This window comes from Sinomonas gamaensis, assembly GCF_005876955.1.
GTDB classification, from domain to species: Bacteria; Actinomycetota; Actinomycetes; order Actinomycetales; family Micrococcaceae; genus Sinomonas; species Sinomonas gamaensis.
Genome location: NZ_SSCL01000003.1, coordinates 342,711 through 426,675, shown reverse-complemented (window position 1 = coordinate 426,675; position 83,965 = coordinate 342,711). Strand labels below are relative to the sequence as shown.

The 83,965-nt window shown below is 67.5% G+C and carries 85 protein-coding genes, 3 tRNA genes and 1 pseudogene (1 of these 89 running past the window's edge); 65 read left to right on the top strand and 24 right to left on the bottom strand.

The annotated features are described in order from the left end of the window. Both E5679_RS06825 and E5679_RS06820 read right to left on the bottom strand, forming a co-directional pair. Positions 1-576: pseudogene (locus tag E5679_RS06825) on the bottom strand (hypothetical protein); the annotation flags it as partial. Next, positions 573-1,187, bottom strand: a complete 615-nt coding sequence (locus tag E5679_RS06820) for a DUF6318 family protein (protein ID WP_171042267.1) — start codon at positions 1,185-1,187, stop codon at positions 573-575. The gene E5679_RS06820 and the pseudogene E5679_RS06825, both read right to left, overlap by 4 nt. Before the next feature lie 149 nt (positions 1,188-1,336). On the opposite strand from E5679_RS06820, the gene E5679_RS06815 reads away from it, so the two are divergent. The 12 genes from E5679_RS06815 (at position 1,337) to E5679_RS06760 (ending at position 13,057) form a co-directional block, all read left to right on the top strand. Next, positions 1,337-2,722, top strand: coding sequence for a cystathionine beta-synthase (locus tag E5679_RS06815; RefSeq protein ID WP_138414296.1), 1,386 nt, complete (start codon positions 1,337-1,339; stop codon positions 2,720-2,722). A gap of 6 nt (positions 2,723-2,728) precedes the next feature. Beyond that, a complete protein-coding gene (locus E5679_RS06810) occupies positions 2,729-3,889 on the top strand; it encodes a cystathionine gamma-synthase (protein WP_138414295.1) in 1,161 nt (386 codons plus the stop codon). Between the two features lie 29 nt (positions 3,890-3,918). After that, positions 3,919-4,857: a cytochrome b/b6 domain-containing protein gene (locus E5679_RS06805; RefSeq protein WP_138414294.1), complete on the top strand. Its 939-nt coding sequence runs from the start codon at positions 3,919-3,921 to the stop codon at positions 4,855-4,857. 45 nt (positions 4,858-4,902) lie between these two features. Beyond that, positions 4,903-6,384: a sensor histidine kinase gene (locus E5679_RS06800; protein WP_138414293.1), complete on the top strand. Its 1,482-nt coding sequence runs from the start codon at positions 4,903-4,905 to the stop codon at positions 6,382-6,384. Further along, positions 6,381-7,055, top strand: a complete 675-nt coding sequence (locus E5679_RS06795; RefSeq protein WP_138414292.1) for a response regulator — start codon at positions 6,381-6,383, stop codon at positions 7,053-7,055. The genes E5679_RS06800 and E5679_RS06795 overlap by 4 nt, the downstream gene beginning before the upstream one ends. Positions 7,056-7,092: 37 nt before the next feature. Continuing rightward, positions 7,093-7,740 (top strand): MOSC domain-containing protein, encoded by a 648-nt coding sequence (locus tag E5679_RS06790; protein WP_138414291.1) that lies wholly within the window; start codon positions 7,093-7,095, stop codon positions 7,738-7,740. Between the two features lie 306 nt (positions 7,741-8,046). Further along, on the top strand, positions 8,047-9,996 hold the full coding sequence (locus tag E5679_RS06785; protein WP_138414290.1) for a DEAD/DEAH box helicase: 1,950 nt from the start codon (positions 8,047-8,049) through the stop codon (positions 9,994-9,996). Between the two features lie 181 nt (positions 9,997-10,177). Further along, positions 10,178-10,249: transfer RNA gene (locus tag E5679_RS06780), tRNA-Thr, on the top strand. A gap of 4 nt (positions 10,250-10,253) precedes the next feature. Further along, positions 10,254-10,327, top strand: a tRNA-Met gene (locus tag E5679_RS06775). 154 nt (positions 10,328-10,481) lie between these two features. Next, positions 10,482-11,018, top strand: a complete 537-nt coding sequence (locus E5679_RS06770; RefSeq protein ID WP_171042266.1) for an SGNH/GDSL hydrolase family protein — start codon at positions 10,482-10,484, stop codon at positions 11,016-11,018. A gap of 63 nt (positions 11,019-11,081) precedes the next feature. After that, on the top strand, positions 11,082-12,128 hold the full coding sequence (locus E5679_RS06765; RefSeq protein WP_138414288.1) for an acyltransferase family protein: 1,047 nt from the start codon (positions 11,082-11,084) through the stop codon (positions 12,126-12,128). 11 nt (positions 12,129-12,139) lie between these two features. Next, positions 12,140-13,057: an aldo/keto reductase gene (locus E5679_RS06760; RefSeq protein WP_138414340.1), complete on the top strand. Its 918-nt coding sequence runs from the start codon at positions 12,140-12,142 to the stop codon at positions 13,055-13,057. A 3-nt stretch (positions 13,058-13,060) separates the two neighbouring features. On the opposite strand, the gene E5679_RS06755 is transcribed toward E5679_RS06760, so the two are convergent. Continuing rightward, positions 13,061-14,215 carry an ROK family protein gene (locus E5679_RS06755; RefSeq protein WP_249335992.1) on the bottom strand — a complete coding sequence of 385 codons (1,155 nt, stop codon included), beginning with the start codon at positions 14,213-14,215 and terminating at the stop codon, positions 13,061-13,063. Between the two features lie 150 nt (positions 14,216-14,365). On the opposite strand from E5679_RS06755, the gene E5679_RS06750 reads away from it, so the two are divergent. The 10 genes from E5679_RS06750 to E5679_RS06700 all read left to right on the top strand — a co-directional run bounded on the left by E5679_RS06750 (position 14,366) and on the right by E5679_RS06700 (position 23,126). Continuing rightward, entirely contained in the window at positions 14,366-16,069 is a 1,704-nt protein-coding gene (locus E5679_RS06750; protein WP_138414286.1) for a glycoside hydrolase family 13 protein, read from the top strand. A gap of 101 nt (positions 16,070-16,170) precedes the next feature. Then, the gene (locus E5679_RS06745; protein WP_138414285.1) at positions 16,171-16,608 is read left to right on the top strand and encodes a pyridoxamine 5'-phosphate oxidase family protein; all 438 of its coding nucleotides are present in this window, start codon (positions 16,171-16,173) and stop codon (positions 16,606-16,608) included. Positions 16,609-16,953: 345 nt separating this feature from the next. Then, positions 16,954-17,838 carry an HpcH/HpaI aldolase/citrate lyase family protein gene (locus E5679_RS06735; protein WP_138414283.1) on the top strand — a complete coding sequence of 295 codons (885 nt, stop codon included), beginning with the start codon at positions 16,954-16,956 and terminating at the stop codon, positions 17,836-17,838. A gap of 7 nt (positions 17,839-17,845) precedes the next feature. Then, the gene (locus tag E5679_RS06730; RefSeq protein WP_138414282.1) at positions 17,846-18,079 is read left to right on the top strand and encodes a DUF3188 domain-containing protein; all 234 of its coding nucleotides are present in this window, start codon (positions 17,846-17,848) and stop codon (positions 18,077-18,079) included. A gap of 9 nt (positions 18,080-18,088) precedes the next feature. Continuing rightward, complete coding sequence (locus E5679_RS06725; RefSeq protein ID WP_138414281.1) at positions 18,089-18,538, top strand: FAS1-like dehydratase domain-containing protein; 450 nt, start codon at positions 18,089-18,091, stop codon at positions 18,536-18,538. Then, on the top strand, positions 18,535-18,981 hold the full coding sequence (locus tag E5679_RS06720) for a MaoC/PaaZ C-terminal domain-containing protein (RefSeq protein WP_138414280.1): 447 nt from the start codon (positions 18,535-18,537) through the stop codon (positions 18,979-18,981). Before E5679_RS06725 ends, E5679_RS06720 begins: the two co-directional genes overlap by 4 nt. Before the next feature lie 13 nt (positions 18,982-18,994). Continuing rightward, positions 18,995-20,059 carry a UDP-N-acetylmuramate dehydrogenase gene (locus E5679_RS06715; protein WP_138414279.1) on the top strand — a complete coding sequence of 355 codons (1,065 nt, stop codon included), beginning with the start codon at positions 18,995-18,997 and terminating at the stop codon, positions 20,057-20,059. After that, the gene (locus E5679_RS06710; RefSeq protein WP_138414278.1) at positions 20,056-20,718 is read left to right on the top strand and encodes a TetR/AcrR family transcriptional regulator; all 663 of its coding nucleotides are present in this window, start codon (positions 20,056-20,058) and stop codon (positions 20,716-20,718) included. The genes E5679_RS06715 and E5679_RS06710 overlap by 4 nt, the downstream gene beginning before the upstream one ends. Positions 20,719-20,759: 41 nt before the next feature. After that, a complete protein-coding gene (locus E5679_RS06705; protein ID WP_138414277.1) occupies positions 20,760-21,941 on the top strand; it encodes an acyl-CoA dehydrogenase family protein in 1,182 nt (393 codons plus the stop codon). A gap of 60 nt (positions 21,942-22,001) precedes the next feature. Further along, positions 22,002-23,126: a winged helix DNA-binding domain-containing protein gene (locus tag E5679_RS06700; RefSeq protein ID WP_138414276.1), complete on the top strand. Its 1,125-nt coding sequence runs from the start codon at positions 22,002-22,004 to the stop codon at positions 23,124-23,126. 11 nt (positions 23,127-23,137) lie between these two features. Here E5679_RS06700 and asd read toward each other — a convergent pair whose 3' ends face one another. From asd to E5679_RS06665, 7 genes are all read right to left on the bottom strand, one after another. Continuing rightward, complete coding sequence (asd, locus tag E5679_RS06695) at positions 23,138-24,277, bottom strand: aspartate-semialdehyde dehydrogenase (RefSeq protein ID WP_138414275.1); 1,140 nt, start codon at positions 24,275-24,277, stop codon at positions 23,138-23,140. A gap of 23 nt (positions 24,278-24,300) precedes the next feature. Continuing rightward, positions 24,301-24,819 (bottom strand): dihydrofolate reductase, encoded by a 519-nt coding sequence (locus E5679_RS06690; RefSeq protein WP_138414274.1) that lies wholly within the window; start codon positions 24,817-24,819, stop codon positions 24,301-24,303. Beyond that, positions 24,816-25,637 carry a thymidylate synthase gene (locus E5679_RS06685; RefSeq protein WP_138414273.1) on the bottom strand — a complete coding sequence of 274 codons (822 nt, stop codon included), beginning with the start codon at positions 25,635-25,637 and terminating at the stop codon, positions 24,816-24,818. The genes E5679_RS06690 and E5679_RS06685 overlap by 4 nt, the downstream gene beginning before the upstream one ends. A 12-nt stretch (positions 25,638-25,649) precedes the next feature. Beyond that, positions 25,650-26,630, bottom strand: coding sequence for an NUDIX hydrolase (locus tag E5679_RS06680; protein ID WP_138414272.1), 981 nt, complete (start codon positions 26,628-26,630; stop codon positions 25,650-25,652). Between the two features lie 2 nt (positions 26,631-26,632). Next, positions 26,633-28,864, bottom strand: coding sequence for an RNA degradosome polyphosphate kinase (locus tag E5679_RS06675; RefSeq protein WP_138414339.1), 2,232 nt, complete (start codon positions 28,862-28,864; stop codon positions 26,633-26,635). A gap of 105 nt (positions 28,865-28,969) precedes the next feature. Continuing rightward, entirely contained in the window at positions 28,970-29,953 is a 984-nt protein-coding gene (gene mshD, locus E5679_RS06670) for a mycothiol synthase (RefSeq protein WP_138414271.1), read from the bottom strand. Positions 29,954-30,131: 178 nt separating this feature from the next. Continuing rightward, positions 30,132-30,827, bottom strand: coding sequence for a winged helix-turn-helix transcriptional regulator (locus tag E5679_RS06665; RefSeq protein ID WP_138414270.1), 696 nt, complete (start codon positions 30,825-30,827; stop codon positions 30,132-30,134). An 89-nt stretch (positions 30,828-30,916) separates the two neighbouring features. Between E5679_RS06665 and E5679_RS06660 the strand changes: the two genes are divergently transcribed. The 6 genes from E5679_RS06660 to E5679_RS06635 all read left to right on the top strand — a co-directional run bounded on the left by E5679_RS06660 (position 30,917) and on the right by E5679_RS06635 (position 36,475). After that, positions 30,917-31,663 (top strand): permease, encoded by a 747-nt coding sequence (locus E5679_RS06660; RefSeq protein WP_249335991.1) that lies wholly within the window; start codon positions 30,917-30,919, stop codon positions 31,661-31,663. A gap of 144 nt (positions 31,664-31,807) precedes the next feature. Beyond that, positions 31,808-32,437 carry a nitrobindin family protein gene (locus tag E5679_RS06655; protein ID WP_138414269.1) on the top strand — a complete coding sequence of 210 codons (630 nt, stop codon included), beginning with the start codon at positions 31,808-31,810 and terminating at the stop codon, positions 32,435-32,437. 40 nt (positions 32,438-32,477) lie between these two features. Continuing rightward, entirely contained in the window at positions 32,478-33,605 is a 1,128-nt protein-coding gene (gene ygfZ / locus E5679_RS06650) for a CAF17-like 4Fe-4S cluster assembly/insertion protein YgfZ (protein ID WP_138414268.1), read from the top strand. A gap of 17 nt (positions 33,606-33,622) precedes the next feature. Next, positions 33,623-34,030 carry an ankyrin repeat domain-containing protein gene (locus E5679_RS06645; RefSeq protein ID WP_138414267.1) on the top strand — a complete coding sequence of 136 codons (408 nt, stop codon included), beginning with the start codon at positions 33,623-33,625 and terminating at the stop codon, positions 34,028-34,030. 72 nt (positions 34,031-34,102) lie between these two features. Beyond that, positions 34,103-35,632 (top strand): DHA2 family efflux MFS transporter permease subunit, encoded by a 1,530-nt coding sequence (locus tag E5679_RS06640; RefSeq protein ID WP_138414266.1) that lies wholly within the window; start codon positions 34,103-34,105, stop codon positions 35,630-35,632. Positions 35,633-35,641: 9 nt separating this feature from the next. Next, positions 35,642-36,475 (top strand): aldo/keto reductase, encoded by an 834-nt coding sequence (locus tag E5679_RS06635; RefSeq protein ID WP_138414265.1) that lies wholly within the window; start codon positions 35,642-35,644, stop codon positions 36,473-36,475. A gap of 104 nt (positions 36,476-36,579) precedes the next feature. On the opposite strand, the gene E5679_RS06630 is transcribed toward E5679_RS06635, so the two are convergent. The 9 genes from E5679_RS06630 to E5679_RS06590 all read right to left on the bottom strand — a co-directional run bounded on the left by E5679_RS06630 (position 36,580) and on the right by E5679_RS06590 (position 43,598). After that, a complete protein-coding gene (locus tag E5679_RS06630) occupies positions 36,580-36,903 on the bottom strand; it encodes a hypothetical protein (RefSeq protein ID WP_138414264.1) in 324 nt (107 codons plus the stop codon). Continuing rightward, positions 36,878-38,311, bottom strand: coding sequence for a hypothetical protein (locus E5679_RS06625; RefSeq protein WP_138414263.1), 1,434 nt, complete (start codon positions 38,309-38,311; stop codon positions 36,878-36,880). The genes E5679_RS06630 and E5679_RS06625 overlap by 26 nt, the downstream gene beginning before the upstream one ends. A gap of 5 nt (positions 38,312-38,316) precedes the next feature. Continuing rightward, positions 38,317-39,036: an ATP-binding cassette domain-containing protein gene (locus E5679_RS06620; RefSeq protein ID WP_171042265.1), complete on the bottom strand. Its 720-nt coding sequence runs from the start codon at positions 39,034-39,036 to the stop codon at positions 38,317-38,319. Between the two features lie 185 nt (positions 39,037-39,221). Beyond that, the gene (locus E5679_RS06615; RefSeq protein ID WP_171042264.1) at positions 39,222-39,512 is read right to left on the bottom strand and encodes a LysR family transcriptional regulator; all 291 of its coding nucleotides are present in this window, start codon (positions 39,510-39,512) and stop codon (positions 39,222-39,224) included. Positions 39,513-39,589: 77 nt separating this feature from the next. Then, positions 39,590-40,300, bottom strand: a complete 711-nt coding sequence (locus E5679_RS06610) for a GNAT family N-acetyltransferase (RefSeq protein WP_138414337.1) — start codon at positions 40,298-40,300, stop codon at positions 39,590-39,592. Positions 40,301-40,302: 2 nt separating this feature from the next. Next, complete coding sequence (locus E5679_RS06605) at positions 40,303-41,328, bottom strand: 6-phosphofructokinase (RefSeq protein ID WP_138414260.1); 1,026 nt, start codon at positions 41,326-41,328, stop codon at positions 40,303-40,305. A gap of 166 nt (positions 41,329-41,494) precedes the next feature. Further along, positions 41,495-41,797: a PspC domain-containing protein gene (locus tag E5679_RS06600; protein WP_138414259.1), complete on the bottom strand. Its 303-nt coding sequence runs from the start codon at positions 41,795-41,797 to the stop codon at positions 41,495-41,497. A gap of 66 nt (positions 41,798-41,863) precedes the next feature. Next, positions 41,864-42,172, bottom strand: coding sequence for a hypothetical protein (locus tag E5679_RS06595; protein WP_138414258.1), 309 nt, complete (start codon positions 42,170-42,172; stop codon positions 41,864-41,866). A 1-nt stretch (position 42,173) separates the two neighbouring features. Beyond that, complete coding sequence (locus tag E5679_RS06590; RefSeq protein ID WP_171042263.1) at positions 42,174-43,598, bottom strand: PspC domain-containing protein; 1,425 nt, start codon at positions 43,596-43,598, stop codon at positions 42,174-42,176. Positions 43,599-43,723: 125 nt separating this feature from the next. Between E5679_RS06590 and E5679_RS06585 the strand changes: the two genes are divergently transcribed. After that, positions 43,724-45,034: an ATP-binding protein gene (locus E5679_RS06585; RefSeq protein WP_138414256.1), complete on the top strand. Its 1,311-nt coding sequence runs from the start codon at positions 43,724-43,726 to the stop codon at positions 45,032-45,034. Continuing rightward, a complete protein-coding gene (locus tag E5679_RS06580; RefSeq protein WP_138414255.1) occupies positions 45,031-45,675 on the top strand; it encodes a LuxR C-terminal-related transcriptional regulator in 645 nt (214 codons plus the stop codon). Before E5679_RS06585 ends, E5679_RS06580 begins: the two co-directional genes overlap by 4 nt. A 37-nt stretch (positions 45,676-45,712) precedes the next feature. On the opposite strand, the gene E5679_RS06575 is transcribed toward E5679_RS06580, so the two are convergent. Continuing rightward, positions 45,713-46,621 (bottom strand): diacylglycerol/lipid kinase family protein, encoded by a 909-nt coding sequence (locus E5679_RS06575; RefSeq protein ID WP_138414254.1) that lies wholly within the window; start codon positions 46,619-46,621, stop codon positions 45,713-45,715. 2 nt (positions 46,622-46,623) lie between these two features. Continuing rightward, positions 46,624-47,829 (bottom strand): pyridoxal phosphate-dependent aminotransferase, encoded by a 1,206-nt coding sequence (locus E5679_RS06570; RefSeq protein ID WP_138414253.1) that lies wholly within the window; start codon positions 47,827-47,829, stop codon positions 46,624-46,626. A gap of 242 nt (positions 47,830-48,071) precedes the next feature. Here E5679_RS06570 and E5679_RS06565 point away from each other — a divergent pair. The 9 genes from E5679_RS06565 to rplL all read left to right on the top strand — a co-directional run bounded on the left by E5679_RS06565 (position 48,072) and on the right by rplL (position 54,498). After that, positions 48,072-48,144: transfer RNA gene (locus E5679_RS06565), tRNA-Trp, on the top strand. An 82-nt stretch (positions 48,145-48,226) separates the two neighbouring features. Then, positions 48,227-48,508: a preprotein translocase subunit SecE gene (gene secE, locus E5679_RS06560; RefSeq protein WP_138414252.1), complete on the top strand. Its 282-nt coding sequence runs from the start codon at positions 48,227-48,229 to the stop codon at positions 48,506-48,508. Positions 48,509-48,606: 98 nt separating this feature from the next. Continuing rightward, positions 48,607-49,512 (top strand): transcription termination/antitermination protein NusG, encoded by a 906-nt coding sequence (gene nusG / locus E5679_RS06555; RefSeq protein WP_138414251.1) that lies wholly within the window; start codon positions 48,607-48,609, stop codon positions 49,510-49,512. Positions 49,513-49,646: 134 nt separating this feature from the next. Then, a complete protein-coding gene (gene rplK, locus E5679_RS06550; protein ID WP_043119418.1) occupies positions 49,647-50,078 on the top strand; it encodes a 50S ribosomal protein L11 in 432 nt (143 codons plus the stop codon). Between the two features lie 166 nt (positions 50,079-50,244). Continuing rightward, positions 50,245-50,952 (top strand): 50S ribosomal protein L1, encoded by a 708-nt coding sequence (gene rplA, locus E5679_RS06545; RefSeq protein WP_138414250.1) that lies wholly within the window; start codon positions 50,245-50,247, stop codon positions 50,950-50,952. 85 nt (positions 50,953-51,037) lie between these two features. Next, positions 51,038-52,120 (top strand): GNAT family N-acetyltransferase, encoded by a 1,083-nt coding sequence (locus E5679_RS06540; RefSeq protein WP_138414249.1) that lies wholly within the window; start codon positions 51,038-51,040, stop codon positions 52,118-52,120. Beyond that, positions 52,117-53,256, top strand: coding sequence for a hypothetical protein (locus E5679_RS06535; RefSeq protein WP_138414248.1), 1,140 nt, complete (start codon positions 52,117-52,119; stop codon positions 53,254-53,256). Before E5679_RS06540 ends, E5679_RS06535 begins: the two co-directional genes overlap by 4 nt. Before the next feature lie 246 nt (positions 53,257-53,502). Beyond that, entirely contained in the window at positions 53,503-54,042 is a 540-nt protein-coding gene (gene rplJ, locus E5679_RS06530) for a 50S ribosomal protein L10 (protein WP_138414247.1), read from the top strand. A gap of 75 nt (positions 54,043-54,117) precedes the next feature. Beyond that, the gene (gene rplL, locus E5679_RS06525; RefSeq protein ID WP_138414246.1) at positions 54,118-54,498 is read left to right on the top strand and encodes a 50S ribosomal protein L7/L12; all 381 of its coding nucleotides are present in this window, start codon (positions 54,118-54,120) and stop codon (positions 54,496-54,498) included. Between the two features lie 71 nt (positions 54,499-54,569). Here rplL and E5679_RS06520 read toward each other — a convergent pair whose 3' ends face one another. Next, positions 54,570-55,034, bottom strand: a complete 465-nt coding sequence (locus E5679_RS06520) for an aminoacyl-tRNA deacylase (protein ID WP_138414245.1) — start codon at positions 55,032-55,034, stop codon at positions 54,570-54,572. 7 nt (positions 55,035-55,041) lie between these two features. Then, entirely contained in the window at positions 55,042-56,235 is a 1,194-nt protein-coding gene (locus E5679_RS06515) for an acetyl-CoA C-acetyltransferase (protein ID WP_138414244.1), read from the bottom strand. A gap of 361 nt (positions 56,236-56,596) precedes the next feature. Between E5679_RS06515 and rpoB the strand changes: the two genes are divergently transcribed. The 8 genes from rpoB to E5679_RS21425 all read left to right on the top strand — a co-directional run bounded on the left by rpoB (position 56,597) and on the right by E5679_RS21425 (position 73,241). Next, positions 56,597-60,097 (top strand): DNA-directed RNA polymerase subunit beta, encoded by a 3,501-nt coding sequence (gene rpoB / locus E5679_RS06510; RefSeq protein ID WP_138414243.1) that lies wholly within the window; start codon positions 56,597-56,599, stop codon positions 60,095-60,097. Positions 60,098-60,152: 55 nt separating this feature from the next. Beyond that, positions 60,153-64,055 carry a DNA-directed RNA polymerase subunit beta' gene (locus E5679_RS06505; RefSeq protein WP_138414242.1) on the top strand — a complete coding sequence of 1,301 codons (3,903 nt, stop codon included), beginning with the start codon at positions 60,153-60,155 and terminating at the stop codon, positions 64,053-64,055. Between the two features lie 392 nt (positions 64,056-64,447). Beyond that, positions 64,448-64,822 (top strand): 30S ribosomal protein S12, encoded by a 375-nt coding sequence (gene rpsL, locus E5679_RS06500; RefSeq protein WP_138414241.1) that lies wholly within the window; start codon positions 64,448-64,450, stop codon positions 64,820-64,822. Continuing rightward, complete coding sequence (gene rpsG / locus E5679_RS06495; RefSeq protein ID WP_043119406.1) at positions 64,822-65,292, top strand: 30S ribosomal protein S7; 471 nt, start codon at positions 64,822-64,824, stop codon at positions 65,290-65,292. The genes rpsL and rpsG overlap by 1 nt, the downstream gene beginning before the upstream one ends. Before the next feature lie 75 nt (positions 65,293-65,367). Then, the gene (gene fusA / locus E5679_RS06490; RefSeq protein WP_138414240.1) at positions 65,368-67,482 is read left to right on the top strand and encodes an elongation factor G; all 2,115 of its coding nucleotides are present in this window, start codon (positions 65,368-65,370) and stop codon (positions 67,480-67,482) included. A 159-nt stretch (positions 67,483-67,641) separates the two neighbouring features. Then, on the top strand, positions 67,642-68,832 hold the full coding sequence (gene tuf, locus E5679_RS06485; RefSeq protein WP_138414239.1) for an elongation factor Tu: 1,191 nt from the start codon (positions 67,642-67,644) through the stop codon (positions 68,830-68,832). A gap of 394 nt (positions 68,833-69,226) precedes the next feature. Continuing rightward, on the top strand, positions 69,227-73,069 hold the full coding sequence (locus tag E5679_RS06480; RefSeq protein WP_138414238.1) for a hypothetical protein: 3,843 nt from the start codon (positions 69,227-69,229) through the stop codon (positions 73,067-73,069). Positions 73,070-73,115: 46 nt separating this feature from the next. After that, entirely contained in the window at positions 73,116-73,241 is a 126-nt protein-coding gene (locus E5679_RS21425; protein WP_275092545.1) for a hypothetical protein, read from the top strand. Between the two features lie 10 nt (positions 73,242-73,251). Here E5679_RS21425 and E5679_RS06475 read toward each other — a convergent pair whose 3' ends face one another. Then, positions 73,252-74,685 carry a GH1 family beta-glucosidase gene (locus E5679_RS06475; protein WP_138414237.1) on the bottom strand — a complete coding sequence of 478 codons (1,434 nt, stop codon included), beginning with the start codon at positions 74,683-74,685 and terminating at the stop codon, positions 73,252-73,254. Between the two features lie 358 nt (positions 74,686-75,043). On the opposite strand from E5679_RS06475, the gene rpsJ reads away from it, so the two are divergent. The 18 genes from rpsJ to rpsE all read left to right on the top strand — a co-directional run. Continuing rightward, positions 75,044-75,352 carry a 30S ribosomal protein S10 gene (rpsJ, locus tag E5679_RS06470; RefSeq protein WP_043119398.1) on the top strand — a complete coding sequence of 103 codons (309 nt, stop codon included), beginning with the start codon at positions 75,044-75,046 and terminating at the stop codon, positions 75,350-75,352. 21 nt (positions 75,353-75,373) lie between these two features. Beyond that, positions 75,374-76,024 carry a 50S ribosomal protein L3 gene (gene rplC / locus E5679_RS06465; RefSeq protein WP_138414236.1) on the top strand — a complete coding sequence of 217 codons (651 nt, stop codon included), beginning with the start codon at positions 75,374-75,376 and terminating at the stop codon, positions 76,022-76,024. Positions 76,025-76,028: 4 nt separating this feature from the next. Beyond that, positions 76,029-76,652, top strand: a complete 624-nt coding sequence (gene rplD, locus E5679_RS06460) for a 50S ribosomal protein L4 (protein WP_138414235.1) — start codon at positions 76,029-76,031, stop codon at positions 76,650-76,652. Then, entirely contained in the window at positions 76,649-76,957 is a 309-nt protein-coding gene (rplW, locus tag E5679_RS06455; protein WP_138414234.1) for a 50S ribosomal protein L23, read from the top strand. The genes rplD and rplW overlap by 4 nt, the downstream gene beginning before the upstream one ends. Positions 76,958-76,987: 30 nt before the next feature. Next, a complete protein-coding gene (gene rplB / locus E5679_RS06450) occupies positions 76,988-77,827 on the top strand; it encodes a 50S ribosomal protein L2 (protein ID WP_138414233.1) in 840 nt (279 codons plus the stop codon). Between the two features lie 12 nt (positions 77,828-77,839). Then, on the top strand, positions 77,840-78,121 hold the full coding sequence (gene rpsS, locus E5679_RS06445) for a 30S ribosomal protein S19 (RefSeq protein ID WP_043119392.1): 282 nt from the start codon (positions 77,840-77,842) through the stop codon (positions 78,119-78,121). 56 nt (positions 78,122-78,177) lie between these two features. Then, positions 78,178-78,543: a 50S ribosomal protein L22 gene (gene rplV, locus E5679_RS06440; protein ID WP_138414232.1), complete on the top strand. Its 366-nt coding sequence runs from the start codon at positions 78,178-78,180 to the stop codon at positions 78,541-78,543. Next, complete coding sequence (rpsC, locus tag E5679_RS06435; protein ID WP_138414231.1) at positions 78,544-79,368, top strand: 30S ribosomal protein S3; 825 nt, start codon at positions 78,544-78,546, stop codon at positions 79,366-79,368. Next, positions 79,369-79,785 (top strand): 50S ribosomal protein L16, encoded by a 417-nt coding sequence (rplP, locus tag E5679_RS06430; RefSeq protein WP_138414230.1) that lies wholly within the window; start codon positions 79,369-79,371, stop codon positions 79,783-79,785. It begins immediately after the preceding gene. A gap of 2 nt (positions 79,786-79,787) precedes the next feature. After that, positions 79,788-80,120, top strand: a complete 333-nt coding sequence (rpmC, locus tag E5679_RS21420) for a 50S ribosomal protein L29 (protein WP_138414336.1) — start codon at positions 79,788-79,790, stop codon at positions 80,118-80,120. Then, the gene (gene rpsQ, locus E5679_RS06420; RefSeq protein ID WP_138414229.1) at positions 80,117-80,419 is read left to right on the top strand and encodes a 30S ribosomal protein S17; all 303 of its coding nucleotides are present in this window, start codon (positions 80,117-80,119) and stop codon (positions 80,417-80,419) included. The genes rpmC and rpsQ overlap by 4 nt, the downstream gene beginning before the upstream one ends. A gap of 511 nt (positions 80,420-80,930) precedes the next feature. Continuing rightward, positions 80,931-81,299, top strand: a complete 369-nt coding sequence (gene rplN / locus E5679_RS06415) for a 50S ribosomal protein L14 (protein ID WP_003803789.1) — start codon at positions 80,931-80,933, stop codon at positions 81,297-81,299. A 3-nt stretch (positions 81,300-81,302) separates the two neighbouring features. Beyond that, positions 81,303-81,665, top strand: a complete 363-nt coding sequence (rplX, locus tag E5679_RS06410) for a 50S ribosomal protein L24 (protein ID WP_138414228.1) — start codon at positions 81,303-81,305, stop codon at positions 81,663-81,665. Next, positions 81,665-82,243, top strand: a complete 579-nt coding sequence (gene rplE / locus E5679_RS06405; RefSeq protein WP_138414227.1) for a 50S ribosomal protein L5 — start codon at positions 81,665-81,667, stop codon at positions 82,241-82,243. The genes rplX and rplE overlap by 1 nt, the downstream gene beginning before the upstream one ends. A 75-nt stretch (positions 82,244-82,318) precedes the next feature. Further along, positions 82,319-82,717, top strand: coding sequence for a 30S ribosomal protein S8 (gene rpsH / locus E5679_RS06400; RefSeq protein ID WP_043119382.1), 399 nt, complete (start codon positions 82,319-82,321; stop codon positions 82,715-82,717). Between the two features lie 19 nt (positions 82,718-82,736). Further along, the gene (rplF, locus tag E5679_RS06395; RefSeq protein ID WP_138414226.1) at positions 82,737-83,273 is read left to right on the top strand and encodes a 50S ribosomal protein L6; all 537 of its coding nucleotides are present in this window, start codon (positions 82,737-82,739) and stop codon (positions 83,271-83,273) included. A gap of 2 nt (positions 83,274-83,275) precedes the next feature. Next, positions 83,276-83,659 carry a 50S ribosomal protein L18 gene (gene rplR / locus E5679_RS06390; protein WP_138414225.1) on the top strand — a complete coding sequence of 128 codons (384 nt, stop codon included), beginning with the start codon at positions 83,276-83,278 and terminating at the stop codon, positions 83,657-83,659. 38 nt (positions 83,660-83,697) lie between these two features. After that, a protein-coding gene (gene rpsE, locus E5679_RS06385; RefSeq protein WP_171042270.1) for a 30S ribosomal protein S5 crosses the window boundary here: on the top strand, positions 83,698-83,965 show its 5' end (the start). It continues 383 nt past the right edge of the window; the window shows 268 of its 651 coding nt (coding positions 1-268); the start codon lies at positions 83,698-83,700; its stop codon lies beyond the right edge, outside the window.

The following is an 83,965-nucleotide window of genomic DNA, read 5'->3' as shown; positions in this document are numbered from 1 at the left end:
GTAGTCGAAGCGGTGCTCCACGGGCGCGACCCGCACCTCCACCGCCCGGCCCAGGACCGTGGTGCGGAAGGACTGCGGCCCGGACTCGGCGTAGACGTTCGTCTCCGCCCCCCTCAGGGTGTGCCGGCCCGGCTGCAGGCCCAGGCCCGCCGGGGCGATCGGCAGCTGCCGCAGCTGCGCCTCCGTCACCGCCACCACCGCCCCGCCCCCCGGCCGCCCCGGCGCCACCCCCGGATACAGGCACCCCGACTCCAGCCGCTCCGGCTCGGACCCGCCCAGCTGCCGGTACCAGTTCACCAGCATCCCCTCGGGCCGCTCCCGGCACGCCGCCCTCGCCGCCCCGCACGACTGCGAATCCCCGAAGCCCACCGCATCCGACAGGCACGCATGCCCATACGAATACGAATAAGGATCAACCACACCCGCCGGCAAAGGCGGAAACTCGGCCCTCACCCTGCCGTCGGATTTCGCATGCACCTGCGCCGACTCACCGCTCCACTCCCCGCCGATTTCGGTGAGATCGCGGTCCGAGAGGGCGGAGAGCACAATCGCCAACGAAAAGACCAGCGCTCTCATGCTCGGCCAGCCTCGGCAATTGTCCACTTTGTTCCGTCGAAGTGGGCGTAGACAACCTGGGCTCCCTCGGCGGTGCCGGCGGCATGCCGAGTAAGTACAGATCCATCCTTGGAGTAATTGATTGAGCCGGATTCCTCCAGAACAAAGTAGGCGATCACGTTCTTATTGGGATCAAGGATCATGTCCGCCTGAAAGTCTCTGACCGCTCTCACCGGGCCAACGGACCAGCCTCCGTTTGCGTGAATCTGAGATGCCTTGTCGATTTGAAATTGGCACATCTTGCATGATTTCTGCGACGCTTCTTTGAGCGGCGTTACGTCCCCGGTCTCTCGTGCATACCTGATGGTGTCGAACCAGTACTGCGTGAACGCTTCGAAGCCCTCCTTGGTGTTCTGCTTCGCGGACTCGGGCAGAACAGGGCGCGGGAGATTCCGTGCGGGGCCTTTGGAACTAGCTGGGGTGGGGCGTGGATCGGTGGTCGGTGGGGCGGCAGCAGTGGCCGAAGGGGCCGCTGATGAGGCCGGGGACTCCACCGCGCAGGCGTTCAATGCCAGCAGAAGGACCAGAACAAGAACGGTCAGGAACAAGCGAAGGCAGCGGCGAAGCGCCATTGACATCCCCCAAGAGTCAGTGCGTGTCGTCGGAGCGTAGCAACGTCCCTCGACCACTGAGAGGCCCCTGCCTCGGGGCCACGCGAATCCATGTCAAGCGGAGTCTCGCGAACACCGCCCCGCGGCACCCAACAGCTAGAGTTGGGGGCGTGAAATACGCCAACTCCGTCGTCGAGCTCATCGGCCATACACCCCTGGTCAAGCTCCACAAGGTGACCGAGGGCATCAAGGCAACCGTCTTGGTGAAGCTCGAGTACCTCAACCCGGGTGGGTCCATCAAGGACCGGATCGCCCTCAAGATGATCGAGGAGGCCGAGCGCAGCGGGCGCCTCCAGCCGGGCGGGACGATCGTGGAGCCCACGAGCGGCAACACGGGAGTCGGCCTCGCCCTCGTCGGGCAGCAGAAGGGCTACAAGTGCATCTTCGTGGTGCCGGACAAGGTGGGCGAGGAGAAGCGCGCCGTCCTTGAGGCTTACGGGGCCGAGGTCGTGGTGACGCCAACGGCGGTGCCGCCCGACTCGCCTCAGTCCTATTACGGGGTCTCGGACCGGTTGGTCCGCGAGATCCCCGGTGCGTTCAAGCCCGACCAGTTCTCCAACCCGGGCGCGCCCGCGAGCCACTACGAGACCACCGGCCCCGAGATCTGGGCGGATACGGACGGCAAGATCACGCACGTCGTCATCGGCGCAGGCACTGGCGGCACGATTACCGGGACCGGTCGCTTCCTGAAGGACGTCTCGAAGGACCGACCCGAGTCTGAGGGCGGCCAGGTCAAGGTCATCGGCGCGGACCCCGAGGGCTCGGTGTATTCGGGCGGCTCGGGGAGGCCGTATTTCGTCGAGGGCGTCGGCGAGGACATGTGGCCCGCGAACTACGACAAGGCGATTCCGGACGAAGTCCTCGCGGTCAGCGACGCGGACTCGTTCGCGATGACCCGCCGTCTGGCGAGGGAGGAGGGTCTCCTCGTCGGAGGCTCGTCCGGCATGGCGGTCGTGGCGGCCCTGCGCGCGGCGAAGGACCTGCCCGAGTCGGCGATCGTCGTCGTCGTCCTTCCGGACAGCGGCCGCGGCTATCTCGCGAAGATCTTCAGCGATGACTGGATGCGTTCGTTCGGCTTCCTGCCGGGCGAATCTGAGGCGACTGTCGGGGACATCCTCAAGGGCAAGGACGGCAAGCTCCCGGATCTGGTGCACACGCACCCGAACGAGACGGTGCGCGAGGTCATCGACATCATGACGGAGTACGGCGTGAGCCACCTTCCGGTCCTTTCGAACGAGCCGCCCGTGGTCATGGGGGAGGTCCTGGGGGCGGTCGACGAGCGCGCGCTGTCGGCCAAGCTGTTCAAGGGCGAGGCGAAGCTCACCGACAAGATCTCGGAGCACATGGGCGATCGCCTGCCGGTCATCGGCTCGCTCGAGAGCCAGGCGACGGCGCGAGAGATGCTCACCGAGGCGGATGCCCTCATGGTGACGTTCGTCGGGGCGCCGATCGGCATCGTCACGCGGCACGACCTGCTCGCGAACCTCAACAAGTAAGGAGAGCTGCAAGTGAGCGAGACCAACCAAGGCTTCAACACCCGCGCCGTCCACGCTGGGCAGGAGTTCGAGCCGCGCACGGGCGCGGTCGTCCCGCCGCTGCACTTCAGCTCGACCTATGCCCAGGACGGGATCGGCGGGCTGCGCTCGGGCTACGAATACGGCCGCGGCGGCAACCCGACCCGCGATGCGCTGCAGGAGCAGCTCGCCGCGCTTGAGGGCGGCAAGCACGCCTTCTCGTTCGGCTCGGGCCTCGCCGCCGAGGATGGTCTCATTCGTGCTCTCTGCACCCCTGGCGACCGCATCGTCCTCGGCAACGACGCTTACGGCGGAACCTACCGCCTGATCAACCGGGTGCTGGGCGGCTGGGGCATCCAGAATAAGCCCGTCGACATGTCGGTGCTCGACGGCGTTCGCTCGGCTGTGAGCGACGGTGCCCGCCTCGTGTGGGTGGAGACCCCCTCCAACCCGTTGATGAAAATCACCGACATCGCCGCCCTCGCCGAGGTCGCGCACGACGGCGGTGCCCTCCTGGTCGTCGACAACACCTTCGCGTCGCCTTACCTTCAGAACCCGCTCGCCTTGGGCGCCGACGTCGTCGTCCACTCGACGACCAAGTACATCGGCGGGCATTCGGATGTGGTGGGCGGCGCCGTCGTCCTCAATGATGACGAGCTGGCCGAGAAGATCGGCTTCGTGCAGTTCGCGGTGGGCGCGGTATCGGGTCCGATGGACGCCTTCCTCACCACCCGCGGTCTCAAGACGCTCGGTGTGCGCATGGAACGCCACTCGGACAACGCGCAGAAGATCGCCGAGTGGCTTGTGGGCCGCCCGGGCGTCGAGAAGGTGCTGTATCCGGGCCTCCCGGACCACCCGGGGCACGAGCTCGCGGCGAGGCAGATGCGGCGCTTCGGCGGCATGATCTCGGTGCAGTTCTCGGGCGGGGAGGCGGCAGCGCGCAAGGTCGCGGAGTCCACGACCCTGTTCACGCTGGCCGAGTCGCTCGGCGGCATCGAATCGCTCATGAACTACCCGTCCGAGATGACCCATGCGTCCGTGAAGGGCACCGAGCTGGCGGTTCCTGAGAACCTCGTGCGCCTCTCGGTGGGCATCGAGGACGCGGACGACCTCATCGCCGACCTCGACCAGGCCATCGGCGCGCTCTGATCCCCCCGAACGAGAGGACCACCCCCACGATGCCGTCGTCGCCGTCGACCGCCCCCGCTTGGACCAAAGCGCCTTGGTTCAAGCCCGTTGTGATCGCGGTTGCTGCGATCGTGGTCCTCGCCATCGTGGTGCTGCTCGCCAAGTGGCTGCGCAGCACCACGGGCGTCTCGCAGTTCATCGCGACCTACCCCGGCCATGCGACGCTCCCTGGTGACACGCCGACGGGACTGCCCGCGTGGCTGAACTGGTCCCACTTCTTCAACATGTTCTTCATCGTGCTGATCGTGCGGTCTGGCCTGCAGGTCAGGTACACGACCCGGCCCCAGGGCTACTGGAAGCGCAACAACAAGGGCCTCGTGAAGACAAAGGGGCAGCCGAAGAAGATCAGCCTCGACCTCTGGTTTCACCTCTCGCTCGATGTCCTCTGGGTGCTCAACGGGCTCATCTACGTGATCCTGCTGTTCTCCACCGGGCAGTGGAAGCGCGTCGTCCCGACGAGTTGGGACGTGTTCCCGCACGCGGTCTCCGTGGCCATCCAGTATGCGTCGCTGGATTGGCCGCTCGAGGACGGCTGGGTGAACTACAACGCGCTCCAGTTGCTGGCCTACTTTGTGACCGTCTTCATCGCCGCGCCGCTCGCGATCCTCACCGGACTGCGCATGTCCGGCGCGTGGCCGGCCAAGGCTCCGCGCCTCAACAAGGCGTACCCGATCGAAGCGGCCCGCCGGATGCACTTCCCGATTGCGATCTACTTCGTGGCGTTCGTGATCGTGCACGTGTTCCTGGTGCTCACCACGGGCGCGCTGCGAAACCTCAATCACATGTTCGCCGCGAACGACGGCGAAAGCTGGCTCGGGTTCGCATTCTTCGCCGCCGCTGTGGTCGTCATCGTCGCGGCGTGGTTCCTCGCCCGCCCGCTGTTCCTGCGTCCCGTCGCGTCTCTCATGGGGTCTGTGACGCGCAACTGAGCCACGGCTCAAGTCTGCGCTGGCGCTGTGTGACAGCATGGTGCCATGGCCCAGCGCGCCCCCCTCCTCCCGGCCCGCGAGCACCGGCTCGGGCTGTCCGAGCTGGGTGTGCTGGACCGCCGTCGGACATTCCTCGGGCTCGCCCTCGCGCTGCTGTTGCCCGCCGCTGTGGAGGCGGCCGTGGTCCTGACCGGGTACCACAACTTCTCCATGACGATGCTGCTCCAGCTCGCCGCCGCCGTCGTCGTCGCGGTGGTCGGCGGGCTCTGGCCGGCAGCGGTGGCGGCGGTGGTCGGCTCTCTGCTTCTGAATTACTACTCCGTGGAGCCCGTGGGGACTTTCGTGATTGCGGATCCCCAGGTCGTGGGCGAACTCGTGATCTTCCTTGCCGTGGCGTGCGCCGTAGGCCTCGCGGTCGGTGCGGCGACGCGGCGCTTCGAGCAGGCGAGCCGCGCGCAGGCGGACGCCCGGGCCATGGCCGAACTCGCCCGCGGAATCCTCGGCTCGGGCGGCAGCGTAGGGGAGTTCCTGGAGCGGGTCCGCGCCGCGCTCGGCCTCCGCGCCGTGACGCTGTTGGACCGGCGTGAACCGGGGACTCCGCGGGAGGTCAGTCCGGGGTGGGAGGTAGCCGCAAGCGCCGGCGAGGCGCCTCCCGTCACCCCGGCCGCGGCCGACGACGTCGTGGTCGCCGATGAGCACTACACCCTCCTCGCCGGAGGCCGGGCCCTTGAGCCAGCGGAGCGGCGCATGATGGAGGCCTTCGGCGCCTATCTCGTGGCCATCCGCCAGGGGCGCCAGCTCGCGTCGAGCCGCGAGGACAACCGCCGCCTCGAGGAGGGCAACTCGATTCGCACGTCGATCCTCAGGGCGGTCTCCCACGACCTGCGCACCCCGCTCTCCGGCATCAAACTGAGCGTGAGCAGCCTCCGCCAGCCGGGCGTGGACTTCGTTCCGGAGGAGCAGGCTGAGCTCCTCGCCACGATCGAGGACTACACGGACCGCCTCTCCGTTCTGGTGGGGAACCTGCTGGACATGTCGCGCATTTCGGCCGACAGCGTCACGCCCCTCCTGCGCGCCGTGCACTGGGGCGAAGCGTTGCCCCCGTGGCCGGCCGGTGCTCGGGTCGAGGTCCGTGTGCCGGAGGCAGCTCCGGCAGTCGAGGCCGATCCCGTGCTGCTCGAGCGGGTGGTCGCGAACCTCGTGGAGAACGCGCTCAAGCACGCACCGCAATCGACCGTCGAAATCGACGTGCGCCAGAGTGCGGGGACCGACGGGCATCAAACCAGCGAGCTGCGCGTCGTCGACCATGGAGGCGGGATTCCCGCCGAGCGGATCGCCGAGGCCTTCCGCCCGTTCCAGCACCCGGGCGACGCGGGGGGCCATGGCGGGGGAATCGGCCTCGGGTTGGCAGTGGCGAAGGGTTTCGCCGAGGCGATGGGTGGACAGATCGTGGCCGAGGAGACTCCTGGCGGTGGCCTGACGATGCGCGTGATCCTGCCTCTCGCGGCGGACGGTGGGGCGGCATGACCCGCGTGCTCGTGGTCGAGGACGAGGCCCAGATCGCGCGGGCTCTTCAGATCAACCTGCGCGTCCACGGCTACGAGGCCGTCACCGTGTCTTCCGGCGAGGGCGCGCTCGAGTCTGCGGCGGCGACTCCGCCGGACATCGTGGTCCTGGACCTCGGGCTCCCCGGCATGGACGGCGTGGCCGTGATCCGACGGCTGCGCGAATGGACCACCGTCCCGATCATCGTGCTCTCGGCGCGGCACGCGGCGGAGGACAAGGTCGAGGCTCTCGACGCAGGAGCCGACGACTACGTCACCAAGCCGTTCGGGCTCGAGGAGCTCCTGGCCCGGCTCCGTGCCGCGGCGCGGCGGGGGACGGTCCGGCCCGAGCCGCCCCGCGTCCAGACCGCCGAGTTCAGCGTGGACCTGGCCGCGCGCAGAGTGGTTCGCGACGGCAAGAACGTCCGCCTCACCCCCACCGAGTGGAGCATTCTGGCCCTACTGGTGCGCCAGCCCGGAACGCTCGTGACGCAGCGCGAGCTTCTGACCCAGGTCTGGGGGCCGGCTTACGCGAAGGAAGCGCAGTACCTGCGGGTCTACATGGCCCAGCTGAGGCGCAAGCTGGAACGGGATCCGTCGAATCCCCGGCATCTGAGGACCGAGGCCGGCATCGGCTACCGGTTCGATCCGTGAGCCCGCACTATGGGAGTCCTCGGCTACGCTGTGGGCCATGAAGACCCCCAGCATTCTCGCCGTCTGCCGCGTCCAGCAGCTCCTTCCGGACACCGGCGCCGTTGGCGTCACCGCGATCGACAAGCGGCCGGTCGAGGGGCCGGTGCGGGTGCGGAGGTTGGGACTCCACGGCGACGTGCAGGCTGACCGTGCGAACCACGGCGGCGAGAACAAGGCGGTGTATGCCTACTCGGAGGACGACGCCGGGCTCTGGGCCGGGGTGCTCGGCCGCGAGATCCCGCCGGGGTACTTCGGCGAGAATCTGCGAGTGGCTGGCTACACCGCGAGCAAGGCCGTGATCGGGGAGCGGTGGCGCTTCCCGGGAGGGACCGTGCTCGAAGTGACCATGCCCCGCGTGCCGTGCGCGACGTTTGCCCGCCGCGTCGGCGAGGACGGCTGGGTCAGGCGCTTCCGGGATTCGGGACTCTCAGGCGCCTACCTGCGCGTCATCACCCCAGGCGACCTCGAGGCCGGCGAGCCGTTCAGCGTGGAGCACGTCCCCGACCATGGCGTCCGCGTGGGGGAGTGGCTGGCCGACCCCACGCGCGAGCGGGCCGAGGCCCTGCTTGACGCCGAGGCCGAGGGCTCCATCCGGCTCGCGGCGGAGATCCGCCCCTATATCGAGCGGACGCTCGCCGGCGAATAGCTTCCTGTGCCCAAGCTCACGGGGCGATGACCGACGACGGCGGCAGGTCGCCGTCGTGCGTCCTGTAGTATAGATGTATCCCCCACTGCGCCGGATTCCCTCTTCCTGCCCAATTCTTGAGGCAGGAGTAGTGCGTGTTGGGGCCCGCGGGGCGGGCAGTTTCATAGGGGAGCCGGCTGAAGTAAACGCTGACGGTGCGCGTGTGGCGCCGAAGACAGCGAGAAGTCCTGCCAGGGATTGAGACAGCGCCGGGCTTCGGTACCTGACCGACGAGCCACTGAGGCTCCCCGACTGGAGGACTTCTCTATGTCTGAAACCCTTGAAACACCTATGCCCGCAGCCGAGCAGCCGCAGCGTGACGAGAACGAAGTTCTCTTCACCGACCTCGGCATCGACGATCGTGTGCTCGCGGCGCTCCGCGAGGTCGGCTACGAGAAGCCGTCCCCCATCCAGGCGGCCACGATCCCGCTCCTGCTCGAGGGCCGCGACGTCGTCGGCCTTGCACAGACCGGAACGGGCAAGACCGCGGCGTTCGCTGTTCCCGCCCTGTCCCGGCTCGCCGAGCTCCACGACCAGAACGGGCCCTCGCGCTCCACGCAGGCTCTCGTGCTTGCCCCGACCCGTGAGCTCGCGCTTCAGGTGGCCGAGGCCTTCACCTCGTACGCGAAGCACCTCGAGGACTTCACGGTCCTCCCGGTCTACGGCGGTTCCGCCTACGGTCCGCAGCTTGCGGGCCTTCGCCGTGGGGCGCAGGTCGTGGTCGGCACCCCCGGCCGCGTGATCGACCACCTCGAGAAGGGCTCGCTCGACCTCTCGGACCTCCAGTACCTCGTGCTCGACGAGGCCGACGAGATGCTGCGGATGGGCTTCGCGGACGACGTCGAGAAGATATTCCAGGAGACCCCGGAGGGTCGTCAGGTGGCGCTCTTCTCGGCCACCATGCCGTCGCAGATCCGCCGCATGTCGAAGCAGTACCTCAACGATCCCGAAGAGGTCACGGTCAAGTCGAAGACCACCACCGGGACCAACATCCGCCAGCGGTACGTGCAGGTGGTCGGCTCCCACAAGCTCGATGCGCTGACCCGCATCCTTGAGGTCGAGGATTTCGACGGCGTCATCGCCTTCGTGCGCACCAAGATGGCCACCGAGGACCTCGCCGACAAGCTCAAGGCCCGGGGCTTCCAGGCGGCGGCGATCAACGGCGACATCGCGCAGGCCCAGCGCGAGCGCACTGTTGAGGCGCTGCGCGAAGGCAAGATCGACATCCTTGTCGCCACCGACGTCGCGGCGCGTGGCCTCGACGTGGAGCGCATCAGCCACGTCGTGAACTACGACATCCCGCACGACACGGAGAGCTACGTCCACCGGATCGGCCGCACGGGCCGCGCCGGGCGCAAGGGTGACGCCATCCTCTTCATGACGCCGCGGGAGAAGTACCTCCTGCGCGCGATCGAGAAGGCGACCCATCAGGCTGTCGAGCAGATGTCCCTGCCGACGGCGGAGACGGTCAACTCGCTGCGCATGAGCAAGTTCGCGGACCAGATCACGGAGACGCTCGAGTCGGAGGACGTCTCGCTGTTCCGCGATCTCATCGCGTCCTACGAGGCGGAGCACAACGTGCCCGCCGCCGAGATCGCGGCCGCGCTCGCGGTCATGGTCCAGGGCGACGCTCCGTTCCTCGTCGAGGAGCTCCCGGTTCCCGACTTCGCAAAGCGCGGCGGGCGCGACGGCGGCCGTGAAGGCCGTGGCGACCGCGGCCAGGGCGGCCGCGGCTCGCGTGGCCCGTCCGAGGGAAGCGCGACCTACCGCATCGCCGTTGGCCGCCGCCAGCGGGTGCAGCCCGGCTCAATCGTCGGTGCACTCGCCAATGAGGGCGGCTTCAACTCGAGCGAGATCGGCGGGATCGACATCCGTTCGGACTTCTCCCTCGTGGAGCTCCCCTCGGAGCTCTCGAGCGAGCAGTGGAAGGCACTGTCGAAGACGCGGATTGGCGGCGAGCTCATCCGGCTTGAGCTCGACAAGGGCGGCCGGCCCGCCCGCGACGGCGATGACCGCGGCTTCCGGGGCGGGCCCCGTGGTGGACGCGATCGTGACCGCGGTCCTCGCGACGGCGACTGGGGTGGCCGTGGCGGCTTCGGCGGCGGTCGCGAGCGTCGCGGCGACTGGGGCGACCGCGGTTCGCGGGGAGGCTTCGGCGGCTCGCGTCGGACTGCGTCCGATGGCGGGGCGCGTCGATTCGGCGGCAGCCGGGGCTGATTCGGTCCGCCCCTCCGACGAGATTGACAAATTTGTCACACGCTAGTGACATCTTCGTCGTGTCGTGTGACTATGGATTTGGGGTGGGCATGGGTCCGGCTGCAGCCTGCTGGGGGGTGCAGCCGGACCCTTTCTTCGATTTGGCCGAAGGGTTCCGGGTCCGGTAAAGTATCTGTCTGTTGCCCCCCTAGCTCAGTGGTAGAGCGCCATCTTGGTAAGATGGAGGTCACGGGATCGATTCCCGTGGGGGGCTCTCTGGCGGTGTAGCTCAGCTGGTTAGAGCGCACGACTCATAATCGTGAGGTCCCGGGATCGAGTCCCGGCACCGCTACGGCCTAAGGCCCCGGTTTTTTCCGGGGCCTTTGTCGTATCCTCGCAGCGTGCGGCGCACGAATTCGGGCCTGTTGTTGGCGCTGGTGGTCGTCCTGTGCCTCTCAGCGTGCGCGACCGCATCTCAAGCGCGAGCGCCTTCCTCGGCAGTCACGATGTTCTCCGTCACCCGTTTTGTGGCAGTTGGCGATTCGATCACGGTGGGGAACAGCCCGGCCTTCAGTGACGGGTTCACCGGGACGCTGTCCTGGGTGACCTACGCCAGATCGCGGAAGCTCCTGTTCGCGGGCGGGTGGGCCGCCGGCGGGGCCACGACGCTGCGCATGGCGCAGAGCATCCGTCCCGTGAAGGCAGACGTGCTGGTGATTCTTGCGGGAACGAACGACCTGGCCCAGGGCTTGCCCTTCTCCGAGACCGCCGCGGACCTGAACCGCATCGTTGCCGGAATCGGCGCCCCGCGGGTTGTCGTCTCAGCGATCCCTCCCCGGGACAGCGCTCCCACCGCGACGGCCGCGTTCAACGTGACTCTGCATGCCTTCGTCCTCTCGCGGGGCTGGGACTGGATCGACGCGCCGTCGAGCCTGCGGGCGGGCGCTGTCTATGCCCCCGGGATGTCGATCGATGGCGTGCATCCGACCGAGGCGGGAGCGGAGGCTTTGGGGAAGGCTTTTCAGGCGGCCCTGATTCGCTGATCCCGTTTGGCTGCCCCCTTTCTGGGAAGGTCACTCACGTGAGGCGGCTACACTGGCACACCGATGACCGTTACTAAAGCGTTACCTCAGCAGATTCGCCCTGCCCGCCTCGGCTACGTTCCGGCCCTCGACGGGCTCCGTGCTCTGGCCATCGCCCTGGTCGCCGTCTACCACGGGGTCATGCCAGCCCACTTCGGCGGAGCCGGAGGCGTGGACGTCTTCTTCGTGCTCTCCGGCTTCCTCATCACGAGCCTCCTCCTCGAGGAGCACGAGGCGTCAGGGAGGGTATCCTTCCGCAGGTTCTACCTTCGCCGCGCCATCCGCCTGTACCCGCCTCTGCTGCTGATGCTCGCCGTGGTCTTCGTCCCCATCGCCATCACGATGGGGATCAACACCGCTACGACCGGGTCGGGGCTCTCGCTGTTCTATCTGATGCCCGTCGGGGCGGAATCGGGGCTGACGTCGCTCTCGCCCTACGAGCACACGTGGTCCCTGGGCGTGGAGGAGTGGTTCTACTTCGTCTGGCCGCCCGTCCTGCTGCTCCTGCTGAGGCGAGCCCGTCGGCGGGCTCTCATCGCGGCGTCCGCGGCCGCCGTCGTCCTCATCGCGGGTGCCTTCCTCGCCGAGGCGAGGACCGGCGAGGTCTCCTTCATCCTGCGGGCAGGCGGCCTCATGGCGGGCTGCGCGCTCGCGCTGTTCCTTCGCGGATCGTCGTTCACGCCGGGCCGCTGGTTTGGTCCCGCGGGCCTCGCGCTGGTGGCGTTCGGGGTGCTGCATTCCTCGGTTGCGCCGTTCTCGACCTTGGACGTGGTCATCTCCGTCGGGGGCACGCTCCTGCTGATCGTTGCCATCACGCGCGGACCTCAGGGCGCCCTCCACCGCATTCTGGCCATGGAGCCCATGGCCTATGTGGGGCGCATCAGCTACGAGCTCTACCTCTGGCACTACCCGGTGCTGTGCCTGTTCGGCGTTCTGAACCGCTCGGACTGGCTCGAAGTGGGCTGGTTCGCGCTGCCGCTCTCTTTTGCGCTCGCCGTGGCGGCGCACTGGGCCACGCGACCGGTCACGTCGCGCCTGCGCTCTAAGATGACCAGGTGGATTCCCGCCTGATCTATGGATGCATGGGCCTCGGGGGCGCCTGGGATGCGCCCGAGTACGGCCCCAAGGAGATCGAAGCGGCCTCGGCCGCGGTCGAGGCCGCCCTGTCGATCGGCATCACCCGCTTCGATCACGCCGACATCTACGGGCGCGGCAAGTCGGAAGCGGTGTTCGGAGAACTGCTCGCAAGGGACTCTGGACTGAGGGGCCGCATCCAGATCCAGAGCAAGGTCGGCATCCGGCTGGGCGAGGCGGGCGGGCTCGGCCACTACGACTTGAGCGGGCGGGCGATCCTCGACGGCGTCGCCGGCACCTTGCGCCGCCTCCAGACCGACTACCTCGACCTGCTGCTCCTGCACCGCCCCGATCCGCTGCTTGACCCTGCGGAGGTGGGAGACGCCGTCGGGCACCTCCTCGAGGACGGCGCGATCCGGGCCATCGGAGTGTCCAACATGTCCTCGGCGCAGATGGAGGCCCTGCAGGATCACCTTCCCGTGCCGCTGGCCGCCGATCAGCTGGAATTGAGCCTTCATCATCGCGGCTTCGCGGACAGTGTCGTGCTCGTCAACCACGAGGACGGCGCCGGCGTGAGCTTCCCCCACGGAACGCTCGAGCACTGCCGGCGCCGGGGGATCGAAATCCAGGCGTGGTCGCCGCTCGCAGGTGGCCGCTACACAGGACGGCCGACGGCGGAGGCCACCGAGGCGGATCGCAGGACTTCTGCTTTGGTCGCCCAACTCGCGGAGGCCAGAGGAACGACGCCGGAGGCCATCGTCCTCGGGTGGCTCATGCGGCATCCGGCGGGCATCGTGCCTGTGGTCGGTTCGGCGAACCCGCGGCGGATCCGGGCGTGCGCGGAGGCCGGGCCTGTTGCGGAGGCGATGAGCCGTGAGGAGTGGTTCGTCCTGTTCCAGACGGCGAGGGGGAAGCGGGTCCCGTAAGCGCTAACCCGCCTGCGACCCCGGCAAGTCGATCTCCAGCGCCCGCTCCGCGACGTCATCGAGGGCCCGTCGCACCGCCCCGAGCGCCACGGCCTCGCCTTCGAGGGCGGAGACCTCGACCTCCGCGGGCGTCTCCGTGAGCTCCTTCAGTTCGAGGCGGATTCCGGGGAGCAGCCGGGCAGCCGCGGGAGCGATCGCCCCGCCGAGGACCACGAGCTCGGGATTCAAGAGCGTGCTCAGCACAGCAATGACGCGAGCCATGCGCCCCTCGAGGCGACGCAGGACGCCCTCCGCCGCGGGGTCGCCGTCGTCGGCCGCCGCGAAGACTGCCTCGGCGGTGACGTCGGCTGGGGCGAGTCCGGCAAGGCCTCGCGACTGGGCAGCGGCCTCCGCGCCCCACTCCCTCGCGAGCTGGGCGATGCCATGAGGACCCACCGCGCCGTCGACAAGCCCGAGGAACGCGAGCTCGCCCGCCGCGCCGTTGCGGCCGCGGAGGAGCCTCCCAGACTCGATGAGGCCCGCGCCGAGGCGCTCTCCGGCGAGAACGACGGCAACGTCGTCGAGCCCGCGCGCTGCGCCGAGCCACTGTTCGGCGAGGGCTGCGAGGTTCGCGTCGTTCTCGAGGAGGACGTGCCATCCGTGCCGTTCCCGCAGTGCTGCGGCGAGGCCGACGTCGAACATCTCCCAGAAGTCCGAGCCTTCGGCGACGTGTCCGCTCCGATCGACGGGGGCGGCCACGCCGGCCCCCACGGCGAGGACGCGCTCGGGCGCGCTGCTGGCGGCTCGAAGGGCAGCAACCGCCGTCGAGCTCACCACGTCGAGCCTCTCCCGCGCCCCCGGCTCGCTGTCCCGGAACGCGCCGGAGGCGGTGCCCAGGATCTCACCCCGGAGGTCCGCCACCAGCGCCGTGGTCTTGTGCGCGCCGATGTCGAGTCCGACGACGACGCCCCCGTCAGCGCGGAAACCGAACGTCCGCGGGGGGCGTCCGCGCTGCGGCCCCAAACGCTCGAGCACATGCTCCTCGGCCCAGCCGCGCCGGACCAGATCCTCGCACACGGCAATGACCGTCGCCCGCGTGAGCCCGGTGAGGTCCACCAGTTCTGACACCGTGAAGGGACCGCCGCTCCGCAGCTCGTCGAGCACGGCGCTCGCGGTCACACGACGCACCACATGGGGTCCGACCGGCCCATTTTCCGCGCCTGAACGCGCCGTCTTGACCACCTCCGCTCGACGTCACAATAATGGAGTCGCGACCTATATTTAGAGTCTAAATTATTCTGCTCCCTCATTCCCACACAAGGAGAACCGGTGTCCAACCGTGCAGACATCGTCCCTGTCACCGCCGAGCACGACGCCGAGTGGTGGCGTCAGGCGGCCGTCTACCAGATCTACCCGCGCAGCTTCTCCGACTCCAACGGCGACGGCCTCGGGGACCTGAAGGGCATCACCTCGAAGGTTCCCTACCTCAAGGAGCTCGGGATCGACGCCGTGTGGCTGAGCCCGTTCTACCCCTCGGCGCTCGCCGACGGCGGCTACGACGTCGACGACTACCGCAACGTCGACCCGCGGCTCGGCACCCTCGAGGACTTCGACGAGATGGCTGCCGCGCTCCACGCGGCGGGCATCAAGGTGATCGTCGACATCGTGCCGAACCACACGTCGAACCGGCACGTCTGGTTCCAGGAGGCGCTCGCCTCGCCGAAGGGCTCGCCGGCGCGCGCCCGCTACATCTTCCGGGACGGACTCGGCGAGAATGGCGAGCTTCCCCCGAACGACTGGACCTCGATCTTCGGCGGACCCGCTTGGGAGCGCATCACCGAACCCGACGGCACGCCGGGCCAGTGGTACTTCCACCTGTTCGCGAAGGAGCAGCCGGACCTCGACTGGGACAACCCCGAGGTCCACGAGGACTTCATCAAGACCCTCCGCTTCTGGTCCGACCGCGGCGCCGACGGCTTCCGCGTGGACGTGGCGCATGCCCTCAAGAAGGACATGGACGCCGAGCTCCCGAACCTCGAGCACCTCCACCGCGCGGACCTGTTCCGCAACGGCGAGCACCCGCTCTGGGACCGGGACGAGGTGCACACCGTCTACTCCGAGTGGCGCAAGGTGTTCAACGAGTACAACCCGCCGCGCACCGCTGTCGCCGAGGCCTGGGTCCACGCGGACCGCAGGGCCCGCTATGCCTCGCCGGAAGGCCTCGGGCAGGCGTTCAACTTCGACCTCCTCCAGGCTGATTTCGACGCCGAGCAGTTCCGCGAGATCATCGCGAAGAACCTCGCCGAGGCGGCCGCTACCGGTGCGTCGTCGACGTGGGTCTTCTCCAATCACGACGTGGTCCGTCATGCGACCCGCTATGGCCTCCCCAAGGGCGGTGGCCGGCGCGGCCACGGCCAGGACGGGGTCGACTGGCTCCTCGAGGGCGGGGACCCGTCCCAGGTCGACGCGGAGCGTGGGCTGCGCCGCGCGAAGGCCGCGACGCTGCTCATGCTCGCGCTGCCAGGCTCGGCCTACCTTTACCAGGGCGAGGAGCTCGGTCTCCAGGAGGTCGGCCAGATTGCGGACGAGGACCGCCAGGACCCGACGTTCTTCCGGAACAGGGGCGTCGAGGTGGGCCGCGACGGGTGCCGTGTCCCGCTCCCGTGGGACGCTGCTCCGGCCGAAGGATCGTCGTTCGGCTTCGGCTCCAACGGCTCGCACCTCCCGCAGCCCGCGTGGTTCGCGGACTACGCGGAGAACGTCCAGGAGAAGGATCCAGGCTCGACCCTCGCGTTCTACCGGCGCGCCCTCGCGCTGCGCCACGAGCTTCAGGGGGCCGAATCGCTGGGCTGGCAGGATTCCTCGGACGACGACGTGCTCCACTTCGTCCGCCCCGGCGGTTGGCACGTCGTGGCCAACTTCGGGACGGCGCCGGTGGTGCTGCCGGAGGGCGAGGTGCTCATCGCGAGCGCAGAGGTCGACGGCGGCAAGCTGCCGGGCGAGGCGACCGTCTGGATTCGCGCGCAGCACTGAGGCGCGCAGCACTGAGAGTGGACGGCGGGGGAGTGCTGAAAGCCCCTTTCGCGAAAGGCCCTCCTGTGAAAGTCTGATGGCCGACGCTTGAGGAGGACGCCATGACCACGGCTGATTACGGCTATGGGCCGGGGGCCCGCCATCAGGATGTCGAGCTCGACGAGGAGAAGTGCTGGGCTCTCCTCGGATCGTCGGGGATCGGGCGGTTCGCGTTCACCGGCGAGGGCCGCATTCAGGTCTTCCCAGTTCACTATGCCGTCCTCCGGGGCGATGTCTACTTCCGCACGTCTCGTGGGGGAGTTATCGCGGCGTCGCTGCCGCAGGACGGCATAGCGCTTCAGATCGACTCGGTCACGCCGAGTCTGCAAGCGGGGTGGTCGGTGCTCGTCTCGGGCTCGGCTACTTCCGTCGAGGATGAGTCCCTGCTCACGGAACTCTTCGGAGTGGCAGCCGAAGAGCCGTGGGCAGGAGGCGTCCGCGACCACTTCGTGAAGGTCCAACCGAAGGAGCTCACGGGGCGCCAGGTATTCCTCTCGTGAGGTTTATCAAATCGCTTGACATATTAATCTCTCAGTAGTCCACTGGTACTGGATCGTCGCGCTGGGGAGCGATTCGTCGACCATCTGTCTCGAAGAGTCAGGAGCACAGCGATGGCTGATGTCGAGCCCCAGGTTAGCGAAGAGACCGCAGGAGAGGTTGCTGCGAGCGCCGAGCGAGGCGCATCCCACACCGTCCATCCCACCGCGCCCTACGGGTCCCCCGGAATGCATGGGCCGCAGCGCTCCGGCATCACGTGGTGGGAGGCGTGCGGCGGGTGGAGTTCAAGGTACTCCCTCAGCATCTAGGAATATGCCCGGGACGGGCCCGGGGGATACCGTTGACCCATGACCTCAACGACCGCCGCCGAATCGCCGCGCCCGACCAGCGCTGACCTGTCCCGTCCTGCCCGAGCCGTGAATCCCGAGATCGCCCGCTCATGGCTCCTGGTCAACGCGATGCGGCCCGAGACCTTCACCGAGGCATCGTCCTCGCGCGCCGATGCTGTGATCCTCGACATCGAGGACGCCGTGGACCCCTCGCACAAGGACGAGGCGCGCGAGAACGTGACCCAGTGGCTGCGTTCCGGGGGCGAGGCGTGGGTGCGCATCAATGACGCGACGAGCCCGTTCTGGGCCGATGACCTCGCTGGCCTGCGCGGTACGCCGGGGCTGCTCGGCGTGATGCTCGCCAAGACAGAGTCCTCGGACCAGGTCACGGAGAGCTACCACCGCATGGACGGGAAGATCCCCGTGATCCCGCTCGTCGAGTCCGCCGTCGGCATCGAGGAAGCCAATCACATCGCTAAGGCGCAGGGAGCCTTCCGCCTAGCCTTCGGCTCCGGCGACTTCCGGCGCGATACCGGCATGGCGGCGACGCCTGAGGCCATGGCCTACCCGCGCGCCAAGCTCGTCGTGGCGAGCCGGGTCGGCAATCTGCCGGGCCCCATCGATGGGCCGACCGTCGGCACGAACCACCCGATCCTGCGAGAGCAGAGCGCCATCACGGTCATGATGGGCATGACGGGCAAGCTGTGCCTCGCGATCGACCAGACCGTGGTCATCAATGAGGTCATCAGCCCGACCCCGAGCGATGTCGCGTGGGCCTCGGACTTCATGCGCGACTTCGAGGCCAACGGCCGCGTCATCCGGGACGGCTCCGACCTGCCGCGCCTCGGCCGCGCCGAGAAGATCATGAAGCTCGCCACCGCCTTCGGCGTCCAGCCGATCTGACCCGAACGTGCTGAACGACTTCTGGGAGAACGCCTCACCGCTCTACAGGAGGGTCGTGCTGTCCGGCATGGCCCTCTTGGGCGTGGGAATCATCCTCAACATCTCGGCGAACCTCGGACGCGTCGCGTGGCTGCTCTATGCGTCGCTCACGATTATCGGCCTCGGCTTGGTGACCCATCTCGTGGGGATCGGCATCCGCGCGCGTGACACCCGTCGTCGTCTGCGCGGTCCCAACCGCTAGGCTACTGGCATGCCCATCAACCCCGACCTGCAGGGCCGTGTCTACCCGCCCGCCGAGGTGTACGACGTTGCCCGCGAGAAGATCCGCGAGTTCGCCCACGCGGTGAAGGCCGTCCACCCCGCGCATTTCGACGTGGACGCCGCCCAGTCACTGGGCTACGCGGACCTTGTTGCGCCGCCGTCGTTCGCGATCATCGTGGCCCAGCGCGCGGATGCCCAGCTCATCGCCGATCCGGAGTCGGGGATCGACTTCTCCCGCGTCGTCCACGCGGAGCAGCGCTTCACGCACCACCGACCCATCGTGGCCGGCGATCGGCTCACCGCGGAGCTTCACGTGGATCAGGTCCGGGCGATGGGCGGCGGCGCCATGATCACGACGCGCGCCGAGATCGCCGCGGAATCCGGGGAGAAGGTGGCCACGACTACGTCGTCCATCCTGGTTCGAGGGGAGGGCCAATGACGGGAGGATCTGTGACCTTCGAGGAACTCGAGGCAGGCGCCGAGATCGGGCGCCGCGAGATTTCTGTGACACGCAGCGACCTTGTCAGGTACGCGGGGGCGTCGGGCGACTTCAATCCGATCCACTGGAACAACGACTTTGCGCTCGCAGTCGAACTCCCCGGCGTCATTGCCCACGGGATGTTCACCATGGGCGCGGCGGTCCAGCTCGTGGTCGATTGGGTCGCAGATCCGGGCGCCGTGGTGGATTATCAGACGCGCTTCACGAAGTCCGTGCCGGTGTCCGACACAACAGGGACGGACGAGCCGGGGGCACTCCTCGAGGTCGTCGGGACGATCGGCGCGCTCAACGCCGAGGCCCGCACCGCACGCGTCGACCTCATGGTCACTAACGCGGGCCAGCGCGTGCTCACGAAGGCCCAGGCCGTCGTCCGCCTCGCGTGACTAAGCTGGACCGGTGAGCCAGACCCTGCTGTCCACCCTGACCACCTCCGCCGTCGGCGGCCCGGCCGCGCGCTTCGAGGAAGCGCGCACCGAAGCCGAGATCATCGAAGCCGTCCGGACCGCGGATCAGGCGGCCGAGCCCCTCCTCATCATCGCCGGCGGCTCGAACCTCATTGTGTCCGACGACGGCTACCCGGGGACGGTCCTGAGGATCGCCTCGGAGGGGCTCGAGCTGGACTCGGCGGACGCGTGCGGCGGGGTGTCGGTCGGCGTCCAGGCGGGCCACCCGTGGGACGAGTTCGTCGACTACGCCGTGCATCACGCTTGGAGCGGGGTTGAGGCACTCTCCGGCATTCCCGGCTCCACCGGCGCTACTCCGGTGCAGAATGTCGGTGCCTATGGTTCCGACGTCTCCCAGACGATCTGGCAGGTCCGTACGTGGGACCGCGAGGCCCAGGCGGTTAAGACGTTTGTCCCCTCCGAGCTCAAGTTCGGCTACCGGGACTCCCTCCTGAAGCAGACGACGACGGCGGGCTCGCCGCGCTACGTCGTCCTCCGGGTCGACTTCCAGCTGGCGCTCGGACGCATGAGCGCGCCGGTGCGCTACGCCGAGCTCGCGCGGGCGCTCGGCGTCCAGGTGGGGGAGCGGGCGTCAGCCCTCGAGGTGCGCCGCGAGGTGCTGCGGCTGAGGGCCTCGAAGGGGATGGTCCTCGATCCCTCGGACCGGGATACCTATTCCACCGGATCGTTCTTCACCAATCCGATCCTTCCCGCTGCTACCGCAGAGGTGCTGCCCGAGGGGGCGCCCCGCTATCCTGCCGGCGACGGACTCGTGAAGACGTCCGCGGCGTGGCTCATCGAGCACGCAGGGTTCCCGAAGGGATACGGGCTCGAGGCCGACAGCGTCACCGGCGGCCGAGCCTCGCTCTCGACGAAGCACACCCTTGCCATCACGAACAGGGGATCGGCCACCGCGAAGGATCTCCTCGCGCTCGCCCGTGAGCTACGCGACGGGGTGCGCGAGCGCTTCGGCATCGAGCTCACGAACGAACCCCTGCTCATCGGCCTCGAGCTGTGAGCCAGCCGCAGTTCCGTCACGACGTGGCCGCAGCGGCGGTGCGGCTCTATGCGGAGCAAGGCTACGAGGCGACGAGCGCCGAGCAGATCGCGGCGGCAGCCGGGCTCTCGCGGAGCACCTTCTTCCGTCAGTTCCGCTCGAAGGAAGACGTGGTCTTCGCCGACCATGACGCGCTGCTCGAGGAGGCCGGGGCGTTTCTCGACGCCGATCACCCGGATCCGTGGGAAGCAGTGTGCCGTGCCGCGGAGCTCGTGTTCGCGCACTTCGGGGAGGAGCGGGATCTGGCACAGCTGCGCTATCAGGTCGTGAACCGGGAGCCCGGGCTGCGCGAGAAGGAGCTCGTCACCACGTTCCGCTACGAGGGGCTCTTCGAGCGGTACCTCCTTTCGGCCATTCCGGGTCTCGCCCCGCTCGATGCCGTGCGGTTCGCGGCGACGGTTGTGGCTACCCACAACTACTGCCTGCGCGAGCTCATGCGGGGAGAAGCGGGCATGGACGGCGAGCGCCTGCGGCGCGAGCTTGATGTGGTCCGCCGTCTCTTCCGCGTCCTCCCCGGCGAGGCGGGGGAGGACGTGGTGGTCGCCGTCTTCCCGCGCTCGGCCGCCCCAGTGGAGATCGCGAGACGGATCCGGGACACCTTGGAATCTTCTGAAACTTAGTGTCACTTGACCTGACACTCCGTTTCAGATAAATCTGACCTGTGCCCGATTACAACGTCTCCGCCGCCCTCGACACTGACTACTACTCGGTTTTCGCCGAGATCGACCCCGCTGATCGCGAGGTGTGGGGGAGAGCCCGGCAGTTCGTCGATGAGGCCCTGCCCCAGATGAACGACTATTGGGACCGGGCCGAATACCCCGTCCACTTAGTGAAGCGCCTGGGCGAGCTCAACCTGCTCACCGACGGGATCGAGGTGCCGGGGCTCGAGCCGATGAGTCCTCTGGCTGCCGGGCTCGTCAACATGGAGATCTCGCGAGGAGACGGGTCCCTCGGCACGGTGGTCGCCGTCCAAGGGGGCCTGGCCCTGCGGTCGATCGCCTTCCATGGCTCTCCGGAGCAGAAGGAACGCTGGCTGGGTCCCCTGGCCCGTGGCGAGGAGTTGGGGGCGTTTGCCCTGACGGAGCCAGATCACGGGTCCGACTCGGTGAGCCTCGAGACCAGGGCGCGGCGCGATGGCGATGAATGGGTCATCGACGGCGAGAAGAAGTGGATCGGCAACGGCGCGTCCGGTGGCGTCACCGTGGTCTGGGCCAGGGACGAGGACGGCGACGTCCGCGGCTTCCTCGTCGAGCAGGACACCCCGGGATACGAAGCAGAGGTCATCGAGGGAAAGGGCTCCCTGCGGGCGGTCCATCAGGCGCGCATTCGCCTCAACGGTGTGCGGATCCCGCTCGAGAACCTCCTGCCCGGCGCGAGGACCTTCAAGGACACCTCACGGGTGCTCGTGGCCACCCGCCTCGGCGTGGCGTGGTCTGCGCTCGGCCACGCCACAGCCGCGTACGAGGCTGCACTCAACTACGCTCAGGAGCGCGTTCAGTTCGGGAAGCCCCTGGTGAGATTCCAGCTCGTCCAGGACCGGCTGTCGCAGATGCTGGCCGAGCTCACGAGCATGCAGCTCCACTGCGTCCACCTCGCGCGGCTCGAGGCCCAGGGCAGGATGCGCCCGACCCAGGCATCGATGGCCAAATACCACAACACGCGCAAGGCACGCCTCATCGCGTCCACCGCGAGGGACCTGCTCGGCGGCAACGGCATCCTGTTGGAGAACCACGTGATCCGGCACATGATGGACATCGAGTCGATCCACACGTACGAAGGGACTGAGAGCGTCCAAGCGCTGCTCATCGGGCGCGACGTGACGGGCTTTGGAGTCTTTTCCTGATGGGGCCTTCTCCTGACCGTCAGGACTGATCCTGTCCGCAGCTGAGGGCATGATGGAGCCATGGACGGACGTGCCCACCAGAGCCTGAAGGCCACCCTGAACGCCCTCGCCCGGCTCCGCCTCGCGGCACAGGGGCTGGTTCCCGGCGCCGGGCTCCCCGTGGACTTGAGACCTGCCGATGATCCCGTGGCCGCCGTCCGACGCATGGGAGCCCTGCAGAGCCAAGACCTCGGTTCCGGGCTGCTTGCGGCTGCCGTTCGGACTCCCTCCGCTACCGCGTCAGACCTTGCATCAGCTCTCGCTGGCGGCGCCATCGTGCGCACGTGGACCATGCGCGGCACGCTCTTCCTGGTCCCCGCCGAGGACGTCCGGACCTTCGTCCGCCTCGCCGCCGACCGCGTCATGCGCTCCGCGGCGTCCCGCCATCGGGGCCTGGGGATCGCTGAGGAGGATGTCGCCGTCGTCCGCAAAGTGGCGGAAGAGCGCTTGGGCGGCGACCTCGGGTTGACGCGCGCCGAGCTGTTCGAAGCCTTCGAGGCCGCGGGCCAGCCGACGCGCAACCAGCGCGGCATCCATCTGCTCTCGATCCTGAGCCACCGGCTCGTGCTCGTCCAAGGGCCCCTGCGGGGGAAGCAGCAGGAGTTCCGTCTGGCCGACGAATGGCTGCCGACTGACCCGGGACTGAGCGGGGACGAGGCCCTCGAGTTCCTCGCGGCCCGGTACATCGCCTCCCACGGCCCGGTGGACGAGCGCGACTTCGCGTGGTGGCTCGGTCAGCCGCTCGGTGTGGTGAAAGGCCCCTTCCAGTCCGCAGCCCAGCGCGCTGTGGCGGTCGACGTCGACGGGCGCACCATGTTCTGCAGCCCGGCCGCTGGGGACCTTCTGGACACCAGGGTCGGCGCCCGAACCGTGGTGGCGCTCCCGGGCTTCGACGAGATGGCCATCGGCTACCCCGACCGCAGCGTGGCGATCCCGGACGAGTACCTCGAACGGATCATTCCGGGCATCAACGGGGTGTTCAAGGCGATGATCATGGTGGGCGGCCGCGCCGTCGGGACTTGGCTCAAAGGCGGGACGCCCTCCGCGCCGCGCATCCGGCCTGAGCTGTTCGAGGAGCTGCCGCCCACGACCGCCGCGGCTGTGGAGAAGGCGGCAGCCCGCGTCGAGGCGTACTGGAGGGGCTGACGCCGCGAGGGCTAGAGGGTGCCCGTCGCGATCTTCAGCATGCGGCGCAGGGGCTCGGCCGCGCCCCAGAGGAGCTGGTCGCCGACCGTGAAGGCCGAGATGTACTCCGGCCCCATCTCGAGCTTCCGGATGCGGCCCACGGGGATGTCGAGCGTGCCGGACGCGGCGACAGGGGTCAGCTGCTCCATCGAAGCCTGCTTCTCATTGGGCACCACGTGCGCCCACTCGTTGTCGGCGTCGATGATCCGCTCGATCTCGGCGACGCTGAGGTCCTCGCGAAGCTTGAGGGTGAGGGCCTGGGAGTGCGAGCGCATGGCGCCGATCCGGACGCAGAGGCCGTCCATGATGACGGGATCGATCGCGCCGCCCTGCTGGGTCCCGAGGATCTTGTTCGTCTCGACCCCGGCCTTCCACTCTTCCTTGGACTGGCCGTTGCCGAGGTCGGCGTCGATCCACGGGATGAGCGAGCCTGCGAGCGGAACCCCGAACTGGGTGGCGTCGACGCCGCCGCGCTGGGCCGCGAGCACCTTGCGGTCGATCTCGAGGATGGCCGACGCCGGGTCCGAGAGCTCTGCCGCGACCGCGCCGTTGAGCGTGCCGAACTGGGTGAGGAGCTCGCGCATGTGCCGCGCACCGCCGCCGGAAGCGGCTTGGTACGTCATGGACGTGCCCCACTCCACGAGGTTGTTGCGGAACAGTCCGCCGAGGCCCATGAGCATGCAGGAGACCGTGCAGTTGCCGCCGATGAAGTCCTTGACGCCCGAGGCAAGGCCCTCGTCGATGACCCTTCGGTTCACGGGGTCGAGCACGATGATCGAGTCGTCGTTCATGCGCAGCGTCGACGCGGCGTCGATCCACAGGCCGTCCCACCCGGCGGCGCGAAGCTGCGGATGGACCTTCTTCGTGTAGTCGCCGCCTTGGGCGGTGACAATGATCGGCAGCTTGGCGAGCGCCTCGACGTCGTAGGCATCCTGCAGCCTTCCGGGGTCACCGCCGGCGGAATCAGCAAACGCGGGCGCAGCGCCACCGGCGTTCGACGTCGAGAAGAACACAGGGTTGATCGAGGCGAAGTCGCCCTCGTCCTGCATCCGCTCCATGAGCACAGAGCCCACCATGCCGCGCCAGCCGACAAAGCCCACCGAAGAAGTCATGGTTTCCATTTTACGGGCAGCGTTCACGCGCGCGTGAACTCGACGAAACGGTAACGCGTGGCCGTCCGCGACTCGTGCCAGCCAGCCTCAGAGGGATCGGCGGACTCGACACGCCACTCGGGCCCCAATTCCGGCGCGAACGTGTCGCCGCCCACGGCGAGATCGAGAAAGGTCACCACCGCGCGCGCAACCTCCGGCCTGCCGAGCGCCTGGGCGAACAGCTCGCCCCCGCCGATGAGCCACGTGAGCTCCCCGCCGGGAGCATCGGAGGCCTCCTTGAGCGCGTGGTCCAGGGAATGGACGACGACGGCGCCCTCCGCCTCCCAGCCGGCCTGCCGGGTCACCACGATATTGGTCCGCTCGGAGAACGGCCGGTATCTGGACGGGATGGAGTCCCACGTCTTGCGCCCCATCACCACAGGGTGGCCCTTCGTCACCGCCGCGAAATGGGCAAGGTCCTCGGGAACGTGCCATGGCATTCCGCCGTGATCCCCGATGACGCCTTCTTTCGACTGCGCCCAGATCAGCCCCACGCTGCTCATACGGCGACCGGGGCCTTGATCGCGGGATGCGGGTTGTAGTCGAGGATCTCGAAGTCCCCGAATTCGTAATCGAAAATGCTCTCAGGCTTGCGGTTGATCTTCAGCCTCGGGTAGCTCCGCGGTTCCCGGCTCAGCTGCTCCCGGACCTGCTCGAAATGATTGCTGTAGATATGGCAATCACCGCCCGTCCAGATGAATTCGCCGGGCTCGAGGCCGAGCTGGTCGGCCATCATGCAGGTCAGGAGGGAATAGGACGCAATGTTGAAGGGGACGCCGAGGAACATGTCGGCGCTCCGCTGGTACAGCTGGCACGAGAGCTTTCCCGGCGCACCGTCGCGTCCCGGTTCCACATAGAACTGGAAGAACGCGTGGCAGGGGGGAAGCGCCATCTTCGACACCTCAGCGACATTCCACGCCGAGACGATGTGCCGACGCGAATCAGGATTGCTCCGCAGGGATTCCATCACCTGTGAGATCTGGTCGATATGCTTCCCGTCCGGCGTGGGCCACGAGCGCCACTGCACCCCGTAGACCGGCCCGAGTTCGCCGTCGCGGTCCGCCCATTCGTCCCAGATGCTCACGCCCTGGTCCTGCAGCCAGTTCACATTCGAGTCGCCGCGGAGAAACCACAGCAATTCGACGGCCACGGATTTGAAATGGACCCGCTTGGTGGTGATCAGGGGAAAGCCATCCGCCAAGTCGAAACGAATCTGCCGGCCGAACACGCTTCGCGTGCCAGTGCCGGTGCGGTCCGCCTTGTACGTGCCGTTGTCGAAGACGTCGCGCAGCAGATCCTCATAGGGGGTCGGAATTGACATCGTCTCGCCTCGCTAGTCGTCGAAGGGTTTCAGCTGCTCGGCCGCGATGACCCGTGCCGGGCCATCGACCGCCACGTGGAAGACGAGCATCTCGCCCGGCGCCAAGTAGGGATCTTCGGCCGGAAGTTCGCTCTCCACACCAGGCTCGCAGCGCGCCGCGAATTCCGCCAGAAGTGTCGGGAGCACTGGCCGGTGGGTGCAGATTACAGCGCTTTTGCGCTTGTCGAAGAGTGCCGGGACGATCGCCGCCGCCTTCTCCGGCCGCCGCGAGTGCGAGGCTTCGGTGAGCTTGTCATTGACCCTCACCTTGACCTGGCCGCGGGCGGCGGAGAGGTAGGGCCGGACCGTGTCGACGCATCGCCGCCAGGGGCTCGTGACCACTCGCTCCGGTCGCCACACCATGAGCAGGCGTCCGACGGCGGCCGCCTGGCGAACACCGGACGCCGCGAGAGTGCGGTCGCCCTCCGCTTTGGTCCACGAGGCTCGGGGCTTGGCCTTCGCGTGCCGCAGCAGGATGATCGGGCGCGTGTCGAGTTCGCCCCGGCGGTACGCCTCGGCAAGCCACCGGAGTGGAAGGACATCGGTGGGGTTGGACAGCAGGGTCGACGCCTCTTCGACGTCGCACCAATGCGTGGTGTCGACCTCGGACCCATCAGGGCGGACGACGGCGGACTTGGGCACCTTGAGCGCCCAGTAGTGGACGAGCTTGAGGCCAGCGGTCACCCGATAGCTGGTGGCCGGGAGGGGGATGCCCAGCCGCCCTTCGACACCTACCTCTTCGCGGACCTCACGCACGGCGCATTCGGGCATCGTCTCGCCTCGATCGAGCTTCCCCTTCGGCCACGACCAGTCGTCATAGCGCGGCCGGTGGATCAGGAGCACCTCCAGGACCCCCTGCCGGACCCTCCACGGAATCGCACCGGCCGCGTAGACCGCGACAGCTTCCCCGGACTGTTCGGCGAGGTTGTCGTCGAGACGGGATTGATCCGCCATCGTCACCGCATGGTCACGGTGCGCTGGCGCGTCCGGGAGGCCAGGAGCCAGGACTGGATGTCCTGAAGAGGGCGCCCCTCGGCATCCTGATGGTGCCGCGTCCACGTGCCGGTCTCGTCGAGGTGCCAGCTCGAGGTGCCGTCGTCGAGGTAGCGGTCCAACAGCGAGATGAGGTCGTTGATGTCCTCGCGGTTCCGAAGCTGGACGAGGGCCTCGACGCGCCGGTCCAGATTCCGGTGCATCATGTCCGCCGATCCGATGTAGACCACCGGGCTCCCGCCGTTCGCGAATGCGAACGCGCGGGAGTGCTCGAGGAACCGCCCGAGGATCGAGCGCACCGTGATGTTCTCGCTCAGGCCCGGGACACCCGGCCGCAGCGAGCAGATGCCGCGCACGATGATGTCCACCTTCACCCCGGCCTGGGAGGCGCGGTAGAGGGAATCGATGATGGCTTCGTCCACCATCGAGTTGACCTTGATGACCACGCGGGCCCGAAGCCCCGCGCGAGCGTTCTTGATCTCCGTCTCGATCCGGTCGATGAGCCCCGAGCGCACCGAGCGCGGGGCGACGAGGAGTCGTTTGAACGTCGACTTGGGGGCGTAGCCCGAGAGCTGGTTGAAGAGCTTGGAGAGGTCCTCGCCGACCTGCTCATCGCACGTGAGGAGGCCGAGGTCCTCGTAGTAGCGGGCGGTGCGGGGGTGGTAGTTGCCCGTTCCGATGTGGCAGTAGCGGCGCAGGCCGTCGTTCTCCTGGCGCACCACGAGGGAGAGCTTGCAGTGCGTCTTGAGCCCCACGATGCCGTACACCACGTGCACGCCGGCCTCCTCGAGCTTGCGTGCCCACGAGATGTTTGCCTGCTCATCGAATCGCGCCTTGATCTCCACGAGCGCGAGGACCTGCTTGCCCGCCTCGGCCGCGTCGATGAGGGCGTCGACGATAGGAGAGTCACCTGAGGTCCGGTACAGCGTCTGCTTGATGGCCTGGACCTTCGGGTCCGCGGCAGCCTGCTCGAGGAACGCCTGGACCGAGGTCGAGAACGAGTCGTAGGGGTGGTGGAGGAGGATGTCCCGCCGGCGCATCGCTGCGAAGACGTTGGCCGCCTTGGCGGTCTCGGACTCGTTGAGGAAGCGCGAGGTATGGGCGAGATGCTTCGGGTAGTGCAGTTCCGGCCGATCGATGCTGCTGATCACCGAGAGGCCGCGCAGGTCGAGCGGCCCGGGAAGGGAGTACACCTCGGGCTCGTCGACGCCGAGCTCCCGCACGAGCAGCGCGCGGATATTCGGGTTGATGTCCGTGGTCACCTCAAGGCGCACGGGGGGGCCGAACCGGCGCCGGAGGAGTTCCTTCTCGAGAGCCTGCAGAAGGTTCTCGGCGTCGTCTTCCTCGACCTCGAGGTCCTCATTGCGCGTCACGCGGAACGTGTGGTGCTCCACGACCTCCATCCCAGGGAAGAGCTGGTCGAGGTGCACCGCGATGAGGTCCTCGAGCGGGATGAAGCGGGCGAGCCGGCCGGGGACGTTCCCGGCGCGCGGGCCGTCGACGGAGATAAGCCTGGGAAGCTGGTCGGGCACCTTCAGGCGTGCGAACAGGTCCTTGTCGCTGACAGGGTTGCGCACGACCACGGCGAGGTTGAGGGAGAGGCCCGAGATGTACGGGAAGGGGTGCGCCGGGTCCACGGCAAGCGGCGTGAGGATCGGGAAGACCTGTTCGGCGAACAGCGAGCTCAGTCGCTCGTGCTCGTTCTCTCCGAGGTCGTCCCACGCCACGAGCTGAATGTTGGCCTCCGCCAGCGCCGGCCGGATCTGCTCGTTGAACACGCGGCAATGCCGCTCTTGGAGCTCGTGCGCCGCAATCGAGATCCGGTCGAGGACCTCGTGCGGGCTCAGCCCGGCGGCCGAGGGAACCGCGAGGCCGGTGGCGATGCGCCGCTTGAGCCCGGCCACGCGCACCATGAAGAACTCGTCGAGGTTCGAGGCGAAGATCGAGAGGAAGTTGACTCGCTCGAGGAGGAACAGATCGGGGTCTTCCGCGAGTTCGAGGACCCGGGCGTTGAAGGCGAGCCAGCTGAGCTCGCGGTCGAGGAAGCGGTCGGGGCCGATCTCGCCCTCGGGGGAAGGGCTCGGCAAGAACTGCGGAATATCGATGCGATCCTCGGTGGCCCGCGATGCGGGGACCTCGGATGAGCCGAAGACAGGTGTTGCACCGTCTGGTCGCGGCGCCGGCCGCGTGGACACGGCAACCGCAAGGTCTGCGTTCTGCGGCGCCAGTGCTGCAGGGCTCTGGTTCTGGGCTTCGGTCACTGTTCCTCCGCAGGAGCTCTCAGGTCATCCGGATCCAGCCTACACAGTCGTCGGAGCGGCCGGACCGTACAGCACATCCTTGTCCCAGAGGGTGAAGCCGAGCTTCCGATAGAGCGCGACGGCGGCCTCGTTGTCCGCGTCGGTGTACAGCATCACGGTCTTGAGCCCCTTGCCGTGGAGGTAGTCGATCCCCACCCGGGTCAAGGCGAGACCCAGCCCGCGGCCCTGCGCCGACGGGACGACGCCGACAACGTAGACCTCGCCGACCGCCCTGTGCTCGCCGTGGGCCGGGTGCACCTTCGTCCAATGGAAGCCGAGGATGCTGTCGTCGTCGTCCACAGCGAGGAAGAACCCCTCCGGATCGAACCACGGCTCTGCCATCCGCGCCTCGAGGTCACTGCGCCGCAGGGCGCCCTGCTCGGGGTGGTGCGCGAAAGCCGCGTGGTTCGCCGCGAGCCATGCTTCCTCGTCGAGGCCCGGCTCGAACGTCCGGATCCGGACGCCTTCGGGCAGGGTGGGCGCAGGCCCTTCGGCGTGCCTCACGAGCACCATCTTCCACAGCTCCCTGAGCGGCGTGTAGCCATACATCGCCGCGAGCTCGGCGGCGGCCTCATGGTTGCCGTGCGACCACGCCGTCAGCTCCAGGTCGCCGTCCGGTCCGCGGAGCTCCCTGATCGCCTCGATGAGCCGGACGCCCACGCCCTGGTTCCGATAGGTCGGGTGCACCGCGAGCTCCACGACGCCCGAGCCGTCCGGCTGGAAGGCAATCGCGGCCACTCCGGCCAGGTCTTCCGGAGCCGACGATCCCGAGGTGTCGTCCAAGGCGTGGACCGCGACCGTGAGGATCTCCTCCGATCGTGTCTCCGGCGAGCGCATCAGGACCGTGGTCTGCTCGGAGAGGGACGGGTTGCCGTCCGATTCCTCGGCGGCCGTCAGGAGGCCCTCGATCTCGGACCACAGGGCGCGGGGAACGCGGCCTTCGACGACCATGGCGGGCCAGTCCTGGGGGTATGCGCTCGTCATGAAGCTAGGCTAGCGGTTTTGCCCGCCGGGACACGCTTGTGTAGAGTGGGGAACCCGCGGCCGGGCAGGCCGCACGAGGGGGATCCACCAGTGGGGTGGCCGCGATACGTTCGACCCGTATGTCCTCCACAGAGACGAGAAGGGCCTCGCATCCAACCGGATGCGAGGCCCTTCCTCGTCAGGCGTCGCTGAGTTCGTCCTCGGTGAGGCGGGTGAGCGTGAGCCGGTAGCCCACATTGCGCACCGTTCCGATGAGACCCTCGTGGTCGGGTCCCAGCTTGGCGCGCAGTCGGCGGACGTGAACGTCCACGGTGCGCGTGCCGCCGTAATAGTCGTAGCCCCACACTTCGGTGAGCAGCTGCTGGCGCGTGAAGACGCGTCCAGGATGCTGCGCGAGGTACTTCAGGAGCTCGAATTCCTTGAAGGTGAGGTTGAGCGCTTCGCCGTTGACCCTAGCGGTGTAACTCGCTTCGTCGATCACCACGCCGGCGGCGCGGATCTCCGTCTCGGGCTCCTCGACGTGGGCCGTGCGCGAGATCGCCAGCCGGATGCGGGCCTCGATCTCCGCGGGCCCCGCGGATTCGAGCACGATGTCATCCACCGCCCAGGCGGCGGAGACCGCTGCCATCCCGCCCTCCGTGAGGATGAGCAGAAGGGGGGAGCTGAGCCCGGTGGCCTTGAGGAGCTGCGTCAGGGAGCGCGCCCCCACGAGATCCTTCCGGGCGTCGAGGAAGATGACGTCGGCCGGGTCGGCGTCGAGCAGGGCGGTGGGCTCGGCGGGCAGGATGTGAACCTGATGGTTCAGAAGTTCGAGGGCAGGAAGGACCTCGACCGAAGAGCCTCGGCTGTTGGTCAGCAGCAGGATGTGCGACATGGGTCCTCCCGAAGAGCAGGCTGCACAGCGTCGGGCAGGTCGTACTGATGCGGACGATTATACGGGGACGCCTGTGAAAGGATGGCAGCGTGAAGACGTGGATCGGCGGCGCGGCGGCTGCAGGCATCGGCGTTGTGGGAACCGCCGCCCTCGTCGCGTCCAGCCTCGGTGGGCCTTTTGCGCAGGCCGCAGTCGCTGTCGTCCTCTCGATTGCAGCCGGGTTGTGCTGGCCCACGTTCCTCGGAATCCCGGCGAAGCGGACCAACGGGATCATCCTCGCGCTCGCGGGTGCGGCGGCCGGCCTCTCAGCAGCCGCCGTCAAGGGACCCGAGTACCTCGAGTGGACTCCCGCCGTTGTCGCGGTGGGCATCATGGCGGTCATCGTGGTGCAGCTCCTGCGCGGCACCGGGCAGAGCCACCGGCTCGAATCCACCCTCGGCGCGAGCGCGGGAGTGCTCCTGTGCAGCCTGGGCGCAGGCTGGATCGCCACGGCCCGGTTCACCGGCATGGGTTCGATGCTGCTCGTGGCGGGCATCAGCACGGCCGTCGCCCTCCTCGTGGGCGCCATCAACTGGCCGGACACGATCGTTGCGCCTCTGGCCATCGTCTTCGCAGGCCTCGCGGCACCGCTTGCGGCCCTCGTCCTCACCGACGTCGCCGTGATTCCCGCCACAGCGACAGGCGCCCTCATCGGAGCGGTCCTCGCCGCGGTGCGCCGTCTGAACCGGACACGCTCCCGGCCCATGCCCAGAACGGGCCTTGTCGCGCTTGCCCTCGGGCCCGTGCTCGCCGTCGGTTCGCTCGCCTACTTCATCGACAAGCTCCTTATCTATTAGGAGCTACGATGGGCGCTATGTCTGTTCTTGCCTGGGAAATCCTGTTCCTCGTCCTCCTTGTCATCGCCGGCATCTCCATGGCGTGGTTCGCCGTCTACGCCATCCTCGGCCTCTTCCGCGGCCAGCGCTGACGCGGAGCCCGCTGTGCCCATTGAGATCCCCACAGGACTCACTCCCGAACTGGTCCCACTGTCGTGGCTGATCGGCGAGTGGGAAGGGCGCGGGCGTCTCGGCGCGGGGGAAGCCGGAGATGAGCACTTCGGGCAGCACGTCACCTTTGCCCACCATGGCTTCCCGTATCTCGAATACACCGCCGAGAGCTGGCTCTGCGACGAGAACGGCACACGCCTGAGGCCGCTCTCCGTCGAGACGGGCTTCTGGCAGCTGGACCGGCCGCTTCAGGACGCGGACGGCGGCCCGGGCTTGGCGCCGGCGGACATTGTCCCCGCCTACAAGTCGGCAGACGAGGTCGAAGCCCTCAGGAACACCGACGGCGGGTTCGACATCGTGGTGAGCGTCCTGCATCCGGGCGGGATTGCGGAGCTCTACTACGGGCAGATCAAGGGGCCGCAGATCCACTTGAGCACGGATGCGGTGCTCCGCGGCGCCCACAGCCGCGACTATTCGGCGGCCACCAGGATCTTCGGGCTGGTCAACGGCGACTTGTTCTGGCGCTGGGACGTCGCCTCGGGCGGGACCCCGCTTGCGCCTCATGCCTCGGCCATCCTGCGTCGCGTGGCGCCGCCGGAGAACCATCAGCAGCCCACTGAGTGACTTCCGGACTGAATCGGACCTGTTCGACGTTATGGCTTCTATGAGCTTCGTTTCACCCCTCCTCTCTCGCCCCGGGGCGGTCGCAGCGTCCGGCGCCGATTCCGGCGTGGCGGCGCACTACGGCGACCCCGTGCGCGAGCAGCGCGCCCTCGCGGAAGGCCGGGCCGCCGTCGACCTCTCGTTCCGCGGTGTGGTGACGGTCGCTGGCCCCGACCGCCTCACCTGGCTCACCACGCTCTCGTCCCAGCAGGTCGCGGGGCTCGTGCCGGGGGAGTCCGCTGAGCTGCTCCTGCTGAGCGTCCAAGGGCGGATCGAGTACGACGCACGGATCGTCGACGACGGCGAGCGGGCCTGGCTCCTCGTCGAGGCTGCCGAGGCGGAAGGGCTGGCCGCGTGGCTCGATTCGATGCGCTTCATGCTGCGCGTCGAGGTGGCGAACGTGAGCGAGGCATGGGGCGTCCTGGGAGCGACCCGGCGACTCGACGGCCTGACGGACATTCCCGGCGCTGGCCCTGTGTGGCAGGATCCCTGGCCGCACGTTGTGCCCGGCGGGTACAGCTACGCGGTGATTCCCGAGGACAGGCATCCCGGACTTGAGCGCCCGTGGTTCGAGCACCTGGTGCCGGCGGACCGGCTTGAGGAGGCCGCGGAGCTGCTCGACGCCGAGGGGATCGGGCTCGCCGGGGCCATGGCCGCCGACGCGCTGCGCATCGCCGCGTGGCGGCCGCGCGTCGGGTTCGAGACCGATGACAAGGTGATCCCCCACGAGCTCGACCTCCTCCGGACCGCGGTGCATCTCGCCAAGGGCTGCTACAAGGGCCAGGAGACGGTCGCGCGCGTGCACAACCTCGGCCACCCTCCGCGGCGCCTTGTCATGCTCCAGCTGGACGGTTCCGCGCACACCCTGCCCGCGATCGGCAGCCCTGTGTTCCTCACAACGGACGACGGCGCAATGAAGCCCGTCGGGCGGGTCACCTCGGCGGCGCTGCACTATGAAATGGGCCCCGTGGCGCTCGCCGTCGTCAAGCGGAACACGGATCCTTCGACGACCCTCGTGGTGAAGGGCGAGGCAGAGGGCGAGGAGTACGCCGCCGCCCAGGAGACCATCGTCGCGCCAGACGCGGGGCAGGTCGTCCAGCGGCCCTCAGGCCTCCTGCGCCACCCGTGACCGATCAGGGAGAAGCCATGACCGAGACCCAGCCCGAAGCCGGCCGACCGGACGACGACGTCGTCGAGCTCGCGTCCCGCCTGTTCGACGCCGCCCGTGCCGGGGACGAGCCCACGTTGCGGGCCTACCTCGAGGCGGGCGCGCCGTCGTCGCTCGCCAACCAGGCGGGCGATTCGCTCATCATGCTCGCGGCCTACCACGGCCACGCGGGCGTCGTGCGCCTTCTCGGCGAGCACGGCGCCGACGTCCAGGCACCCAACGACCGCGGCCAGACGCCGCTCGCGGGTGCCGTCTTCAAGGGGTACACCGATGTAGTCGACGTGCTCCTCGAACTCGGCGCTGATCCCGACGCCGGCACCCCCTCAGCCCGTCAGGCCGCGCAGATGTTCGGCCGGAACGAGCTGCTCCAACGCTTCAGTCTGTGAGCTTCGTCTCGGATTCCTCGTGACGGACTCCTGCGGACTGTGCCTGTCCTCAGGAAGTGAGACTCTAGTCCGGTGGAAAAGATAGAACGGCCGTGGGCCGCCCTCTGGTCCTTGGTCATCGGGTTCTTCATGATCCTCATCGACACGACCATCGTGTCGGTCGCGAATCCGGCTATCATGCGCGGCATCGGTGCTGACATCAACGAGGTCATCTGGGTGACCAGCGCCTACCTCCTCGCGTATGTGGTCCCCCTGCTCATCACGGGGCGCCTCGGCGACCGCTTCGGCCCGAAGAACATGTACCTCACGGGCCTCGTGATCTTCACCCTCGCCTCCCTGTGGTGCGGCCTCTCGGGAAGCATCGCCTCGCTCATCGCAGCCCGTGTGGTGCAGGGACTCGGGGCGGGCCTCATGACTCCCCAGACGATGGCGGTCATCACCCGCATCTTCCCGCCCGACCGCCGCGGTGCCGCCATGAGCATCTGGGGCTCGACGGCGGGTGTCGCCATGCTTGTCGGCCCGATTCTCGGCGGCCTCCTCGTGGACGGCTTCGGCTGGGAGTGGGTGTTCTTCGTCAACGTCCCGGTCGGCATCGTGGGCTTCATCCTCGCCTGGCGGCTCGTGCCGACGCTCAAGACCCACGCCCACCGCTTCGACTGGCTCGGGGTTGCCCTGAGCGGTATCGCGATGTTCCTCATCGTATTTGGCATCCAGGAGGGGCAGACCTACTCCTGGGGCACCATCACCGGGCCGATCAGCGTGTGGGGCCTGATCATTTCCGGCATCGTCGTCATGGCGCTCTTCGTCGTCTGGCAGGCCTTCAACAAGGCCGAGCCGCTCGTGCCGCTCGGCCTGTTCCGTGATCGGAACTTCTCCCTCGCGAACCTCGGCATCACCACCGTCGGCTTCACCGTGACGTCGTTCGGACTGCCGACCATCTTCTACTACCAGCTCGTGCGCGGCATGACGCCCACCCAATCGGCCCTCATGATGATTCCGATGGCCGTCCTGTCCGGCGGCCTCGCCCCGGTGGCCGGGAAGTTCGTGGACCGCGGTCACGCCAAGGTCATGAACATCGGCGGCATGTTCCTCTTCGTCGTTGCGCTCTTCCTCTACTCCGTGCTCCTCACGCCGGACCAGCCAATCTGGATGCTGCTCATCCCCGGAGCGGTCCTCGGCCTGGCGAACGCCGGCATCTGGGGCCCGCTCGCGACGCTCGCCACGCGCAACCTGCCGCCCCAGCTGGCAGGGGCTGGCTCGGGCATCTACAACACCACGCGGCAGATCGGCGGCGTGCTGGGCAGCTCCGCGATCGCCGCCCTGATCGAGGCCCGGCTCGCAGCCGACCTCCCCGCGCGACCCGGGGGAGGGGCAACGAACGGAAGCGCCCTCGCTGCGGGCCAGCTGCCATCGTTCCTCCAGAGCGGGTTCTCGACGGCGATGGCCGAGTCAGTCCTGCTTCCCGCCTGTGTGATCGCGTTGGGCTGCATCGTCGCGTTCTTCTTCGCGAAGATCAAGCAGGCGCCGGCTGGCGCACCGCAGGCCCCCGCCGAACGCGAAGCAGCTGACAATGTCTCGCGGCAGGAGGCGGAGCGCCCCTAAGGTGGGGGCATGACTTCCACCGCTCCGCTGATCACGCTCGCGTCCGGTCATAGCATTCCCCAGATCGGCCTCGGCACGTGGCCCCTTGATGATGCCGAGGTTGCGGATGTCGTCGAGACGGCGTTCGACCTGGGGTACCGGCACGTCGATACGGCCGAGAACTATCGGAACGAGAAGGGCGTCGGCGACGGCATCCGGCGCTCGGGGATTCCCCGCGAGGACGTCTTCGTCACCACGAAGTTCAACCGCGAATGGCACAGCGTCAAGGGCGTGCGCGAGGCGTGGGAGAACAGCGTGCGTCGGCTCGGTCTTGAGTATCTCGACCTGTTCCTGATCCACTGGCCGAACCCCGATCAGGGCACCTACGTCCAGGCGTGGGAGGGTCTCCTCGAGCTGCGCGACGAGGGGAAAGTCCGCTCGATCGGCGTCTCCAACTTCACCCCTCAGCATCTGGAGGAGCTCATCTCGTCGACGGGCGTGGGCCCCGACGTCAACCAGATCCAGCTGAGCCCGTACTGGGTGCAGCATGAGGCCCGAGCCTTCCACGGCGGCCACGCGATCGTGACCGAATCCTACAGCCCGATCGGCCGGGGCCAGGATCTCCTGTCGGAGCCCGCCGTGGTCGCCGTGGCGGAGGCCCACGGCGTGACGCCGGCGCAAGCGGTCTTGCGGTGGCACACTCAGCAAGGGCTCGTGGCGATCCCGAAGTCTGCCTCGCGCGAGCGACTGGCCGCGAACCTCGCGGTATTCGACTTCGACCTGACGCCCGAGGAGATCAAAAGCCTGGACGGCCTCGACGGGACCGGCCCGGCCGCTGCCGATCCCCTGAGCTTCGGCCACTGACCCCGATCGACTGCTCCATAACTGTCGTTTTCGGGCCTCATAACGACAGTTATGGAGCAGTCGATGGATGTTTGCCGAAGCGGAGCGTTGGAACCACTGCGGGCTCACTCCAGATCGGGCCTGTTCGCGGCCAGACCCTCCCGGTAGCGGCGGAGCCAGCCGAACATCAGCATCGAGACGAAGGCCAGCACCGACAGCACAACCCACAGCACCACGAAGCCAGTCCAGTTCTCGACCCCGAGCTCGAGGGTCATCGAGCCGTCGGAGCGGTCGGCGGCCTGAAAGAGCACTCCGCCGAAGAGACCGACTGCACGCGTGCCGGGCGCCCGCGTAGAGAACATGAGCATGAGGATTGACGCCGTGGCGAGGAGAAGAGCTCCGACGAACCCGGCCAGCACTGCATTAAGAACCTGGAACAGCCGCTTCATGACGCTTCCACCTCATGATCTGTTTCATGCCCGCGACGGAGTAGACGACCGCGAGGACTTGTGTGCACGCGGCAGCGAACCAGAGCCACGGTCCGGGCACTTGGAGCACGCCTACCATCGCTCCGATCGAGACAAGCGTCCCGGTGCAGACGGCGTAGCCGGTGAAGACAACGAGCGGGCTGTCGTTCTCCGCGACGAACACGATGGCGATGAGCGTTGTCAGGATGACTCCGCTCAGCAGGGCGAGACCCACCGTGCGGAGGTCGTCCAGCGCGTCCGGGCGCACGGTTGCGAGCAGTGAGATTGGTAGGGCATGGATGGCCACGACGATCGCCTGTCCGATCAGCATGTATGCGACCTCCTTGCCCGCTGACCTCGTGTAGCCCGGCATGAGGCGTAATCGGCTCGCGGCCGAGTGAACGTAGACGCCCTGTGAGAGGAGGATGAGCGCCGAGTAGGCGAAGGCCGTGTCCCCCTCCAGCCAGAGCAGGATGCTGCAGACGTACGCCACGCCGACCGCGATCCACCACTCGGAGCGGCGGGTGAGCGCAGCGACCATCGGCCAGAGAGACCGGCCGGCGAACGGTACGGGGACCCGGATGAAGCGACGGGGAAGAGGGAAAATGCGGGGCGAGGTGAAGGCGGCGAGGATCGTCAGCACTGCACTCAGGGTGAGAAAGGCCGCCGCCGCCATCGGCCAGCCCGCCTGCTCGCTCAGGAAGGGAAACAGGTTCACCAGGTGGAACCCGACGCTGCCTTGCAAATAGTCCCCGGTGATGTCCCGGATGAGGGTCAATGACGCGCCGTTGTACCAGAGCGTCAGCGCGGCCATGAGGGAGAGGGTCACGATGTGAACGAGCCGCGATCCGCCGAACGCCTCGAGGGCGAGCGCCACAAGATTGTGCAGGACCGAGAGCACCAGATACGCGCTCACCGCGGTCATGAAGATGCCCGTGACCATGGCAGGGATCGCTTCGGCTCCCAGTCTCGTGAGACATGCGATCGCAAGGGGCAGGAAGAGCACGCCAACACTCAGGGCGACCATGGAGAACTCATAGAGCGTGAGCGCCGCCGACCGCTCGCGATGGCTCACGGGAAGGAGCATCGTGTAGCGCATCAGCTGGTCGGACTTCACGAAGAGGATCTTGACGAAGATGAAGACGACGAAGGTCCAGAAGACGACCCCGGCGGTGGAGACCTGCATGACGAGGAACAATTCGCGCTTTCCCGGAATCATGTCGTGGAAGACCGACGCTGCGACCGCGCTCAGGAGCGTGACCCCTGCGACAGCGCTGAGGCTGAGCAGGGTCCTTGCGAGCCTGCATCTGAGGACTCCGACCGAAAGCGCCTTCCGCGTAAAGTAGCGGAAGAACAGCCTCGCCAGGATCAGGATTCTGGCAGTGCTCACGCGAACTACCCGCGGCCCAGGGCGGCTCGGACGGAGTGGCTCAACCGCCCGCCGCCTGCCAGCTCAGTGCACACCTCGAGATTGGCAACGAGCCTGCCTGCTCGTAGGACGAGAACGCGATCGGCCACCTCCTCGAGCAGGCTGAAGTCGTGCGAGCAGAGCAGGACACTCTGCCCCCGACCCCTCATGTCATGGAACTCTGCCTTGCACATCTCGACGGCATCGAGATCGATGCCGTTGAGTGTCTCGTCGATCACGGTCAGCTGGCGCTGCAGCAGGAAAGCTCCACTGAGAAGGAGCTTCTTCTGCATTCCATGGGAATAGTCTTCGATGAGATGGTCGCACCGACCACGCATGCCGAATCTCGAGAACCGCGCCTCAACGTCCCATCCGGCCGCGCGGGTGTCATGCCCATAAAGTCCTGCGAGGACCCGGAGATATTCGCGGCCTGTGAGAAATTCTGGCAATTCGTTGTCGCTCGGAAGATAGATGGCACTCGAGCGCGCCTTTTCGCTGCGATGATCGCAGCCAGTGACCAGAATTGCGCCTCTTTGGCGCTCCATGAGATTGAAGATCAGCTTGATGAGTGTCGACTTGCCGGAGCCATTCGGCCCGACGAGGCCTACGATCTCCCCTGGGCCCACCTCGAAGGTGACGGCGGATAGCGCAGCGGTCGCCGCGGAGCGGTAGGTGAAGCCGAGATCGTGGACGTCAAGCTGTGTCAACGGCACTCGAAGTGGGGATGCAGGCGCGGAGCACCAAGAACCACGTTGAACGATCGGCCAGTTGCGCTGTCATTTCCCCACCTTTTTCTGCTTGCCGCGGTTTGAGCCGGATGTCTTCGATATTCCCCGCAGCCCAGCATTTGGTCAACTCAAATGGGGCCTTTATGCCCATCCCTCATAAATGCCTAACTATTGCACTGAGAGCGGGCGCGGGGCCGTGGTTCCGCGGCTGCCGTGATAGTCATGGTCTGGGCGAGACGCAGGATCTCGGTGGCCAGGGGCAGAACTTCGGTGCCAGCAGAGTTGAGCCTGAGGCCGCCGTGCCGGCGCGCGAAGAGAGTCGTTCCCACGTAGCGCTCGAAGTCGGCGACTTGCCGGCTGACGGCCGATTGGCTGAAGCCCAGAGTGGCCGCAGCGTCAGTCGTGCTTCCGAGCGTCGCTACCGCCACGAACGCCTTGACCGCGCTGAGATGCACGGCTCGCCCCACCATCCCTCACCGGTCGCCTCCACTGACGCCAACAAAAGCTACCCGGTTCTGGAAGTACGGATCGATCACTGAGCCCGGAGCGCCACAGAGGCGATCCTGCCCGCGGGCACGACTCCCAACGCATCTGCCAGCTTGAGCCCTGCGACGTTCTGGGCCTGCGCCTCGATCTGGATCAGATAGCCCTCTGCCAACGCTTCGTGCGCGGCGAGGCGACCCATGAACGTTCCCAGCCCCTGACGACGGCGGTGGGGCGCGACGAGCACCCCGAGATCTGCGAGCAGGCCCTGGCGGACGGCGTAGGCGGCGCAGGCGGCGGGCTCGTCATCGAGGAGCAAGGTGAAGCGGTAGTCGCGCTCCTCGATGCCGGCCGAGCTCACATCGTCGGGCGGGCAGAGCGTCTCAAGCTCAATCGCCTCCGGGTTGCCGCGCGAGACCTCCGGCTCGGTGTCCGGCTGGAACACGGGGAGATCGTCCGCGAAGCCGAGGGCGGCGGTGCGGAGCCCATGGGCCCCTGAGCCGGCGAGGCGGAGGAGCGCCCCGCCGCCCAAGAGTTCGTCGTCGGGCAGATCCGCCGCGGCCTCGACAAGCCGTGTCGGACCACACAGCGCGACCTGGCCGAACAGCTCGACGGCGATGAATTCGCGCGCGGCATCCCGACAGCCGAGGAGACGGCCGCCGTCGTCCGAGAAGGCAAGATCGGGGAGGCCGAGCCGGCGCGCCCACGCGAGCCGGACGACGCCTCGGCTCCCCTCGTGGAAGGTTCCCTCGTGTGCCACGCTCACCCGAACAGGACGCGGGCCTCGTCGTAGCGGTGCTGGGGGACGGTCTTGAGCCGGCCGAGGGCGGCCTCGAAGCCGACGTGGACGATGTCCGTGCCGTTGAGCGAGACCATGGTGCCCCATCGGCCCTCGACCACGGAGTCGATCGCCGCCATGCCGAGCCGGGTCGCGAGCACCCGGTCGAACGCGGTGGGCACGCCACCCCGCTGGATGTGGCCGAGGATGGTGGCTCGGGTCTCGATCCCCGTGCGGGCCTCGATCTCCGGAGCGAGCTGTTCGGCGATTCCCCCAAGACGCGGACGCCCGAAGGTGTCGAGTCCGCGCTCCGAGTGGGCCTCGGCCATGGTGTCCAGCGCGAAGCCCTCGGCCACGACCACAAGAGGCGCGCGGCCGCGGTCGTGGGCGAGCTTGACCCAGGCGGCGATCTGGTCGATGCTGACGCGCTGCTCGGGGATGAGGATCGCATGGGCACCAGAGGCCATGCCGGAGTGCAGCGCGATCCAGCCGACGTGGCGGCCCATGACCTCCGCGATCATGCAGCGATGGTGCGACTCGCCGGTGGTGCGGAGCCGGTCAATGGCCTCGGTCGCGATCTCGACGGCGGTGTCGAAGCCGAAGGTGTAGTCGGTGGCGTCGAGGTCGTTGTCGATCGTCTTCGGCACACCGACGATCCTGATGCCGGCGTCGGTGAGGCGCTTGGCGGCAGCGAGGGTGCCTTCCCCGCCGATGGCGATGATCGCATCGATCCCCAGGCGGTCCATGTTGTCCTTGATGACCTCGGGCCCGCCTCCGTGCTCGAAGGGGTTGGTCCGGGATGTGCCGAGGATCGTTCCGCCCTGCTTGGAGATGCCGCGCACCATGGTGCGGGGGAGCTCGATAACCTCGCCCTCGACCACACCGCGCCAACCGTCCTTGTACCCCACGAATTCCTGGCCGTGCACGGCGATGCCCTTGAGCACGGCCCCCCGGATGACTGCGTTGAGGCCGGGGCAGTCGCCGCCGGAGGTGAGGATGCCGATCTTCATGCAGGGCCTTTCCGCTGCTGCGGCCAGCCGCAGGTGTGAGCGGGGCCGACGATGGATGCTGGGAGGCGCCCCGTTGAGCCCACGCCGATTGTAGTCGGGGCTTGTTCGTGATGCACACCACAACGGACGACGGCGGTCAGTGCCGCCGTCGTCCGTCATCAAGCCGTCAGACGCCTGAGGGTCCCTGTCCGCCCCCGGGGCCCGAAACCTGGTGTCCGGCGTCGCCGCGCGGCCCGCCCAAGGCCTTCTCAAGAATGATCGATCCGTTGGGATCCGGGATGAGCGCCCACGCAACGAGGTACGCGAGAATCGCAGGTCCGGGCAGGAAGCAGAGCACGATGAAGACGATCCGCACGAAGGCGACGTCGACGCCGAGCTTCTCCGCGACGCCGCCGAGGACGCCGGCGAGAAGGCGGCGTTGGCTGCGGCGAAGGCCGGTCGAGCGGATGGCGTTGAAGAACGAGTCCATGGCGAAAACTCCTCGGATGCGTGATGGATGGATGAGCAGTGACGATCGTCGGTCAGAGGTCGTCGGTCAGAGGTCGCCGGCGGGGGGATCCGGCTGCTGGTACGGGTTGCGGAACTTCGGCTCCTCGCGGACCTCCTCGAGGGGCTTGCGGCTGCGTGCGGCGGCGAGACTGCCGCCGATCACAAGCCCGACGCCCGCGAGGAGGAGGAGCGCGACGGCGGCCATCCCGGGATCGATCGTGAACCAGCCGAGCCGGCTCGAGGTGAGCAGTCCTGCGATCGCGATCACGATTGCTCCCCAGACGATGGTGCCCACGCTGGGGCCGTGCAGACCCTCCCCAGCCGTCTTTCCGTAGCCCGTCTCGTTGGCGCTCATGTCACTGCTCCTGTTCGATCTCGACGTTGCTCATGGTTGCGTGCACCGTCACCACTAGGGTCGCGCCTGAGCGGCCAGAGTTGTAGGTCTCGGAGCCGTTTGTGCCAAGGCCGGCGATGGATTTGTCTCCGAAATCGACGTTGCCCATGGTCGCGTCTGCCTGCACCCGGACGGGAACGTCCTTCGGAATGCGGATCTGCAGGTCGCTCATGGTCACATTGACCGGCACCACCGAATCGGTGGCCAGCGGGCCTGCGGTGTCGAGGGCGCTGAGGTCCACCAGTCCCTTGGCCGCAGTGACGTGATAGCCGTTCACGGCCTGCTGCACAGAGGTCGCAGCCAGATTCACCGTGCCCCGCGTGCGGCTCAGCTGGAAGGCTGGCTGCGTGACTGCCGCGGCCACGAGCGCCACCAGGGCGAAGAGCGTCAGGATGCCCGCCGTCCGGCCCCGCAGGCCGGCGATCAGGATGCCGAGGCCGACGATGCCCGCCCCGATGGCCCACAGGGCGCCGGTGCTCGGGTCGACGATCGAGGCGCCTGCAAGCTGGAGGGCCTGGAGCCCGCCGGCCACGAGGACCGCGAGGCCCAGGACGACCGCCGTGAACGGCCCGCCCGGCCCGCGGCGGCGGGGCTTCATGGCCGTGGCGACAGGCGCCGGAACGGGCTGGGAGTACGCCCCGGGCTGCGAATACGCGGATCCTTCATACGCGGATCCTTCATAGGCGGATCCTTCATAGGCGGATCCTTCATAAAGAGGCGGGGGAGCTGACATATAGGTGCTCGCGCTGTACGGGGAGGCGCCAGCCGGATCTTTTTCGGCCGAATCCTGATCGGTCGAACGCTCTTCAGCCGAACCCGGTTCAGCCGAACCCTGCTCAGCCGAAGTCTGCTGAGCCTGGGGCCCATACACCGCGGGTCCGTATCCCGGATGGCCGTGGGGTCCGAACCCGCGCCGTGATCGGCGTGCTCGGGCAATGCTGAAGACGATCAGTCCGGCGACTCCGACCCAGAAGATCGCCCAGAAGGGGCCAGCCCCGCGCGTGTCGCCGAACCAGAACCCGGCGCGAGCGCCTCCCAGCCCGATGATCGTCGCGATGAGGCCCCCGGTCATGCCCGTGGTCCACCGGCCGCGCAGGGCCTCATGGACGTGGATGCGGCCGTCGGGCTCCGGAAGAAAGAGCCACAGGACGCCGTAGGCGAGGACGCCGACGCCGAGGAAGATCGCCGCGACAATGAAGAGTCCACGGACGAGGACAGGGTCGACGCCCCAGCGGTGAGCCAGACCGCTCGCCACGCCGCCGACCCAGCGGTCCGAGCCGCGAGCGATGCGGAGGCTGCGAATCCAGCCGAAGAAGTCTGAACCGGGCCTGCCGGCCGGTCTCGGTGAGGGGGAAGCTGGTTCCCCGGGGTTCTGTTCCGTGCTCATGGCTCTATCCTTCCGGGCGGCCCGCTCGCGACCCATGGGGTGAGACCCTGAACGGACCCTGAAACACCCCCGGGATCCCCGGAACGACGGCCCTGAGAGAGCAGAACCGTGCTTGGATTGATGGCATGGACACCGTTCGCCTCCGGCCGCCGCTCGTGCGCGGCGAGGACCGCTTCGTCGCGGGCGTGTGCTCCGGCTTGGCTAGGCATCTTGGCCTGCGCGTCGAGGTGGTGCGCTGGGTCATGGTCCTCTCGTCGCTTCTCGGCGGCGCCGGGATCGTCTTCTACGCATGGCTGTGGATCATGGTGCCCACAGCGGCGGAGGCCACTCGCCGCCAGGCCCGCCGCCCGGCGTCGTCGATTGCGCCCGCTGTGAGCCTCGCTGCCGACGTGGTGGAGGACTCGCACAGGACGACGCCGGCCCTCGCCTCTGCGGCCGAAGCGCGCCGCGCGGGGCGGCTGGCGGGGCACGCCCGCGAGATCCTGCTGGGTGCCGTTCTGGTGCTCGTCGCCGTCGCGCTGGGGGGCAGGCTGCTCGGCGCCGAGATCCCTCTGGGCGTGATCGTGCCGATCGCGGCGATCCTCGGCGGCGCCGCTCTCGCGTGGATGCAGCTCGACGACTCGCGCCGCGAACAACTCGTGCGCGGAGCCGGTCCGGGACGCTGGAACGGGTGGCTCCGTCTGGGGGCTGGCCTGGCGCTCGTGATCGCGGGCGTGGCGCTCGCGGTTTCCGGGAGCCAGTGGAACGTCCTCGGTCTGGCACTCTTGGCGTCACTCGCGGTCCTCGCCGGCGTCGCTCTTGTCCTGCTTCCGTGGGGCCTCAAGTTCTGGCGAGACCTGGCGGCCGAGCGATCGGCACGGGTCCGGGAGGAAGAGCGCGCGGAAATCGCGGCCCACCTCCACGACTCAGTGCTCCAGACGCTCGCCCTCATCCAGCGGCGAGCGGGAAGCGAGGCCGACGTGACACGCCTCGCACGGGCCCAGGAACGTGAGCTGCGCGAATGGCTCTACCGGGATTCTCGGCGCGGCGAGGGCACGTTCGTGGATCGGCTCAAGGCGCTCGCGGGCGAGGTCGAGGACGCCCACGGTCATAGCGTGGAGGTCGTGTCCGTCGGCGATGTCCCGCTGCATGGCAAGAACGCCGAGCGGCTCGAAGCGCTGCTCCAAGCGGCACGCGAGGCGATGCTCAACGCCGTGCGGCACGGCGGCGGGAGCGTCTCGGTGTACGTGGAGGCGGGTAGCGACGCCGTCGACTTGTTCGTCAAGGATCGCGGCCCCGGATTCGATCCGGAGGCTGTCCCCGCAGACCGGCTCGGAGTGCGCGAATCGATCGTCGGGCGGATGCGGCGCCACGGCGGCGAGGCGACGATTGCCTCGGGGCCTGACGGCACGGAAGTGCGGCTGCACCTGCCCGGGATGGGAGCGGAGGAATCATGAGCGAACCAGTAACGGTTGTCGTAGTGGACGACCACACCATCTTCCGCTCAGGCCTCAAGGCGGACCTCGACGAGCGCGTCCGCGTGGTGGGGGAGGCCGCGACGGTCGAGCAGGCAGTCGCGGTCATCGATGAGCTGCGGCCACAGGTGGTGCTCCTGGACGTGCACCTTCCGGGTGGACTCGGAGGGGGAGGGCGGGAAGTCCTGACGCGCTCCGCGGCACTTCTCCCGCGCGTGCGCTTCCTCGCACTCAGTGTCTCCGACGCCGCCGAGGACGTGGTCTCCGTGATCCGTGCCGGCGCGCGCGGCTACGTCACAAAGACGGCTTCCGGCCCTGAGATCACGGACGCGATCCTGCGGGTGGCGGGAGGCGACGCCGTCTTCTCGCCCCGGCTCGCCGGCTTTGTCCTCGACGCCTTCGGCACTGCCGCCGTTGCCGACGACGAGCTCGATCGGCTCTCCGCGCGGGAACTCGAGGTCATGCGGTTCATCGCCCGCGGCTACTCCTACAAGGAGGTCGCGAAGGAGCTGTTCATCTCGGTGAAGACCGTCGAGACCCACGTTTCGGCCGTGCTTCGCAAGCTTCAGCTCACCAATCGGCATGAGCTGAGCCGGTGGGCCGCGGACCGCCGTATCTGGTAGCCCGAACCGGCGGCGCGTATCTGGCAGGCGGGGGTGGCTAGGGCCCGATGACTCTCAGGGCCCGAGGCCTCAAGGTCACGTCTGCAGGGAGCTCGCCCACTTGGTCGCCATCTGCGCACAGGGGGAGCGGACGATCCGCGGACACCACAATCCTTCTCCCGCTGAAGCGCCGTACTCCGGGCTCGCGGACGTGGAGGCCCGCCTCGGCCAGCTTCATGAACCGCGCGATCCGTCGCTTGGGGATTTCGGCACCGGCCACAAGAACGTGGACGAGCCCGTCGTCGAGCACAGCGTCTGGAACAATGTCCAGCCCGTGGCCGTACCGCCCGGAGTTGGCCATGACCACCAGATGAGCCGCGAGACTATGACGCTCGCCGTCAACGTCGATCTCGAAGCGCGCGGGCTTCCACCGGACGACTGCCAGCACGGGAGCCACGCGATACGCGATGCCCGCGGGGATTCGGGAATCGTTCATCATGAGATTCGCCACTGCATCGAGGCCCGCATACGCGTTCCCCGGCGCGAGCCTGCCACCGACCTCAAGCAGGTCGATCCGGCGCTCTCCGCCACCGAGGAGCAGGTCGGCGAGCGCAGCGGCCTCCCGCGGGAGGCCCAGCTTGGCGGCCAGTCCATTTCCCCTGCCGGCAGGCACGAGCGCGAACGTGCCCGAGGAACGGGCGACGGCGTCCGCGACGTCGCGCGCGACCCCGTCACCTCCTACGGCGACCACGACATCGCCCCGGGCCGCGGCCGCTGAAGCCAGTTTGCCGCCGTCGTCCGCAGACCGGGTGGTCTCGGTGCGCACGGGAGCACCCGCCTCGCGGAGGAGCTGCGCGATCGGCGCCCAGACCGCCGCGCCTCGGCCGCCGCCGGCTACCGGGTTCACGATCGCCGTGAACGACCGCCGGCCGGCGGAATGCTCCGCCGGCCGGTCGTCGAGAGGCACGGTCAGCGCGCGGTGCCGAGGAATTCCTGGATCCGGCCCACGCCTTCGGCGAGGTCGTCGTCACCCAGGGCATAGGAGAGGCGAACGAAGCCACTCGGACCGAACGCCTCGCCGGGCACGATCGCGACCTCGACCTTGTCGAGGATCAGTGCGGCCAGCTCGGCCGAGGTCGCCGGGCGCACGCCGCCGATCTCCTTGCCGAGGAGTCCCCGCACGTCCGCGTAGGCGTAGAAGGCGCCATGCGGGGTGGGGCAGTCGACTCCTGGGATGGCGGAGAGGCCCCCGACCATAGCCTTCCGACGCCGATCGAACGCGACCTTCATCTCCTCGACGGCATCGAGCGGACCCGAGACAGCTGCGAGGGCCGCCATCTGCGAGACGTTGGAGACGTTGGACGTCGCATGCGACTGCAGGTTCGTCGCCGCCTTGATCACGTCGGAAGGACCGATCATCCAGCCCACGCGCCAGCCCGTCATCGCGTACGTCTTGGCGACGCCGTTGAGGATGACCACCTTGTCCCCGAGGGCGGGTGCGGCCGTCGCAATCGACGTGAAGGGAACCCCGTCGTACGTGAGGTGCTCGTAGATCTCGTCGGTCACGACCCAGAGGCCCTTGGAGGCCGCCCACTCGCCGATCTCCTTGACCTGCTCGGGTTCGTAGACTGCGCCCGTCGGGTTCGACGGCGAGACGAAGAGCAGGATCTTGGTGCGCTCGGTCAGGGCAGCATCGAGCTGGTCGACGGTCACGAGGTAGCCCTGCTCCGGGCCGGCGAACACCTCGACAGGCACGCCGCCCGCAAGACGGATCGCCTCGGGATAGGTGGTCCAGTACGGGGTGGGGAGGAGCACCTCGTCGCCTGGATCGAGGAGCGTCGCAAACGTGTTGTAGACCGCCTGCTTGCCGCCATTCGTCACCAGGACCTGCGAGGCCTGAGTCTCGTAGCCCGAATCGCGGAGGGTCTTCTCGGCGATCGCCTGCTTCAGCTCGGGCAGGCCGCCGGCGGGGGAGTAACGGTGGAACCTGGGCTGCCGGGCCGCCTCGATCGCAGCGTCGACAATGTAGTCGGGGGTCGGGAAGTCCGGTTCCCCCGCCCCGAAGCCGATGACCGGGCGCCCTGCAGCCTTGAGCGCCTTCGCCTTCGCATCGACGGCCAGAGTGGCGGATTCGGCGATGGATCCGATGCGCTGGGAGACACGGGCGGAGGTCATGGGGCTCTCCTGACTTTCGGTCGGCGGAATGCTGGCGCGGAGGCGGGCTCGGCCCGCCCTTCCAACTCTAGGCGCTTGAGGCGTCGCCGAGCGTGTCCCGGGGCCAGTTCGACGCAGGGCGTGAATATGCGTAAACTAGTCCATCGGTGTCAGTTGCCACTGAGTGCCCCGTGCCCAGCACCTCCTTGCGGAGAAACCGGGCCGGGATCCTTGATAGGCTGGGAACTCGGTGTTCTGACCGAAGGGTAGTGGCGCAATTGGTAGCGCAGCGGTCTCCAAAACCGCAGGTTGCAGGTTCGAGTCCTGTCTGCCCTGCGCACGGCATGTCCCGGCATTGCAGGGGCGAGTCAGCACGCGCACGACGGGTCCAGCGGAAACTGGCCTGCGGCCATACAGGATGAGCGAGGATCAGGTGACCGAAACAACTGCGAGCAGCTCGCAGGGACGCCCGGCCAAGCAGGCGAAGAAGCTCGGCTTCTTCGGACGGCTCGCGCTCTTCTTCCGCCAGGTCATCGGGGAGCTGCGCAAGGTCGTCACGCCGACCCGGCAGGAGCTCCTGAACATGACGTTCGTGGTGCTGGCATTTGTGGTGGTCATGATGGTCGTCGTCTTCGTCCTCGACTTCCTCTTCGGGCTCGGCGTCGGCTGGGTCTTCGACGGGTCGTCGCAGGGCAAGTAAGGCCAGTCTCCGCAGACCGCGTCCGGACCGGGAAACTGGGTCCGACGGCGTGGTGTGCGGATTCGCATTTAAGTCGCAAGAGGAGAGCAGGAGACTAAGTGTCTGAGCACGAGACCGAGCGCGAGGCCCCGGCACCCGAGGCCGCCGTCTTCAGCGACGCTGCCCCGGTGCCCGCCGCGGTGCCGGACTCAGCGTCGGCTGCGTTCGATGAGGATTCCTCGTTCGATGAGGATTCCTCGGTCGAGGATTCCTCCGCGACGGAGGAAGTGGCCGAGGACGAGTTCGGAGGCGAGGAGGAGCTCGCCTCGGACGAGGAGCTGGCCTCCGAGGAAGAGCCCGCGGAGGGCGAGGCTCCTGCTGAAGCGCCGGTGGATCCTGCCGAGGCGGCCGCGAAGGCCGCAGAGGACTTCAAGGCCAAGCTCCGCCGCCAGCCGGGCGACTGGTTCGTGATCCACTCCTACGCGGGCTACGAGAACCGCGTGAAGGCGAACCTCGAGACCCGTATCCAGACGCTGGACATGGAAGACTACATCTACGAGATCCAGGTCCCGATGGAAGAAGTCGTCGAGATCAAGAACGCGCAGCGCAAGATCGTCAAGCGCGTCCGGATCCCCGGCTACGTCCTGGTCCGCATGGATCTGACCGACGCTTCGTGGGGCGCCGTCCGCCACACGCCGGGTGTCACCGGTTTCGTCGGCAATGCCCACAACCCGGTTCCGCTTCGCCTCGACGAGGTGTTCAGCATGCTCGCCCCGGTCTTCGAGCAGGAGCAGCAGGCCGAGGCGAAGGCGGCAGGCAAGGGCGGCGGACGCCAGCCGAGCGCGCCTGTGACCGTCGACTTCGAGGTCGGCGAGTCCGTGATCGTCAAGGAAGGCCCCTTCGAGACGCTTCCGGCCACGATCTCCGAGATCAAGCCCGAGTCGCAGACTCTCGTGGTGCTGGTCTCGATCTTCGAACGCGAGACGCCTGTGACGCTTGCGTTCAACCAGGTCTCGAAGATCTGAGACCTCCAACTGAAGACTTCGCCCCGGGTCCGGTCGCTTTGCCGGCCCCGGGGCGGCCGACTGTCTAGCCAGGGCAGTCACCACCTGGTCGGCGCTCCTGCTGCCCAGGAAGCAATGGAAGAGAAGGATCCTCAATGGCTCCCAAGAAGAAGGTCACCGGCCTCATCAAGCTGCAGATCCAGGCAGGCGCCGCCAACCCGGCCCCGCCGATCGGTCCTGCGCTCGGTCAGCACGGTGTCAACATCATGGAATTCTGCAAGGCGTACAACGCTGCGACGGAATCCCAGCGCGGCAACGTCATCCCCGTGGAGATCACGGTCTACGAAGACCGCTCCTTCACGTTCATCACCAAGACCCCGCCGGCGGCTGAGCTCATCAAGAAGGCTGCGGGCGTTCCCAAGGGTTCCGCGACTCCGCACACCGTGAAGGTGGCGAAGCTCACGGACGCTCAGGTCGAGGAGATCGCCAAGACCAAGCTCGAGGACCTCAACGCCAACGACGTCGAGGCCGCGAAGAAGATCATCGCGGGCACCGCTCGCTCGATGGGTATCACCGTCGAGGGCTGAGGAACGCACGGAGGGTAGGGCCCGAAGAATGAGGGACCTGCCCGAAGTAAGTCCCGGAAGCACCGACAACTGAAGACAACGACGCACGGCGACCTCCGCCGTCGTCCGTGGCAGGGCCGAGCGCGGCCCATTGAGACCACAACTGCACAAGGAGAATCAGAGCAGCATGGCAAAGCGCAGCAAAGCATACGAGGCAGCGGCCGCGAAGATCGAGACCGGCAAGCTGTACGCTCCGGCAGAGGGCATCGCCCTCGCCAAGGAGATCAACCCGTCGAAGACGGACGCGACCGTTGAGGTTGCCTTCCGGCTCGGCGTTGACCCCCGCAAGGCGGACCAGATGGTCCGTGGCACGGTCAACCTTCCGCACGGCACCGGCAAGACGGCTCGCGTCCTCGTCTTCGCCACTGGCGACAAGGCCGCGGCTGCCGAGGCCGCCGGCGCCGACTTCGTCGGTTCGGACGACCTGATCGAGCGCATCCAGGGCGGCTGGACGGACTTCGACGCCGCCGTCGCCACCCCGGAGCTCATGGGCAAGGTCGGTCGCCTGGGCCGCATCCTCGGTCCCCGCAACCTCATGCCGAACCCGAAAACCGGCACGGTGACCCCGGACGTCGCGAAGGCCGTGACGGACATCAAGGGCGGCAAGATCGACTTCCGCGTCGACAAGCACGCCAACCTTCACTTCATCATCGGCAAGACCTCGTTCGACGCGCGCCAGCTGGCCGAGAACTACGCGGCCGCGCTCGATGAGGTGCTCCGCCTCAAGCCGTCGGCTTCGAAGGGCCGCTACATCCAGAAGGCCACCGTGGCGACGACGTTCGGTCCCGGCGTTCCGATGGACCCGAACGTGACCCGCGTTCTCCTCGAGGGCTGATCCGGCTTTCCCCACGCAACGCCCCTTCCCGCAGTCCGCGGGGAGGGGCGTTGTGCATGTATGGCGCGTTTGTGAGACTGGCCCCATGAGCTCCCAGTACCGGGTGCAGCGTCTTCGCCTGCCCGCTTCCATCCACGGTGAGGATGCTGCGGAGTTCCGGGAATTCTCCGAGCTCACCGATTCGGTCGAACGCCAGATCTGGGGCAACGACGACCGCTGCTCGCCGCCGGCCTTCCGGCTCGGGGTATGGCGGGACACCCGCTACGAGCTCACCTCGCTGTTCTTCGTCCGCCTTGGCGGGCGCATGGTGGGGCGGGGCTGGTGCCAGATGCCGCTCAAGGAGGACCGCGATCGCGCGATAGTCCGCGCGGAGGTGCTCGACGAGTTCGCGGGCCAGGGCATCGGGCGCGTCCTGCTCGACGCGGCCACAGAAGAAGCCGAGCGCTACGGCCGGACCCTGCTGAACTCGTTCACAGAGCACCCGGTGGGATTTGAAGCGGAGGACGTCGTCGTGCCCTCGACGGGCGCGGGCGCGTTGCCGGCGGGCCAGCGTTCGGTCTCGTTCGCCCGCGCGGCGGGCTTTGCGCTCAGCCAGATCGAGCGCTTCAGCGAGCTTGTCCTCCACGCGTACGACGACGGATGGCCGGCTCTTGAGGCCGCGGCGACAACCGCCGCGGCCGGCGAGTACGACGTGCTGCTGTGGGAGGGCATCCCGGACGAGTTCCAGGCCGAGATGGCGCACCTGCTCGCACGCATGTCGACCGACGCACCTTCGGGCGTTGACGCGTGGGACGCCGCGGAGTGGGACGCCGAGCGCGTCGCCTCACTCGAGGCCCAGCTCTCCGATGCGAGCACGCTGCCGCTGTACGCCGTCGCCCGCCACCGTTCGACTGGCCGTCTGGTCGGGTATACCTCCCTATGGGTGCGCTCAGGCAAGGAGGACGTGGCGGACCAGGACGATACGCTCGTCGTGCCGGAGCATCGCGGCCACTCGCTGGGCCTGCTGATCAAGCTCGCGAACCTTCGGGCGTACCGCGAACGATTTCCCACGGCACGCAAGGTCGTCACGTTCAACGCGGAGGAGAATCAGCACATGCTCGCCATCAACGAGGCCCTGGGCTTCAGGCCCGCGGGGTACGACGGCGAGTGGTACAGGAGGCTGGGATGAGCCACCCCCTCGATGACGAAGAGCAGGCGATAGCGGAGGCGGCCTTCCGTCTCCCGGTTCCGCCGACGTCGGCGGTCCGCACTGAGGCGAGGGCCGCGCAGGTGGCGGGGATCGCCGTCGTCGTCAGCTTTGTCGCGGCCCTGATCGCCTTCGCCGGCCGCCGGCCGGGGCTCTCGGGGGGCAACGGCGTGGGTGACGTGGCTGCCCTCATCGGCGGGGTGGTCGCGGCGATCGTCCTGCCGCTCGCGTACCGGCACAGCTACGACCATCCCCAGCACCACTGGCTCGTGGAACGCCCGGCGTGGCGGCGCTATCTGGGCCTCCTCGCGCTGGCAGCCGTGCACGGTGCGATCGCGTTCATGGCGGCCTGGGCAGGGTTCCGGATCTTCCAGCAGGCGTTCGGAAGCCTCACGATGGACCCGTTCGCGGGGGCGATCGCGACCTCGATCGTCGGAGGCCTCTCGGCCTACGCGACATACCAGTCCGGGGCGCGCATGAACAGCTACCTCCTCTCGAACCTGCTCGCGACCTACCTCGGTGCGGGCGTGCTGACGTCGATGGTCACCACAACGAACCCGACATGGTGGGAGGTGAACTTCAGCGTGCTCGGGGCGGCGAACAGCGGCGTGGCGTGGGCCTTCAACGCAACGCTCGTGACGGGCGGGATCGTCATCACGATGCTCGCCGAGTACGTGACTCGGGACATCCAGGCCCTTGCGGCGTATCGCGGCGACAGCTCGGGCCGGAGTGATGTTCGGACGCGGCCTGTTCTCGTATGCCTGGTCCTCATGGGGATTCTCCTGGCCGGAACGGGCCTCGTCCCGGTGGATGTGTTCATGCCAGCGCACAACGCCCTCGCCACGTCGATGTCCGGGGCGTATGTCGCGCTTGTCGTGGGGCTCCCGAAATGGGTTCCGGGGTTGAGCCGGACGTTCCAGGTCACGGGCTTCGTGATGCTCGGGGGAGCGGTGCTGGCCGTGTTCCTCTGGTACCCGCTGGCGTACTACAACATGACCGCCATGGAGCTGTTCGTGGCGGGAGTTGTGCTGGGCTGGCTGGTGCTGCTCATCCGGAATGTCGCCGCTGCGCTCGAGGACGCGCGGAGGCGCGCGCTGAGCGATCTGCTCGGCAGCTGACGCGGATTTGGTCCGATGCCGACGCATCGCGTACTCTGAGAAGACCAAAGACCGCCGGTCGCTGTTTCGTGTGCTCTGAGCCTGCGCAAACAGTCTAAGGTCCCCGGAAGGGGCGGCCTGCGCAGGTGAACGAGCGCCAAGCTCTGGTGCGCATTTACGCGCCAGCCCTCCACGCCCCGTGCATCTGCGCGGGGCGTTCGTATTTCCGGGAACCGAGTATCGGCCAAATTCCCCGGAAGGAGGGTTATGGCAACGCCTAGCAAGGTGGCAGCTGTCGAGGAGATCACCAAGGATTTCCAGGATTCGGCGGCAGCAGTCCTGACCGAATACCGTGGGCTCTCCGTCGCCCAGCTCAAGAAGCTGCGTCGTGCGCTCGGCCAGGACAACAAGTTCTCGGTCGTGAAGAACTCCCTGACCGCCATCGCCGCGAAGGAGGCCGGCGTCGAGGCGTTCGACGGCCAGCTTGCCGGACCGACTGCGATCGCGTTCATCAAGGGTGACGCCGTTGCGGCCGCCAAGAGCCTGACCGACTTTGCCAAGGAGAACAAGCAGCTGGTCATCAAGACCGGCTACTTCGAGGGCAAGGCGCTCGACGCGAACGAGGTGGCCGCTCTGGCCGCCCTGGAGTCCCGCGAACTGCAGCTCGCACGGGTTGCCGGCGTCCTCAAGGCGCCCATGTCCGCCGTCGCGCGCGTCGTCGACGCGCTGCGCATCAAGCTCGAGGAAGAGGGCGGCGCTCCGGCCGCTGCTTCCGAGGCTCCGGCCGAGGCCCCTGCCGAGAGCTGATCTCAACCACCCCCACATACTCGGCGCGCTGCGGGCACACCCCGGCCGCGCCACTGAAACGAAAGGACGCCAACCATGGCGAAGCTCACCCAGGACGAGCTGATCGAGGCCTTCAAGGAGCTCACCATCATCGAGCTCTCCGAGTTCGTGAAGAAGTTCGAGGAGGTCTTCGAGGTCACCGCTGCTGCCGTGGCCGTTGCCGGCCCCGCCGGTGGCGGTGCTGAGGCTGCTGCTGAGGAGGAGAAGGACTCCTTCGACGTCATCCTCGAGGCTGCTGGCGACAAGAAGATCGCGGTCATCAAGGAGGTCCGTGGCCTCACGTCGCTCGGCCTCAAGGAGGCCAAGGACCTCGTCGACGCCGCCCCCAAGGCTGTCCTCGAGGGCGCCAACAAGGAGACGGCGGAGAAGGCCAAGGAGGTCCTCGAGGCCGCTGGCGCCACTGTCACCCTCAAGTAAGCTCTCACGCTTGCCCGAAGGGCCCCGGTTCCATTGTGGAACCGGGGCCCTTCCCGTTGAGCGGTCCCCGGTCAGAGGGGGTCGCTGATGTCTGCTACCGTCGCGTCCAGCGTCCTGAACAGCTCCTCGGCGTCCACGAACGCGCTCCTGCCGTGTTCGCCTGCACCGAGGGAGATGCGCCCGCTGATGCTCGCGTCGGCATACACGGGCCAAGCCGTGGTCGAGCCGAGCGGGGTGATGGTTCCGCGTTCGTAGCCGGTCGCTTCAAGCGCGACGTCGGCGGCCGGCATTGAGAGCCGGTTCACCCCGACGAGCTTGCGGAGCTTGGGCCAGGAGATCTGCCGGTCTCCGGGGATGAGCGCGAACAGGAAGCTCCCGTCCGGGTGCCGGACCACGAGAGACTTCACGATCTCCCGAGGCTCGATCCCCAGATTGGCGGCCGCTTCCTCGAGACTGCGGGCGCGCCCGCGGTCGGCAACTTCGACGCGTAGGCCGCGCGCCGCGGCGTCGTCGAGAAAACGCGTGTGTCCACTCACGGGCCGCTCAGTCCCGGAAGAGCAGGAGCGCCTCGCCCTGCCCGCCGCCGCCGCAGAGGGCGACGGCGCTGCGTCCCCTCCCGCGGCGCGCGAGCTCGAGCGCGGCGTGGCCTGCCAGACGGGCCCCGGATGCCCCGATCGGATGGCCGAGGGCGATCGCGCCCCCGTGGATGTTCGTCCTCTCCAAGGGGTACTTGAGGTCCTTGAGCGACTGGACCGCGACCGAGCCGAACGCCTCGTTGATCTCGATGAAGTCGAGGTCCTCGGTGGTCCAGCCCGCGCGCGACAGCGCGTTCGCGATCGCGTTCGACGGCTGCGAGTGGAGTGAGTTGTCAGGCCCCGCCACCTGCCCGGGCTTGCCGACGACGGCCAGCCAGGAGAGCCCGTGCTCTTCGGCGTAGGCGCGGCTCGTCAGGACGAGGGCGGCGGCGCCGTCCGAGAGCGGCGACGAGTTGCCCGCGGTGATCGTCCCGTCCGAGGCGAAGGCGGGCTTGAGCGGTGCGAGCGTCTCGAGGCTCGTGTTCGGGCGCACGCCCTCGTCCGTCGTCACCGGAATCGGATCGCCTTTGCGCTGCTTGACCTCGATCGGCGAGATCTCGTCGTCGAACACGCCGTCCTTCTGGGCCCGCGCGGCTCTCTGATGCGAGGCCGCTGCAACCTCGTCCTGCGACTTCCGGTCGATGCCGAGAGTCAGATTGCGGCTCTCCGTCGAGAGGCCCATCGACTGCCCGTCGAAAGCGTCGGTGAGCCCGTCGTGGGCCGCGACGTCGAGCGCGGCAACCGTTCCGTACATCCAGCCCTGCCGCGAGCCGGGCAGCACGTGCGGGGCGCGGCTCATCGACTCCTGGCCGCCGGCGACGACGACGGTCGCGTCACCGGCGCGGATCATTCGGGCGGCGTCGATCACCGCGGTAAGCCCCGAGAGGCACACCTTGTTCAGGGTGACACAGGGGACGTTCCAGCCGATGCCCGCAGCGATGGCGCTCTGGCGTGCCGGGTTCTGCCCGGCGCCGGCCTGGAGGACCTGACCCATGATGACGGTGTCCACGGCGTCCGGCCCCACCCCGCTCTTGCCGAGGGCCGCAGTGATGGCGTGTGCCCCGAGGTCGACGGCGGAGAAGCTCACGAGCTGTCCGTTGAGCCGGCCGAAGGGGGTGCGCGCTGCCGAGAGGATGACCACATCGTCGATGCCGCTGCTCATGGCGTCTCCTGTCACGTCGTCGTGGGCCTAACTAGCTGGTGTGTTTCAGGCTACCGCCGTTGAACCGCCCGCGCGCGGGCTGGGAACTGGGTGTACAGTTTCAGCTGCAGGACCACTCCGCACCTGCCTCGCGGTGGCGATGAGGCCTCCGCTCGTAGGCACTTGACCGGATCCGACTTGTGCGCTAGACACGTGCGCTTAAAGCGGCTATGCTAGATCTTTGCGTTCTCCCTTTCTGACCTCCAGCCTTCATATAGCGGTGGGCTCGTGGGCGGCCGTCCATTTAACAGAACAGTTGCTGGGCAGCCGCATGGTTGGGGGAGGGTGCGGACAATCCTGAAGGTCTGTGGAAGGATCCCTCTTGGTCGCCTCGAGCACCTCTGATACCCAAACCGCTAACACGGACGGCGCGCGTAGCCGGCTCTCTTTCGCCAAGATTCACGAGCCCCTCGACGTCCCCAACCTCCTCGCCCTCCAGACCGAGTCCTTTGACTGGCTCGTCGGCAACGAGCGCTGGCAGGCCCGCGTGGCCAAGGCGGCGGAGGAAGGCGACGCAAGCGTCGCCACCACGTCCGGCCTCGCCGACATCTTCGAGGAGATCTCCCCGATCGAGGACTTCCAGGGCACCATGTCCCTGAGCTTCTCGGACCCTGAGTTCGCGGATCCGAAGTACACCATGGAGGAGTGCAAGGAGCGCGACGCCACCTACTCGGCCCCGCTGTACGTCAAGGCCGAGTTCATGAACAACAACACGGGCGAGATCAAGCAGCAGACCGTGTTCATGGGCGACTTCCCGCTCATGACCGAAAAGGGCACGTTCGTGGTCAACGGCACCGAGCGTGTCGTCGTCTCCCAGCTCGTCCGCTCCCCGGGCGCCTACTTCGAGCGCGCCGCGGACAAGACGAGTGACAAGGACATCTTCACCGCGAAGATCATTCCGTCGCGCGGTGCCTGGTTCGAGCTCGAGATCGACAAGCGCGACCAGGTCGGCGTGCGCCTCGACCGCAAGCGCAAGCAGTCGGTGACCGTCCTCCTCAAGGCGCTCGGCTGGAGCGAGGGGCAGATCCTCGAGGAGTTCGGCGAGTACGACTCGATCCGTGCCACCCTCGAGAAGGACACCACGGAGACCCGTGAGGACGCGCTCCTGGACATCTACCGGAAGCTCCGTCCGGGCGAGCCCCCCACGGTCGACGCTGCCCAGTCGCTGCTCGACAACCTCTACTTCAACCCGAAGCGCTATGACCTCGCCAAGGTTGGCCGCTACAAGATCAACCGGAAGCTCGGCGTGGACCGCCCGCTCTCCGACCGCGACGCCTCGGTCCTCCACATCGAGGACATCGTGGCGATGATCAAGTTCCTCGTCGCGCTGCACGCCGGCCAGAAGTCCATCTCGGGTGTCCGCGACGGCCAGCCGATCGAGGTCCGCGTTGAGGTCGATGACATCGACCACTTCGGCAACCGCCGCATCCGCGCCGTTGGCGAGCTCATCGAGAACCAGGTCCGCACCGGCCTGTCCCGCATGGAGCGCGTGGTGCGCGAGCGCATGACGACTCAGGACGTCGAGGCGATCACCCCGCAGACCCTTATCAACATCCGCCCGGTGGTGGCTGCGATCAAGGAGTTCTTCGGAACGTCCCAGCTCTCGCAGTTCATGGACCAGAACAACCCGCTCTCGGGCCTCACCCACAAGCGCCGTCTCTCGGCCCTCGGCCCCGGCGGCCTGTCCCGCGACCGCGCGGGCATGGAGGTCCGTGACGTCCACCCGTCGCACTACGGCCGCATGTGCCCCATCGAGACCCCTGAAGGCCCGAACATCGGCCTCATCGGCTCTCTCGCCTCGTACGGGCGGATCAACCCCTTCGGGTTCATCGAGACGCCCTACCGCAAGGTGAACAACGGCGTGGTCTCCGACCAGGTCGAGTACCTCACGGCAGACGACGAGGCCGAGGTCCAGATCGCCCAGGCCAACTCGCCGCTGAACGAGGACGGCAGCTTCGCCGAGGACATGGTCCTCGTCCGCCAGCGCGGCGGCGGCGGCGAGCCGGTCCTCATCCCGGCCGACGAGGTCGAGTTCATGGACGTCTCCCCGCGCCAGATGGTGTCGGTCGCGACCGCCCTCATCCCCTTCCTCGAGCACGACGACGCGAACCGAGCCCTCATGGGTGCGAACATGCAGCGTCAGGCCGTGCCGCTCGTCCGTTCCGAGGCGCCGTTCGTCGGCACCGGCATGGAGCGCGCGGCCGCGGTGGACGCGGGCGACGTCGTTGTGGCTACGAAGGCCGGCGTCGTCACCGAGGTCTCGGCGGACCTCGTCGTCGTCCTGAACGACGACGGCACGGAGACGAACTACCGCATCGGCAAGTTCGACCGCTCGAACCAGGGCAACTGCTACAACCACCGCGTCCTCGTGAACGAGGGCGATCGCCTCGAGCTCGGCGGCATCATCGCCGACGGTCCGGCGACGGACCAGGGCGAACTCGCGCTCGGCCGCAACCTCCTCGTCGCGTTCATGTCGTGGGAGGGCCACAACTTCGAGGACGCGATCATCCTCTCGCAGCGCCTGGTGTCCGAGGACGTCCTGTCCTCGATCCACATCGAGGAGCACGAGATCGATGCGCGCGACACGAAGCTGGGCGCGGAAGAGATCACCCGTGACATCCCCAACGTGTCCGAGGAGGTCCTGTCTCAGCTCGACGAGCGGGGCATCATCCACATCGGCGCTGAGGTCGAGGCGGGCGACATCCTGGTCGGCAAGGTCACCCCGAAGGGCGAGACCGAGCTGACCCCGGAGGAGCGGCTCCTGCGCGCGATCTTCGGCGAGAAGTCCCGCGAGGTCCGTGACACGTCCCTCAAGGTCCCGCACGGCGAGTCCGGCACCGTCATCGGCGTCCGCGTCTTCGACCGCGACAACGATGACGAGCTGCCCCCGGGCGTCAACCAGCTCGTGCGCGTCTACGTCGCTGCCAAGCGCAAGATCACGGACGGCGACAAGCTCGCTGGCCGCCACGGCAACAAGGGCGTCATCTCCAAGATCCTGCCCGTCGAGGACATGCCGTTCCTCGCCGACGGAACTCCCGTCGACGTCGTTCTCAATCCGCTCGGCGTGCCGGGCCGTATGAACGTGGGCCAGGTCCTCGAGACGCACCTCGGATGGGTCGCGAAGACCGGCTGGAAGATCGAGGGCGAGCCGGAGTGGGTCAACAACCTCCCGAACCTCCCGCGTGAGACGGGCCCGAACCAGAAGCTCGCCACCCCGGTGTTCGACGGCGCGCGCGAGGAGGAGATCTCCGGTCTTCTCGACTCGACGAACGTCACCCGCGACGGCGACCGGCTCATCAACTCCTCGGGCAAGGCGCAGCTGTTCGACGGTCGTTCCGGAGAGCCGTTCCCGGATCCGATCTCCGTGGGCTACATGTACATCCTGAAGCTCCACCACCTCGTGGATGACAAGATCCACGCTCGGTCCACCGGTCCGTACTCGATGATCACCCAGCAGCCGCTCGGTGGTAAGGCGCAGTTCGGCGGCCAGCGCTTCGGCGAGATGGAAGTGTGGGCCCTCGAGGCCTACGGTGCGGCGTACACGCTGCAGGAGCTCCTCACGATCAAGTCGGACGACATCCACGGACGCGTGAAGGTCTACGAGGCCATCGTCAAGGGCGAGAACATCCCCGAGCCGGGCGTCCCCGAGTCCTTCAAGGTCCTCATCAAGGAAATGCAGTCCCTGTGCCTGAACGTGGAGGTCCTCTCCGCAGACGGCCAGACGATCGAGATGCGCGATTCCGACGACGCGGTCTTCACCGCCGCCGAGGAACTGGGCATCGACCTCTCGCGCGACGAGCCCAGCTCGGTCGAAGAGGTCTAGTCCTTCACGTATCGGCGCAACGAACGACTTAGAGAACGAGAGAACAGGGACCATATTGTCCAGCGAATCCTCCTTCGGCCTCATGCAGATCGGCCTCGCCACCGCGGATGACATCCGCAACTGGTCGCACGGCGAGGTCAAGAAGCCGGAAACCATCAACTACCGCACGCTCAAGCCCGAGAAGGACGGCCTCTTCTGCGAGAAGATCTTCGGCCCGTCGCGGGACTGGGAGTGCTACTGCGGCAAGTACAAGCGCGTTCGCTTCAAGGGCATCATCTGTGAGCGCTGTGGCGTCGAGGTCACGCGCGCCAAGGTGCGCCGCGAGCGGATGGGCCACATCGAGCTCGCCGCTCCCGTGACCCACATCTGGTACTTCAAGGGCGTCCCGTCGCGTCTGGGCTACCTGCTCGACCTCGCCCCGAAGGACCTCGAGAAGGTCATCTACTTCGCCGCGTACATGATCACCAGCGTGGACGAGGCCCGCCGCCACGAGCAGCTCCCCAACCTCCAGGCCGAGCACGACCTCGAGAAGAAGCAGCTCATCGACGCGCGCGACTCGGACATCGCCGCCGTCGCCCGTGACCTCGAGGAGGAGCTCGCCAAGCTCGAGGCCGAGGGTGCCAAGGCTGCGGACAAGAAGAAGGCGCGCGACTCTGCCGACAAGACGATGGCGACGATCCGCAAGCGCGCGGATGCCGACATCGAGCGCCTCGACGCCGTGTGGGACCGCTTCAAGAACCTCAAGGTCGCCGACCTCGAGGGCGACGAGGCGCTCTACCGCGAGCTCCGCGATCGCTACGGCATGTACTTCGAGGGTTCCATGGGAGCCGAGGCGATCCAGCGTCGCCTCGAGTCCTTTGACCTCGAGGCCGAGGCCGAGGTGCTTCGCGAGATCATCCAGAACGGCAAGGGCCAGCGGAAGACCCGCGCGCTCAAGCGGCTCAAGGTCGTCAGCGCGTTCCTCACCACTGACAACAAGCCGCAGGGCATGGTCCTCGACGCGGTCCCGGTGATCCCCCCGGAACTGCGCCCGATGGTCCAGCTGGACGGCGGCCGCTTCGCGACCTCCGACCTCAACGACCTGTACCGGCGTGTGATCAACCGCAACAACCGCCTCAAGCGGCTTCTCGACCTCGGCGCGCCCGAGATCATCGTGAACAACGAGAAGCGCATGCTTCAGGAAGCGGTTGACTCGCTCTTCGACAACGGCCGTCGCGGCCGCCCGGTGACGGGCCCCGGCAACCGTCCGCTCAAGTCGCTCTCGGACATGCTCAAGGGCAAGCAGGGCCGGTTCCGTCAGAACCTGCTCGGCAAGCGCGTCGACTACTCGGGCCGTTCGGTCATCGTCGTCGGCCCGCAGCTCAAGCTGCACCAGTGCGGCCTGCCCAAGCAGATGGCGCTCGAGCTGTTCAAGCCGTTCGTCATGAAGCGGCTCGTGGACCTCAACCACGCGCAGAACATCAAGAGCGCCAAGCGGATGGTGGAGCGCTACCGCCCGCAGGTGTGGGACGTGCTCGAGGAGATCATCACCGAGCATCCGGTGCTGCTCAACCGTGCACCTACCCTCCACCGCCTCGGCATCCAGGCGTTCGAGCCGCAGCTCGTCGAGGGCAAGGCCATCCAGCTCCACCCGCTCGTGTGCGCGGCGTTCAACGCCGACTTCGACGGCGACCAGATGGCTGTGCACCTTCCGCTGAGCCCGGAGGCCCAGGCCGAGGCCCGCATCCTCATGCTGTCCTCGAACAACATCCTGAAGCCGTCCGACGGCCGCCCGGTGACCCTGCCGTCGCAGGACATGATCATCGGCCTGTACCACCTCACCACCAAGCGTGAGGGCGCAGCGGGCGAGGGTCGTGTCTTCGGGTCCGTCGCCGAGGCGATCATGGCCTACGACAACCGCGAGCTGCACCTCAACGCGCAGGTGAAGATCCGTCTCGAGGGCTTCGTGCCGTCGGCGGAGCGTCCGGCCCCCGAGGGCTGGGAGGCCGGCCAGCCGGCGCTCGTCGAGACGTCGCTCGGCCAGGTCATCTTCAACGAGACCCTGCCCGAGGACTACCCGTGGGTCGAGTCCGTGGCGGACAAGGGGCAGCTCTCGAAGATCGTCAACGATCTCGCGGAGCGCTACCCCAAGGTCGTCGTCGCGGCGACCCTCGACAACCTCAAGGACGCAGGCTTCCACTGGGCGACCCGTTCGGGCGTCACCGTGGCGATCTCGGACATTGCGGTGCCCGAGGCGAAGCCGACCATCCTGGCGGGCTACGAGGACCGTGCGGCGAAGATCCAGAGCCAGTACGACAAGGGCCTGATCGACGACGAGGAGCGCCGCTCCGAGCTCATCGAGATCTGGGACAAGGCGACCAACGAGATCGCCTCGGTGATGCGCGAGTCCATGCCGAAGATGAACACCATCAACCGCATGGTCTCCTCCGGTGCCCGTGGTAACTGGATGCAGGTCCGACAGATCGCCGGCATCCGTGGCCTCGTGGCCAACCCGAAGGGCGAGATCATCCCGCGCCCGATCAAGTCCTCGTACCGCGAGGGCCTGTCGGTGCTCGAGTACTTCATCGCCACGCACGGCGCCCGCAAGGGTCTTGCCGATACGGCTCTCCGTACCGCCAACTCGGGCTACCTGACGCGTCGTCTCGTGGACGTCTCGCAGGACGTGATCGTGCGCGAGGAGGACTGCGGCACCGAGCGCGGCCTCGTCGTCCCGATCGCGATCCCGGACCACAACGGGGAGCTTGTGCGCGATGAGAACGTGGAGAACACGGTCTACACGCGCACGCTCGCTGTCGACGTCGTCGACTCCGAGGGCAACGTCCTGGCCGAGGCCGGCGCTGATCTGGGCGATGTGCTCATCAACCGCCTCGTCGAGGCGGGCATCACCGAGCTCCGCGTCCGCTCCGTCCTGACCTGCGAGTCCGCGGTCGGGACGTGCGCCAAGTGCTACGGCCGGTCGCTCGCGAGCGGCAAGCTCGTGGACATCGGCGAGGCGGTCGGCATCATTGCCGCCCAGTCGATCGGCGAGCCGGGCACCCAGCTGACCATGCGTACGTTCCACACCGGCGGCGCCGTCTCGGCGTCCGGCAGCGAGGACATCACCCAGGGTCTTCCCCGTATCCAGGAGCTCTTCGAGGCCCGCACCCCGAAGGGTGTTGCCCCGATCTCCGAGTCGGCGGGCCGCGTCTCGATCGAGGACACGGAGAAGCAGCTGCGGATCGTCGTGACCCCGGATGACGGCAGTGAGGAGATCGCGTATCCGGTGTCCCGCCGTGCGCGTCTGCTCGTCGAGGAAGGCCAGCACGTCGAGGTCGGGCAGAAGCTCGTCAACGGCCCGGTCGACCCGAAGCAGGTCCTGCGTATCCAGGGCCCGCGCGAGGCGCAGAAGTTCCTCGTCGACGAGGTCCAGGGCGTGTACCGCTCGCAGGGCATCGGCATCCACGACAAGCACGTGGAGGTCATCGTCCGGCAGATGCTGCGTCGCGTCACGGTCATCGAGTCCGGCGACACGGATCTGCTCCCCGGCGAGCTCGCCGAGTCCCGCCGCTACCGCGACGAGAACCGCCGCGTGGTGTCCGAGGGCAAGCGTCCGGCTTCCGGGCGTCCCGAGCTCATGGGCATCACCAAGGCGTCGCTCGCCACGGAGTCCTGGCTCTCGGCCGCGTCCTTCCAGGAGACCACCCGCGTCCTCACGCAGGCGGCCATGGAGGCGAAGAGCGACCCGCTGCTGGGCCTCAAGGAGAACGTCATCATCGGTAAGCTCATCCCGGCCGGTACCGGTCTGCCGCGGTACACGGATATCGCGGTCGAGCCCACCGAGGAGGCCAAGGCCACGCTGTTCACCGGTCCGAGCGCCTTCAGCGACTTCGCCTACGATCCGCTGAACGGCGACGGCGTCCAGGAGTTCCACGCGATTCCGCTGGACGACTACGACCTGGGCGGCGGCGACTACCGCTGACGGCCCGCCGTCGTCGTCCCTCTCCACTGCGAGCGGACGACGACGGCGACCGCCGCCACCGCGCGGCCCTCTCCCGTTGCGCCGTCACGTCCGCTGGGTTCACACCCGGCGGACGTGACGGCGCAACCGTCGTTTAGGGGGCACCCGGCTGCGCGTGCTAAGATTTCTACGATTGTTTCTGTGTGGCAGAGGATGATGGCCGCTGTGCGAGAGCACGGGCGGGGCCTGTTTCCGGGTTGCGGGGTTGGTGCGCAACAAATGCCACACTTTCGCACGCCTACGGTCGATCGCCGCAGCGAGTGTGAATCGACCGTCAATGCTCGTTGAGGCAGGCCCGTGGTACGGGTGAGCCTGCCCCGAGCGCAGTCAACGAAAGTACGGAGAACACGAAAGTGCCTACCATTCAGCAGCTGGTCCGCAAGGGCCGCGCGCCGAAGGTCTCCAAGACCAAGGCTCCCGCCCTCAAGGGCAACCCGATGCGCCGCGGCGTGTGCACCCGCGTGTACACGACCACGCCGAAGAAGCCGAACTCCGCGCTCCGCAAGGTCGCCCGTGTCCGCCTGACCGGCGGCATCGAGGTCACGGCCTACATCCCGGGCGTCGGCCACAACCTGCAGGAGCACTCGATCGTGCTCGTCCGCGGTGGCCGTGTGAAGGACCTTCCCGGTGTCCGCTACAAGATCGTCCGCGGTGCGCTCGACACGCAGGGCGTCAAGAACCGTCAGCAGGCCCGCAGCCGCTACGGCGCGAAGAAGGAGAAGAAGTAATGCCTCGCAAGGGTCCTGCCCCCAAGCGCCCGCTCGTCGTCGACCCGGTCTACGGCTCGCCGCTCGTCACGCAGCTCATCAACAAGGTCCTCGTGGACGGCAAGAAGTCCACGGCTGAGCGCATCGTCTACGGTGCTCTCGAGGGCGCCCGCCAGAAGACCGGCGGCGATCCCGTGGCCACGCTCAAGAAGGCGATGGACAACGTCCGTCCGACCCTCGAGGTCAAGTCCCGCCGCGTTGGTGGTGCGACCTACCAGGTTCCCGTCGAGGTCAAGCCGGGCCGCGCGACGGCGCTCGCTCTCCGCTGGCTCGTCGGCTACTCGAAGGCGCGCCGTGAGAAGACCATGACCGAGCGCCTCCAGAACGAGCTCCTGGACGCCTCGAACGGTCTCGGTGCCGCGGTCAAGCGCCGCGAGGACACGCACAAGATGGCGGAGTCGAACAAGGCCTTCGCCCACTACCGCTGGTAAATGCCTGATTCGCCGCTGGCCCCACGAGGGCCAGCGGCGAATGCGCAGCCTACAAGGGAAACATAGGGAGACACCGTGGCACTCGACGTGCTTACCGACCTCAGCAGGGTCCGCAATATCGGCATCATGGCCCACATCGATGCCGGCAAGACCACCACGACCGAGCGGATCCTCTTCTACACGGGCGTGAACCACAAGATCGGCGAGACGCACGACGGTGCTTCGACGACCGACTGGATGGAGCAGGAGAAGGAGCGCGGCATCACCATCACGTCCGCCGCGGTGACCTGCTTCTGGAACCAGAACCAGATCAACATCATCGACACCCCCGGCCACGTGGACTTCACGGTCGAGGTCGAGCGCTCCCTGCGTGTGCTCGACGGCGCCGTTGCCGTCTTCGACGGCAAGGAGGGCGTCGAGCCGCAGTCCGAGACGGTGTGGCGTCAGGCCGACAAGTACAACGTTCCCCGCATCTGCTTCGTCAACAAGATGGACAAGCTCGGCGCGGACTTCTACTTCACGGTCGACACGATCATCAAGCGCCTCGGCGCGAAGCCGCTCGTCATGCAGCTTCCGATCGGTGCTGAGAACGACTTCGTCGGCGTCATCGACCTGCTCACCATGAAGGCCCTCGTCTGGCCTGGCGACGCCAAGGGCGACGTGACCATGGGTGCTGCCTATGAGACCCAGGAAATCCCGGCCGACCTCAAGGAGCGCGCTGAGGAGTACCGCCACCAGCTCGTCGAGACGGTCGCCGAGGCCACCGAGGAGCTCATGGAGAAGTACCTCGAGGGCGAAGAGCTCACCATCGAGGAGCTCAAGGCCGGCATCCGCCACCTCACGGTCAACTCCGAGATCTACCCGGTGTTCTGTGGCTCCGCGTTCAAGAACCGCGGCGTCCAGCCGATGCTCGACGCGGTCATCGACTACCTGCCCTCGCCCCTCGACGTGCCCGCGATGATCGGCCACGACCCGAAGGACGAGTCGGTCGAGCTGTCCCGCAAGCCGAGCGAGGAAGAGCCGTTCTCGGCTCTCGCCTTCAAGATTGCTGCGCACCCGTTCTTCGGTCAGCTGAACTTCATCCGCGTGTACTCCGGCAAGGCGACGTCGGGCATGCAGGTGCTCAACTCGACCAAGGGCAAGAAGGAGCGCCTCGGCAAGCTCTTCCAGATGCACGCCAACAAGGAGAACCCGGTCGAGGAGCTCCACGCTGGCCACATCTACGCCGTGATCGGCCTCAAGGACACGACGACGGGCGATACGCTCTGCGATATCAACAACCCGATCGTCCTCGAGTCGATGACCTTCCCGGAGCCCGTGATCTTCGTGGCCATCGAGCCGAAGACCAAGGGCGACCAGGAGAAGCTCTCGACGGCCATCCAGAAGCTCTCCGCTGAGGACCCGACGTTCACCGTCTCCCTCAACGAGGAGACCGGTCAGACCGAGATCGGCGGCATGGGCGAGCTCCACCTCGACATCCTCGTGGACCGCATGCGCCGCGAGTTCAAGGTCGAGGCCAACGTCGGCAAGCCGCAGGTCGCCTACCGCGAGACCATCAAGAAGAAGGTCGAGAAGGTCGACTTCACGCACAAGAAGCAGACTGGCGGTTCCGGCCAGTTCGCGAAGGTGCAGGTCACGTTCGAGCCGCTCGACACGTCCGAGGGCACGTTCTACGAGTTCGTGAACGCTGTCACGGGTGGGCGCGTGCCGCGCGAGTACATCCCGTCGGTCGATGCGGGCATCCAGGACGCCATGCAGTTCGGCATCCTGGCGGGCTACCCGATGGTGGGCGTCAAGGCGTCCCTCATCGATGGTGCCTACCACGACGTCGACTCCTCCGAAATGGCGTTCAAGATCGCCGGTTCGCAGGTGTTCAAGGAAGGCGCGCGCCGCGCCAACCCGGTCCTCCTCGAGCCGCTCATGGCCGTCGAGGTCCGCACGCCTGAGGACTACATGGGCGACGTGATCGGCGACCTCAACTCCCGCCGTGGCCAGATCCAGGCCATGGAGGATGCGGTCGGCGTCAAGGTCATCCGTGCGCTCGTCCCGCTGTCGGAGATGTTCGGCTACATCGGCGACCTGCGCTCCCGCACCCAGGGCCGCGCAGTCTACTCGATGCAGTTCGACAGCTACGCCGAGGTCCCGAAGGCTGTGGCCGACGAGATCATCCAGAAGTCGCGCGGCGAGTAGTTCTGGAGGCGGTCGCCTGAGGGCGGCCGCCACCCCCGCGGGGCCGGTTGCCCCGCGAATTTTACGAAAGAATCAGCTCCAAAGTAGACTTGCCAGAGTTTCAGTTGCGACCGTCGCGGCTGGAGGCAGTCTTCTAAAAAACCCTTCTAGGAGGAACCAGTGGCGAAGGCCAAGTTCGAGCGGACTAAGCCGCACGTCAACATCGGTACGATCGGTCACGTCGACCACGGTAAGACCACGTTGACTGCTGCCATTTCCAAGGTGCTTCACGACAAGTACCCGGACCTGAACGAGAGCCGCGATTTCGCGTCGATCGACTCCGCTCCCGAGGAGCGCCAGCGCGGTATCACGATCAACATCTCCCACATCGAGTACCAGACGGAGAAGCGTCACTACGCTCACGTCGATGCTCCGGGTCACGCCGACTACATCAAGAACATGATCACCGGTGCGGCTCAGATGGACGGCGCCATCCTCGTGGTCGCCGCCACGGATGGTCCGATGGCCCAGACGCGCGAGCACGTTCTGCTCGCCCGCCAGGTTGGCGTTCCCTACCTGCTCGTCGCGCTGAACAAGGCGGACATGGTGGACGACGAGGAGCTTCTTGACCTCGTCGAGATGGAGGTCCGCGAGCTCCTGTCGTCGCAGGGCTTCGATGGCGACAACGCTCCGGTCATCCGCGTGTCGGGCCTCAAGGCCCTCGAGGGTGATCCCAAGTGGGTCAAGTCCGTCGAGGAGCTCATGGACGCTGTCGACGAGAGCATCCCGGACCCGGTCCGTGACCGTGACAAGCCGTTCCTCATGCCGATCGAGGACGTCTTCACGATCACCGGTCGTGGCACCGTCGTCACCGGCCGCGCCGAGCGTGGCACCCTCGCCCTGAACTCCGAGGTCGAGATCGTCGGCATCCGCCCGATCCAGAAGACCACGGTCACGGGTATCGAGATGTTCCACAAGCAGCTCGACGAGGCGTGGGCCGGCGAGAACTGTGGCCTCCTTCTCCGCGGTATCAAGCGCGAAGATGTCGAGCGTGGCCAGGTTGTCGTCAAGCCGGGTTCGATCACCCCGCACACCGACTTCGAGGCGAACGTCTACATCCTCTCCAAGGACGAGGGTGGGCGTCACAACCCGTTCTACTCGAACTACCGCCCGCAGTTCTACTTCCGTACCACGGACGTGACCGGCGTCATCACCCTCCCCGAGGGCACTGAGATGGTCATGCCTGGCGACAACACTGAGATGACCGTTCAGCTCATCCAGCCCATCGCCATGGAAGAGGGCCTCGGCTTCGCTATCCGTGAGGGTGGCCGCACGGTTGGCTCGGGCCGCGTTACCAAGATCCTCAAGTAGTCTTCACGAGGATTCGGCGGCCTGCTAGCCGCCACTGAGAAGCCCCGCCGCACCATTGCGGCGGGGCTTTTTCGTCCCGTATTATTCCAGCAACTGGATTAAATGCGCGCCTTGAGCGCGGAGCGGGGGAGTCATGAGCGGTCCTGAGTTCGACGCGTGGTATCAAGCTGGCTTCGACGCCGGTCGGCGTGAGGGCTTCGCGGAGGGCCACCGCTCCGGCTTCTTCGAAGGCCACCGTGCTGGGTGGGAACAAGGGCTGCGGGATGCTGGTGCCGGAGGTTCACTGCCGCCGCCGGTCCCTGCTCCGGGACCGCAGCCGGCTCGGGCCCCTTCGCCTGCTCAGGCCCCCTTGATTGTCCCCGCACGGCCTGGCCCCTCACGGCACGCGCCTGTCATGTCAGGTCCGCCCGTGCTTCGGCGGCCAGAGGAGGATGCAGACGCCGCCGCTGCCAGACGGCGCCGTGCGCGCCGCGGAGTCCAGAACGCGAACATCGCCCTGTACGCGGCCTCGCTGCTGATCGTGGCCGCGGGATCGTTGTTCTTGGCGAGCGGGGTCGCAGACATCGCGAGGATCATGGCCCTGATCTGCGCCACCGCCCTCTTCTACTCAGCGGGGCTCGTGGTTCATGCGCGGGTGCCGCGACTCCGGCCCGCAGCTGTGGCCTTCACAGGCACGGGGCTGGCGCTTCTTCCAGTCTCGGGTCTTGCGGTGGATCTGATCTTGGTTCATCGCCCAGGGGTGACCTGGCTCGTCACGAGTCTTGTGGGCCTGGTGGCTTTCGGGGCAGCGGCGGTCCGGCTTCAGAGTCGTATCCTCGTATATCTGTCGTTGACCTTTGCCTTCAGTGCCGCGTGGTCCGGCGCGTCCGCCCTCGGGGGAGCCTTGGCGATGGACTTCGCCGCGATCATCATGCTTTCCGTAACCCTGGGGATCATCGCGGTCGTCCGGCCACGATGGGTCCCGCCGATCATCCTGCGTTCGGTCATTCGGCTGCACCCCTATGTCGCTCCTGCCACGTTCGCCGCCGCGACGTTTGCTGCGCCGGGGCTGGAGCGCGGGCAGTATCCCGCACTCGTCGGCGCCCTCTGCCTCCACTTCTCGCTGACAGTTCTGATTCGCGGGCCCCTTGCGTTGCGGCGCTTCTCGTGGTGGTCGGCGCGTACGACGGCGGTCATCGCCGTCGCGACTGCCTTCAGCCAGGCGGCGGATTTGGGCGTCTTCGGTGATCGCCTCATCGCTTTCGACGCTGCAGCCGTCGCTGCGGGCGTCATGACTGCCCTCCAGGTACTCGCTGTCGGCATCTTCGAGCGGCCCATCTCAACAGCCGTCGGGCTGTCTCCGCGTGGCATCCGGATTGAGCAGGGCACCGGGACAGTGATCCTGGCCGCGCTTCTCCTTCTTGCCGTGATCGCCCGAGCGCTGGATCTAGGTGGGGCGCGGCCCGTCCTCTTCGTGTTGGCTGCCCTGACGGTCTTAGGGGCCCAGTTCTGCGCGTGGCGGCACGGCCGTGCTACGGAAGCGCTGCCGGTCGTGGCACTCGCCCTCATCGCCGTCGTGGGCGGTCCTCTCGGCCGTGATTCCGTCGCGGTGCTCTCGCTCGTGGCGACGCTTTACTGGCTCGCCCGCGCTATCTGGTCCCCGAGCCTGGTCCTGCCCGGTGATGTGGCTCAGGCCGGTTGGGACAGGGGCCGCTGCGTCGTTGCCGCACGGATCGCCTCCGTGTTTGCCGCTTCGGCTGTCCTCAACGCCGTCCTGCCCGGCTCGGTAGGGTCCGGCGTACGCGCGGCGGCAGTGGCCACAGCGGCAGCGCTGATGGCCTCCCTGCAGCTCGTCGTCCCTGCCTTGCGCCAAGCGGACGCACTCCGACCAGCTCCATTCGCAGGCCCTCACGTGACCGGCTTCATGGCGGCGGCAGCGGTTGGCGGAACCGTTGCCGCAGCGCTGGTCGAGCCGCCGCATGCCGCGACACTGCACGTCATCGCCGCGCTGGGCTGTTCGATCGCGGCCCTGACGCTGATGACGATGTCGATCGGCAAGCCTCATGGCGAGAGCAAGACGGTCCTAACGGTTCGCTTCGAGGAATGGCTGCCCGCGGCGATGCTGTCCGCCGCGGGGCTCGGCCTGTTCGCTGCCGACCGGTGGGGCGGGGGGACCAGCGTTCTGGCCACGCTCTGTGTCGTCTGCGCTGGGGGCTTCTGGCAGTCGTCGAACTCGGCGCGTCGGTGGATGTACGGGTGGGCGACTAGGGTCGTGGTGACCGCCCTCGCGCTGGCAGTGTTCCACATGGCGGCCCGCGAAGGTTGGGTCCTCACCGTCGTGGGGCAGACCGTCACGGCGGCTCACGTTCTTGGGGTCGTTGCGCTCGCCCAGCTGGCGATTCCCCTTGTCGCCGAGGTCCGCGGCACAAGGCGCCGCGGCGTGGCCTTCCGCTGGGGCCTCGAAGACGCCTCGGTGATTCTCGCTGTTGCGACGGCGGCGTGCGCCACCGCTTCCGGCCCCGTCACGTCGGCGCTCATCGTAGGGGTGGCGGTTGGCGCCGCGCTGGCCGGACTCGCATTTCTCCGCCGGAAGGCCGCGGTCGCGGTGGCGCCGAGTGCATACATCCTTACCTCGCTCCTCGCCGCGGGGGATCTGCGGGTCTTGGAGATCGTCACGGCCATCTTTGCGGTCTACGCGGCGATCGTTGTCTTCCTCAGTCGGGACCGCACGGTGGGCGGGGTTCATCTGGTGGCCGCACGCCTGCTGCCTCTGGTCCTCGTTGCCATGGTGGCCCACGATGCCACGGCGTCGGGCACCGTGGTGAGCGTCGCACTCGCGGCCGGCCTCGCCGCGCAGCACGTGGCGCGACTGCTGCTCCGCGGCCGTGCTGCGGACCTTCCGTTCCAGGCCGCGACGTACTGGAGCAGTATCGCCGCCCAGTTTGCCCTGCCCGTTGTCTATGCCGCCACGGGCCGCGGGGAACAGGTCGGCGGACGCTGGGTGCTCCTCGTGGAATCGCTGCTCCTTGTCGCGAGCGTTCTGCTGACCCTGCGCCGCCAGCGAGCAGCGGGGTATGCCGGAATCGTGGGATTGCTCATGACCTTGGTCTGGGCAGGCCCGGCGATCCCGTTCCCCCGCGGCCAGTTCCTCGCTCAGCCACTCGTGACGGGGGTCGGCATGGCACTGACGGCGTGCGTCATCGCCCTCGCTCACACGGTCGGCATGGTTCTGTGGGACGGGACCCGTCGCACCAGCGGAAACCTGGGGTCCTTGTGGCCCTGGACGGCGGGAGCGGCGAGCTTCGCCTTCGTCGCGGCAACGGCGAGTGCCCGAGAGCCAGCCTGGGTCGTCGGTCTCGCGCTCGCCAGCTGCGCGGCCGTCCTGTTCGCGGCCAGCAGCGTGTGGGGCCACGTCCCGGTGGCTTCGGCGGTGTCGTTCCCGCTCGGTACCCTGGCCGCGCCAGCGGCGACGATCGCCGTCGCGCAGAGCATCTTCGCGCGCGAGGTGCCGCCTTGGGACGGCGTGCTCGTGACGCTTGTGGGCGGGGTGCTCCCGGCCGGAATCGGACTGGCGCTCCGGTGGGCCACCGTGTGGGCTGCAGCGGATGAACGGCTAGTCGGCCTCGCGCGGCTCGGCGCAGATCCGGTGCGACGCTGGTCGCTCGTGGGGAGCGCCGTCGTCGCTCTCGGGCTTGCGGCCCGTGCCGCGTGGGCGCCCCCAGCCTCCCCAGTCCTGCCCTTCCTCGCGTTGGCCCTCGTCGCCCTGACTGTCCCCGAACTCGCGCCTCGGTGGCGGCGGATCGCCGCAGAGCTCGGGACGGTGCTCGTGGTCGCTGCGATCCAGAGGGCGCTGTTCGCCGGGAGGACGGGGGAGAGCCCGTTCTGGCTTGCACAGTGGTACGTGGTGGTCGCCGCGGTCGTAGCAGGCGTGCGCTACTTCTCGAGCCAAGTCCGCGCGGGGGCGATTTGGCTCGCAGCGGCGGCGTCGATGGCGACGGTGGCCGGACTCGCGGTGGCGTTCTCGGCTGATGGCCCTCAACAGGTTTGGCTCCTCGTCGTCTTCGCAGGGCTGGTAGGCACTGGCGTGGTGGTGGGGGAGCGCCGCTTTAGCGTGTGGGGGGCACTCGGTGTGCTCGCGTGTGTCCTCTGGGCCGTCCGGGCCTACCCGTACCTGCTTCTCGGTGCGCTCGGACTTGCCCTCATCGGGTGCGCGGTGTGGTGGCTCGTCCGCTCGCCGCGGGGCACACTGCTACCGTAGGAGGAGCCGAGCCGGTGGCCGGCGTTCCTTCAGAAAGGACCCGGGCATGGGCTGGATCATCGTGATAGCGCTCGTGGTCGTGCTTGTGGCCGGCTACTTCTACGTACGGAAGAACTTCAAGAACGAGATCGAGCGCGCCAAGCGCATCCGGCGCGCGAACCGCGGCGAGTAGGGCACCGGCCTCACGCTGCGGTCTGCCGGCGCCGGGCCTGGTTCAGGCTTCGCAGCCACTCGAACGAAGCCTTGGGAGTGCGCTCGAGCGTGTCGAAGTCAACGTGGACGAGCCCGAAGCGCTGTGAGTGCCCGGCAGCCCATTCGAAGTTGTCGAGCAGGGTCCACACGAACCAGCCGGCGAGCCTCACACCGCTGGCCGGGCCGTCTGGCCGTACCGCGAGCAGCGCGGATTCCAGGTGCGAGGCGAGATAGTCGATCCGCTCCTGGTCGTCAATCGGCTCGTCCGCGCTGGAGGGCTCCGGGAAGCTCGCGCCGTTCTCGGTGACGAAGATCGGCGGCAACGCGTCGCCGTAGCGGCGGTGCAGTTCGGCGAGCTGCATGCCGATGTGCTCTGGGGCGATGGGCCATCCGAATCCGGTCCGGGGGAACTCGGGGAACTCCGCCAGGTGGAAGGGGAGCTCCTTGAGGGCCTCGATCTCGCCGGCGAGCTCATTCTCGGGATCCGTTCCAGCCCCGATCCTGACCGGGTAGTAGTAGTTGAGCCCGTAGAAGTCGAGCGGCTGGTGGATCACCTCGAGGTCGCCTTTGCGGATCACTGCGCGCAGGGGCTTGAAGTTTCCACGGCCAAGCCAGGGAAGCTTCGGGTAGCGGCCCAGCAGGATGGGGTCGGCGTAGATGCCGTTGAACAGGGTGTCGAAGACGCGGGCGTGGAGCCTGTCCAGCAGCCGTGAGGACTTCGGATAGACGGGCGCGTGCAGATTGGTGATCCCCACCTGGCCTCGAGCGCCTGATGCCCTGAGCGCCTGAGTGGCAAGCCCGTGGGCGAGGAGCTGGTGGTGCACCGCGGGAAGTGCCCGATAGAAGAGCTTGCGACCGGGCGCGTGCAGCCCGAGCGCATACCCGTTGAGCGTGACGGTGACGGGTTCGTTGAGCGTGATCCACTGCGGCACACGGTCACCGAGCCGCCGCCCTGCCTCCGCCGCATAGTCGGCGAACCTTTCGGAGGTCGAGCGGGACAGCCACCCTCCTTCGCGCTCGAGTGCAAGGGGCGTGTCCCAGTGGTAGAGGGTCACCATCGGGCTGACCCCTGCTTCGAGCAGCAGATCGATGAGCCTGTCGTAGAACGCCCAGCCCTTCTCGTTCCACCGGCCGCGCCCCTCGGGCTGCACGCGGGGCCACGAGATCGAGAGCCGGTACGCGTCGACGCCGAGGTCCCCGAGGAGGGCGACATCCTCCTCGAGTCGGTGATAATGGTCGACGGCGACGGCGGGCGAGGCGCCGTCCTCGATGGCGCCGTCGAGCTCGGCGAAGACGTCCCAGCCTGAGGGGCCCCGGCCGTCGTCGTCCACGGCCCCTTCGATCTGGAAGGCCGCGGTAGCGACGCCCAGCATGAAGTCCGCGGGCAGCATGGCTGCCAAACGGTCGACGGCGAGGCGCGGCATGGGCCTATCATCGCCCCGCCCGCCGGGGCTTGGCTACAGGCCGATTGGCTATCGCCCGCGTTCTCTGGCACACTAGATGAGTTGTTCAAGCGCTCCTTCGCGTCCCGATCCGGATAATGCCGGGTGCAGGGTCCAAGCTGGGGCCCAAATATGACCCACCTCCGCAAAGAAGCTACGGGTACGTGCGTGTGCAAATCACGACACGCCCGACCGCGGGGGTCGGATGGTCGGCTGGCTGAGGAACCCGGGGGCTCCCGGATTCAGCCCGTGCGGCCTGTGGTGGCTTGACCTTGAATGCTTCGGCAGCCACGGATAGCTGAAACCGAACAGTGCGAATGACTGAATGCGAGTTGAGGATATGGCGGGACAGAAGATCCGCATCCGGCTGAAGTCGTATGACCACGAGGTCATCGATACTTCGGCGCGGAAGATCGTTGAGACGGTCACGCGCGCAGGCGCAACGGTGGTTGGCCCCGTGCCGCTGCCCACGGAGAAGAACGTGTACTGCGTTATCCGTTCTCCTCACAAGTACAAGGACAGCCGCGAGCACTTCGAGATGCGCACGCACAAGCGGCTGATCGACATCATCGATCCGACCCCCAAGGCTGTCGACTCGCTCATGCGCCTCGACCTGCCGGCGGACGTCAACATCGAGATCAAGCTCTAGTAGGGAGGTGCTGAGAGAACTATGACCGCAACCCGCAACGTCAAGGGGCTGCTGGGCACGAAGCTCGGCATGACCCAGGTCTGGGACGAGAACAACAACGTCATCCCCGTCACTGTCGTCAAGGCTGACACGAACGTCGTGACCCAGCTGCGCAACGCTGAGACCGACGGCTACACCGCCGTCCAGATCGGCTACGGCCAGATCGACCCCCGCAAGGTCACGAAGCCGATGGCCGGCCACTTCGAGAAGGCCGGCGTCACGCCGCGCCGTCACCTCGTCGAGGTCCGCACCGCGGACGCCGAGACCTACTCGCTCGGCCAGGAGCTCTCCGTCGAGCAGTTCGACGCCGGCCAGAAGATCGACGTCGTCGGCACGACCAAGGGCAAGGGCTTCGCCGGTGTCATGAAGCGTCACGGCTTCGCTGGCGTCTCTGCCTCGCACGGTGCCCACAAGAACCACCGCAAGCCCGGTTCCATCGGTGCTTGCGCCACCCCGGGCCGCGTCTTCAAGGGCCTCCGCATGGCTGGCCGCATGGGCAACGAGCGTCAGACGACGCTCAACCTCACGGTCCACGCTGTCGACGCCGAGAAGTCGCTGCTCCTCATCAAGGGCGCCCTCCCGGGTGCCCGCGGCTCGGTCGTCCTGGTCCGTTCCGCTGTGAAGGGAGCCTGAACTCATGGCTAACGCAACTGTGAACGTGGATCTCCCTGCCGAGATCTTCGACGTCCAGACCAACGTGCCGCTGCTGCACCAGGTTGTCGTCGCCCAGCTGGCCGCTGCCCGTCAGGGCACGCACAAGGTGAAGAACCGCGGCGAGGTTTCCGGTGCCGGTCGCAAGCCGTTCAAGCAGAAGGGCACCGGCCGCGCACGCCAGGGCTCGATCCGCGCCCCGCACATGACCGGCGGTGGCGTCGTCCACGGTCCGACCCCGCGTGACTACTCGCAGCGGACCCCCAAGAAGATGAAGGCTGCTGCGCTCCGCGGCGCCCTCTCGGACCGCGCCCGCAACGGCCGCATCCACGTCGTGGAGTCCCTCGCCTCGGGCGAGAAGCCGAGCACGAAGGACGCGATCGCGACCCTCAAGTCCATCACCGACCGCAAGAACATCCTTGTTGTCCTCGAGCGCGCCGAGGAGAACGCAGCCCTCTCGGTCCGCAACCTCCCCGAGGTGCACGCGCTCTACGCCGACCAGCTCAACACCTACGACGTGCTGGTCTCCGACGACGTGGTGTTCACCAAGGCGGCCTTCGACGCGTTCGTCGCCGATCGGGCGCCCAAGAACGAGGAGACCTCCAAGTGACTGCATCGAGCTACAAGGATCCGCGCGACGTCATCATCGCTCCGGTCGTCTCCGAGAAGAGCTACGGCCTGATCGACGAGGGGCAGTACACCTTCCTGGTGGACCCGCGCTCCAACAAGTCCGAGATCAAGAACGCGGTCGAGCAGATCTTCGCCGTCAAGGTTGCGTCCGTGAACACGGCCAACCGCGAGGGCAAGCGCAAGCGGACCCGTTTCGGCTGGGGCCAGCGCAAGGCAACCAAGCGTGCGATCGTCACTCTCAAGGACGGCGCCACGATCGACATCTTCGGCGGTCCGCTCGCCTGAGCGGAGACCACTTTAACGAGGAATAGGTAAATGGGAATCCGTAACTACAAGCCGACTACCCCGGGCCGCCGTGGCTCGAGCGTGGCCGACTTCGCAGAAATCACGCGCTCGACGCCGGAGAAGTCCCTGGTTCGTCCGCTCCCCAAGAAGGGCGGTCGCAACAACACGGGTCGTATCACCACTCGCCACAAGGGTGGTGGGCACAAGCGCCAGTACCGTCTGATCGACTTCCGCCGTCACGACAAGGACGGCGTGAACGCCCGCGTCGCGGAGATCGAGTACGACCCGAACCGTACGGCTCGCATCGCGCTCCTCCACTTCGTGGACGGTACCAAGCGGTACATCATCGCGCCGAACAAGCTCTCGCAGGGCGACTTCGTCGAGTCCGGTCCGGACGCCGACATCAAGCCCGGCAACAACCTGCCGCTCCGGAACATCCCGGTCGGTACGGTCATCCACGCCGTCGAGCTCCGCCCGGGTGGCGGCGCCAAGCTCGCCCGCTCCGCGGGTGCCTCGGTGCAGCTCGTCGCGAAGGAGGGCAAGTACGCCCAGCTCCGCCTGCCGTCGGGCGAGGTCCGCAACGTCGACGTCCGCTGCCGCGCGACCGTCGGCGAGGTCGGCAACGCCGAGCAGTCGAACATCAACTGGGGCAAGGCCGGCCGCCTCCGCTGGAAGGGCGTCCGCCCGACCGTCCGCGGTGTCGCGATGAACCCGGTCGACCACCCGCACGGTGGTGGTGAGGGCAAGACCTCTGGTGGCCGTCACCCCGTCAACCCGAACGGCAAGCCCGAGGGCCGCACCCGCCGCCCGAACAAGGCGAGCGACAAGCTCATTGTGCGCCGTCGTCGTACTGGCAAGAACAAGCGATAGGAGCCTGGACACATGCCACGCAGCCTGAAGAAGGGTCCTTTCGTTGACCAGCACCTCTTCGTGAAGGTCGCCCGGGAAAACGATAAGGGCACCAAGAACGTCATCAAGACCTGGTCCCGCCGCTCGATGATCATCCCCGACATGCTCGGGCACACGATCGCCGTGCACGACGGCCGGAAGCACGTACCGGTCTTCATCACCGAGTCGATGGTCGGGCACAAGCTCGGCGAATTCGCCCCGACGCGGACTTTCCGCGGCCACGTGAAGGACGACAAGAAGGGCAAGCGCCGCTGACCCTGCCGCATGGCAGAGGAAGCAGTGCTTGAACTTCGAGAAAGAGAAGGAAAGCAATGGAAGCCAAGGCAATTGCGCGTCATATCCGCGTAACGCCGATGAAGGCCCGGCGCGTCGTCAACCTTGTTCGTGGCAAGCAGGCGAATGAGGCTCTGGCGATCCTGAAGTTCGCCCAGCAGGCGGCTTCGGAGCCGGTCTACAAGGTGGTCGCCTCCGCGATGGCGAACGCCCGCGTCCTGGCCGACCGCGATGGTCTGCCGTTCGACGAGAGCGACCTCTACATCAGCGAGGCGTTCGTCGACGAGGGTCCGACCATGAAGCGGTTCCAGCCGCGTGCCCAGGGCCGCGCGTACCGCATCAAGAAGCGCACCAGCCACATCACTGTGGTCGTGGCGACCCCGGAGAACGAGGAGGCCCGCTAAATGGGACAGAAGGTCAACCCGCACGGGTTCCGACTCGGCATCACCACCGACCACGTCTCGCACTGGTTTGCCGACAGCAACAAGCCGGGTCAGCGCTACAAGGACTTCGTCCGCGAGGACGTCCAGATCCGCAAGCTCATGACCAACGGCATGGAGCGCGCAGGCATCGCCCGCGTCGAGATCGAGCGCACCCGTGACCGCGTCCGCGTGGACATCCACACGGCCCGCCCGGGCATCGTGATCGGCCGCCGTGGTGCCGAGGCCGACCGCATCCGCGGCGAGCTCGAGAAGCTCACCGGGAAGCAGGTCCAGCTGAACATCCTCGAGGTCAAGAACCCCGAGATCGAGGCTCAGCTCGTGGCCCAGGGCATCGCGGAGCAGCTTTCGAGCCGCGTCGCGTTCCGCCGTGCCATGAAGAAGGCCATGCAGTCGGCGCAGCGCGCCGGTGCCAAGGGTATCCGCGTGGCCTGCTCGGGCCGTCTCGGCGGCGCCGAGATGTCCCGCTCGGAGTTCTACCGTGAGGGCCGCGTGCCGCTGCACACCCTCCGCGCGAACATCGACTACGGCTTCTACGAGGCCAAGACGACCTTCGGCCGCATCGGCGTGAAGGTCTGGATCTACAAGGGCGACGTGACGTCCAAGGAGCTGGCCGCCCAGGCTGCCGCTGCTCCGTCGGGCCGCGGCCGCGGTGACCGTCCGGGTCGCCCCGGTGGCGAGCGCCGTCGTCGTCCGTCTGGCGACCGCCAGCCGCAGGGTGCCGCTCCCGAGGCAACTGAGGCCCCGGCCGCCGAGGCTGCTCCGGCAGCGGAAGGAGGAGAGGCTTAAATGCTTATTCCCCGTCGTGTGAAGCACCGCAAGCAGCACCACCCGGGTCGTTCCGGCGCTGCAACCGGCGGCACGAAGGTCAGCTTCGGCGAGTACGGCATCCAGGCCCTCTCGCCGGCGTACGTGACCAACCGCCAGATCGAGGCGGCCCGTATCGCCATGACCCGCTACATCAAGCGTGGCGGCAAGGTCTGGATCAACATCTATCCGGACCGCCCGCTCACGAAGAAGCCGGCCGAAACTCGCATGGGTTCCGGTAAGGGTTCGCCGGAGTGGTGGGTCGCCAACGTGAAGCCGGGCCGGGTTCTCTTCGAGCTCGCCGGTGTGAACGAAGAAGTGGCGCGTGAGGCTCTTCGCCTCGCGATGCACAAGCTCCCGTTGAAGGCGCGCATCGTGCGTCGCGAAGGTGGTGAATGAGAATGGCAGTCGGTTCGAAGGACCTGACCGCTGAGAAGCTCGACGAGCTGGATAGCGAGCGCCTCCTCGAGGAGCTCAAGAAGGCGAAGGAAGAGCTGTTCAACCTCCGCTTCCAGTCGGCAACGGGCCAGCTTGAGAACCACGGCCGGCTTCGGTCCGTGAAGAAGGACATCGCCCGCATCTACACGGTCCTCCGTGAGCGCGAGCTCGGCATCCGTGTCGAGCCCGTCGCTGCTGTCGCGGAGACGAAGGACGCCAAGAAGTCCAAGAAGGCCGCCAAGGCTGAGTCGGAGGCCCCCGAGGCGCCGGCTGAGACCGAGGAGGACGCCAAGTGAGCGAGCAGGAGAACAACGTGACGGAGAACGCCGCCGCGGCTGCCGAGAAGCGCGGCCACCGGAAGACGGCCCGTGGCTACGTCGTGTCCGACAAGATGGACAAGACGATCGTCGTCGAGGTCGAGGACCGCGTGAAGCACTCGCTCTACGGCAAGGTCATCCGCCGCACCGAGAAGCGCAAGGCTCACGACGAGAACAACACCGCCGGCATCGGCGACCTCGTTCTCATCGCCGAGACCCGCCCGCTGTCCGCCACCAAGCGGTGGCGCCTCGTGGAGATCCTCGAGAAGGCCAAGTAGGCCCTTCGGGTTCCACCCGATTCGAAGGCGGCCCGTCCCTCATGTGAGGGGCGGGCCGCTTCGGCGTTTCGGGTGCGGCTAACGCTCTCCTCCTCCGTTTCGGGTGCGGCTAGTGCCGCTCCAGGATCAGTTGGTGCACCCGAGACGCCGGAGGGGGAGAGTTGGCGTACCCGAGTTGGTGGGGGAGGGGACGACAGCGGAACCCCCGATGTCAAGAGGGTTCGCCTTTCGTGCTACGATATTGAGCTTGTACGACTGCATTCGGCGTGCCCTCCCGAGGGGGCGTCAAGCAGGCGTGCAGTACCTCGTGAACAATCGTGCCACCGCATAATGCCCTTCTGCGCGCCCGCGCGCGGGCCTTGCCGGGAAGGGGTCAATTGCCTCTGGCACGGCGGTTCAGGTCCGTTCTGGCCACATCCAGGCGGATCGAGAGACACCCCGACAATCCGTTCCGCAAGGCTCGGCGCAGCAAGACCGCGATCTGAGAACCAGCGTGACGTAAGGAGTAGAAGTGATTCAGCAGGAGTCGCGGCTCAAGGTCGCCGACAACACGGGTGCGAAGGAAATCCTCACCATCCGCGTTCTCGGTGGATCTGGCCGCCGCTACGCAGGTATCGGCGACGTTATCGTCGCCACCGTCAAGGACGCGATCCCTGGCGGGAACGTCAAGAAGGGCGACGTGGTCAAGGCCGTCATCGTCCGCACCAAGAAGGAGCGCCGCCGCGCGGACGGCTCCTACATCAAGTTCGACGAGAACGCTGCAGTCATCCTCAAGAACGACGGCGACCCCCGTGGTACGCGTATCTTCGGCCCGGTCGGCCGCGAGCTGCGCGACAAGAAGTTCATGAAGATCGTCTCGCTGGCTCCGGAGGTGCTCTGACTCATGGGCGCAAAGATCAAGAAGGGCGACCTGGTCCAGGTCATCACCGGCACCAAGCAGGAAAAGGGCGGTGACAAGGGCAAGCAGGGCAAGGTCCTGAAGGTGTTCCCCGCAACGAGCCGCGTGCTCGTCGAGGGCATCAACCGCGTCACCAAGCACACCAAGGTCGGCCAGTCGCAGCGCGGCACGAAGACCGGCGGCATCGAGCAGGTCGAGGCTCCGATCCACGTCTCGAACGTGGCCCTCGTTGACCCCGAGACCAAGAAGCCCACGAAGGTCGGCTTCCGCGTCGAGACCGTGGAGAAGGACGGCCGCCAGAAGACGGTCCGCATCCGCTACTCCAAGGCCACTGGGAAGGACATCTGATGACTGAGACTGTCGAGACTCCGGTCAAGATCGTGCCCCGTCTCAAGGCGAAGTACGCGGACACCATCAAGGGTGCCCTCCAGGACGAGTTCAAGTACGTCAACGTGAACCAGGTCCCGCGCCTGGTCAAGGTTGTCGTGAACATGGGCGTCGGCGACGCCGCGAAGGACTCGAAGCTGATCGAGGGCGCTGTGCGCGACCTGACCCTCATTACGGGCCAGAAGCCGCAGGTCACCAAGGCCCGCAAGTCGATCGCCCAGTTCAAGCTCCGTGAGGGCATGCCGATCGGCGCCTTCGCGACGCTTCGCGGCGACCGCATGTGGGAGTTCGTGGACCGCCTCGTGACCCTTGCTCTTCCGCGTATCCGCGACTTCCGCGGCCTCAGCGGCAAGCAGTTCGACGGCAACGGCAACTACACGTTCGGCCTCACCGAGCAGGTGATGTTCCACGAGATCGACCAGGACAAGATCGATCGCCTCCGCGGCATGGACATCACGGTCGTCACGACCGCCAAGACCGACGACGAGGGTCGCGCGCTGCTCAAGGCGCTTGGCTTCCCGTTCAAGAACGAAGACTGAATCACTACATGACAGGTCCGCTCGGGTCCTTCGGGGTTCGAGTGGAAACCGTCATGAGGAAGGGCACGAGCCCACATGACTATGACTGATCCCGTCGCAGACATGCTTACCCGTCTGCGCAACGCCAACTCGGCCTACCACGACGAGGTTGCTATGCCTTCGTCGAAGCTCAAGGTCCGAGTTGCCGACATCCTCAAGGCCGAGGGCTTCATCGCCGGCTGGAAGGAAGAGGACGCCGAGGTCGGCAAGAAGCTGACCCTGACGCTCAAGTTCGGTCCGAACCGTGAGCGCTCCATCGCGGGCGTCCGCCGCATCTCCAAGCCGGGTCTCCGCGTGTACGCGAAGTCCACGAACCTCCCGCACGTGCTGGGCGGCCTCGGCATCGCCATCCTGTCCACCTCTTCTGGGCTCCTGACCGACCGTCAGGCTGCCAAGAAGGGCGTGGGCGGCGAAGTCCTCGCGTACGTCTGGTAAGGGAAGGAAGGAAGAAGATATGTCCCGCATTGGACGTCTCCCCATCACCGTCCCGTCCGGCGTCGAGATCACGATCGACGGCTCTGTCGTCACCGTCAAGGGTGGCAAGGGCGAGCTCACACACACCGTGGCGAGCCCGATCGAGGTCAACCTCGAGGACAGCACCCTCTCGGTGACCCGCCCGAACGACGAGCGCATCGCGCGTTCGCTGCACGGTCTCACCCGCACGCTCCTCGCCAACATGATCGAGGGCGTCACCAAGGGCTACGAGAAGAAGCTCGAGATCGTCGGCACGGGTTACCGCGTGCAGGCCAAGGGCTCGGACCTCGAGTTCGCGCTCGGCTTCTCCCACCCGGTGACCGTCACCGCTCCGGAGGGCATCGCGTTCACGGTGGAGAACCCCACCAAGTTCACCGTGTCCGGCATCGACAAGCAGCGTGTCGGCGAGGTGGCTGCCAACATCCGCAAGCTGCGCAAGCCTGATCCCTACAAGGGCAAGGGCATCCGTTACGCCGGCGAAGTTGTCCGCCGCAAGGTCGGGAAGGCTGGTAAGTAACCATGGGTCTGAGCATCAACAAGAAGCAGCCCGCGAAGTCGCGCACCGCGTCCCGCTCGCGCCGGCACATCCGCCTGCGCAAGCGCATCGTCGGCTCTGCCGAGCGTCCGCGTCTCGTCGTCACGCGGTCTTCGCGCCACGTGTTCGTCCAGGTTGTCGACGACAGCAAGGGCATCACGCTCGTCTCGGCCTCCACGCTCGAGGCTGACCTCCGCGCGTTCGAGGGCGACAAGACGGCGAAGGCCCGCCGGGTCGGCGAGCTCGTCGCCGAGCGTGCCAAGGCTGCCGGCATCGAGTCCGTCGTGTTCGACCGCGGCGGCAACAAGTACCACGGCCGCGTTGCTGCGATTGCAGACGGCGCCCGGGAAGGCGGGCTGGCACTGTGACCGCTGAGAACAACGAGAAGGACAACGTGTCTGAGAATGTGACCGAGGGCGCCGCTGAGGCTGCCGCTCCCGCCACCGAGGACCGCCGCGGCGGTCGTCGTGGCGAGGGCCGCGGTCGCGGCGACCGTGGCGGCCGCGGTGGCCGTGACGGTGGCCGTGACGCCGAGAAGAACCAGTTCGTCGAGCGCGTCGTGACCATCAACCGCGTCGCCAAGGTCGTCAAGGGCGGCCGCCGCTTCAGCTTCACGGCTCTCGTGGTGGTCGGCGACGGCAACGGCACCGTGGGCGTCGGCTACGGCAAGGCCA

What these genes read in the sequence shown, in the direction of transcription:
- rpsC (WP_138414231.1), top strand. Translation starts at nt 78,544, where the DNA reads ATGGGACAGAAGGTCAACCCGCACGGGTTCCGACTCGGCATCACCACC.
- E5679_RS06570 (WP_138414253.1), bottom strand. Translation starts at nt 47,829, where the DNA reads ATGACCTCCGCCCGTGTCTCCCAGCGCATCGGATCCATCGCCGAATCC.
- E5679_RS06800 (WP_138414293.1), top strand. Translation starts at nt 4,903, where the DNA reads ATGGCCCAGCGCGCCCCCCTCCTCCCGGCCCGCGAGCACCGGCTCGGG.
- rplJ (WP_138414247.1), top strand. Translation starts at nt 53,503, where the DNA reads ATGGCAACGCCTAGCAAGGTGGCAGCTGTCGAGGAGATCACCAAGGAT.
- rplE (WP_138414227.1), top strand. Translation starts at nt 81,665, where the DNA reads ATGACTGAGACTGTCGAGACTCCGGTCAAGATCGTGCCCCGTCTCAAG.
- rpsJ (WP_043119398.1), top strand. Translation starts at nt 75,044, where the DNA reads ATGGCGGGACAGAAGATCCGCATCCGGCTGAAGTCGTATGACCACGAG.
- rplK (WP_043119418.1), top strand. Translation starts at nt 49,647, where the DNA reads ATGGCTCCCAAGAAGAAGGTCACCGGCCTCATCAAGCTGCAGATCCAG.
- E5679_RS06685 (WP_138414273.1), bottom strand. Translation starts at nt 25,637, where the DNA reads ATGTCAATTCCGACCCCCTATGAGGATCTGCTGCGCGACGTCTTCGAC.
- E5679_RS21425 (WP_275092545.1), top strand. Translation starts at nt 73,116, where the DNA reads ATGGGCTGGATCATCGTGATAGCGCTCGTGGTCGTGCTTGTGGCCGGC.
- rplF (WP_138414226.1), top strand. Translation starts at nt 82,737, where the DNA reads ATGTCCCGCATTGGACGTCTCCCCATCACCGTCCCGTCCGGCGTCGAG.
- ygfZ (WP_138414268.1), top strand. Translation starts at nt 32,478, where the DNA reads ATGAGCTTCGTTTCACCCCTCCTCTCTCGCCCCGGGGCGGTCGCAGCG.
- E5679_RS06785 (WP_138414290.1), top strand. Translation starts at nt 8,047, where the DNA reads ATGTCTGAAACCCTTGAAACACCTATGCCCGCAGCCGAGCAGCCGCAG.
- rplC (WP_138414236.1), top strand. Translation starts at nt 75,374, where the DNA reads ATGACCGCAACCCGCAACGTCAAGGGGCTGCTGGGCACGAAGCTCGGC.
- E5679_RS06535 (WP_138414248.1), top strand. Translation starts at nt 52,117, where the DNA reads ATGAGCCACCCCCTCGATGACGAAGAGCAGGCGATAGCGGAGGCGGCC.
- rplP (WP_138414230.1), top strand. Translation starts at nt 79,369, where the DNA reads ATGCTTATTCCCCGTCGTGTGAAGCACCGCAAGCAGCACCACCCGGGT.
- E5679_RS06645 (WP_138414267.1), top strand. Translation starts at nt 33,623, where the DNA reads ATGACCGAGACCCAGCCCGAAGCCGGCCGACCGGACGACGACGTCGTC.
- E5679_RS06735 (WP_138414283.1), top strand. Translation starts at nt 16,954, where the DNA reads ATGACCTCAACGACCGCCGCCGAATCGCCGCGCCCGACCAGCGCTGAC.
- E5679_RS06820 (WP_171042267.1), bottom strand. Translation starts at nt 1,187, where the DNA reads ATGGCGCTTCGCCGCTGCCTTCGCTTGTTCCTGACCGTTCTTGTTCTG.
- E5679_RS06600 (WP_138414259.1), bottom strand. Translation starts at nt 41,797, where the DNA reads ATGGACTCGTTCTTCAACGCCATCCGCTCGACCGGCCTTCGCCGCAGC.
- E5679_RS06585 (WP_138414256.1), top strand. Translation starts at nt 43,724, where the DNA reads ATGGACACCGTTCGCCTCCGGCCGCCGCTCGTGCGCGGCGAGGACCGC.
- E5679_RS06595 (WP_138414258.1), bottom strand. Translation starts at nt 42,172, where the DNA reads ATGAGCGCCAACGAGACGGGCTACGGAAAGACGGCTGGGGAGGGTCTG.
- rpsS (WP_043119392.1), top strand. Translation starts at nt 77,840, where the DNA reads ATGCCACGCAGCCTGAAGAAGGGTCCTTTCGTTGACCAGCACCTCTTC.
- E5679_RS06515 (WP_138414244.1), bottom strand. Translation starts at nt 56,235, where the DNA reads ATGAGCAGCGGCATCGACGATGTGGTCATCCTCTCGGCAGCGCGCACC.
- rplX (WP_138414228.1), top strand. Translation starts at nt 81,303, where the DNA reads ATGGGCGCAAAGATCAAGAAGGGCGACCTGGTCCAGGTCATCACCGGC.
- E5679_RS06540 (WP_138414249.1), top strand. Translation starts at nt 51,038, where the DNA reads ATGAGCTCCCAGTACCGGGTGCAGCGTCTTCGCCTGCCCGCTTCCATC.
- rplR (WP_138414225.1), top strand. Translation starts at nt 83,276, where the DNA reads ATGGGTCTGAGCATCAACAAGAAGCAGCCCGCGAAGTCGCGCACCGCG.
- E5679_RS06700 (WP_138414276.1), top strand. Translation starts at nt 22,002, where the DNA reads ATGGACGGACGTGCCCACCAGAGCCTGAAGGCCACCCTGAACGCCCTC.
- E5679_RS06760 (WP_138414340.1), top strand. Translation starts at nt 12,140, where the DNA reads ATGGGCCTCGGGGGCGCCTGGGATGCGCCCGAGTACGGCCCCAAGGAG.
- E5679_RS06795 (WP_138414292.1), top strand. Translation starts at nt 6,381, where the DNA reads ATGACCCGCGTGCTCGTGGTCGAGGACGAGGCCCAGATCGCGCGGGCT.
- E5679_RS06745 (WP_138414285.1), top strand. Translation starts at nt 16,171, where the DNA reads ATGACCACGGCTGATTACGGCTATGGGCCGGGGGCCCGCCATCAGGAT.
- asd (WP_138414275.1), bottom strand. Translation starts at nt 24,277, where the DNA reads ATGACTTCTTCGGTGGGCTTTGTCGGCTGGCGCGGCATGGTGGGCTCT.
- E5679_RS06590 (WP_171042263.1), bottom strand. Translation starts at nt 43,598, where the DNA reads ATGAGCACGGAACAGAACCCCGGGGAACCAGCTTCCCCCTCACCGAGA.
- E5679_RS06475 (WP_138414237.1), bottom strand. Translation starts at nt 74,685, where the DNA reads ATGCCGCGCCTCGCCGTCGACCGTTTGGCAGCCATGCTGCCCGCGGAC.
- rplV (WP_138414232.1), top strand. Translation starts at nt 78,178, where the DNA reads ATGGAAGCCAAGGCAATTGCGCGTCATATCCGCGTAACGCCGATGAAG.
- rplD (WP_138414235.1), top strand. Translation starts at nt 76,029, where the DNA reads ATGGCTAACGCAACTGTGAACGTGGATCTCCCTGCCGAGATCTTCGAC.
- secE (WP_138414252.1), top strand. Translation starts at nt 48,227, where the DNA reads ATGAGCGAGGATCAGGTGACCGAAACAACTGCGAGCAGCTCGCAGGGA.
- E5679_RS06605 (WP_138414260.1), bottom strand. Translation starts at nt 41,328, where the DNA reads ATGAAGATCGGCATCCTCACCTCCGGCGGCGACTGCCCCGGCCTCAAC.
- rpmC (WP_138414336.1), top strand. Translation starts at nt 79,788, where the DNA reads ATGGCAGTCGGTTCGAAGGACCTGACCGCTGAGAAGCTCGACGAGCTG.
- E5679_RS06765 (WP_138414288.1), top strand. Translation starts at nt 11,082, where the DNA reads ATGACCGTTACTAAAGCGTTACCTCAGCAGATTCGCCCTGCCCGCCTC.
- E5679_RS06630 (WP_138414264.1), bottom strand. Translation starts at nt 36,903, where the DNA reads ATGAAGCGGCTGTTCCAGGTTCTTAATGCAGTGCTGGCCGGGTTCGTC.
- mshD (WP_138414271.1), bottom strand. Translation starts at nt 29,953, where the DNA reads ATGACGAGCGCATACCCCCAGGACTGGCCCGCCATGGTCGTCGAAGGC.
- E5679_RS06580 (WP_138414255.1), top strand. Translation starts at nt 45,031, where the DNA reads ATGAGCGAACCAGTAACGGTTGTCGTAGTGGACGACCACACCATCTTC.
- rplA (WP_138414250.1), top strand. Translation starts at nt 50,245, where the DNA reads ATGGCAAAGCGCAGCAAAGCATACGAGGCAGCGGCCGCGAAGATCGAG.
- E5679_RS06770 (WP_171042266.1), top strand. Translation starts at nt 10,482, where the DNA reads ATGTTCTCCGTCACCCGTTTTGTGGCAGTTGGCGATTCGATCACGGTG.
- E5679_RS06725 (WP_138414281.1), top strand. Translation starts at nt 18,089, where the DNA reads ATGCCCATCAACCCCGACCTGCAGGGCCGTGTCTACCCGCCCGCCGAG.
- rplB (WP_138414233.1), top strand. Translation starts at nt 76,988, where the DNA reads ATGGGAATCCGTAACTACAAGCCGACTACCCCGGGCCGCCGTGGCTCG.
- E5679_RS06790 (WP_138414291.1), top strand. Translation starts at nt 7,093, where the DNA reads ATGAAGACCCCCAGCATTCTCGCCGTCTGCCGCGTCCAGCAGCTCCTT.
- E5679_RS06805 (WP_138414294.1), top strand. Translation starts at nt 3,919, where the DNA reads ATGCCGTCGTCGCCGTCGACCGCCCCCGCTTGGACCAAAGCGCCTTGG.
- rpsH (WP_043119382.1), top strand. Translation starts at nt 82,319, where the DNA reads ATGACTATGACTGATCCCGTCGCAGACATGCTTACCCGTCTGCGCAAC.
- rpsG (WP_043119406.1), top strand. Translation starts at nt 64,822, where the DNA reads ATGCCTCGCAAGGGTCCTGCCCCCAAGCGCCCGCTCGTCGTCGACCCG.
- E5679_RS06480 (WP_138414238.1), top strand. Translation starts at nt 69,227, where the DNA reads ATGTCAGGTCCGCCCGTGCTTCGGCGGCCAGAGGAGGATGCAGACGCC.
- E5679_RS06680 (WP_138414272.1), bottom strand. Translation starts at nt 26,630, where the DNA reads ATGGCGGATCAATCCCGTCTCGACGACAACCTCGCCGAACAGTCCGGG.
- E5679_RS06635 (WP_138414265.1), top strand. Translation starts at nt 35,642, where the DNA reads ATGACTTCCACCGCTCCGCTGATCACGCTCGCGTCCGGTCATAGCATT.
- rplL (WP_138414246.1), top strand. Translation starts at nt 54,118, where the DNA reads ATGGCGAAGCTCACCCAGGACGAGCTGATCGAGGCCTTCAAGGAGCTC.
- E5679_RS06720 (WP_138414280.1), top strand. Translation starts at nt 18,535, where the DNA reads ATGACGGGAGGATCTGTGACCTTCGAGGAACTCGAGGCAGGCGCCGAG.
- E5679_RS06665 (WP_138414270.1), bottom strand. Translation starts at nt 30,827, where the DNA reads ATGTCGCACATCCTGCTGCTGACCAACAGCCGAGGCTCTTCGGTCGAG.
- E5679_RS06690 (WP_138414274.1), bottom strand. Translation starts at nt 24,819, where the DNA reads ATGAGCAGCGTGGGGCTGATCTGGGCGCAGTCGAAAGAAGGCGTCATC.